The sequence below is a fragment of the Streptomyces sp. NPDC088810 genome, from assembly GCF_044750305.1.
In the GTDB taxonomy this organism is placed as follows: Bacteria; Actinomycetota; Actinomycetes; order Streptomycetales; family Streptomycetaceae; genus Streptomyces.
In genome coordinates this window covers 742578-857920 of record NZ_JBIVJQ010000002.1, presented here as the reverse complement: position 1 = coordinate 857920, position 115343 = coordinate 742578, and the positions used below count along the sequence as shown (strand labels likewise).

Here is a 115343-nt window from a genome sequence, read left to right as displayed (position 1 = left end):
ACCCCTCGCCGACGGCACTGGCCGGCATCCACGCCTTCGGCGGCACGGACTTCGACCTCGAAGGCGCCCTGAAGTCCCTCGTGCGGGCGGCGACCGTCCCGACACCGCAGGACCTGTCCCCGGCCGGCAAACCGGTGCTGTCGGCGGGCCAGCGCCCGTCCCTCGACAAGTACCTCGACCTGCACTACATGCCGTCCGTCTCCAACGCCTGGGGCGGTGCCGCCGAGACCCTGGAGATGTCCACCGCGGACTTCGCGATCTCCCAGCTCGCCCGAGCAGCAGGACAGAAGGACACGGCGGCCCGCTTCACCCGCCGCGCCCAGTGGTGGCAGAACAACTTCAACATCGCGGCCGCGCCGGACGGCGGCTACGTCGCCAACCGCAAGGCCGACGGCAGCTGGGTCACCGGCTTCACGCCGGACACCGGCAACGGGTTCGTCGAGGGATCGGCCGCCCAGTACACCTGGATGGTCCCGCACGACCCGGCGGGCCTCTTCGCCGCGCTGGGCGGCCGGGACAAGGCGCTCGCCCGGCTGGACGACTTCTTCCACGACGCCGACGGCGGCTGGGCCTTCACCGGCCACGGCGGCACCAAGTCCGAACTGGACAACGAGCCGTCGATCAACGTCCCCTACCTGTACGCCTACGCGGGCGCCCCCTACAAGACGCAGCAGACCGTCCGCGCGGCGATGCGGCAGCTGTGGTCCACCGAGCCCGGCGGCATCCCGGGCAACGACGACCTCGGCGCGATGTCCGCCTGGTACGTCTTCTCCGCCCTCGGCATGTACCCGCAGGTGCCGTCCCGCGCCGAACTGGTCCTCGCCTCGCCGCTGTTCGAGCGGATCGAGATCGACCGGCCGCACGGCGACGACATCTCGGTCCGGGCCGCCGGAGCGGCGGCCGACGCGCCGTACGTGCGCTCCCTGAAGGTGAACGGCCGCACCAGCGACCGCCCGTGGCTGCCCGCGTCCTTCGTACGGGACGGCGGCCGGCTCGACTACACCCTGTCCGCCACCCCGGACCGCGGCTGGGGCGCGGACAGCCCGCCGCCCTCCTTCCGGGAGGGCGAACAGCCGTACCAGATCGGTGTCGGGCCCACCACGGCCACCCTCGCCCCCGGTGACCGCACGACGATTGGCATCCGCGCGCTGTCGCTGACCGGCGGCAGCGGTCCCGAGGTGCACTTCCGGGTGCAGACCCCGGCCGGGGTGACGGCCGCGCCCGCCGAGGGCACGGTCACCGACGGCGCCCGGCAGATCACCCTCACCGCCGCCGAGGACGCCGAGCAGGGCTTCGCCGACGTCAAGGTCACGGTGACCTCGGGCGGTTCCTCGTACGAGCAGCCCGTGGCGCTCACCGTGGCCGCACCGGGCACCCTGCTCGCCGCCTACAACAACACCGGGGTCTCCGACGACGACGGCGAGCACGACGAGGCCGACTACGACGGCGGCGGCTGGAGCTACTCCCGGCAGGCGCTCGCGGCGGCCGGCCTCACCCCGGGCGAGCAGGCCACGGCCGACGGCCTCGCCTTCACCTGGCCCGGTTCGCCGGCCGGCCGTCCCGACAACGTCTCGGCGTCCGGCCAGACCATCCGACCGGGCGCCCCGGCGGGCGCGTTGTCCTTCGTCGGCAGCGCGGTCAACGGCAACCAGCAGGCCCGGGCGACCGTCACCTACACCGACGGCACCACCGACACCGTCGACCTGTCCTTCACCGACTGGACCGTGGGCGGCGGAGGCGGCACCGTCCAGTACGGCAACGAGGTCGTCGCCAAGACCGCGTACCGCAACGTCGCCGGCGCCGGCAAGGACCCGGTGGCGACGTACGTCTTCGCCACCAAGCCGTACCGGGCCCCGGCCGGCAAGCAGATCGAGAGCGTCACCCTCCCGCGCAACACGGACCTGCACGTCTTCACCCTCGCGACGGGCTGAGCCCGGACACGGAGCGGGGGCGGGCCCGCCTGGGTCCGCCCCCTTCCGGTTCCCCGGGTCAGGCCAGCAGTTCCACCTCCGCCAGGGTCGACTCCGCGTCCAGGACCAGGCGGTACCGCGGGTACGTGCCCGGTGCCGTGATGGTGAAGGCGCGGGTCTGGCGGTCCCACGTGAATGTTTGGCCGGAGCGGTGGTCCAGGGTGTGCCAGGTGGTGCCGTCGGTGGAGCCCTGGAGGGTCCACCCGGTCGGCGCCTTCGTGCGGTCCGCGCCCGAGGTCAGCGTGTACTGGACCGGCCGCACCGCGCCCTCGGCCGGCAGGTCCGCCGAACCGACCGTCGCGCTCGTCGCCGAGGTGTCGTCGAAGAGCGGACCGTCACCCTCCAGGACGTCCGCGCGGGGCGCCGGCACCTTGTCGTCCTCGGTGACGGAGACCGGGCCCGCGTCCTTGCCCGTGCCCCACGCCGACGGCTTCGGACCCATGAAGAAGTCCAGCACCCCGCCCTTGGCGAGTAGCGAGTGCGGAAGCGAGGTCGACTTCCAGGGACGGCCGTTGACCATGACACCCTGGACGTAGACGTTCTTCGCGCTGTTCCTCGGTGCCCGCACCACCAGGTCCCGGCCGTTCTCCAGGTGCACGGTGACCTGCTTGAACAGCGGGGAGCCGATGGAGTACTCGCCGCTGCCCATGACCAGCGGGTAGAAGCCGAGCGCGGAGAAGAGGTACCAGGCCGACTGCTCGCCGTTGTCCTCGTCGCCGTGGTAGCCCTGCCCGATCTCGCTGCCGGTGTAGAGCCGGGAGAGCGCCTCACGGACGTACGCCTGCGCCTTCCAGGGCTCGCCGGCCGCGTCGTACATGTAGATGACGTGATGCGCGACCTGGTTGGAGTGGCCGTACATGCCCATCCGGACGTCCCGCGCCTCGGTCATCTCGTGGATGACACCGCCGTAGGAGCCGACGTGGTCGGGGGAGGCCGTCTCCGGGGTGGCGAAGTACTCGTCGAGCTTGTCGGCGAGGCCCTGCCGGCCGCCGTACAGGTTGGCCAGGCCCCGGCTGTCCTGCGGGGCGGTGAAGGCGTAGCCCCAGCCGTTGGTCTCCGTGTAGTCGTAGCCCCACACGCGCGGGTCGTACTTCGCGGAGTCCACGCGCCAGTCGCCCTTGGCATCGCGGCCCTGGAAGAAGCCCGCCTTGGCGTCGAAGAGGTTCACATAGTCCCGGGCCCGGTTGAGGAAGTACTCCGACTCCTCCCGGTAGCGCTTCTCGCCGGTCTTCCTGTACAACGCCTCGCCCATCCTCGCGATGCCGTAGTCGTTGACGTAGCCCTCCATCGCCCACGAAAGGCCCTCGTGCGTGTCGGTCGAGGTGTAGCCGAGGAAGGGCGAGGTGGTCATGCCCTTGCGGCCCACGCCCGACATCGGCGGGACGACGGTCGCGTTCTTCACGGCCGCGTCGTACGCCGCCTTCGCGTCGAACTTCACGCCCTTGACGTAGGCGTCGGCGAACGCCACGTCCGAGGAGGTGCCGGTCATCAGGTCGGCGTAGCCGGGGGAGGACCAGCGCGAGGTCCAGCCGCCGTCCTTGTACTGCTGCACGAACCCGTCGACCATCTCGCCCGCCTGCGACGGCGTCAGGAACGAGTACGCCGGCCAGGTGGTCCGGTAGGTGTCCCAGAAGCCGTTGTTCACGTACACCCTGCCGTCGACGATCTTCGCGCCGGTGTGCGTCGGGGTGTCCGGACCCGGCATCGGGGAGAACGGCGAGGCGTACCGGTCCTTGCCGTCGACCTGCTCGAAGCCGGAGTTCGGGTACAGGTACAGCCGGTACAGACCGGAGTACAGCGTGGTCAGCTGGTCCGGGGTCGCCCCCTCCACCTCGACCTTGCCGAGCACCTTGTCCCAGGCCCGCTGGGCCCGCGCCTCGACCGCGTCGAAGGAGGTGCCGTCCGGGATCTCCCGGCGCAGGTTGTCCTTGGCCTGGTCGATGCCGATGAGCGAGGTCGCCAGGCGCAGCGTGACGGTCCGGTCGGCGCCCGCGTCGAACCGCAGGTACCCCTTCACCCCGCTCGACGCGCCCTCGGTGACCGGCTTGTCGAACTCGCCGTACAGGAACAGCCGGGTGGCACCCGTGGACAGGCCCGACTTCACGTCCGAGTAGCCGGTGACGATCCCGTGCTCCTTGTCGAGCGTGAGGCCGGCCTGCTCGGTGACGTTGTCGAACAGCACGTTCGCGTTGTCGCCGGGGTAGGTGAAACGGAGCACGGCCGCGTGGTCGGTCGGGGTCATCTCGGCCTGGAGACCGTTTTCGAACCGCACGCCGTAGTAGTACGGCCGCGCGGTCTCGTTCTCGTGCCGGAAGGGCAGCTCCCGCGTCTCACGGCCGGTGTCGGGGGTGCCGGACGCGGCCGACGGCATCAGCTGGAAGGTCTGCCGGTCGCCCATCCACGGGCTCGGCTCGTGGCTCGCGCTGAACGCCTGGATCGTCGGCAGGTTGTCGGCGTTGTTCGCACGTGCGTACTCGTACAGCCAGCTGAGCGAGGACGCGTTGGTCACCGGTGTCCAGAAGTTGAAGCCGTGCGGCAGGGCCGTCGCCGGGAAGTCGTTGCCCCGCGAGAAGCTGCCGCTGGAGTTGGTGCCCCGGGTGGTCAGCGCGTAGTCCGACAGATGCGCCTTGGGCTTCTCGGGCGCCACCGGCTTCAGGGTCACGTCGTCCAGCCAGCCGCGGAACTTCGCCGGTCCGTCGGGAGAGTCGTACGCCACCAGGATCCGGTCGACGGTCCTGCCGGCCGCCACCGAGCCGATCCGTGCGGCCACGTTGTTCCACTGGTTGACGTACAGGGCCTTCGACGCGCCCTGCCCGCGCGGGGAGAGCGGGAAGCCGTGCTGGTCCAGGGCGCCCAGGCCGCTGAGGTAGGTGCCGTCGGTGAAGGCCAGGTCGACGGAGACGTTCGTGGCGTCGTAGTCGCGGTCGCCGTCGGCCATCGACGGGAAGATGCGGTACGACAGCTGGGTGTCGCCGCCCACCTTCACGTTCACGTCGAAGACCTTGTTGTACGAGTAGGCCCGGCCGCCCGCCGTGTGCCGGCCGGCGTAGCGCAGGGCCCGCTTTCCGGTGAACCCGGCCCGCGCCTTGGCGGTCGGGGAGCCGCTCGGTCCCTTGTCGACCAGGGTCAGCATGTCCTGAGGCACCGGCCCGCCGCCGCCTCCGGTGGACAACTGGACATCGGCCAGCTGCAGGATGCCCGGGGCGCCGGCGTTCCTCGTCACCTCCAGCCGGAAGTACTGGTACTCCGCCGGTTCGGCGAGGTCGTACGACTTCGTCCGGAACCGCTCGGCGAAGGTCTCGCCCGAGCGGGTGTCGACCGTCTTCCAGTCCTTGCCGTCGGCCGAGCCCTCGAGGGTCCAGTCCGCGGGGTCACGCTCGGCGTAGTCGTTGGCCGAGGTGAGCGCGTACGTCGCTATCTTGATGGGCTTGTCCAGGTCGAACTCCACCCAGCCGGTGGGCTCGAAGGTCAGCCACTTGGTGCCGGGCTCGCCGTCGACGAGGTTCTCCTTGACCTCGCCGGCGCCGGTGTTCTCGGCGCTGGCCCGGACTTCGGTGACATGGTCGGTGACATTGCCCGGAATGCCGGTGCTGTAGCCGCCGTCGACGCCCGAGGCGCGCTTGCCGCCGCCCGGTCCGGTGTCGACGGTGTTCAGCCAGTCCGGCGCCGGATCGCCCGCCTCGAACGAGGATGCGAACTCCCGGTCGGCCGCTGAGGCCTTGGCGGGCAGGGCGACCGCGGCGCCCTGCGCGCCGACGGCCATGACAAAGACGGCCGTGAGGACGGCCGCCGGAGCCCATCTGTGCCGCGTTCTCCGCTGCATCTAAGGACTTCCCCTCCTGCGCCCCCCTTTGGACAACGTTGTCAGCTACGGGCGCAGGAACCAGTAGGTGGTCAAGTGGCCGGTGATGTCAAGGGTGTTGACTGTGGCATTCAGGGAGTTATGTCGCGACTTTTTCCGCGGGGCCCTCCGTCGGGGCGTCATATTTCCGCGAGGTCTCAACTCGGAAAAGACCCAACGCGAACCGTGCATTCGATCTTGCTCCGTCGGCGGGAAGTGGACTATACCTGTCGGCGTTTCCAGCACGACCCAGCACTACCCGACAGCGGTGCCGGGGAGGATCCGGTTCACCGCCTGAGTCCTGGAGAAGGCGAGGACTTGAGCATGGGATCCACTGCGCACCACGATGCCGAAGGTGTGGGCCGTCGTGATCTGATCAAGCGGTCCGCGGCGCTCGGCCTGGTCGCCGCCCCCGGAATGGGCCTGCTGTCCGCCTGCGCCAGCGGCGGAGGGGACGGCGACTCGGGGGAGGGCGGCACCAAGGGAAAGACGTCCAAGGACAACCCGTTCGGCGCCAAGAAGGGCAGCAAGCTCGACGTCGTCGTCTTCAAGGGCGGCTACGGCGACGATTACGCCAAGGCGTGGGAGGCCGACTTCGGCAAGAAGCTCGGCGTCACCTCCACCCACACCGGCACCCAGGAGATCACCGGCAAGCTCCAGCCGCGCTTCAACGCGGGCAACCCGCCGGACATCGTGGACGACTCCGGCGCCCAGAAGATCAACATCGATGTCCTCTACAAGAACGGGCAGCTGCTGGACCTCGCCGAGGTGCTGGACGCGCCCTCGGTGGACGACCCCGCCAAGAAGGTCCGCGACACCCTGATCCCCGGCACGCTCGACCCGGGCCTGCAGGAGGGCAAGATCGTCGCCCTGAACTACATCTACACGGTGTGGGGGCTGTGGTACTCCGGCAAGCTCTTCAAGGAGAAGGGCTGGGAGGAGCCCAAGACCTGGGCCGACTTCCTCGCCATCTGCAAGGACGCCAAGTCGCAGGGCATCGGCGGCCTCGCCCACCAGGGCAAGTACCCGTACTACATCAACGTCGCCATCATGGACCTGATCGCCAAGAAGGGCGGCCTGGACGCCATGAAGGCGATCGACAACCTCGACCCCAAGGCGTTCGTCGGCTCCGAGGCGGCCCAGGAGGCCATCGAGGCGATCTACGAGGTGGTCGAGAAGGGCTATCTGATGCCCGGTACGAACGGCCTGACCCACACCGAGTCGCAGACCCGCTGGAACCAGTACAAGGCCGTGTTCATCACCTCCGGCTCCTGGCTGGAGAACGAGCAGCTCAAGCAGACGCCGACCGACTTCGACATGAAGTTCCTGCCGATGCCGCTGCTGCCCGGCAGCAAGCTGCCCTTCGAGGCGATCCGGGCCGGCTCGGGCGAGCCCTTCGTCATCCCGGCGAAGGCGAAGAACCTGCCGGCGGCGAAGGAGTTCATGCGGCGCATGCTCTCCAAGGAGTGGTCGACGCTCTTCGCCAAGCAGGCCAACTCGCTGACGATCCTGAAGGACGGCGTCGATCCGAGCGTCCGGCTGCGGCCGGGTACGCAGTCCACGGTCGAGGCGTCCAAGGCGGCCGGTGACAACACCTTCCGTTACCTGTACACCGAGTGGTACGGCGAGATGGGGACCGCCATCGAGGCCGCGTCCAACGAGCTGATGTCCAAGCGCATTCAGCCGAAGGAGTGGCTGAAGAGGTGTCAGGCGGCGGTGGACAAGCAGGCCAAGGACCCCGCATCTAAGAAGAACCACCGGGATTAGCTTCGCAGGCCGCCGTAGGGGTGCGGGGCGGTTCCCCGCGCCCCTGCGGGGACGCTATACATACAGGGCAGGAAAAGGCCATGCGCAAAGGGCAGTACCGGTTCGTCGCGGGGTTTCTCCTCGTTCCCGTGGCGCTTTATGTGATCTTCGTGATCTGGCCGTACCTCCAGACGTTCGGCTATTCGCTGACCGACTGGAAGGGGCAGTCGCAGACCTTCCGCTTCGTTGGTCTGGACAATTACAGGAAGCTGTTCCAGGACGACGTCTTCCTGGAGGCCATCTGGCACAACATCCTCTTCCTGATCTTCATCCCGGTGATCACGATCCTGCTCGCCCTGTTCTTCGCCTTCATGCTGAACGCGGGCGGGCGCGGCCGGGCCGGCGGGGTGCAGGGAGTCGCCGGCGCGAAGTTCTACAAGATCCTCTACTTCTTCCCGCAGGTGCTGTCGCTGGCCATCCTCGCGGTGCTGTTCAACGCGGTGTACCGCAGCGACGGCGGCGGTCTGCTCAACGGCCTGCTGATCAAGCTCGGCCTGGTCGACGCCGACAACCCCGTGGAATGGCTCAACGAGCCGAACATGGTGCTGTGGGCGCTGCTGCTCGTCGTGGTGTGGCACGGCGTCGGCTTCTACCTGGTGCTGTTCTCGGCCGCCATGCAGTCCATCCCGCGCGACATCTACGAGGCCGCCCTGATCGACGGAGCGAGCCGCAACCAGTCCTTCTTCCGCATCACCCTGCCGCTGCTGTGGGACTCGGTGCAGACCGCCTGGGTCTACCTCGGCATCGTCGCCATGGACATGTTCGTACTGGTCTCCTCGATGACCCAGAACATGGGCGCGTACGGCGGCGGCCCCGACCACCACAGCGACGTGATGTCGACGGTGATGATGCGGAACTTCCTCTATTACGGCAAGAGCGGTTACGCCTGCGCCATGGGCGTGGTCATGCTGCTGCTCACGCTGGTCCTGTCCGTGGTCACGCTGCGCGCCACCCGCCGCGAGCGCATCGAGTTCTGAGCGGAGCGACGACGATGAGCGCACCCATCAAGGAGACCGCCCCCGCGCCGGACGGGCGGACGGTGGCCAAGATCCCCGTCCGGCCGGGCGACCGGCGCAGCGAGGGCGTGGTCCTGAACGTCTTCTCCCACGGCTTCCTCGCCCTGTGGGCCCTGCTGATCGTGCTGCCGCTGCTGTGGCTGGTGCTCAGCGCCTTCAAGACCGACGCCCAGATCGGCGGCTCGGCCCTCGGCTGGCCGGAGAACTGGACCGTCGACGTCTTCCGCCGTGCCTGGGACAAGGGCATCGGGGACTACTTTTTGAACACCGTGATCGTGCTGGTGTTCTCCGTGCCGCTGACCATGCTGTTCGGGTCGATGGCCGCATACGTGCTGGCCCGGTACCGGTTCCGGGGCAACCGGCTGCTGTACTACTTCTTCGTGGCCGGCGCGATGTTCCCGGTCTTCCTGGCCCTCGTCCCGCTGTTCTTCATGGTCAAGCGGCTGGACATGCTGAACACCTACCAGGGGCTGATCCTGGTCTACATCGCCTACTCGATGCCGTTCACGGTGTTCTTCATGCACGCCTTCTTCCGGACCCTGCCCACGGCGGTCTTCGAGGCGGCGATCCTGGACGGCGCCTCGCACACCCGTACCTTCTTCCAGGTGATGCTGCCGATGGCCAAGCCCGGACTGATCAGCGTCGGGATCTTCAACACTCTGGGGCAGTGGAACCAGTTCATCCTGCCCACGGTCCTCATGCAGCCGCAGAGCGGTGACGACCCCGAGCGGTACGTTCTCACCCAGGGTCTGATCCAGCTGCAACAGCAGCAGGGGTACGCCTCCGACCTGCCCGTTCTCTTCGCGGGTGTGACCATTGCCATGATCCCGATGCTGGTGGTCTACCTGTCCTTCCAGCGCCAGGTGCAGGCGGGTCTGACCTCGGCGACGCTGAAGTAGCCGGGCCGCGACCCATCGCGCGCACGCCGTCCCCGGCTTCGGGGGCGGCGTACTCGCGCGCGTACCGGGTACCCCGAAACAGTTCAACCTCTTGACGGAAGTCGCCCCGAACGGCTCAGCTTAGAGTTCACTAGTTGGACATACACGGGGCCTCACTGAAGCGGCCCCGCGCTCAGGAGGTCGTCGTGGAGACTCCAGGGTCGCAGTCGTCACTGCACCGGGCCAACCTGGAGCGGGTCGTCCGGGCCGTACGCCTGGCCGGGTCCCTCACGCAGGCGGAGATCGCGCGGACGACCGGGCTGTCCGCAGCGACCGTCTCCAACATCGTGCGGGAGCTGAAGGACGGCGGAACCGTCGAGGTCACGCCCACGTCGGCGGGCGGGCGGCGGGCCCGCAGCGTCAGCCTGAGCGGCGACGCCGGGATCGTGATCGGCGTCGACTTCGGGCACACCCATCTGCGCGTCGCGATCGGGAACCTCGCCCATCAGGTGCTGGCCGAGGAGGCCGAGCCGCTGGACGTCGACGCCTCCGCCGACCAGGGCTTCGACCGGGCCGAACAGCTGGTCAACCGGCTGATCGCGGCGACCGGCGTGGACCGGACCAAGGTGGCCGGCGTGGGGCTCGGCGTGCCGGGCCCGATCGACGTCGAGTCGGGCACGCTGGGATCCACCGCGATCCTGCCCGGCTGGGGCGGCACGAAGCCCGCCGAGGAGCTGCGCGAACGGCTCGGCGTGCCCGTGCACGTGGACAACGACGCCAACCTCGGCGCCCTGGGCGAGCTGGTCTGGGGCAGCGGCAAGGGAGTGCGGGACCTCGCGTACATCAAGGTGGCGAGCGGTGTCGGCGCCGGTCTGGTGATCGACGGGAAGATTTATCGCGGCCCGGGTGGCACAGCCGGAGAAATCGGACATATTACACTCGATGAGTCCGGCCCGGTCTGCCGCTGCGGGAACCGCGGCTGCCTGGAGACGTTCGCGGCGGCGCGCTATGTGCTCCCGCTGCTCCAGCCCAGCCACGGCACCGACCTGACCATGGAAGGCGTCGTACGGCTGGCCAGGGACGGGGATCCGGGCTGCCGTCGGGTGATCGCCGACGTCGGCCGCCACATCGGCAGTGGAGTCGCCAATCTCTGCAATCTGCTGAACCCGAGCCGGGTGGTCCTCGGCGGTGATCTCGCCGAGGCCGGTGAGCTGGTGCTCGGGCCGATCAGGGAGTCCGTCGGCCGCTACGCCATTCCCAGCGCGGCGCGCCAACTGTCCGTTCTCCCGGGGGCACTTGGGGGCCGCGCGGAGGTGCTCGGAGCGCTCGCCCTCGCCCTCAGCGAGATGGGCGATTCAACCCTTTTGGAGGGTGCACTCCCCGTGGCGGCCCCTGCCTTCACTTAGAGAACGGATGGCACCGTTGCCATCTCGTTAAGGATTTACTTCTTGACGTCGCACGTGTGGCCGAGTTGACTTCCAGCCACCTCGGCCGCAACGACGCGGCCTCGTCAGGGAGGTTTCTCAAGTGAACGCACGTATGCGTCGTGCCGCCGTTGCCGTTGCCGCCGGTGCGATGGCCGTCTCGCTGGCCGCCTGTGGCAGCGCCAAGGAGTCGAAGGGCAACGACGACTCTTCCTCCGCGTCGGCCAAGAAGGGCGACAACATCAAGGTCGGTCTGCTCCTGCCGGAGAACAAGACCGCCCGCTACGAGAAGTTCGACAAGCCGCTGATCGAGAAGAAGATCAAGGAGCTGACGAACGGCAAGGCGGAGGTCGAGTACAACAACGCCCGCCAGGACGCCAACCTGCAGGCCCAGCAGGTCGACACCATGATCACCAACAAGGTGGACGTCCTGATCGTGGACGCGGTGGACGCCAAGGCCATCCAGAACTCCGTCAAGAAGGCCGTGGACGCGGGCATCAAGGTCGTCGCGTACGACCGCCTCGCCGAGGGCCCGATCAGCGCCTACACCTCGTTCGACAACGAGCAGGTCGGCAAGACCCAGGGCGAGGCCCTGCTGAAGGCGCTGGGCGACAAGGCCAAGAAGTCCACCAAGATCGTCATGGTGAACGGCTCGGTGACCGACCCGAACGCCGCCCAGTTCAAGAAGGGCGCGCACTCCGTCCTCGACGGCAAGGTCACCGTCGCCAAGGAGTACGACACCAAGGAGTGGTCGCCGGACAACGCCAACTCCGAGATGGAGGCGGCGATCTCCGCGGTCGGCAAGAAGGACATCGCGGGTGTCTACTCCGCCAACGACGGCATGGCCGGCGGTATCATCACCGCCCTCAACGCCGCCGGCGTCAAGGTCCCGGTCACCGGCCAGGACGCCGAGCTGGCCGGTGTGCAGCGCATCGTCGCCGGTGAGCAGTACATGAGCGTGTACAAGCCGTACGCCCCGGAGGCCGAGGCCGCCGCCGAGATGGCCGTCGCGCTCGCCCAGGGCAAGTCGCTGGACTCCATCGCCAAGGACAAGGTCTCCAGCGGCTCCCAGCAGGACGTGCCCTCGGTCCTGGTCCCGGTCACCTCGCTGACCAAGGACAACATCAAGGACACCGTCGTCAAGGACGGCGTCTACACCGTCGCCGACATCTGCACCGGCAAGTACAAGGCCGCCTGCGACAAGCTCGGCCTCAAGTAAGCAGTCCGCAGTCCCCTCCGGGCCGTCGGCGTTCATCCCCTGAACGCCCGCGGCGGAGGTGACCGGCTGCCCCAGGCTCCTCCGGCGCCCCGGCGCATTCGACAGCCCCGCAAGCTCGGCCTCGGGGCGCCGGACGGAAACTCCCCCAAACTTCTGCACAACCTCCCGCCGGGTCAGGCGGCGAAGGAGATGGTTCACGTGTCCGCTACGCCCGTGCTGGCGTTGCGCGGGGTCTCCAAGCGGTTCGGTGCCGTTCAGGCGCTCACCGACGTAGAGCTTGAGGTCCACGCCGGTGAGGTGGTCGCCCTGGTCGGCGACAACGGTGCCGGAAAGTCCACGCTGGTCAAGACGATCGCCGGCGTTCACCCGATCGACGAGGGTGCCATCGAGTGGGATGGCAAGCCCGTGTCGATCAGCAAGCCGCACGACGCCCAGGCCCTGGGCATCGCGACGGTCTACCAGGACCTCGCGCTGTGCGACAACATCGACGTCGTCGGCAACCTGTTCCTCGGCCGTGAGCTGAGGAAGTGGGGCGTCCTCGACGAGGTCGAGATGGAGCGCCGCTCCCGCGAGCTGCTCACCACGCTGTCGATCCGCATCCCGAGCGTCCGGATCCCGATCGCCTCGCTCTCCGGCGGCCAGCGCCAGACCGTGGCCATCGCCCGCTCCATGCTCGGCGACCCCAAGCTGGTCATCCTGGACGAGCCGACCGCCGCCCTCGGCGTCGAGCAGACCGCTCAGGTCCTCGACCTCGTGGAGCGCCTGCGCGAGCGCGGCCACGCCGTCATCCTGATCAGCCACAACATGGCGGACGTGAAGGCGGTGGCCGACAAGGTCGCCGTCCTGCGCCTCGGCCGCAACAACGGCGTCTTCGAGGTCAAGACGACCTCGCAGGAGGAGATCATCTCCGCCATCACCGGCGCCACCGACAACGCCGTGACCCGCCGTGCGGCGCGCACGTCCGGGGAGGTTTCCAAGTGAGCATCGACAAGACCTCCGCGACCCCGCAGGACGAGCACGTCGTGGAGAACCCCGAGGCCGCGGCCGCCGCGGTCACCGCCGTCGACCCGCGCCTCCTCGTGCGCGAGCAGGGCCTGCTCGGGTACTGGAGCGAGTTCAAGCGCAAGATGAAGGCCGGCGAGCTGGGTTCCCTCCCGGTCGTGCTGGGCCTCGCGATCATCTGCATCATCTTCCAGGTGCTGAACTCCGAGTTCCTCTCGGCGCAGAACATCAGCAACATCACGGTCACGATGGTCGGCACGGGCATGATCTCCGTCGGCATCGTCTTCGTGCTGCTGCTCGGCGAGATCGACCTGTCGGTCGGCTCGGTCAGCGGCGCGGCCAGCGCCCTCGCCGCCGTCCTCACGGTCAACCAGGGCTGGCCCGAGTGGCTGGCCGTGCTCGTCGCCATCGCCGCCGGTGCCGCCATCGGCGCGCTGCACGGCTTCTTCTTCGCGGTGCTCGGCGCCCCCGCCTTCGCCGTCACGCTGGCCGGCCTGCTCTTCTGGCTCGGCTTCATGCTGAAGGTGCTGGGCGAGGACGGCACGATCAACCTCGACAGCGAAGGTCTGATCGGCCAGCTGACCACGTACACCTTCACCGACGTCGCCGCCGCCTACGGCCTGGCCGTCGTCGTGGTCGCACTGTTCTTCCTCAGCTCCTTCCTCGGCAACCGGCGCCGGGAGGCCGCGGGCGTCCCGTCCCGGCCGCTCGGCGACACCCTCCTGCGTACGGGCCTGCTGGCCGTCGTCTCCTTCGCCGCGGCCTACATGTACAACCAGTACAAGGGCCTGCCGCTGGCCACGGTGATCTTCCTGGCCTTCCTGGTCGCCACCGACTTCGTGCTGCGGCGCACCACCTACGGCCGCAAGGTCTTCGCGCTCGGCGGCAGCGTGGAGGCGTCCCGCCGTGCGGGTATCAGCGTCACCGCGGTGCGGATCTCCGTCTTCGCGATCTCCGGCGGTTTCGCGGCGATCGGCGGTCTCTTCCTGGCCTCGAAGATCGCCTCCGCCAACCAGAGCGCCGGCGCGGGCGACCTGCTCATGAATGCGATCGCCGCGGCCGTCATCGGTGGTACGTCGCTGTTCGGCGGCCGGGGCCGTACCTGGAACGCGCTGCTCGGTGTGCTGGTGATCGTTTCCATCCAGTACGGTCTCCAGCTGGAGTCCATCGCGGAGCCGGTGAAGTACATGATCACCGCCGCCGTGCTGCTGACCACCGTGGTGATCGACTCCATCACGCGCAAGACGCAGAAGACGGCGGGGCGCGCGTAACGCGGGTTCGCCGCCGGGGCGCGGGTGCGCTTGCGGGGACCGGTCCGTAGTGACTGGTCGCGCAGTTCCCCGCGCCCCTTCGGCGTGCTCGTCCCGCCCGGCACCGTCAAGGTGTCGGGCGCTGTCATGTGTTGTCAGGCCGGAACATTAGACTCGGGCGAGCCCGGCAACAGCTCGATCAGCTCTACTGCAAGGAGGCACGGGTGCCGCTGCTGACCCGCATCAGGGGACCGCGCGATCTGGACCGGCTCAGCCTGGAGGAGCTGGACCAGCTGGCGGAGGAGATCCGTACCTTCCTCGTCCAGGAGGTCTCCAAGACCGGCGGGCACCTGGGCCCCAACCTCGGTGTGGTGGAGCTGACCATCGCCCTGCACCGGGTCTTCGAGTCCCCGAAGGACAAGGTGCTGTGGGACACCGGCCACCAGTCCTACGTGCACAAGCTGCTCACCGGCCGGCAGGACTTCTCGCGGCTGAAGATGAAGGGCGGCCTGTCCGGCTACCCCTCGCAGGCCGAGTCCGAGCACGACGTCATCGAGAACAGCCACGCCTCGACCGTGCTCGGCTGGGCCGACGGCATCGCGAAGGCCAACCAGCTGCGCAAGCAGGACAGCCACGTGGTCGCGGTCATCGGTGACGGGGCGCTGACCGGCGGTATGGCCTGGGAGGCGCTGAACAACATCGCCGAGGCCAAGGACCGGCCGCTGGTCATCGTCGTCAACGACAACGAGCGCTCCTACGCGCCGACCATCGGCGGCCTCGCCAACCACCTGGCCACCCTGCGCACCACCGACGGCTACGAGCGCTTCCTCGCCCGGACCAAGGACATCCTCGACCGCACCCCGGTCGTCGGCAAGCCGCTGTACGAGACCCTGCACGGCGCCAAGAAGGGGCTGAAGGACTTCATCGCCCCGCAGGGCATGTTCGAGGACCTGGGCCTGAAGTACGTCGGCCCGATCGACGGCCACGACATCGAGGCGCTGGAGTCGGCGCTGGCCCGGGCCAAACGGTTCGGCGGACCGGTCATCGTGCACTGCCTGACCGAGAAGGGCCGCGGCTACCAGCCCGCCCTCCAGGACGAGGCCGACCGGTTCCACGCCGTCGGCAAGATCCACCCGGACACCGGGCTGCCGATCGCCTCCTCCGGCGCCGACTGGACCTCGGTCTTCGGCGAGGAGATGGTCCGGCTCGGCGAGGAGCGCGAGGACATCGTCGCCATCACCGCGGCCATGCTCCAGCCGGTCGGCCTGGACCGCTTCGCCAAGCGCTTCCCCGAACGGGTGTACGACGTCGGGATCGCCGAGCAGCACGGCGCCGTCTCCGCGGCCGGCCTCGCCTACGCCGGGCTGCACCCCGTCTTCGCCGTGTACGCCACGTTCCTGAACCGCGCCTTCGACCAGGTCCTCATGGACGTGGCCCTGCACCGGTGCGGGGTGACGTTCGTGCTGGACCGGGCCGGCGTCACCGGCACCGACGGTGCCTCGCACAACGGCATGTGGGACATGTCGATCCTCCAGGTGGTGCCGGGGCTGCGGCTCGCCGCGCCGCGCGACGCCGACCAGGTGCGGGCCCAGCTGCGCGAGGCCGTCGCCGTCGAGGACGCGCCGACCGTGGTGCGCTTCTCCAAGGGCGCCGTCGGCCCCGCCGTACCCGCCGTGGGCCGGGTCGGGGGCATGGACGTGCTCCGGGAGCCGGACACCGACCGGCCGGACGTGCTGCTGGTCTCCGTGGGCGCCCTCGCCCCGATGTGCCTGGAGATCGCCGAGCTGCTCGACCGGCAGGGCATCTCCACCACCGTGGTCGACCCGCGCTGGGTCAAGCCCGTGGACGAGGCCATGGCCCCGCTCGCCGAGCGGCACCGGGTCGTCGTCACCGTCGAGGACAACAGCCGCGTCGGCGGAGTCGGCTCCGCGATCGCCCAGGCCCTGCGGGACGCGGGCGCGGACGTGCCGCTGCGCGACTTCGGCATCCCGCCGCGCTTCCTCGACCACGCTTCCCGCGCCGAGGTGCTCGCCGAGATCGGGCTGACCGCGCCGGACATCGCCCGCCAGGTCACCGGGCTGGTCGCCAAGCTCGACGGCCGGTTCGGCGACACGGCCGGCGCGGTGGGCTCCGTGGAGTCCGCGCGCGACTAGAAAGTACCCCCCGGGCCGGTTCCGCCGCTTCTCCAGGTGGCGGAACCGGCCCGTTTGCGTGACGCTGCCTGTGCCGGGGAATACGCCCCCAACCCTCTCGATCATGTCGAGGACGACAAGCGTGGGAGGTAGGCACGTGAGCAACGCGCTGTTCCGGACGAAGAACGTCGAGCAGTCCATCCTGGACACAGAGGAACCCGAGCACTCGCTCAAGAAGTCGCTGACCGCCCTGGACCTGACCGTCTTCGGCGTCGGTGTCATCATCGGCACCGGCATCTTCGTGCTCACCGGCACGGCGGCCAAGAACACCGCCGGCCCGGCCGTCTCCCTGTCCTTCGTCGTGGCCGGTGTCGTGTGCGCGCTCGCCGCCCTCTGCTACGCCGAGTTCGCCTCCACGCTCCCGGTGGCGGGCTCCGCCTACACCTTCTCCTACGCCTCGCTCGGCGAACTCCCCGCCTGGATCATCGGCTGGGACCTGGTACTGGAACTGGCGCTCGGCACGGCGGTGGTCGCGGTCGGCTGGTCCGGCTACATCCACTCGCTGCTCGACAACGCGGGCTGGCAGATGCCGGAGGCGCTCTCCGGCCGGGACGGCGCCACCGGCTTCGGGTTCGACATCCTCGCCGCGGCCCTCGTCCTGGTGCTCACCGCCATCCTCGTCGTCGGCATGAAACTGTCCGCGCGGGTCACCTCCGTGGTCGTCGCGATCAAGGTGGCCGTGGTGCTGGTCGTGATCATCGCGGGTGCCTTCTTCATCCACGGCAGCAACTACGACCCGTTCATCCCGAAGGCGCGGTCCGCGGAGGCGGCCGGGAACCTCAAGGCGCCGCTGATCCAACTGATGTTCGGCTGGGCACCGTCCGACTTCGGCGTCATGGGCGTCTTCACCGCCGCGTCCGTGGTCTTCTTCGCCTTCATCGGCTTCGACGTCGTCGCCACCGCCGCCGAGGAGACCCGGCACCCGCAGCGTGACGTGCCGCGCGGCATCCTGGGCTCCCTGATCATCTGCACCGCCCTGTACGTCGCCGTGGCGATCGTCGTGACCGGCATGCAGAAGTACAGCGCGCTGTCCGTGAAGGCGCCGCTCGCCGACGCGTTCAAGACCACGGGCCATCCCTGGTTCGCGGGCCTGATCAGCTTCGGCGCCGCCGTCGGCCTGACCACGGTGTGCATGATCCTGCTGCTCGGCCAGTCCCGGGTCTTCTTCGCCATGAGCCGCGACGGGCTGCTGCCCCGCTTCTTCTCGCACACCCACCCGAAGTTCCGCACCCCGTACCGGTCGACCATCCTGCTCGGCGTCATCATCGCGATCGTCGCGGGGTTCACCAGCCTGAGCGAGCTCGCCGAGCTGGTGAACATCGGCACGCTCTTCGCCTTCGTGGTGGTGGCGATCAGCGTGATCATCCTGCGCCGGACCCGCCCGGACCTGCACCGCGCCTTCCGCACCCCGTGGGTTCCGGTCATTCCGGTCCTGTCCGTGTGCGCCTCGCTGTGGCTGATGCTCAACCTGCCCGCCGAAACCTGGCTCCGGTTCGCGATCTGGATGGTCATCGGCTTCGTCGTCTACTTCTTCTACGGCCGCCCGCACAGCCGCCTCGGCCGGCACCAGGAGACCACGGTCAGCGAGGTCATGCACCCGCCGGGCGGAACCGAGTAGCCCGGCAGACTCCCGCTCCTGCCCCGTATGTCCCGCTTCGGCCGGGACCGCGGGGCCGGATAGCGTGCGGACCATGCTCGCCGCCCCGCTCGCCCCCGCACGGCCCACGGTCACCCGGACGGCGTACTGGGCGCGGCTCCTGCCCCTCCTGGCGACCCTGGCCTGCGCCACCCGGGTGCCCTCCTTCGTCCGGCCGCTGTGGAACCCGGACGAGGGCTTCCTCGCCGTGCAGGCCCGGCTGCTGGCCGGGGGCGGACAGCTGTACGACACGGTCGTGGACCGCAAACCGCCGCTGCTGCCCTGGCTGTACCAGGCCGCGTTCGCGCTGTGCGGCTCCGGCTCGCTGACCCCGCTGCGGATCCTCGCCGTCCTCGTCCAGCTGCTCACCGCCGCCCTGCTGGCCTCCCTGGCCCGCCGCCGCTGGGGCGACCGCGCCGGCCGCACCGCCGGGGTGCTCTACCTGCTCGTCTCGGTGGGGCTCAACCCCGAGGACGCGCAGGCCGCCACCTTCGAGGTGTTCATGCTGCCCTGGACGGCCGCCGCCCTGTGGTGCGCCGACCGCGGGCGCTGGGGCGCGGCCGGGGCCGCCGTCGCCGCCGCGTTCCTGACCAAGCAGACCGGCGGCGCGGTCCTGCTGCCGGTGGCCTGGCTGCTGCACCGCCGGGGCGGGACCCGAGCGGGCCTGCCCCGGCTCGCGGCCGGATGCGCCGTACCCGTGCTCGGCGCGGCCCTGCTGACGGATCCGGCCGGCTTCCTGTTCTGGACGGTGACCGGGTCCGCCGCCTACGCCACCCTCACCGGCTCCGAACTCCACGTCCTGGCCCGCGCGCTGACCAACAGCGCGATCCTGGCGGCGGCCTCGGCGGGGCTGCTGCCCCCGGTCGTACGGGCCCTGCGCACCGCCCGCACCGGAGCGGCCGAACTGTGGCTGTGGCTGGCCTCCTCGGCCGTCGCGGTGGCCGTCGGCTGCCACTTCTTCGGCCACTACTACCTGCAACTCACCCCGCCGCTCGCCCTGCTGGCCACCGCCGCGCTGCACGTCCTGCCCCGGGAACGGCACCTGGCCGCCGTCCTCACCTCGGCCTGCGCCTGCGCCCTCTTCGTCGGCTGGGGCCTGCTCGCCCCGCGCCCCGAACTCGCGCACGCCGAACGGCTGGCGGCGGCCCTCGCACACCGCACGGCCCCCGCCGACCGGGTCCTCGTCTGGGGCATACACCCGGAGACGTACTGGCTGGCCGGCCGTACCCCCGCCACCCGCTACCTCACCGCGGGCCTGCTCACCAACTACAGCGGCGGCCGGGACGGCCCGCGGGTCGGCGAGGAGTACGCCGTCGCCGGTGCCTGGCCGGTCTTCCGGCGGGAGATGACCGCGCACGCCCCCGCCCTGGTCGTCGACGACTCCCGGGGCGAGCCCTACGCCCCCGACCGCCTGCCCACCCTGCGCCGCCTGCTGGCCGCGGACTACGCGGAGGTGGGCCGGGTCGACGGGGCGGTGTTGTACGCCCGGGTGCCGGCCGGGCAGCGGGCGCGGCTCAGCCCAGGATGGTACGCGGCCCCGGTTCCCGGTCGGCGGTGAGCATCGGGTGTTCCTCGATGCGGTCGTCCCTGCTGCCCTGCCTGCCTGCCTGCCGGCCGTGGAGGTGGGCCGGGTCGACGGGCGGTGTTGTACGCCCGGGTACCGGCCGGGCAGCGGGCGCGGCTCAGCCCAGGACGGTACGCGGCCCCGGCTCCCGGTCGGCGGTGAGCATCGGGTGTTCCACGATGGGGTCGTCCCTGCTGCCCTGTGCTGCCTGCCGGCCGTGGAGGTGGGCCGGGTCGACGGGGCGGTGTTGTACGCCCGGGTGCCGGCCGGGCAGCGGGCGCGGCTCAGCCCAGGACGGTACGCGGCCCCGCCACCTCGGCGCCCAGCTCCGTCACCCGGCGCCGCAACTCCCGGTCGGCGGTGACCACCAGGCGGGCCCGGCCGGCGCTCTCGGCGGTCAGCTCCACGATCCGGTCGTCCCCGCTGCCCGGCGCCGACTCCACCCGGACGCCGGGCACGGACGCCACCCCCCGGGCCGCGCCCTCGACCACGAGCACGATCTCCACGGGTCCCGCGTGCCCGGGCAGTCCCTCGCTCGCCAGACGGTCCCGCAGCCGCTCGGCCGCCCCCCTGCGGTCCCGCCACCAGCCGTCGGGCCGGGAACCGACGACGTTCGCGCCGTCCACGACGACGAGCAGCGGGGCGGCGGAGGCGGAGGAGTCCACGGGGTGGCGGGGATCGGTCATGCACCACAGGGTCCCACGGGCCCGCGCACGGGGGCCGGGCCCCGGGGCCGGTACCGAGCGGCTTAAAGTGAACCGGTGAACGGCGACTGGCTCCTGCGCGGCCGCGACGGCCGGCTCAGTGTCTACCAGCTGTCGGGCGACGCCGTCCTGTGCCGGGCGGAGCGCGGCCCGGGCGGCCCCTGGTCCGCCCCCCGCACGGTGGGCGGCGAGCAGCGACTGCATCCCGTCCTGGCCGTCGGCCAGGGCGCAGACAGCTATGCCCACCTGGTCTCCTGGCGGCCCACGGTCAAGGGCGAGTCCGGGCTGGTGCACTCCACGCACTTCCGCCCGCACCTGGCGGCCCTGGACTGGAACCCGGTCGGCCACCCCAACAAGAAGGGCGACCGGACCGGCACGCCCGCCGTCGCGGTGGACGCGCAGGGCCGCGCCCACCTCTTCGTCCGCAACAAGGGCGGCGGCGTGAGCATGCTCGCCCAGAAGGAGAAGGGCGGCTGGGACCCCTGGCGGGACCTCAAGGGCAAGGAGGTCCAGGAGGGTCTGGCGGCGGTGACGGGGGAGTCCGGCCGGGTCGAGCTGTACGCGGCCGTCCCGCAGGGCCTGCTGTACTGGCGTCAGGAGGAGCCGGGCGCCCAGCCGGTACTCCAGGAGGCCCTCCAGGCGCCGGTCCGCCCCGGCACGCTGCGCGCCCTGGCCACCTCCCCGGACAGTACGACCGTCTTCTACACCGACACCTCCGGCGACCTGTGTGCCTGGCGCCCGGGCGGCAAGCCGGTCACCCTGATGCCCGCCGCCGGTCCGGGCCCGGTGTCGGCGGTCCGCTGCGAGCTGGACGGCCATGACTGCACCCTGCTGGTCCAGCGTTCGGCGAGTCGCCGGGTCGCCTTCGCGGCGTACCCGACCGAACTGGAGTCCGCGGGCGCCTGGTGGACCGAGTCGGGCCCCGAACTGCCCTTGGACGCGCTGGTGTCCCTCACGAAGGACGCCGAGGGCCGCGTGGTGGCGGCAACGTTGTCCCCGTCGACCGGCCGCCTGCTGCTGACCCGGCGCAAGGACGAGCCGGGACTGGCACTGGAGGCGTGGCGGGAGGTCTGACACACGCGAGGGCCCCCGCCGCGGCGGGGGCCCTCCCTGGTGTCACCCGGTGTTACGCGGGAACGCTGGCCACGCCCGGCGCCAGGAACTTCTTGCCGTTCACGCGCTCCGACACGCCCTCACGGTCCAGGTACGGCGTGATGCCGCCCAGGTGGAAGGGCCAGCCGGCGCCCGTGATCAGGCACAGGTCGATGTCCTGGGCCTCGGCGACGACGCCCTCGTCGAGCATGAGCCCGATCTCCTGGGCGACGGCGTCGAGCACGCGGGCCCGCACCTGCTCCTCGGTCAGGACGACATCGCCCTGCTTGAGCAGCGCGGCGACCTCCGGGTCCAGCTCCGGCTTGCCGCTGTCGTAGACGTAGAAGCCGCGCTTGCCCGCCTCCACGACCGCCTTGAGGTTCGGGGAGACCGTGAAGCGGTCCGGGAACGCGCCGTGCAGCGTCTCGGAGACGTGCAGGCCGATCGCCGGGCCGACCAGCTCCAGCAGCACCAGCGGGGACATCGGCAGACCGAGCGGCTCGACGGCCTTCTCGGCGACCTCGACCGGGGTGCCCTCGTCGATGACGTTCTGGATCTCGCCCATGAAGCGGGTCAGGATGCGGTTCACGACGAACGCCGGGGCGTCCTTGACCAGTACCGCGGTCTTCTTCAGCTTCTTGGCGACGGCGAACGCGGTCGCCAGGGAGGCGTCGTCCGTCTTCTCGCCGCGGACGATCTCCAGCAGCGGCAGCACCGCGACCGGGTTGAAGAAGTGGAAGCCGACGACCCGCTCGGGGTGCTTCAGCTTCGACGCCATCTCGGAGACCGACAGCGAGGAGGTGTTGGTGGCGAGGATCGCGTGCGCCGGGGCGACCGCCTCGACCTCCGCGAACACCTGCTGCTTGACACCGATCTCCTCGAACACGGCCTCGATGATGAAGTCCGCGTCCGCGAAGCCCTCGGCCTTGTCCAGGACACCGGTGACCAGCGCCTTGAGGCGGTTGGCCTTGTCCTGGTTGATCCGGCCCTTGCCGAGCAGCTTGTCGATCTCGGCGTGGACGTAGCCCACACCCTTGTCGACGCGCTCCTGGTCGATGTCGGTCAGCACGACCGGCACCTCCAGGCGGCGCAGGAACAGCAGCGCGAGCTGGCTGGCCATCAGACCGGCGCCCACGACACCGACCTTGGTGACCGGGCGGGCCAGGTTCTTGTCCGGGGCGCCGGCGGGACGCTTGCCGCGCTTCTGCACCAGGTTGAACGCGTAGATGCCGGAGCGCAGTTCGCCGCCCATGATCAGGTCGGCGAGGGCCTGGTCCTCGGCGTCGAAGCCCTGCTGGAGGTCCTCGTTCTTGGCGGCGGCGATGATGTCCAGGGCGCGGTACGCGGCCGGAGCGGCCCCGTGCACCTTGCTGTCCGCGATGAAGCGGCCCTTGGCCACGGCCTGGTCCCAGGCCTCGCCGCGGTCGATCACCGGGCGCTCGACCTTGACGTCGCCCTTGAGCACCTGGGCGGTCCAGATCAGCGACTGCTCCAGGAAGTCGGCGCCCTCGAAGAGCGCGTCCGCGATCCCGAGGTCGAAGACCTGCTTGCCCTTGAGCTGCTTGTTCTGGTTCAGCGAGTTCTCGATGATGACCGAGACGGCCTTGTCGGCGCCGATCAGGTTCGGCAGCAGGGTGCAGCCGCCCCAGCCGGGGACCAGACCGAGGAAGACCTCGGGCAGCGAGAACGCCGGGATCGCCTTGGAGACGGTCCGGTAGGTGCAGTGCAGGCCGACCTCGACGCCGCCGCCCATCGCCGCGCCGTTGTAGTAGGCGAAGGTCGGGACGGCCAGCTTCGCCAGGCGCTTGAAGACCTCGTGGCCGCCCTTGCCGATGGCGAGCGCGTGCTCGTGCTCCTTCAGCAGCTCGACGCCCTTGAGGTCGGCGCCGACCGCGAAGATGAACGGCTTGCCGGTGATGCCGACACCGACGATCTCGCCGTCCGCGGCCTCCTTCTCGACCTGGTCGATGGCGGTGTTCAGGTTCGCCAGGGAGGCCGGTCCGAAGGTGGTCGGCTTGGTGTGGTCCAGGCCGTTGTCCAGCGTGATCAGCGCGAAGCGCCCGGCGCCGGCGGGGAGGTCGAAGTGGCGTACGTGCGCACTGGTGACGACCTCGTCGGGGAACAGCTCGGAGGCCTGCTTCAGAAGCTCGGCGGTGGTGCTCACTTGTCCCCCTCGAAGTGCGGGTTCTCCCAGATGACCGTCGCGCCCATGCCGAAGCCGACGCACATGGTGGTCAGGCCGTAGCGGACGTGCGGCTGTTCCTCGAACTGGCGGGCCAGCTGCGTCATCAGGCGGACGCCGGAGGAGGCCAGCGGGTGGCCGAAGGCGATGGCGCCGCCGTACTGGTTGACGCGCTCGTCGTCGTCGGCGATGCCGTAGTGGTCGAGGAAGGCCAGCACCTGCACGGCGAAGGCCTCGTTGATCTCGAACAGGCCGATGTCGGAGATGGACAGGCCCGCCTTGGCGAGCGCCTTCTCCGTGGCCGGGATCGGGCCGTAGCCCATGACCTCCGGCTCGACGCCCGCGAAGGCGTACGAGACCAGGCGCATCTTCACCGGCAGGTTGTGCTCGCGGGCGAAGTCCTCGGAGGCGATGATCGAGGCGGTCGCACCGTCGTTGAGGCCGGCGGCGTTGCCCGCGGTGACCCGGCCGTGCACGCGGAACGGCGTCTTCAGGCCGGCCAGGCTCTCCAGGGTCGTGCCCGGGCGCATCGGCTCGTCGGCGGTGACCAGGCCCCAGCCCGTCTCGCCGCCCTCGGGGTTGGTCCGGCGCACCGAGATCGGCACCAGGTCCTGCTGGATCTTGCCGTTGGCGTACGCCTTGGCGGCCTTCTCCTGCGAGCGCACGGCGTACTCGTCGGCGCGCAGCTTGGTGATCTGCGGGTAGCGGTCGTGCAGGTTCTCCGCGGTCATGCCCATGAACAGGGCCGACTCGTCCACCAGCTTCTCGGAGACGAACCGCGGGTTCGGGTCGACGCCCTCGCCCATCGGGTGGCGGCCCATGTGCTCGACACCGCCGGCGATGACGGCGTCGTAGGCACCGAAGGCGATCGAACCGGCGGTGGCGGTGACGGCGGTCAGGGCGCCGGCGCACATGCGGTCGATCGAGTAGCCCGGGACGGACTGCGGCAGGCCCGCGAGGATGCCGGCGGTGCGGCCGAGGGTCAGGCCCTGGTCACCGATCTGCGTGGTCGCGGCGATGGCGACCTCGTCGATCTTCTTCGGGTCCAGACCGGGGTTGCGGCGCAGCAGCTCCCGGATCGCCTTCACGACGAGGTCGTCGGCACGGGTCTCGTGGTAGATGCCCTTCGGGCCCGCCTTGCCGAACGGGGTGCGGACGCCGTCGACGAAGACGACGTCCCTGACGGTACGAGGCACGATGGCTCTCCTCCAGATGCGGGATGGCACTGCTGCGTTGCGCTGAGCGCGCGCTCAGCACCCATGCTACTTACGAGTAACGTGACTGCCCAGCCCTCTGGGCTGGAGCGGTGAACGTCACATCCGTATGCCCGGCCGTGGAGCGCCCCGGTGCTCACCGAGGCGGCGCTGTCGAGCCCCTCGGCGTCAGCAGCGGGGTAGGGACCGGGTGCGAACCCGGCCCATCCCCGGTGATCATGCCGAACAGCGTTCGTGCCACCTCCGCCCCGAACCCGTGCACATCGTGGCTCATCGCCGACAGCGTCGGATGCGTGAGCCGGCACAGCTGCGAGTCGTCCCAGGCCAGCAGCGACACGTCCTCCGGCACCCGCAGCCCCATCTCCGCCGCGACCGACAGCCCCGCCACCGCCATGATGTCGTTGTCGTACACGATCGCCGTCGGCCGGTCGGGCGGCGCAGCCATGAGCAGGGACCGCGTCGCCCGCGCCCCCGCGTCCCCGGAGAAGTCGGTCGCCACCTGCCACGCCCTGGTCAGCGCCAGCGCCCCCGCGGCCTCGTCGAACGCGGCGGTGCGGATCCCGGTGTGGCCGAGGGCCGCCGCCCCGCCGACCCGGGCGATCCGCCGGTGTCCGAGCGCGGCGAGATACCGCACCGCCTCGGTGACGGCCGTGGCGTCGTCCGTCCATACGGAGGCGAGACCGCCGGTCAGCGAGGGATGGCCGACGGCGACCACGGGCAGCCCGAGCCGCCGGGCGACCGGCACCCGGGGGTCGTCCGCGCGCAGGTCGACCAGGATCGAGCCGCCGATGTGCCGGCCCCGCCACCACGCGTCCAGCAGCCCGGCCTCCTCCTCGGGGCTGCGCACCAGCCGCAGCAGCAGCGAGCAGGAGTACTCGCTCAGCACGCTCTCCACGCCCGAGACGAACTCCATGTAGAACGGCTCCAGGCCCAGCATCCGGGCCGGCCGGCAGATCGCCAGCCCCACCACGTCCACCCGCGCCCCGGCCAGCGACCGCGCGGTGTGGCTCGGTGCCCAGCCCAGTTCCCGGGCGGCTGCGAAGATCCGGTCGCGGGTGGCCTCCGACAGCCCCGGCTTGTGGTTGAAGGCGAGGGACACGGCCCCCTTGGAGACTCCGGCGCGGGCGGCGACGTCCTTGATGGTGACGCGGGGAGTCGGAGTCGAAGGCATCAGACGGGCTCCATGCAGTACAGCGCGGCACGTGCGGCGGACGGGTCGGGAGTCTGCCAGCCGCGCACGCCGATCGTGACCCGTTCGCCGGGCAGCAGGGTGACCAGCCCCCGGTCGGCCCGCGCCCCCGGGTCCAGCCGGTCGGCCTGGAGCAACAGGTCCCGCACCAGCGTACGGGCCGTGACGGTCACCGCTCCGGGAGCCACCTCCACGTCGAACGCGGGCCGGGGGTACGGGATCTCCCGGTCCGGTGCCGGGAAGTACAGGGCCCTGAGCCCGCTCGCGTCGGCCACCAGGAACTCCTTGGGACCGTCGGGCCGCAGCTCGCGCGGTACGGCGATCTCGGCGACCGCGCGCGCCCCCGCCGCCAGTTCCACGCTCGCCCCGCCGAGCACCGAGCCGTCGACGGTCATCCGGCGCAGGGTCAGCGAGCCCGTCCACGCCTCGGCGGCCTGGTTGACGACCGCCAGCAACACGTCCGCGTCGCGCACGTGAAGCGTCAGCAGCCGGTCCGCGTACAGCCGTTTCAGCTCGTGGTAGAGCGGCTTCTCCCGGCCGTCGCCGTCGATCGCCGCCCACGAGGTCACCGGCCAGCAGTCGTTGAGCTGCCAGACGATCGTGCCCGCGCACACCGGCCAGTGCGCACGCCAGTGCTCGACCCCGGCGGCCACCGCACGCGCCTGGTTGACCTGGGTGAGGTAGTGCCAGCGGTCGAAGTCCCTTACCGGGGTGGGGAAATGCCGGGCGAGGCCGCGCTCCAGCTTGCCGTTGCCGTCGTCGGCCTTCTGGTGGTGCAGCATGCCGGGGGAGTCCGGCGCCGGGTCCTCCCCGGGCAGCGCGCGCCGCAGGGTGGCGTACGCGGGCGGCGCCTGCCAGCCGAACTCGGCCACGAAACGCGGCACGTCGTGCCGGTAGGCCGCGTAGTCCTCGCGGTTCCACACCTCCCACGAGTGGTGGGTGCCGTGCGCCGGGTCGTTGGGGTGGTGGTCCCAGGAACCGGACCACGGGCTGCCCGCCGTGTACGGCCGCGTGGGGTCCAGCTCGGCCACGACACGCGGCAGGAGGCCCAGGTAGTACCCCTCGCCCCAGGACGCCCCGGCCAGCCGCCGCTCCCAGTCCCAGTCCCTGAAGCCCCACAGGTTCTCGTTGTTGCCGTTCCACAGCACCAGCGAGGGGTGCGGCATCAGCCGTACGACGTTCTCCCGGGCCTCGGCCTCCACCTCGGCGCGCAGCGGCTGCTCCTCCGGGTAGGCCGCGCAGGCGAACGGGAAGTCCTGCCAGACCAGCAGGCCCAGCTCGTCGCAGGCGTCGTAGAAGTCCTCGCCCTCGTAGATCCCGCCGCCCCAGACGCGGACGAGGTCCACACCCGCCTCGGCGGCCTGGGTGAGCCGGCGCCGGTAGCGCTCGCGGGTGACGCGGGAGGGGAACACGTCGTCCGGGATCCAGTTGACGCCCCGCGCGAACAGCCGCTCACCGTTGACGACCAGGGTGAACCCGGTGCCGTGCGCGTCGGGCCGGCGGTCCAGCTCCACGGTCCGGAAGCCGATGCGGCGCCGCCACACGTCCAGCGGCGCGTCCTCGTGCAGCAGCGTCAACTCGACGTCGTACAGCGGTTGTTCGCCGTAGCCGCGCGGCCACCACAGCCGCGCGTCCGGCACCCGCAGCCGTACCGCCGCGCGGGAGCCCGTCAGGCCGGCCCGGACCACCCGGCCGCCCACCCGGGCCTCGACGGCGAGCCGGGCCTCCACCCGGGTCCGCTCCACCTCGACGTGCAGCTCCACGACGCCGTCGCCCCGGTCGACGGTGACGAGCGGGCGGACCCGGCTGATCCGGGCCGTGGACCAGTGCTCCAGCCGCACCGGCCGCCAGATACCGGCCGTCACCAGCGTGGGACCCCAGTCCCAGCCGAAGGAGCAGGCCATCTTGCGCAGGTACTGGTACGGCTCGGCGTAGGCGGCGGGCCGCTCGCCCAGCCGGTCCCGCACCGCCTCCGCCTCGGTGTAGGCGGAGGCGAACCGCACGGTCAGCGGGCCGTCCAGCCCGGTCACATGGAAGCGGTGGGAGCGGTGCATGTTCCGTACCCGGCCGAGCAGCCGGCCGCCGACGGTGACCTCGGCGGCGGTGTCGAGACCGTCGAAGACCAGGTCGGTCTGCTCGTGCCCGGAGCCGGTCCGCAGCCGGGTCCCGTACGTCCACGCCCGCCGCCCCACCCACGCCACCTCGTGCTCGTTCGCGCCGAGGAACGGGTCCGGGATCACCCCGGCCGCGAGCAGGTCGGTGTGCACGCACCCCGGCACCCGGGCCGGCAGATCCGCCCCCTCGTACCGCAGGGTCCAGCCGTCGGTGAGCGGTGTGGCCTCCAGCATGCGCACTCCCTAAACCGGTCAATGCCTGTCCTGGACGTGCTTTCCCCATCCTTGGCGGGATTGGGACTTTACCGGTTGAGAAAGCGCTGTCAGAGTGCCGAACCAGCCAACCCCGCACGTGCTCGTCCGTCACTTCGCGAACGGAGCTGATGCACATGAACCGCCGAACGACCCTCACCACGGCCCTCGGAGCCGCTGTCCTGCTGCTCGCGGGCTGCACCGGTACCGGGGGTTCCACCCGGGGCGCCGACGCCGAGGCGCCCACCGACCCGGCCCGGGTGAGCGGGACCATCACGGTCCTCACCCAGCGCACCGACCTCGTGCAGGACGGCACGATGGACCGGTACGCGGCCGCGTTCAACCGGACGTACCCGAAGGTGAAGGTGAAGTTCCAGGCCCTCGCCAACTACGAGTCCGAGGTCAAGATCCGGATGAACACCGAGAACTACGGTGACGTCCTGATGATCCCCGGCGTCTTCAAGAAGAGCGACTACCCGAGGTTCTTCGCCTCGCTCGGCACCCGGGCGGAGCGCGCGAAGAAGTACCGGTTCACCGACTTCACCGCCGTCGGCGGCAAGGTGTACGGCCAGAGCCCGATCGGCGTGACTCCCGGCTTCGTCTACAACAAGCGCGTCTGGAAGCAGGCCGGGATCACCCGGTGGCCCGCCACGCCCGCCGAGTTCCTCACCGCCCTGAAGGCGGTCAAGCAGAAGACCGGCGCCGTCCCCTACTACACCAACTTCGCCGCCGGCTGGCCGCTGACCTCCTGGACCTTCGTCAACGGTTCGGTGCACTGCGACACCGGGGCCACCACGAAGCTCGCCGAGGGCAACCCGTGGGCCGAGGGCGCCGATCTGCGCGTCGGTGACACCCTCCTGTACGACATCGTCCACCGGGGGCTGGCCGAGAAGGACCCGACCACCACCAACTGGGAAGCGTCCAAGGGACGGCTGGCGAAGGGCGAGATCGCCACCGAGTGGCTCGGCACCTGGGCGGTCATCCAGTTCCGGGACGCGGCGAAGAAGGCCGGCCAGAACCCCGACGACATCGGCTTCATGCCCTTCCCGGCCCAGGTGGGCGGCACGTTCTGCGCGGTGGTCGGCCCCGACTACAACCAGGCCGTCAACGTGCACTCCCCGCACAAGGACGCGGCCCGCGCCTGGATCGACTGGTTCACCGACAAGTCGGGCTACGACAAGGACAACCTGGCCATCTCCCCGCTCAGGGCCGCACCCCTGCCGAGCGTCCTCAAGCCGTACGAGGACGCGGGCGTGAAGCTGATCGAGCTGGACGACACGGCCGGCGCCGAGGTCAAGCAGATCGACTCCGAGTCCGAGGTCGGCATCAACGCCCCCGACTACCGCCAGAAGCTGGTCGACCTCGCGCGCGGCGCGCGCGGCGGCAGCCTCGACGGCTTCCTGGACGACCTCGGCGAGAAGTGGACCGGGACGGCGAAGAGGGTGGGGTCCTGATGCGGTGGCGCACCCTCACCCCCTGGCTGTTCCTGCTCGTCCCGCTCGCCCTCCTGATCACGTTCACCTACGCGCCGATCGTCAACATGGTCGCGTACAGCTTCACCGACTGGGACGGCGTCAGCCCCGAACTGCACTACACCGGCGCCCACAACTACACGGAGATCTTCACCCGGCGGGATCTCTTCGAGGTCTTCTTCGTCAGCGGCTACTACCTGGCCGCCTCCGCCCTGCAGATCGTCGCCGCGCTCTACTTCGCGACGGTCCTCAGCTTCAAGGTCCGCTTCCGGAACTTCTTCAAGGGCGTCCTGTTCTTCCCGTCCCTGATCAACGGCGTGGCGATCGGCTTCGTCTTCCTCTACTTCTTCCAGGACGGCGGCACCCTCGACACCGTGCTCGGCCTGTTCGGCGTGCACACCGACCACGCCTGGCTGGGCACCCCGTTCTCGGCGAACACCTCGCTGGCCGGCGTCTCGGTGTGGCGCTACCTGGGCCTGAACTTCGTCCTCTTCCTCGGCGCGATCCAGTCCATCCCCGGCGAGCTGTACGAGGCGGCCGAGCTGGACGGCGCCAATCGCTGGCAGCAGTTCCGCCACATCATCGCCCCCGGCATCAAACCGGTCGTCACCCTCACGGTCGTCCTCTCCGTCTCGGGCTCCCTGTCGGTCTTCGAGGTGCCGTACATCATGACCGGCGGCGCGACCGGCACCGAGACCTTCGTGACCCAGACGGTGAAGCTGGCCTTCCAGTACAACAAGACCGGCCTCGCCTCGGCGGCCGCCGTGGTCCTGCTGCTGATCGTCCTGGTGGTGACCTGGCTGCAGCGCCGGCTCGTCCCCGACGAGCGGGTGGACCTCGTATGACCCGCCGCACCGCCGCCCGCGTCCTGGTCTACACGAGCCTGGTCGCCGCCACGCTCGTGGTCCTGCTCCCGCTGGCCGTCGTCCTGCTCACCTCCCTGAAGTCCTCCCGGGAGATGACGGACGGCAGCGGAGCCCTCACCCCGCCCGACGACCTGCTGAACCTGCACAACTACGTGACCGCCTTCCAGGACGGCCGGATGCTCCGGGCCTTCGGCAACACCCTCTTCATCGTGGTGTTCGCCATCGGCGGCACGGTCCTGATCGGCTCGATGACGGCCTACGCCATCGACCGCTTCACCTTCCGCTTCAAGAAGCCGGTGGTGGCCCTGTTCCTGCTGGCCGCGCTGGTCCCCGGGGTGACCACCCAGGTGGCCACCTTCCAGATCGTGACGGGCTTCGGCCTCTTCGACACCCGCTGGGCGCCGATCGTGCTCTACATGGGCACGGACATCGTCTCGATCTACATCTTCCTGCAGTTCATCCGCTCGATCCCGGTCTCCCTGGACGAGGCGGCCCGGCTGGACGGCGCGAACGCGTTCACCGTCTACCGCCGGATCATCCTGCCGCTGCTGAAACCGGCGATCGCCACGGTGGTGATCGTGAAGGGGATCGCCGTCTACAACGACTTCTACATCCCCTTCCTCTACATGCCCTCCCAGGATCTTGGCGTGATCTCGACGTCCCTGTTCCGCTTCCGCGGCCCCTACGGCGCCCACTGGGAGATCATCTCGGCGGGCACGGTCCTGGTGATCCTGCCCACCCTGGTCGTCTTCCTCGCCCTCCAGCGGTTCGTCTACAACGGCTTCATGCGGGGAGCGACCAGGTGAGGCATGCTCCGCCGCGCCTAGGCGCCCTTCACCGCCAGCGCATCCACCAGCACCGGCGTGACCAGCTCCACCTGCCACGGCCGCGCGCCGTACCCCGCGAGCGCACGCTCCACGGACGCGGCGTCGACCACCTTCGGCGGCTCCCAGCAGATCCGCCGCACGGTGTCCGGGGAGATCACGTTCTCCTGGGGCATGTTCAGCCGCTCGGCGAGGGCGGACACCCCCGTCCGGGCGGCGGACAGCCGAGCCGCGGCGGCCGGATCCTTGTCGGTCCAGGCCCGGGGCGGCGGCGGACCGGTCACCGGCTGCCCGGGCTGCGGCAACGCGCTGTCGGGAAGGGCCTTGGCGCGGTCGACGGCGGCCTGCCACTGCTCCAGCTGCCGCCGCCCCATCCGGTGCCCGAAGCCGCCCAGCGCGGCGAGGGCGTGGACGGTGCCCGGCAGGGCCAGCGCCGCCTCCACGATGGCCGCGTCGCTCAGCACCTTCCCCGGCGACACGTCCCGGCGCTGTGCGATCCGGTCCCGCGTCTGCCACAGCTCGCGCACCACGGCGAGCTGCCGGCGCCGCCGCACCTTGTGCATGCCGGACGTGCGGCGCCACGGGTCCTTCCGGGGCTCGGCCGGCGGGGCGGACGCGATCGCGTCGAACTCCTGGAGCGCCCACTCCAGCTTGCCCTGCCGGTCCAGCTCCTTCTCCAGGGCGTCCCGCAGATCGACGAGCAGCTCGACGTCGAGCGCCGCGTACCGCAGCCAGGGCTCGGGCAGCGGCCGGGTCGACCAGTCGACGGCGGAGTGGCCCTTCTCCAGGACGAAGCCGAGGACACCCTCCACCATGGCGCCGAGGCCGACCCGGGGGAACCCGGCGAGCCGGCCGGCCAGCTCGGTGTCGAACAGGCGGCTCGGAACCATGCCTATCTCGCGCAGGCAGGGCAGGTCCTGGGTGGCCGCGTGCAGCACCCACTCGACGCCGGACAGGGCCTCGCCGAGTCCGGACAGGTCGGGGCAGGCGACCGGGTCGATCAGCGCGGTGCCGGCGCCCTCACGGCGCAGCTGCACCAGGTACGCGCGCTGGCCGTAGCGGTAGCCGGAGGCGCGCTCGGCGTCCACGGCGACCGGGCCGGAGCCGGCGGCGAAGGCGGCGATCACCTGCGCGAGGGCCGCCTCGTCGGCGATCACGGGCGGAATGCCCTCGCGCGGTTCGAGCAAAGGAGTCGGCGCCCCCGTCACAGAAGATCCGGCGTCGTCCGGAGGGGTGCCTCCGGTGGTGCGCAGGGAGCTGTCTGCTGCGGTGTCTTGGGCGTCGGTCACCTGTCAAGGGTATCCGTGTGTGGACGGCGCCCGTCGACGGAACGTTCCGTCGACGGGCGCGCCAGGGTCGTAAACCAGTCAGTCAGGGGCACGGTCCGGTTCACCGGAGTGAACGGCGGGTTCCGCCGAAGGGGGTAGCGGCTGGGCTCAGTGGATGATCCCCGTACGCAGGGCAACGGCCACCATGCCGGCCCGGTCGCCCGTGCCGAGCTTGCGGGCGATGCGGGCGAGGTGGCTCTTCACGGTGAGGGCGGACAGGCCCATGGACACGCCGATCGCCTTGTTCGACTGGCCCTCCGCGACCAGCCGCAGCACCTCGACCTCGCGTCCGGACAGCTCCCGGTAGCCGCCCGGGTGGCTCGGGGCACCCGGGGGGCGGCGGTGCATACGGGCGGCGGCGCCGAGGGGAGCGGCACCGGGTCGGGTGGGGAGCCCGATGTTGGTGCGGGTGCCGGTGACGACGTAGCCCTTGACGCCGCCGGCCAGCGCGTTGCGGACCGCGCCGATGTCGTCGGCGGCGGAGAGCGCGAGTCCGTTGGGCCAGCCCGCGGCGCGGGTCTCGGACAGCAGGGTGAGGCCGGAGCCGTCGGGGAGGTGGACGTCGGCGACACAGATGTCGCGCGGGTTGCCGATGCGGGGACGAGCCTCCGCGATGGACGAGGCCTCGATGACATCGCGCACCCCGAGCGCCCACAAGTGGCGGGTGACGGTGGAGCGGACGCGCGGGTCGGCCACGACCACCATGGCGGTCGGCTTGTTCGGGCGGTAGGCGACCAGGCTTGCGGGTTGCTCAAGGAGAACGGACACCAGGCCTCCTGGGTGGGGGACGGGGCCGGCTTGTGGGGATGAAGCCGGGACGAACCGTGCTTTCAAGGTCACAGTCGTCTTCGGCAGCAAACTCGTCCGCCTTTAGAGAATGATCACGATCTAGTGAGTAACAATCTGTGCAATTCGGACACGCGATCGATCATCCGAAGATCGAGTCGGTTCGAGCGGGTGCGATTCGAGTGCGGAAAGTGGCCGTATCGACAAAGAGATGGTCAATCGGGCGTTTCGCAGCGACCGCTCATTGGGACTGCGGACCCCGGCGCTGCGGCAGGCTCACCACCGACGCGTCCCCCGGCCCGGCCGGCGGCAGCCCCGCGACCTGCGCCAGCAGGTCGCACCACGCGGCCAGGTGCGCGGCGGTGTCCGGCACCCCGCCCAGACCCTCGCGGGGCGTCCAGGAGGCCCGGATCTCGATCTGCGAGGCGGCCGGCCGCTCGGCGAGACCGCCGAAGTAGTGCGAGCCGGCGCGCGTGATCGTGCCGCTCGGCTCGCCGTAGCCCAGCCCGCGCGCCGTCAGCGCCCCGGTCAGCCACGACCAGCACACCTCGGGCAGCAGCGGATCCGCCGCCATCTCCGGCTCCAGCTCCGCCCGCACCAGCGTCACCAGCCGGAACGTGCCCCGCCATGCCTCGTGCCCGGCCGGGTCGTGCAGCAGCACCAGCCGCCCGTCGGCCAGTTCCTGGTCGCCGTCGACCACCACCGCCTCCAGCGCGTACGCGTACGGCGCGAGCCGCTGCGGGGCGGGCGTCGGCTCCACCTCGACCTGGGGCCGCAGCCGGCTGCCGCGCAGGGCCTCCACCGCGCTGCGGAAAGCCGGCGGACCCGGGACACCGGAGTGCCCGTCCGCCTCCTCGGTGTCCTTCACTTCGCCCGCTCCATCAGCGCTGTCCGACCTTCGTCCGTGAGCCGCAGCCATGCGGGGAAGAGTAAGGGGAAGCGAGGCGTCGTGCAGGGCAAGACACCCCTATGACATGGGGGCCATGGGCGCCACGGGGGGCCGCGGGCCGCGCTGCGCCGCCGCGGGCGGTGGCACCGCCGGGGCGTCGAGCGCCGATCCGGCGGCATGCGAAACTTGCCTCGTGACCGCCAATGACACCCCGCAGCCGACAGCGACGTACGACAGCGCCTTCCTCAGGGCGTGCAGGCGCGAGCCCGTGCCGCACACCCCCGTGTGGTTCATGCGCCAGGCCGGCCGCTCCCTGCCCGAGTACCGCAAGGTGCGCGAGGGCGTCCCGATGCTCGAGTCCTGCATGCGGCCCGAGCTGGTCACCGAGATCACCCTGCAGCCGGTGCGCCGGCACGACGTGGACGCGGCGATCTTCTTCAGCGACATCGTCGTCCCGCTGAAGGCCATCGGCCTCGACCTCGACATCAAGCCCGGCGTCGGCCCGGTCGTCGAGCAGCCGATCCGCACCCGCGCCGACCTGGCCCGGCTGCGCGACCTCACCCCCGAGGACGTCCCCTACGTCACCGAGGCCATCGGCCTGCTCACCCGCGAACTGGGTGCCACCCCGCTCATCGGATTCGCCGGCGCGCCTTTCACCCTCGCGAGTTACCTGGTCGAGGGCGGTCCCTCGCGCACGTACGAGAACGCCAAGGCGATGATGTACGGCGACCCCGAGCTGTGGGCCGACCTGCTGGACCGGCTCGCCACCATCACGGCCGCCTTCCTGAAGGTCCAGATCGAGGCCGGCGCGAGCGCCGTTCAGCTCTTCGACTCCTGGGCCGGCGCACTGGCCCCCGCCGACTACCGGGCGTCGGTCATGCCGGCCTCCGCGAAGGTCTTCGACGCCGTCGCCGGGTACGGCGTCCCGCGCATCCACTTCGGCGTCGGCACCGGCGAGCTGCTGAAGCTCATGGGCGAGGCCGGCGCGGACGTCGTCGGTGTCGACTGGCGCGTCCCCCTGGACGAGGCCGCCCGCCGCGTCGGTCCCGGCAAGGCGCTCCAGGGCAACCTGGACCCGACCGTCCTGTTCACCGACAAGGACACCGTCGCCGCCAAGGCCCGCGAGGTGCTCGACGCCGCCGCCGGCCTGGAGGGCCACGTCTTCAACCTCGGCCACGGCGTCATGCCGAACACCGACCCGGACGCGCTGACCCGGCTCGTGGAGTACGTCCACACCGCCACCGCGCGCTGAGCCACCGGCCGGCTCACCAGGAGTAGTGGGGCCGCGCGCGCCTGCCGAACAGCAGGCCGGGCGGCTCCGGCGGGGGAGGCGTGCCGGGCTTGAGCGGCCAGGCGAGCAGCATGCCCGCCACGAAGCCGACCACGTGCGCCGCGTACGCCACCGTGCCGGCGCCGGACACCCCGTGCCCGGACGAGTACACCGCCTGGAGCCCGAACCAGAAGCCCAGCACCAGCCAGGCGGGCAGCCGCAGCGGCAGGAAGACCAGGAACGGCACCAGCACCCACACCCTGGCCTTCGGGTACAGCACCAGATAGGCGCCGAGGACGCCGGCGATCGCGCCGGACGCGCCGATCAGGGGGTCGGAGGACGAGGCGTTGAGCAGCGCGAAGCCGTAGCCGGCCGCGTAGCCGCAGACGACGTAGAAGAGGAAGTAGCGGATGTGACCCATCCGGTCCTCGACGTTGTTGCCGAAGATCAGCAGGAAGAGCATGTTGCCCAGCAGGTGCAGCCAGCCGCCGTGCAGGAACATCGCCGTGAACACCGACAGCGCCGGGGACTTGTCGTAGGCGGGCGGTGCCACGACACAGCCCGGGCCGTGCGGGCCCACGCCGACGTCCCCGGTGGGGACGAGCCGGGGCATCTGATGGTGGATCAGCTCCCGGGGGACCGCCGCGTAGTGGTCCATGAAGGCCTGCACGTCGCACAGTTGGGCCAGCCTGCCCCCGCCGGCCACGGCACCGGCCGTGCCGGGCATGGTGAGGAAGACCAGCACGTTGGCGGCGATCAAGGCGTACGTCACCCAGGGGGTGCGGCGCACCGGGTTCACGTCATGAACGGGGATGACCACACAGGAGTAGTGCCCGCGATCGGGCCCGCGAATCGGTGAACGCGGCCGGGCGGGCGTGCGTATCTGTCCTCAACCGACGTGAGGATCAGGCGATGACGAACGCTCCGCAGGTTTCGGCGATGCACGCTCTGCCCGACGGCGAGGCCGAGCTGTCTCTGGTGGTACGGCTTCCCTGGGAGGACGTGGCGCGGCTCGGCCAGGAGGCCGGGCGGCTCGCTTCGCAGATGAAGCGGCCGGTGACGCTGGACGAGGCGGTGAGTTACCGGCTGCGGTCCGCCCGGCCGTCCGCTTCCCACGCGAAGCCCTCCGGTGAGCAGCCGGCCGCCGTCTCCTCCGGGGTGACGTCGCTGCCGCGGATCAGCGGGACCGCCTAGGCGGCCCGTACCTTCGCCGCCGCCTTTCTCGCCGCCACCAGTACCGGGTCCCACACCGGTGAGAACGGCGGGGCGTAGCCCAGGTCCAGGGCCGTCATCTGCTCCACCGTCATCTGGGCGGTGAGCGCGACCGCCGCGATGTCGACCCGCTTCGCCGCGCCCTCCCTGCCGACGATCTGCACGCCCAGCAGCCGGCCGGTGCGGGACTCGGCGAGCATCTTGACCGTCATGGGGGCGGCACCGGGGTAGTAGCCGGCCCGGCTGGTCGACTCGATCGTGACCGCCTCGAAGCGCAGGCCGACCCGGCGGGCGTCCTTCTCGCGCAGGCCGGTGCGGGCGATCTCCAGGTCGCAGACCTTGCTGACCGCGGTGCCCACGACACCGGGGAAGGTGGCGTAGCCGCCGCCGGCGTTGGTGCCGATGACCTGGCCGTGCTTGTTGGCGTGGGTGCCGAGCGGGACGTACTGCTCCTGTCCGGAGACCAGGTCGAGCACCTCCACGCAGTCGCCGCCCGCCCAGATGTTCTCGTGCCCGCGCACCCGCATCGCCAGGTCGGTGAGCAGGCCGCCGTGGGTGCCGAGCGGCAGCCCGGCCGCCCGGGCCAGGGCGGTCTCCGGGCGGACGCCGATGCCCAGGATCACCACGTCCGCCGGGTACTCGGCGTCCTCGGTGGCCACCGCGCGGACCCGGCCGTCCTCACCGGTGAGGACCTTGGTGACCTCGGCGTCGTTCACCATGGTGATGCCGAGGCCCTCCATGGCCCGGTGCACCATCCGGCCCATGTCCGGATCGAGCGTCGACATGGGCTCCCGGCCGCGGTTGACGACCGTCACCGCGAAGCCCCGGTTGATCAGCGCCTCGGCCATCTCCACGCCGATGTAGCCCGCCCCCACGACCACCGCCCTGCGGCCGCGCGTGCCGGCCAGCGTGTCCAGCAGGGCCTGGCCGTCGTCGAGGGTCTGCACGCCGTGCACGCCGGGGGCGTCCGCGCCGGGCAGGTCCGGGCGGACCGGGCGGGCGCCGGTGGCGATGACGAGCTTGTCGTACGGCGTCCAGGACTCGGCGCCGGAATCGACGTCACGCGCGCGTACCCGCTGCCCCGCCACGTCGATCTCCGTGACCTCGGTGCGCAGCCGCAGATCGATCCCGCGCGCGCGGTGCTCCCCGGGTGTCCGGGCGATCAGCCGGTCCCGTTCGGGGACCTCGCCGCCCACCCAGTACGGGATGCCGCACGCCGAGAAGGAGGTGAAGTGGCCGCGCTCGAAGGCCACGATCTCCAGCTCCTCGGGGCCCTTGAGCCGCCGTGCCTGCGACGCCGCGGACATGCCCGCGGCGTCGCCGCCGATCACGACCAGCCGTTCCCTGCCGTCCCGCCCCTCGCTCATGCTCATGGGAACACGCTACGGGGCGCGGGGATTTCAGTCCCGCCCGGCCTCCTCGGCGGCATCCGGCGCCGGGCGCGCCGACGGCAGCGGGCCGAGCGCGCTCATCGCGGTCACGGGCTCCGCGCGGCGCGGCAGCCGGGGCCGTACGACCCGCAGCCACAGCAGCGCCAGGAGCACGGCGAGGGCCGCGAACGGCAGGGCGGCACCGAGCGCGAGGGCGATCCAGCGCAGCATGCCGACGAACACGTGCCAGCCGCCCGCCAGCGCGTCCGTGAAGCCCGGCGTGTCGTCACCGGACGCCTGCTTCACCGGGGTCCGCGACAGCGACAGGGTGACGGTGGCCAGGCTGGTGCGGTCCTTCAGGGAGGCCTGCCGGGCCAGCAGCGCCTCCAGGTCGGCCTGACGGCTGCTCAGCTCGCCCTCCAGCGCGACGACGTCGCTCAGCTTGGTCGCCTTGTCCATCAGCGCACGGATCCGGCCCACGCTGGCCCGCTGCGACTTGATCCGGCTGTCCACGTCCACGACCTGGTCGCTGACGTCGACCGCCTTGGCCGTGCGGCCGACCAGCCGGCCCGTGCCCTGCAAACCGGTGAGGACCTCGTCGTACCGCTCGGTGGGCACGCGCAACACCACCCGGGTGTGCTCGTGGCCGCCGGCGTCCCGGCTCGTCGTCTCGTCGCCGACGAAGCCGCCGGCCTCCTCGGCGGTCGTGCGGGCGGCCGCCAGGGCCTTGGGCACGTCCTCGACCTCCAGCGTGAGGGACGCGGTGCGGATGATCGAGCCCGGGGCCGGCACGGGCGTCGCGTGCGGGGTCTTCCCGCTCCCGCGGTCCGTCGTGCCGCCGGGGGCGCCGGCCTGCTCGGCCCTGCTGCCGGAGGCGGCCTTCGCGGAGCCGCCGCTCGCGTCGTCCGCGCCGCTGCACCCGGCGAGCGCGAGGGAGGCGGCGAGCAGGACCCCGGCCAGGGTCCGAAGGCGAGGTGCGGTGTGTGGTGTGCGCATGGGCGGTACCCCCCGAGGGCTGCGGTCTGTGACGGTCCTTCGACGGCGGGGCGGTCGGGAACGTTTGACGGCGCCGGTTCCGATGCGGTCACGGTCCGGACTCGTACCGGACACCGGGCCCGGCGGCGGTGTCGGTGGGGTCTGAGAGAGTGGGGGACATGAGCACAACGGGCAGGGGCTTGGGGCACGTCGTCGTGATCGGGGCCGGCATCGCCGGGCTGGCCGCCGCGCACCGGCTGCTGGGGCGCGGCGCGCGCGTGACCGTGCTGGAGGCCGGCGACCGGGTCGGCGGCAAGCTGCTGCCCGGCGAGATCGCCGGCGTGCGGGTCGACCTGGGTGCCGAGTCCATGCTCGCCCGCCGCCCGGAAGCGGTGACGCTCGCGCGCGAGGCGGGACTGGGCGAGGCGCTCCAGCCGCCGGCCACCGCGACCGCCTCGATCTGGACCCGGGGCGCCCTGCGGCCCATGCCCAAGGGCCATGTGATGGGCGTGCCCGGCACCGCCGCCGCGCTCTGCGGCGTCCTCTCCGACGAGGGCCTGGCCCGCATCGAGCGCGACGCCGACCTGCCCCGCACCGAGATCGGCGACGACGTGGCCGTGGGTGAGTACGTGGCGGCCCGGCTCGGCCGCGAGGTCGTCGACCGGCTGGTGGAACCCCTGCTCGGCGGGGTGTACGCGGGCGACGCCTACCGCATCTCGATGCGCTCGGCCGTCCCGCAGCTCTTCCAGGCCGCACGGGCCCACGCCTCCCTCACCGAGGGCGTCCGGGAGATCCAGGCCAAGGCCGCCGCGCAGCAGCAGACCGGGCCGGTCTTCATGGGCATCGCCGGCGGCATCGGCCGGCTGCCGCTCGCGGTCGCCGCGTCCGTGCGCGCGCGGGGCGGCGAGATCCTGACCGGGACACCCGCGCGGGAACTGCGCCGGGAGGCGGCCGGCGGCTGGCGGATCACCGCCGGGGAGCGCGTGCTGCACGCCGACGCCGTGATCGTCGCCGTACCCGCCCCGGCCGCCGCCGCGCTGCTGCGCGCCGAGTCCCCGGGGGCCGCGGCCGAACTGGCCGCCGTCGAGTACGCCTCGATGGCCCTGGTCACCCTCGCCTACCGGCGCACCGGACTGAGCCTGCCCGAGGGCAGCGGCTTCCTCGTGCCACCCGTCGACGGCCGCACCATCAAGGCCTCCACCTTCGCCTCCCACAAGTGGGCCTGGATCGCCGAGCAGAACCCGGACGTGGTGGTGCTGCGCACCTCCGTGGGCCGCCACGGCGAGACCGAGGTGCTCGGCCGGGACGACGCCGACCTGGTGGAGATCTCCCGGCACGAACTGCGGGAGGCCACCGGCCTGGACGCCGTACCGCTGGAGACCCGGGTCACCCGCTGGACCGACGGCCTGCCCCAGTACCCCGTCGGGCACCACGCGCGCGTGGCCCGCATCCGGGAGCAGGTCGCGGGGCTCCCGGGCCTCGCGGTGTGCGGCGCGCAGTACGACGGCGTCGGCATCCCCGCGTGCATCGCGAGCGCCCACGCCGCGGTGGACCAGCTGGCCGGCGATCCGGCCGGAGTGGCGGAGCTGACGGCCAACCCGGTGCAGAGCCTGCACGGCGGAGCGGGAGAATAGGGACCATGAGTGACGACGCCCCCACCACCGAGTCCGGCAGGATCCCGAACAAGGGCAAGCTGGCCAAGGACCTCAACGAGGTCATCCGCTACACCCTCTGGTCGGTCTTCAAGCTGAAGGACGTGCTGCCGGAGGACCGCGCGGGATACGCCGACGAGGTCCAGGAGCTGTTCGACCAGCTCGCCGCGAAGGACGTGACGGTCCGCGGCACCTACGACGTCTCCGGCCTGCGCGCCGACGCCGACCTGATGATCTGGTGGCACGCCGAGACCAGCGACCAGCTCCAGGAGGCGTACAACCTCTTCCGCCGCACGAAGCTCGGCCGCGCGCTGGAGCCGGTCTGGTCGAACATGGCGCTGCACCGCCCGGCGGAGTTCAACCGCTCGCACATCCCGGCGTTCCTCGCCGACGAGACGCCCCGGAACTACGTGAGCGTCTACCCGTTCGTCCGCTCCTACGACTGGTACCTGCTGCCCGACGAGGACCGCCGCCGCATGCTCGCCGACCACGGCAAGATGGCCCGCGGCTACCCCGACGTGCGCGCCAACACGGTCGCCTCGTTCTCCCTCGGCGACTACGAGTGGCTCCTGGCCTTCGAGGCCGACGAGCTGTACCGCATCGTCGACCTCATGCGCCACCTGCGCGCCTCCGAGGCCCGGATGCACGTCCGCGAGGAGGTCCCGTTCTTCACGGGCCGCCGCAAGGACATCGGCGAACTGGTAGCGGGCCTGGCGTGAGCGCCCGGCGGCCTAACGCCGGCGGGCCTTGCCCCTGAGGCTGTCCCGCTGAGCCTCTTTGCCGGCCGAACCGCCGGAGGCGACCGGCTCGGGGCGCGGCGCGCACGACGCGTGCCGCGCCGGCACGCGGCCCTCCAGCAGGTACGCCTCCAGGTGCCCGTTGACGCACTTGTTGGGCCCGCCCCCGACGCCGTGCGTGCCCGCGTCCCGCTCGGTCACCAGCGCCGAGCCGGCCAGCCGCCGGCTCATCTCCAGGGCCCCCGGGTACGGCGCGGCGGCGTCCCGCTCGGCCGCAAGGATCAGCACCGGCGGCAGCTCACCGGGCCCGGTCCGCACGTCCAGCGGCTGCTGCCGGGGCACCGGCCAGTAGGCGCACGGCAGGTTCATCCACGCGTTGTCCCAGGTCTCGAAGGGCGCCACCCGGGCGAGCCGGGTGTTGTCGCGGTCCCACACCGCGAAGTCCGTCGGCCAGGGCGCGTCGTTGCACTCCACGGCCGTGTACACCGCGCTGCCGTTCTCCGCCACCGCGGCCGTCTCCGGGCTCGGCGCGGCCAGCCGGACCAGCGGGCCCGGGTCGCCGTGCAGATACGCCGACAGGGCCTCGGCCCGGCTCGGCCAGAAGTCGTCGTAGTACCCGGCCGTCAGGAACACGTTCTGCAACTGGCCGGGGCCGACCTTCCCGCCCGCCGCCTTCCCGGCCAGCCGCTCGCGCGCCGTGTCGTAGCTGCGCTGCACCGCCGCGGACGTGGCGCCGAGCCCGTACACGTCGTGGTGCCGGGCGATCCAGTCCCGGAAGTCCGCCCAGCGCTCCTCGAACGCCGCCGACTGGTCCAGGTTGCTGCGGTACCAGATCCTCTCCGGGTCCGGGTTCACCGCCGAGTCCAGCACCATGCGCCGCACGTGCGAGGGGAACATCGCCGCGTACAGCGCGCCGAAGTAGGTGCCGTACGACGCCCCCATGAAGGTCAGCCGGTCCTCGCCCAGCGCGGCCCGCAGCACGTCCAGGTCCCGGGCGTTGTTGAGCGAGTTGTAGAACCGGATCGCGCTCCCGGACCGCTGGACGCAGCCGCGCGCGTACGCCTTCGCCTGGGCGACCCGCTGCCGCTTGTAGGCCTCCGACGGATGCGCCGGGGACGCGGTGGGCGCCTTGAAGAAGCGCTCGGGGTCCTCGCAGGACAGCGGTGCCGAACGGCCCACTCCGCGCGGGGCGTAGCCGATCAGGTCGTAGGCGGCGGCGATCCGCTTCCATGCCGGGACCGCGCCGATCAGCGGGAAGTACATGCCGGAGGCGCCGGGGCCGCCCGGGTTGTAGACCAGGGCGCCCTGCCGGGGGACCTTCCGCTTGCTGTTGCGCGGGTCCTTCTGGGTGGCCGGGGCCCGGCTGACGGTCAGCCGGATCTGCCGGCCGTCCGGATGGGCGTAGTCCAGCGGGACCGTCACCGTTGCGCACCGCACACCGGCCGGCGGATCCGGCAGGTCGGCGGCGGCGCACGGACCGAAGTCGACACCGTCCGCCCGGGCGCGGGCCACGGCCACCGCGGTGCCGCGCAGCTCGGCCGTGCCGGGGGCAGCCGGCCTGCCGGGGGTGCCGGGCGCGCCGCCCGCCGGGGCCGCGGCCAGGGTGGTCAGGAGCAGGGAACCGGCGGCCGAGTACAGGGCGGCAGCTTTCATCGCGTATCCCTTCGGTGCGGCGGCGATGGCACGGCTGCCACGGCCCGGCGACAACACAAGGGATGTTTCGTCCGGCTGCGGGGGAAGGCAAGCACCACCCGGCCGGTGTCGGCGCCAATGCCCCCTGTGCGCCCCCCGAAGCCGCCCTCACTCCCGCCAGGGCTGGTCGCGGTGGGTGAAGGCCGCGCGCAGCTCCGGCTCACCGATCGCGCGGATGCCGCGTACGGCGACGGAGGTGAGGAACGACCGCTCGTCACCGGCCGGCCTGCCGGCCAGCGCGCCCAGCAGCCGCTGCCCGGCCGGGGAGGCCCAGCGCGAGTACGGGTGCACCTCGAACCGGGCGATGGCCAGGCAGCTCAGCGTCAGCGTGAGGGGCAGGGCGAACCACGCGCCCACCAGCGGGCGCGGTGTGCCGGTCTCGATGGGCAGCAGCAGCGCGGTCACGCCCAGGACGGTCACGGCCAGTGCGGCGGCCCGCACCCGGCGGACGGCGGCCCCCACGGTCGTGCCCGCGCCCTCGGGCACCGCGAGACCGGCGCGCACCAGCCCGTCCGCCAGCCGCCGTACGGCCTCCGCGCCGGCCGCCCGCGCCCGTACCGGCGCGATCCGCGACTGTCCCCCGGGCCCTATGGCCCCTATGACGGACTGCTCCATCTCGTCGCGGCCGCGCGGGTCCACGACCGTGGCCCAGCCGGTGTGCGCGAGCAGCAGCCGGCGCTGGCGGGCCATGGAGACCAGGGTCACGTCGGCGACCCGGGCGGGGCCGCCGGAGAGGAAGGCCGCCTCGTACAGCGTGAGATCACGCTCCGCGTCCGCCGACGCGTCACGCGCGTCCACGGCTGCCGCGCGGACGGCGGTCAGGCACAGCCGGGTGCAGGCGGACCCGGCGAAAGCCCAGGCCAGGAGCAGGAGTAGGACCCAGAACATGACGTGTTTGTATGCCAGGGGACTGGGCGGACGCCATGCCCTTTCACCATCCGGACGGACTGTTGTGGGTATGTGACGTTCCGTTTCCCGGGCTGGTCAGTGGCCACCCGGGGCGGTCAGGGGCTGCTCGTCGCGGGCGGCGAGCTCGCGGCGGCGGGCGGCAGGGCGTACGTCTCGCCCGGCGACGGCGTGACCGGTACGGCGGCACCGGGGTCGACCTCCGGCGGGGTCGGCACCGGGGTCGCGGGGGCCGCCAGGTCCTCGGCCAGCACCGAGAAGTCGACGTACCCCGTCGCCTCCAGGACCTTGATGTGGTCCAGGACCGTCGCGTTGGCGTCGTCGGCGAGATCGCGGACCAGGGAGTTCTGGGTGCCGGCGCGGACCTGCGCGACCAGGGAGAACACCCGGCCGTGCGCGAGCCGGAGCAGGCCCGCGAACCGGCGGTCGAAGTCCTGGCCCTCGGCCGCGTCCAGGGTGGCGAGCCACTGTTTCTGCTGCGTGTTCGGCTCGTTGGGCAGGGCCAGGCCGAGCTGGGTGGCGACCGTGCGGACGTGCGCGTCCAGGGAGGTGTGGCCGTCGACGAGGTGCTGTCCGGCCGTGCGGACGGCGGGTGTCGTCCCCTTGCGCTGTGCCAGCTCCCCGGCGGGCAGCTCCCACAGCCCGGCCAGCCGGACCTTGGTGACGAAGTCCCGGTCCTGCGCCGACAGCGGGCCGTACGGCGTCGTCACCGTCTGTGCGCTCAGTAGGCTCGCGCTCGCCGGGTCCTGCCGGTCGGCGTACGACCAGAGCGGGACCAGCAGCGCGACGGCCGTGGCGGCCAGGGCGGTGATGACGAGACCGGTGCCGCTGAATATGCCTCGGCCGGTGATCGGGGGACGCGGTCGCATGGTGCCTCCTGCACCGCACGCCGGGGATGTGCCTGGGGGACGGGTGCGGGGTTGGCATATTACTGGGGAGCGGGCGCCGGCTTCCGGGTGTGGGCGGGTGGCGGCCGTTCGCGGTGCGTGGGAGCGGCTGCGGTCGCGTCGTCGCCCACCGGTGCGTCGCGGCCGGTCGCGCGGTTCCCCGCGCCCCCCGGGGAACCGAAGTGCCGTCGGCCGTGACCGTGCCCGCGCAAGTCCGCGGTCAGGCGTGCCGCCGGCCCGGCACGGGCGCTGGCTTCCGGGTGCGGGCGGGTGGCGGCCGTTCGCGTGCGTGGGAGCGGCTGCGGTCGCGTCGTCGCCCACCGGTGCGTCGCGGCCGGTCGCGCGGTTCCCCGCGCCCCCGGGGAACCGAAGTGCCGTCGGCCGTGACCGTACCCGCGCAAGTCCGCGGTCAGGCGTGCCGCCGGCGCGGCACGGGCGGCGCAGGCGCCCCCCGGCGCGAGCCGGGAGCGGGCGCCGGCTTCCGGGTGTGGGCGGGTGGCGGCCGTTCGCGTGCGTGGGAGCGGCTGCGCTCCCGTCGACGCCCACCGGTGCGTCGCGGCGGGTCGCGCGGTTCCCCGCGCCCCCCGGGGAACCGAAGTGCCGTCGGCCGTGACCGTACCCGCGCAAGTCCGCGGTCAGGCGTGCCGCCGGCGCGGCACGGGCGGCGCAGGCGCTCCCCGGCGCGAGCCGCCGGACCCATGCCCCCGGACGGCTCCGGCCACGCCGCCCCTTCACCTCAGGCGCCGCAGCACCCGGTCGGCAAACCCCCGCTTCCGGGGAGCCGGGCCCGATCGGTCCAGCCACCACTCCCGCAACTCCCGGAGGGTGCCCGCGTCCCCCGGCCGCCCCAGCTTCAGCAGATGCCCGGCGAAGTCCAGCGCGTCCTGCCGGTACCCCCCGCGCATCGGCCGCTGCCGCGCGTACTCCAGGAACGCCTCCCGGTACCCGGCCCCCAGAATCACCGGCAGCTCGGGCGCCACCTTCGCCACCACCCCAGCCCGCTTGGCGGCGAGCGCCCGCGCCTGCACCCCCATCCGCACCCGGTCGAACCCCTCCGGCACCGGCGTCCCCGCCACCAGGGCGGACAGGACGGCGGTCTCGGCCACCGCGACCCGCTCGCGCGCCCCGGCCACCGGCGGCGCCAGCACCCCGACACCCCCGGCCCCGGCAGCCGCGGCCCCCTTCACCGCCGTACCCCCCACCGCGCTCTCCGCCGCGCGCCCGACCGTCACGGCCTCCCGGATCGAGTCCAGCTCCCGCTCCAGCTCGCCCGGTCCGGGGAAGTTCTCGTCCCGCTCCAGGAGCACGCCCGGCGGCGCGACCCGGGCGGCGAGACCGGTCAGGATGTCGAGCACCGGGCGCGGCACGGGGTGGGCGTGGCTGTCGTGCCAGACGCCGTCGCGCTCGAAGCCGCCCGCGACGTGGACGTAGGCGATCGCCTCCAGGGGCAGCGCGGCCAGCGCCTCGGCCGGGTCCTCGCCCCGGTTGACGTGGTTGGTGTGCAGGTTGGCCACGTCGATCAGCAGCCGTACGCCGGTCCGCTCGACCAGCTCGGACAGGAACTGCCCCTCGGTCAGCTCCTCGTCCGGCCAGGAGAACAGCGCGGCGATGTTCTCCAGGGCCAGCGGCACCGGCAGCGCGTCCTGGGCGATACGGACGTTCTCGCACAGCACGTCCAGGGCGTCCCGGGTGCGCGGCACGGGCAGCAGATGGCCGGCCTCCAGACGCGGGGAGGCGGTGAGCGCCCCGCCCGCCCGGACGAAGGCGATGTGCTCGGTCACCAGCGGCGAGCCGAGGGCCTCCGCCCGCTCGGCGAGCGCCGTCAGCCGCCCCTCGTCGGGGCGGTCGGCACCGCCGAGGCCGAGGGAGACACCGTGCGGGACCACCGTCACCCCGCGCTCGCGCAGCCGCCGCAGCGACTCGGGGAGGTGACCGGGGCAGACGTTCTCCGCCACGACCTCCACCCAGTCGATGCCCGGCATCCCCTCCACGGCGTCCGCGATCTCCGGCCGCCATCCGATCCCGGTCCCCAGTCGCCGCATGCCGTTCCCCCTCCTCGCCCCGCGCTCCTGCGCCGAGTGACGGAGGTATGGCCCCGTCGGCCGCCCCCGAACCCCCTCCCTGACGCGTTCAGAGCAACATTTGAGGTTCCGGGAGACCGCCTAGCGCAGCGCGGGGTGATCGGCGACGACCGTGCAGGACCCCGGGGCGATCTCCGTGAAGCCGGCGTCCCGTACCACCGGCAGGCCGCTGGTGGTGAGCCGGGGCCAGTCCGCCGGGGAGGCCGTGCGGACGGTGAGGGGGTAGCCCGTGTCGCGCCACGCGGTGCGCGCCGTGGGGGACAGGCCCCACCAGGCCAGTTGGGCGCCGTGGCCGGCCTGGGCCATCGCCTTGCCGGCCGACATCTCCAGGTCCGGGTTGAGCCAGAGCACCGGCCCGGCGGCCGGGTCGGCGGGAAGGGGCGGCTCGGGGTCGTCCAGTTCGGTGCCCGACACCTGGAGCTTGGCCAGGTCCTTGGGCCAGCCGTCCAGGGGGACCGGCGGGAAGACGCGGACCTCCGCGGACGTGCCGGTCACCGTGATCCCGGGCAGTGCCCCGGCGCGCCGCCACTCGGCGCCGCGGGCCCGCCGGACCACCTTGCGGATGCGGGCGTCCTCCCAGCCGCGTACCGCCTCGGCCCACTCGCCGTCGCCGTGCGCCCGCTCGTCGCCGAGCAGGGTCAGGACGGCCCGGGCGGCCGTCTCCAGGGCGTCGGTGCGGGCCGGCGGGGTGCTCCGCTCGATGCGTACGACGAGTGGCAGCACGAACTGGGGTGCCTCGTCGCGGGGACCGGCTGCGGACCGGAAGGGGCTGTCGGCGGTGGGGGCTGGAACGTGGCTCACGGGAGCCCAGCCTACGAAGCCGCGAGCGGACCGATCAACGCGCGGGTCGCGCCCGGCAGAATTCCGGCGACGCCGGTGAACCGCTGGCCACGCTCACCCCTCTTGATCGACCGAGGGGACCGGAAGGGGGGAGTGCCGAATGGCCTCCATGCACCATGACCTGTGCCTGACCGCCGTGGGCCGCCGCTACGGCATCCGCGGCCCCTGGGTGCTGCGAGGCGTCGACCTCGTCCTCGCCCCCGGCACCCTCACCCGGATCGAAGGGGCGAACGGCACCGGGAAGTCCACCCTGCTGCGGCTGCTCGCCGGGCTCGACGCGCCCAGCGAGGGCCGGATCACCGGCCGGCCGCGCACGGCCTACGTGCCGGAGCGGTTCCCGTCCGCCCTGCCCTTCACGGCCGCCGGCTACCTGACCCACCTCGGTACCGTCCACGGCCTCGACCGGAAGACCGCCGCACGCGCCGCGGACACCTGGCTGGAGCGGTTCGGGGCGGGCGCCTGCGCCGGTACGCCGATGGCGCGGCTGTCCAAGGGCAGCAGCCAGAAGGTCGCCGTCGCCCAGGCCCTGCTCGGCGACCCGGAGCTGCTGGTGCTGGACGAGGCCTGGACCGGCCTCGACGCGGCGGCGCGGGCCGAGCTGGAGCGGGCGGTGACCGAGCGGACGGCCGCCGGGGGCGCCGTGGTGTTCGTGGACCACGACCCGCGCCGGCTCGCCGGGGCGCCGGACGCGGTCCACGCGGTGATCGACGGGCGTCTGGAACGCCGTACCGACGAGCGGACGTCGCCGGCCGGGCCGGTCACGGTCGTCACCGTGCAGGGGGCGCCGGGCGGGAACCTCCCGCCGGACGCGGTGCGGGTCGCCGTCTCCGCCGAGCAGACCGCCCCCGGCAGCCACCGGCTCGCCGTCCCCGCCTCCCACTCGGACATCCTGCTGCGCGCCCTGCTCACGGCCCGCCCGCCCTGGCACGTGGTGCGCGTCGAACCGCCCGCCGGTGCACCGTCCCCCGACCCCGGAAGCCGCCCATGACCGCGCTCCTGCGCTACCACGCCGACCTGCTGCTGCGCTCCCAGCGCTGGCTGCCCCCGGTGATCCTGTACGTGGCGTTCCTCGGCATCGGCGTGCAGAGCGGCCAGCCCGTGCTGGACTCGCTCGGCTACACGGCCGCCGGTCTGCTGCCGGTGGCCGCCTGGCTGGTACGGATCTGTGTCACCGGCGAGCCGCCGGCGGCCCGGGCCTGCGTCGCCGCTGCCCGCGGCCCCGTCCGGGCGCACCTCGCCTGCCTGCTCACCGCGCTGCTCGTGGCCGTGCTGCTCGGGGTGGCGGCCACCGTGGTGGTGACGCTGGTCAGCGACCCGGCGAGCAACGGCCACCGGGTGCACATACCCCGGCTCCGGGCCGCCGCCGCGGGACTGCCGGCCGCCCTCGCCTGCGCCCTGCTCGGTGCGGCCGTCGGCGCGCTCACCAACCGGCCGGTGCTGCGCTCCACCGGCCGCGCGGTGCCGGCGATGCTGCTGGGCGCGCTGCTGGCGGTGGTGCTGGCCGGTTCCCCGGCGCAGGCGGCGGTCAGCGGCCTGGTCACCGGCTCGCAGACCGGCCGGGCACCGGTGCCGCTGCTGCCGCTGGCGGGCGCGGCCCTGCTCACGGCAGCCGTTTTCGCCGCGACCGCCCGGCTCGCCTGGCGCCGCTCACCCTGAGCAGGCGGTGCGCTGGGCCTCCTGCCACTCGCAGACCGGGCACAGCGTGATGCCCTTGTACGACTCCGGGTACTCCGTCGGCTCCCGGCACAGCACGCACTCCGCGAACGGCGGACCATCGGCCTTCGCCGGCTTCACCGTCTCGACGATCGTGCAGTAGTCCTCGTCGCTCATACCTTCAGCGTAGGACGTCAGCTGCCCTTGCCCGCCTGGCCGATCAGCTCGGAGACCTTCACGAACCGGTAGCCGCGCCTGCGCAGTTCCGGTACGACCGTGCGCACGACCCGCTCGGTGGTCGGGGCGGCGCTGCGGGTGCAGTGCATGACGACCACCGACCCGGGTTTCACCCCGTCGAGCACCTGCGCGACCACCGCGTCGGCGTCCGTCGCGAACGCGTCCCCGCTGACCACGTCCCACTGCACCGCGGTCACCCCGAGCCCGCTCAGCGCGCGCAGCGCCCGCTGGTCGTAACAGCCGCCCGGGAAGCGGAAGTACGGCATCGCCTTCGGCACGCCCGCCGTGCGCAGGGAGGTGTACGCCCGCTGGACGTCGGCCCGCATCCCGTCGGCGCCGACGGTCGGCAGGCCGTAGCAGTCGGCCGTGAAGGCGTAGTGGCTCCAGGAGTGGTTGGCCACCTCGAACTGCGGGTCGTGGCCCAGGTCGCGGGCCTCGGCCGGGTACTGGTCGGCCCACCGGCCGGTCATGAACACGGTCGCCGGCACCTTCAGCGTGCGCAGGGCGCCGATCAGACCGGGGTTGTCGAAGTGCTCGCCGGAGGCCGCGCGCGGGCCCTGGTCGGCGGTCATGTCGGCGTCGAAGGTGAGCGCGACCGTCTTGCCCCGGGTGCGCGGACCGTGCTCGAAGACCGGGGTCAGCCCGCCGGGACCCGGCGCCAGCACGGGCGGACCGGCGGGGGACGGGGAGGCGGCCGGGGCCGGGCGGCCGGCGCCCGCGGTACCGCAGGCGGTGAGCGCCGCGCCCAGGACGCAGACGGTGATGCAGCGTACTCGTGGGATCACGGGACGAACATAAAGCGGATTGTCTGTTTATGTGATTATTTCGACCCGCGACACGGCGGTACGGTCACCCGCGCGGCGGCGCTGCGGGGTTCCGTCACTCAAGGTCGCGCCGCTCCAGCGGTTTGACGGCCGGCCCCTGGAGCACCGAGCCGTCGACGGCGAAGCGCGAGCCGTGGCAGGGGCACTCCCAGGCGCGTTCGGCACGGTTGAAGGCGACCAGGCAGCCGAGGTGGGTGCAGCGGGCCGACACGGCGTGCAGGGCCCCCTCCTCGTCGCGGTGGACCGCGAGCCGTGCGGCGCCGGAGCGGACCACCGCGCCGTCGCCCGGGGCCAGGTCGTCCACCGAGGCAGGCGGCTTCAGCCGGTCGCCGACGAAGTGCCGGGCCACCTCGGCCTGCGTCTTCAGCAGCGACGGCGCCTCGCGCACCACCGACTTCAGCCGGCGGGGGTCGTACAGCTCCCGCCACGCGCAGTCCCGGCCGGTGATCAGCGAGGTCAGCAGCAGCCCGCCCATGATCCCGCCGCTCAGGCCCCAGCCGCCGAAGCCGGTGACGACATAGGTGTGCCGGGCGCCCGGGTGCAGGGGGCCGACCAGCGGGACGGTGTCGGTGGACTCGTTGTCCTGGGTGGCCCAGGCGTGGTCCAGGGTCACCCCGGGGAAGTGCACCTCCGCCCAGCCGGCGAGCCGGTCGAAGCCGGCCTGCGGATCGCCGGTGCCGGGTGTGAAGTGCTCCCCGGTGACCACGAGCAGCCGCTGCCCGTCCGGGCCGTAGGGGGCCGTACGCACCGAGCGGGTGTTCTCGTCCGGCGTGATGTACATGCCGTGGGGGTCCGGGCCGTCGCCCAGCGGCCCGGCGACCACCAGTTCCCGGCGCGGGGAGAGCCGGGTGAACAGCAGGGCCCGGTCGAACACCGGATAGTGCGTGGCGACCACGACGTCCCGGGCGGTCACCGTGGCGCCCGACTCGGTCGCGAGCCGGCACGGCTCGCCCTCCGTCAGGCCGGTGACCCGCGTGTGCTCGAACACCTGGCCGCCGTGCGCGAGCAGGTCGGCGGTGAGCGCCCGCAGGTACTTGACCGGGTGGAACTGCGCCTGTCCGGTCACCCGCACCGCGCCCGCCACCGGGAACGGCAGCCCGGTCTCCGTGGTGAAGGAGGCCGGCAGCCCCGCCTCCCGGGCGGCGTCCGCCTCCGCGCGCACCTCGGCCACCCGCGACCGGTCCCGGACGTAGGTGTAGGCGTCCCTGGTCTCCCACTCGCAGTCGACGCCCAGCTCGGCCACCAGCGCCGCCGCGTGCTCGATCGCCTCGGTCTGCGAACGGGCGTACAGCCGCGCCCCCTCGGATCCCCGGGTGCGCCGGAGCCGGTCGTAGACCAGGGTGTGCTGGGCGGTCAGCTTGGCGGTGGTGTAGCCGGTGACGCCGGCCGCGGCCCGCCCGGCCTCCAGCACCGCCACCCGCCGCCCGGCCCGGGCCAGTTCATGGGCGGTGCTCAGTCCCGCGATGCCCGCGCCGACGACGGCCACGTCCACGGCGAGATCCCCGTCCAGGGCGGGGTGGGACGGTCCGGGGGCGGTCTGCAGCCAGTACGAATCGGTGACCTTCCGCTGTTCGCGCATGCCCGCCGGGTACCCCGGCCGGCCCGGCCCACGTCTGCCCCGGGTCACGTCTGCCGCAGCAGCCGCTCCCGGCACTCCGCCACGTCGAAGTCCGCCTCCGGATACCGCGGGTCCAGCTCCCCCAGCTGCTCCAGCAGCAGCCGGCTGACCGCCCAGTTGCGGTACCACTTGCGGTCCGCCGGGATCAGGTACCAGGGCGCGTACGGGGCCGCGCAGCGCTTCATAGCCAGCTCGTACGCCTCCTGGTAGGCGGGCCACAGGGCGCGTTCGCCGATGTCACCCGGGTCGAACTTCCAGTGCTTGTCGGGGCGGTCCAGGCGGCGCAGCAGACGGCGGCGCTGCTCGTCGTAGGAGAGGTGCAGGAAGCACTTGACGAGGGTGACGCCGTCCTCGGCGAGGGTGCGTTCGAAGTCGTTGATCAGGCCGTAGCGGCTGCCGATCTCGGCGGGCCGGGCCAGGTGCCGGACGCGGGCGACGAGTACGTCCTCGTAGTGCGAGCGGTCGAAGATGCCGATCTCGCCGGGCTCGGGCAGCGCCTGCCGCACCCGCCACAGGAAGTCGTGCCGCCGCTCCTCCTCGGTGGGCGCCTTGAACGCCCTGATCCGGCAGCCGGACGGATTGAGCTGGCCGATCACATGCTTGACCGTGCCGCCCTTGCCGCTGGTGTCCATGCCCTGCAGCACCAGCAGCACCCGGCGGCGGTCACCCGCCGTGCCCGCCGCCCAGAGCCGCTCCTGGAGGCCGGCCAGGTGCTTGCCCATGCGTGCGCTGTCCGCCAGCGCGGCCTGCTTGCCGTCCGGGGCGCCGGGGGTGGCCCGGGCGTCGTACCCGGTCAGCTCGATCCGCTCGCCCGGCGGGAGGCGCAGCAGGTCCCGGAGAGTCTCCTCGCGCTTCCTGGCCGGCTTCTTCGGCACCGGCGCTCCTTCCGTCCGGGTCGGGGTGGCTCGGGTGCCCGTCAGCCGGGGTGCGGTCCGCCGTCGGTGTGTGCGGCGGGCTCCCGGTCCTTCTCCGGCAGCGAGGGCTGGGCGCCCCGCTCCAGGAAGTGCAGCAACTCCACCGGAATGGGCAGCACCAGTGTGGAGTTCTTCTCGGCCGACACCGCCATCACCGTCTGCAGCAGCCGCAGTTGGAGCGCGGCCGGTGTGTCGGCCATCTGCTGGGCGGCCTCGGCGAGCTTCTTGGAGGCCTGGAACTCGGCGTCCGCGTTGATGATCCTGGCCCGGCGCTCGCGGTCCGCCTCGGCCTGGCGGGCCATCGACCGCTTCATCGTGTCCGGCAGGGACACGTCCTTGATCTCGACCCGGTCGACCTGGACGCCCCAGCCCACCGCCGGGCTGTCGATCATCAGCTCCAGGCCCTGGTTGAGCTTCTCGCGGTTGGACAGCAGATCGTCCAGGTCGCTCTTGCCGATGATGGACCGCAGCGAGGTCTGCGCCATCTGCGAGACCGCGAACTTGTAGTCCTCGACCTTCACCAGGGCGCTCGTGGCGTCGACCACCCGGAAGTAGACCACCGCGTCCACCCGGACGGTGACGTTGTCGCGGGTGATGCCCTCCTGGGCCGGGATCGGCAGGGTCACGATCTGCATGTTGACCTTCTGCAGCCGGTCCACGAAGGGGATGATCAGGTTCAGGCCCGGCGGCCGTACGTCCCCGGCGACCCGGCCGAGCCGGAACAGCACACCGCGTTCGTACTGCTTGACCACGCGGGCCGCCGACGCCAGGTACACAAGACCGGCGGAGCCCGCCGCCGCAACGGCCACCACAAGGTCCTCGACCATGGTGACCTCCTCACCCAGAGGCCGTTTGTCTGCTGTTGCCACGATAGGCCCGTGGGGCCGGGATGCCGAGAGCTCTCGGCATCCCGGCCCCACGGGCGGGCACTCAGGCCGCGGTGACCAGCTTCACCGGCTCCGTGCCGACCGCGCTGTGCCGTTCGGCCCAGTTGTCCAGGGCGGTGCGGCAGGCGTGGTCCAGGTGGTGCAGCCCGGACAGGTCGAGCCGGACCGGGCGGTCCTGGGGCAGCGACTCCAGGCTGTCCAGGATCTTCGGCAGCCGCAGGAAGGTGGCGTTCCCGGACAGGTGCGCCTCCACCGGGCCGATGCCCTTGTCCACGACCTCCAGCCTGATGTGCGAGGCCTCCCAGGCGGTCTTGATCACCGCCAGCGCGAGACCGATGAGCACGCCCTCGAACATGCTGACCGCCACGATGGAGACGGCCGTGGCGGCGAGCACCAGCGCCTCCCCGCGGTGCTCGCGCCAGAGTCCGGTGAGCGACCGGACCGGGATCAGTTTGGCGCCGGCGTGGATCAGGATGCCCGCGAGGGCCGGGATCGGGATGTACGCGAGCACGTCGGGCAGCAGCGCCGCGAACAGCAGCAGCCAGACCCCGTGCAGCACCCGGGAGGCCTTCGTCCGGGCGCCGGCGTGGACGTTGGTCGCGCTGCGCACGATCACCGCGGTCATCGGCAGCGCGCCGAGCACCCCGCACACCATGTTGCCGGTGCCCTGGGCGACGAGTTCTTTGTTGTACTGCGTGCGCGGCCCCGAGTGCAGCCGGTCGACGGCCGCCGCGCTGAACAGCGACTCGGCGGAGGCGATCAGGGTGAAGGCGACGACCGTGCCCAGCAGGCCGACGCCGGCCAGCTCGCCGAACGCGCTCAGCGGCGGCGGCTGGATCGAGCCGAGCAGGCCCTTCACCTCGACCGTGGCCACGGGCAGGTCCAGCCCGAACGTGGCCAGCGTGGCGAGCCCGACCGCGGCGAGCGGGCCGGGCAGAGCACGGACCTTCGCCGGGGTGTACTTCCACAGCAGCAGCACCGCGATCGTGCCCGCGGCCACGGCGAGCGAGGCCAGGGCGTCGGTGTCCCCGAAAGCGTCCCAGAGCGCGCCGGGCACCCCGAAGATCTTGTCCAGGCCGGAGTCGGGCGCCTTCGTCGCCAGTGCCGGATACAGCTGCCCGGCGATGATCACCAGACCGATCCCGGCCAGCATGCCCTCGACGACGGAGACGGAGATGGCGCGGAAGTAACGGCCCAGCCGCAGCAGGCCCATGGCGACCTGGATGACACCGGCGGCGAGCACGATCACGCCGAGCACCGGCAGCCCGAACTCCTTGATCGCCTCGTAGACGAGCACGGTCATGCCGGCCGCCGGACCAGAGACCTGCAGGCTGCTGCCGCGCATGAACCCGGTGACGAGGCCACCCACGATGCCGGTGACCAGACCGAGTTCGGCCGGCGCCCCGGAGGCGACGGACACGCCCACACACAGCGGCAGCGCGACCAGGAAGACCACCAGGGAGGCGGCGAAGTCCTCCTTGAGGTGGGGGAAACGGGATATGAGAGTGCGGTTGTCGGTCATCGGCGCGCTCACAGGGACTCGAAGGTGTCGGTCTGCGGGCGGTGCGTCCGTACGGCTCCGGTGTGCACCTCGTAGTACCAGGCGTGCAGGTCCAGTTGACCCTCCGCCAGCTTCCGCTCCACGCACGGGTACGAGCGCAGCCGCAGCAGCTGGGTCAGGACGTGGGACTGCACGCCCTCGGCGACCTCCGGGTCCTCGGCCGCGCCGGCCGGGCGCGGGGTGGCGGAGGCCAGCCAGTCGCGCACGGCCGGTACGGCGGTCAGGTCGTCCCCGCGCACCAGTGCGCCGACGGCGCCGCAGTGCGAGTGGCCGCAGACCACGATGTCGCGGACGCCGAGCACCTCCACGGCGTACTCGATGGTGGCCGCCTCGCTGGTGGGGTGCTCGGAGACGTAGGGCGGGACGATGTTGCCCGCGGTGCGCAGCTCGAACAGCTCGCCGGGGCGGGCGCCCGTGATCAGGGCCGGGACGACCCGGGAATCGGAGCAGGTGATGAACAGCACCTGCGGGGACTGGCCTTCGGCGAGCTTGGCGAACTCCTCAGGGCGCTGTCCGAAGGTACGGGCGTTGTCGATGAGGGGCTGCATATATGAGTTCCTCCTGGCGCGCCTGCCTGGCGCGTCGGACTTGAACAACGGTTGTGGGGGCGAAGAGAGCAGCCGGCTCTCAGCAGCGGAAGACCTGGAGCGCTGCCGGGGTGTGGGATCTGGAGGCTCTCGGAGCGGGGCGGTGCGGGGCCTCGGAGAGTGCCGACGGGCCCGCACCGGCCGTCCGGCCGGATATGAGGTCGCGTTCTGAGCAGCAGCAGGACGCGGGGCAGCGCTGCCGGTCGCGGACGTGCGGGGTCCCCAGGGGATCGCCCGGGCAGCCGGGGGCGCGGACCTTGTCCGCGCCCTCGCGCACGGGGTATGCGGACGTGGTGATTCCGGTCTCGGTCTTGGTCAATGCCTGACCGAACGTGTGCGCGGGTGCGAAGGTTCCCGTGGGAGTGAAGAGCTGGAATGCCAGCAGTGCGGCGCCGAGGAGGGTGAGCAGGCTCCGGACGGTCGTACCTCGGAACATGAGCACCCCCTCCGCCGCGTTCACGTTTCTTGTCCAGACCAAGGGTTGGTCAATGGATGGTCAAGAAGCACGTTAACCCGGCAAAGGCCTTTGCAGTGTTAACTGAACGTTACGCGCCCAAGGAAGCGTGAAAAATGCGGGTGGCGTGGCGTGAACCAGCCCTTGACCCGCGGAGTTTGACCGACTATTGGATGCCCGGTGGCGGCTACGCGCCGAGCAGGCCCTTCCCGTCCCGGGCCAGCGCGGTGAGCCGGGATATCGCGCGGAAGTACTTCTTGCGGTAGCCGCCGTTCAGCATCTCCTCGCTGAACAGCTTGTCGAACGGCAGGCCCGAGGCCAGCACCGGGACCTCGCGGTCGTAGAGCCGGTCGGCGAGGACCACCAGCCGCAGTGCCGTCGACTGGTCCGGCACCGGCTGGACGCCGGTCAGGCACACCGCCCGGATCCCGTCGGTCAGCGCGCCGTACCGGCTCGGGTGCACCTTCGCCAGGTGCTCCAGAAGGTGCGGGAAGTCGTCCAGGGAGGCGCCCTCGGTGGCGAAGGCGGTCTTCATGACCTCCTCGTCGGAGAAGGGCGCCGGGGCCTCGGGCAGGCCGCGGTGGCGGTAGTCCTCGCCGTCGATGCGCAGCGGGCGGAAGTGGGCCGACAGGCCCTGGATCTCGCGCAGGAAGTCGGCCGCGGCGAAGCGGCCCTCGCCCAGCTTGCCGGGCAGCGTGTTGGAGGTGGCGGCGAGCGCCACGCCCGCCTCGACCAGCTTGCCGAGCAGCGTCGACACGAGGACCGTGTCGCCGGGGTCGTCCAGCTCGAACTCGTCGATGCACAGCAGGCTGTGCCCGGACAGGGTCTGCACCGTCTGCTGGAAACCGAGCGCGCCGACCAGGTTGGTCAGCTCCACGAAGGTGCCGAACGCCTTGCGGGACGGCTCGGCCGGGGCGGCGTGCCACAGGGAGGCGAGCAGATGGGTCTTGCCGACGCCGTAGCCGCCGTCCAGGTACACGCCGCGCGGGCCCGCCGGTGCCTTGGGCGCCTTGGCCCGGCCGAAACCGAAGAGGCCGCGTTTGCCGTTGCCGGCGGCCTGCGCCCCGCCGAGCCCGGCCGCGAAGCCCTCCAGCACCCGGACGGCCTCGGTCTGGCTGGGCTGGTTCGGGTCCGGGATGTACGTGGCGAAGCGGACCGAGTCGAAACGCGGAGGCGGCACCATCTCGGCGACCAGCCGGTCCGCGGGGACGTGCGGCTCACGGGCGCACAGGGACAGGGGGCCGGCTTCCGGCAGCGGACTGGAACCGGGGGCGGTGGTGGAGGACGACACAGTTATCCATGCTAAGCGCCGTGTCACACTGCACGGCATGCGACGCCTGTTCCCTGTGACCGAAGAGACAGCAGCCCGGGCCTCGGCCGGGGGCCCGGAAGCGGAGGGGGCCGGCGGGGCCGCCGCCGCCCAGGCCGCTCACGCCCGCGAGGAGAACCGGGAGTGGAGCCTCGCCGAGCTGGCCGCCGCCTACGCCTACCCGGAGCCCGCGCAGGGCGCCCCGCGGCCGTGGCTGCGGGCCAACATGGTCTCCTCCCTCGACGGCGCCGCCCAGCACGAGGGCCGCTCCCAGCCCATCTCCAGCGCCACCGACATGCGGATCTTCGGCACCCTGCGGGCGCTCGCGGACGTCGTGGTGGTGGGCGCGGAAACGGTACGGCAGGAGGGGTACCGCCCCGCCCGCGTGCGGACCGAGTTCGCGGGGGCCCGCGAGGCCGCCGGACAGGGCCCGGTCCCGGCGATCGCGATCGTCACCGCGAGCCTGGAGCTGGACTTCACGCTGCCGCTGTTCACCTCGCCCCTGGTGCCCACGCTGCTCCTGACCGGGGCCGCGGCCGCCCCCGACCGGATCGCCGCCGCCGAGCGGGCCGGTGCGCAGGTGCTGATCGCCGGCGAGGGCATGGGCGTGGAGCCGGCCCGCGCGATCCAGGCCCTGGCCGGGCTCGGGCACACCCGGCTGCTCACCGAGGGCGGCCCCCGGCTGCTCGGCCAGCTGATCGCCGCGGAGGTGCTGGACGAGCTGTGCCTGACCCTGTCGCCGACGCTCACCGCGGGCAGCGCCCAGCGCATCGCCGGGGGGCCGTCGGTCGCCGTGCCGCACCGGTTCGCCCTCGCGTCCCTGCTGGAGGAGGACGGATTCCTGTTCGCTCGTTACCGTCGGCCCTGAAATCAGCGGAATCTACCGTTCCGGTTACTTTCCGGCGGGCAGACTTAGTCCGGCAGTACCCGTGCGATCACGGGGAAGGATGGTTTCCGCAGGGGCCCTGCCGGGCCCTCTAAGGAGAAGAGGCGCCTGGTGTTCACAAGCGTTCTGATGATCGAGAAGGCCCTGACGTCCGCCGACGTCGAGTTCGTCACCACCTTGCACGGAGACGAGCCCGTCGCCTTCCACGTGCTGCTCCAGCCGCGCGGCGAGCAGGCGGACCGGCTGCTGCGGGCCATCGACGACATCGCGCTCGGCGAACTCGACGAGGCGGTGCGCGAGCGGGAGACGCCGGAGGGGCAGGAGGCGCGCAGCGTGGGACAGCAGGCCCTGGACGTGTCCCTCCAGGCGTTGCGCTCCGCGGGGAGCGCGGCGGAGGGGCGGCTGGTCGAGGATCATCCGCTGGACGCGCTGAAGTCGCTGGTCGCGGAGGTGGCGGCGGACGAGGTGATCGTGCTCACCGATCCGCACTATGTGGAGGAGTTCTTCCATCGGGACTGGGCCTCGCGGGCGCGGCACCGGGTGGGGGTGCCGGTGTTGAAGTTGTTCTCGCACAGCAAGGTCTAGACGCTCCGCCGGGTCGGCCGGTGAGCGCCGTTCGGGGTGCCGGTGTGATGGCGCGTGCGAGTACGTTGTGGCTGGTCGCGCCCGCGCGGCGCAGCCCCCTATCGATACAGCCCTGCGCCCCTGGGCCGGCCGGCCCACGCCCCTCGCAGGCTGACAGGCTGCTTGAGCGCATAGGCTAGGGCCGCTCTACTACGTACCGTCTCTGGGGAGAAACGCATGGCACCCGGCCTTCCTACCGCCATGGACCGACCGCACTTCATCGGCATCGGCGGCGCCGGGATGTCGGGTATCGCCAAGATTCTCGCGCAGCGCGGGGCGAAGGTGGCCGGCAGCGACGCCAGGGAGTCGGCGACCGCCGAGGCGCTGCGGGCGCTGGGCGCGACCGTGCACATCGGGCACGCCGCCGAGCACCTCGCCGACGACGCGAGCTGTGTCGTCGTGTCGTCGGCGATCCGCAAGGACAACCCCGAGCTGGCCCGCGCCGCCGAGCTGGGCATCCCGGTCGTGCACCGCTCCGACGCGCTGGCCGCGCTGATGGAGGGGCTGCGGCCGATCGCCGTGGCCGGGACGCACGGCAAGACCACGACCACCTCCATGCTGGCCGTCTCGCTGACCGAGCTGGGGCTGGAGCCGTCGTACGCCATCGGCGGCGACCTGGACGCGCCCGGCTCCAACGCGCTGCACGGCGAGGGCGACATCTTCGTCGCCGAGGCGGACGAGTCGGACCGCAGCTTCCACAAGTACGCGCCCGAGGTCGCCATCGTCCTCAACGTCGAGCTGGACCACCACGCCAACTACGCCTCCATGGACGAGATCTACGAGTCCTTCGAGACGTTCGTGGACCGGATCACCGAGGGCGGCACCCTGGTCGTGTCGGCGGACCACGAGGGCGCCCGGGAGCTGGCCCGGCGCGTCACGGCGTGCGATGTGCGGGTGGTGACCTACGGCGAGGCCGCCGACGCGGACGTACGCGTGCTGTCGATCGTCCCGCAGGGGCTGAAGAGCCAGGTCACCGCCGTGCTCGACGGGCAGGAGCTGACCTTCACCGTCTCCGTGCCCGGCCGGCACTACGCCCTCAACGCCGTCGCCGCGCTCGCCGCCGGTGCCGCCCTCGGCGTCCCGGCCGCGCAGCTGGCGCCCGCGCTCGCCGCCTACACCGGCGTCAAGCGGCGCCTGCAGCTCAAGGGCGAGGCGGCCGGCGTCCAGGTCATCGACTCCTACGCCCACCACCCCACCGAGATGACGGCCGACCTGGAGGCCATGCGCGCCGCCGCCGGTGACGCCCGTATCCTCGTCGTCTTCCAGCCGCACCTGTTCTCCCGCACCCAGGAGCTGGGCAAGGAGATGGGGCAGGCGCTGGTCCTCGCCGACGCCTCGGTGGTGCTCGACATCTACCCGGCCCGCGAGGACCCGATCCCCGGCGTGACCAGCGAGCTGATCATCGAGGCCGCGCGTGCGGCCGGCGCCGGCGTCACCGCCGTGCACGACAAGGCGGAGATCCCCGCGGTGATCGCGGGAATGGCGGAGCCCGGTGATCTCGTTCTCACCATGGGCGCGGGCGATGTGACCGACCTGGGCCCGCTGATCCTGGACCGCCTGTCGCAGTAAAGGGGCTGAGAGCTGATGTCGTACGACGTCGAGAAGCCGGACGAGCAGTGGCGCGCGGAGCTGACCCCGGCCGAGTACGCCGTGCTGCGCCAGGCCGCCACCGAGCCGGCCTTCACCGGTGAGTACACGGACACCAGGACCAAGGGTGTGTACTCCTGCCGGGCCTGCGGCGCCGACCTGTTCACCTCCGACACCAAATTCGAGTCGCACTGCGGCTGGCCGTCCTTCTACGACCCGAAGGACACCGACGCCGTGGAGCTGATCGAGGACCGTTCCCACGGCATGGTCCGCACCGAGGTGCGGTGCGCCCGCTGCGGCTCCCACCTCGGGCACGTCTTCGCCGGCGAGGGCTACCCGACCCCCACCGACCAGCGGTACTGCATCAACTCGATCTCCCTGCGGCTGGTCCCCGAGGAGAGCTGAGCCACACCCGTGGGACTGCCGGGGCGGCCGGGGCTGATGCCGTAGGGCCGGCCGGGGGAGCCGTCGGCGTGCCGCACCGCACCGGGGACTCCGTCACCGGGTACGAGGCGACCACCGGGGACGCCGCGCTGCCGCCCGGCGTCCGGTGGGCCACCGCGGCGGCCCGGGAGACGGCCCGCCCGCACACGCGGCCCAGGGCCGCGGCGACCGACTGAAGCGGCCCGGCGCGTCAGGCGCCGGCGTGGACCAGCGCGGCCCAGGTCCACGGGCGGTCCGGGTCGGCCGAGCGCAGTGCCCGCACCGTGTCGTGCAGGGCGAGCGCCGCGGGCAGCGGGGCGGGGTCCGGCAGGGCCGGGGCCAGCCTGTGGTGGAAGGCGGCGGCGGCCTCGGCGGCGAAGGCGTCCCCGACCTCCCAGAGCGTGGCCACCGACTGCGTGTAGCCCGCCACCTGGAAGACGGAGGCCAGGTGGATGACCTCGTCCACGAAGGCGGGCGAGGCACTCCCGCGGGCCGTCCCGCACGCCGACAGGTACGCCAGCTCCGCCGACTCCAGATGCAACTCCGCGATCTCGCCGACACAGAGGTCGCCGTCGGCGAGCAGCAGCCGGCCCGCCGCGGCGTCCTCGGGGTCGCTGTCGGCATGGCAGGCGAAGTGCACCACCGCCGCGCCCGGCAGCGCGCCGCACACCGCCGCCCGGGTGGCGTCCGGCCCGACCAGCCGGTCGCCGCCGCTCGCGGCGACCGCCACCCCGGCCTCGGCCACCGTCCGGGCCAGCGGCGCCTGCCCCGGCGTCTGAGGCATGGCCACCGCCAGCACGCCCCGCCGGCCCGGTGCCGCACGCCGGCGGGCCCGGCTGTACAGCAGGGCGCGCAGCGTCGGCGTGTAGGAGGAGGCCACCCGGTCCAGGACGGCCGCCCCCGCGGGCGCGCCCGGACCGTGGTGCCCGGCGGCGTGCAGCGGGAAGGAGTTGAGCACTCCGGACGGCGACCACCACAGTCGGGGCCAGGGCGCCCCCGGGGCGGGCGGGCCGGTGAACCCCAGGGCGTCCAGGACCGGTTCGGCCAGGACGTCCCACAGCCAGGCCAGCGTGCCGGTGAAGATCTCCCGCGCCGTCTCGAACAGCGGATCGCGCGGGCCGGCCGTGAGCGCGCCGACGGCCAGCCGGAAGGACTCGGCCTGCGCGGCGAGACCGGCCGCGTCCAGTCCGGGCAGCGGCACCGGGAGCACCCCGTCGGGCCGCAGCACCAGCGCGTCGCAGCGGCGCGGATGGACGTTGACGCTCACCACCGGGCCCTCGGCGGCGGCCGGCCGCAGATCGTCCAGACCGAGCGGCAGCGGGGTCAGGAACCGCTGGAAGTCCGGGCGCTGCTGGAGCTCCGTGATGAGCCGGGCCGCGTGCTCGGTGGCGGCGCGCTGCTCGGCGACCTGTTCCGGGCCGGGCCAGCGGCCGGGCTCCGCGCTCCGGCGCAGCGCGCGCAGCCGGTCCAGGGCGGACCGCAACCGGGCGTGCAGGCCGGCGTCGGCGCCCTGCAGGACGGACAGTTCACGGCGGGCGTTGAGCGCGGTGGACAGCAGATGCGCCCGGCCGTCCTCCAGCGTCTCCAGGGCCTCCACCGGGTCGTGCCGGTCCAAGGCCTGGGCGGCGCCGTCGCAGGCGAGCCGGATGATCAGGCTGGGCGAGCGTCCCTCGCCGGCCGGTCGGGCCTCCAGCAGCCGCCCGCGCTGCACGCGGTGCTGCGCGGCGGAGGCCCACTGCTGCACCAGCAGGGCGGTGCGCAGGTCCGGTGCGCCGGTCGCGGTCAGCTCCCGGGCCAGCGTCTCGGCCTCCGTGTAGTCGGTCTCCTCCGACCACAGCCCGTGCCGGGTGAACAGGTGCATGGCCAGCGTGGTGCGGGTGTCGTCGTACTCCCGGGTGCCCGGCGTCAGACGGGCCAGCCTGCGGCGGGCGCCGCGGACCCCGTCCTCCAGGGCCTGGACGTGGTCGAACGGCGAGTCGTGCGCGAACGCCAGCGCCGCGTGACCGGCGAAGAGTTCCGGGCTGAGGCCCATGTCCGCCATCATGAGCGGCAGTTCCTCGTACAGCTCGCGCAGCAGCGGCAGCGTCCCGCGCATCCGCTCCAGCCGGGCCGCGGCGTCCCCCTCGGCGTGCATGGCCGCCCCCACGAGCAGGGTCGAGCGGCCGGTGCGCAGCAGGCGGTGTTCGCGGGAGTCCGGGGCTGCCGCGGCGAGCAGCCGGTCGTAGACGCCGAGGATCTCGTCGAGGGCACCGGTGTCGACCGGTTCCCGCGGCCCCGGCTCGGCTGTGGTGCCCCGCAGGAGGTCGGTGACGGCCTGCGCGCGTTCCGCCTCGGGCATCCTGGCGAGGCGCTGGAGCTCCATTTCCAGGGCCTGGCCGAAGATGTCGCCCAGGGAGCTCTGCCCGGGGTGGCCGAGGATCAGCTTGCCGAAGTCCATCACTTCCTGGCCGCGCCCGCTGCCGCCGCCCTGCGGGCCCATGCCGAGCAGGCTCAGCACGGCGGCGATGGGGTGGCTGTCGTCCTCCCCGGACAACGCCGCGTGCACGATGGCGTCGATGGCGTCCGCGTCGGCCTGCAACTCGGGGCTGAGGCCGGTCCGGGTGAGCGGTTCGTCCGGACCGAGGGACTGCGCGCGCAGCCGCGCCGCGGTCTCACCGATGAGCCGGGAGTCCCCGGTGAACACCGGGTCGGCCGCGGCGACCAGCCCGAACCCCTCCTCGGGCCGCCCGGCGGCCATCAGGTTGGCCGCCAGCCGCAGCCGTACGTCCTCCCGCTCGGGGTGGTCCGCGGGGGTGAGGTCGAGCAGCCGGCGCAACGCCTCGGCGGCGTCCGCGGCGAGTTCGGCCGCGCGGTCCCGGTCGGCCCGGCGCAGGCCGATCAGCGCGGCCTGCGCCAGCCGGTCCAGATGGGAGCGGACCGCCGCCTCGTCCTCGGCCGGGGTGAGGTCGAGGGCGCGGTGCAGCGCGGTGACGGCCTCCGCCCGGACCTCGGGTGACATGTCCTCGTCCCGCTCGGCGTCCGCCGCGTGCAGGGTGAGGACGTAGCCGAGGTCCGAGTGCACCTGTGCCGCGTTGCCGTCTGCCGGGCCGGCGCCGCGGGTCGCCGTCCGCAGCAGCTCGATCACCTCGGGCAGCCGGGTACGGTCCTGGGTCCTGGCCGCGGTGGCCAGCAGCGCGAGGGCGAGGCCGTTGGCGCAGCGGGCGTGGCTGTCGTGGTCCGGGGCAGTGGCCGCCAGCGCCGTACGGAACACGCGGACCGCCTCGTCGAGACGGTCGGGGGCGGGGTCACCCGGCGTGTCCCGGCCGGGGGCGTCGCTGAGGACCAGCAGGGCGTAGCCGAGGTTGCAGCCGGCCACGGCCCGGTCGGGTCCCCCGGCCGCCAGGTGCGGCAGGGCGCCGCGGGTCAGCACCGCGCACGCCTCCAGCGCCTCCGGCCAGGTGAGGGCGAGGCCCAGCTCCAGCAGCAGATAGCCGACGTTGACCAGGGACGCGGCGTGCTCCCGCACGACGGCCTCGGGGTCCTCGGGCCGGCCGGTGCCGAGCAGCGCGTCGAGCCCGGCGCGCAGCGGCGGCGGCAGCGGGTCCGGGGTGCCCGGCAGATGGCAGTGGAACGGGGCGAGCAGCAGCAGGCCCATCCGGGTGTCCGCCTCGCCGCCGCGGACCATCAGGGTGACGCCGAGCGCGTACGCCACCTCCGGGTCCACGCCGGGGCCGCCGTCCGCCTCGGCGAGCACCAGATGCCGTAACAGCGCGTCGGCCTCGGCGCGCGCCTCCTCCGTCCGCAGCACGGCGGTACCGTCCGGGCCCCCGAGCCGGTCGAGCCGCTCCCGGACCGCCCGCAGCAGCCGGTCGCGGGCGGCGGCGCGGTCCTTGCCGGGCGGGGGGTACTCGTGGGGCTGTTGGTCGTGGTCGGCCGGTTGACCGTCGCCGGTCCGCCGCTCGCGGTAGGCCCGCGGGTCCTCACTCACGAACCGCTCTTCACCGGCCGGCTCGCGCCCCGCCCGCAGCAGCCGGTCGCGGGCGGCGGCGCGGTCCTTGCCGGGCGGGGGGTACTCGTGGGGCTGTTGGTCGTGGTCGGCCGGTTGACCGTCGCCGGTCCGCCGCTCGCCGGAGCCCCAGCGGTCCTCCCTCACGAAACGCTCTTCGCCCCCGAACCGCTCCTCACCCCCGCGCCGTTCCTCCCCGTCCGGCTCCCGCCCCGCCCCCGTCGTCATGGTCCGCACTCCTGTCCTCGAAGCGGTGCCCCGTGTGTTCGGGCTGTGTCATCGGCGTCGGGCGCCCGCTCCCTTGCGGAAACGTTCGGTGATCGTGCGGCCGAGGCTGGCCCGGACCGGGTGGGTCTCGTCGTCGAAGCGCTCGAACAGCTCCGGCAGGTGGACGTCCACGGCGGACTCCACCAACTCGGCGTACTCCTCGGCGCGTTCCCGGCCGCGCCGCCAGGCGACCAGGCCCGCGCCCGCCCCCGCCACGGCGGCCGGCCACCACACCGCGCCCAGCAGCACGTACAGCACCGCCCAGCCGCCGAGCCGCATCGCCTCGTCCAGCCGTTGCCGGGACTCCGCCAGCGGGAGCCGGGTGGTGTCCGGCAGGAGCAGCCACAACCTCGGCCAGGCGTCGGCGAGTTCGATGCGATAGTGCAGCCGGATCCGGGTCGCGGGGGCGCGCAGCCGGTCCCCGGTCCAGGTCGGGCACTCCGGCCGGACCAGCGCCACCGCGTTCCGCTCGGCCTCCAGCTCGGCCAGCGCGGCGGTGGGCAGGGCCGCCCCGCAGGCCTCGTTCCGGTCGGCCCAGGCGCGCTGCCGGCGCTCGGTGAGCCGACGGGCCAGCGGGTGCAGCGGGCGCGGCCAACTGCCCTGGAGGGCACGCTCGTACGGCCCGGCCAGCGCGTCGGCGAGCAGCGCGGCGGCGAAGGACGCGGCCAGCACCCCGAGCAGCAGCACCGCCGTCCGGGTGGAGCCCGAGCCGGATCCGCCGGCGGTCAGCTCGCGCAGCCGGTGCCGCAGCAGCTCCAGGTCCGCCCAGTGCCGCTGGCCCAGGGTCAGGCCGGTGGCCGCGAGCGCGGTGAACACCAGTCCCGGCAGCACCAGCGCCGCCGCCCAGCGCTCGGCCAGTTTCCGGCCGACGTCGGTGACGAGCCCCGTGAGCACCGGCAGCCCCGCTCAGCTCTCGGCGTCGAAACGCAGCGCCACGTCGAACACCTCGCACACCGGCAGCTCCTGGTCCGGCCGCCGCCGTTCGCGCCGGGCGCAGACCCCGCGCGGGCAGACGTGCACCCCGGTCACGGTGTGCGGACCGGCGTCGGCGACGGCGGGCGGCAGGGACGAGCGGATGTCCGTCCCGTCGGTGTCCGCCTCGCCGTCCTCGGCCAGCAGGCCGAGCCGGACCAGGTGTTCCGCGACCGGCTCGCCGGCCCGGGCGGCCCGGACAGCCTGTTCGACGATCCGTCCGCGCGCCGCGCCGACCGGGCCCTGGTGCAGCCGACGCAGTAGCGGCAACTGGCGGCACAACAGAGCCAGTTGCTCGTCATGATCCTCAAGTGACGACACGTCACCCATGGTAGTCGCCCGCCCCCGCAGGTGATCCCGGGCTCTCCCGCCAAAGTGCTGAAACAGTCGCCGTCTAGACTCTCCCCGCACCAGCCCAGGTTCGGTCGCCCGAAGGGTACGCGGCGTTTTGATACGGATAGATGCAGTCACGAAGCGGTATCCCGACGGCACGGTCGCGGTCGACCGGCTGTCGCTGGAGATACCGGACCGCGCGATCACCGTCCTCGTCGGGCCCTCCGGCTGCGGCAAGACGACGACCCTGCGGATGATCAACCGGATGGTGGAGCCCACCGAGGGCAGCATCCTCCTCGACGGCCGGGACATCCGGCAGCAGCCGGTCAACACCCTGCGCCGGTCCATGGGGTACGTCATCCAGAACGCCGGTCTCTTCCAGCACCGCACCATCCTCGACAACATCGCCACCGTGCCCCGCCTGCTCGGCTGGACCAAGCAGAAGGCCCGGGCCCGGGCCGCCGAGCTGATGGAACGGGTCGGGCTCGACACCGCGCTGGCCAAGCGGTACCCGTACCAGCTCTCCGGCGGCCAGCAGCAGCGCGTCGGCGTGGCCCGCGCCCTCGCCGCCGACCCGCCGGTGCTGCTGATGGACGAGCCGTTCTCCGCCGTCGACCCCGTCGTCCGCAAGGGACTCCAGGACGAACTCCTGCGCATCCAGGACGAGCTGGGCAAGACCATCGTCTTCGTCACCCACGACATCGACGAGGCGATCAAACTGGGCACCAAGGTCGCCGTGCTGCGCACCGGCGGCCGGCTCGCCCAGTTCGCCCCGCCCGCCGAACTGCTGAGCGCGCCCGCCGACTCCTTCGTGGAGGACTTCCTCGGCGCCGACCGCGGTATCCGCCGGCTCTCCTTCTTCCCCTCCGCGGGACTGGAGCTGCAGACCGCGCCCATCGTCGCGATCGACGCCGGCGCCGACCAGCTCGCCTCCCGGGCCACCGCCCCCTACGTCCTCGTCACCGACCTGGACGGCAGGCCGCTCGGCTGGAGCGAGCCGGACCGGCTCGCCGCCGGCGCCGTCGACCGGGACCGGCTGCTGGACTTCGGGCGGCCGTTCGTGCCCGGCACCGACTCGCTGCGCACCGCGCTCGACGGTGCCGTGCTCTCCCCGACCGGCTGGGCGGTCGCGGTGGACGGCGAGGGACGCGCCGTCGGCGTCGTATCCCAGCAGGTCATCGGCGAGGCCATCCGCGCCGCCCACAGCCGGGTGGCCGAGCAGGCCGACGTGAAGGCCGGGCGATGAGCGGCTTCTTCGACCTTCCGAGCGACCTCCAGCACAGCTACCTCGGCCTCGTCGGGCTGCACCTGCGCGAGGCCCTGCTGCCGGTGCTGGCCGGACTGCTCGTCTCGCTGCCCATCGCCCAGCTGTGCGTGCGGTTCCGCTGGATCTACCCGCCCGTCCTCGGCATCACCACCGTGCTCTACGCCATCCCCTCGCTCGCCTTCTTCGTCGTCCTCATCGACTACTTCGGGCAGAGCGAGACCACGGTGATGATCCCGCTCGCCCTCTACAGCCTGGTGGTGCTGGTCCCGGCGATCGTGGACGGCGTCCGCTCGGTGCCGCCGGAGACCCTGGCCGCCGCCCAGGCCATGGGTCTCGGGCCCGTACGCCGGTACTTCCAGGTCCAGTTGCCCATCGCCGTACCCGCCATCATCGCCGGCCTCAGGGTGGCGGCAGTGTCCAGCATCTCCCTGGTCAGTGTCGGCATGCTCATCGGCAACCAGGGCGCCCTCGGCAACATGCTCTGGAACGCCCAGACCTACCACCGGCCCGCCCTGGCCGTGAACTCGGTGCTGACCATCGGGGTGCTGGGCGTCCTCGTCGACGCCGCGCTGGTCGTCGTACGCCTCCTGCTCACCCCCTGGATGCCGCGCAAGGGGGCCACCCGGTGAACGTCCTGAACTTCGCGCAGGCCTTCTTCAGCGACAGTGCCCACTGGCACGGCTACGACGGCATCCCCACCCGGTTCGCCGAGCACATCCAGTACTCGCTGGAAGCCCTGCTGTTCGCCGCCGCGATCGGGCTGCCCGTCGGCCTGCTCACCGGCCACTACGGCCGCGGCGGCAACGCCCTCGCGCTCGTCGCCACCGCCGGCCGGGCGCTGCCCAGCTTCGGCCTGCTGGTGCTGATGTTCATCTGGCTCGGCCTCGGCATGCTGCCGGTGATGATCCCGCTGGTCGTGCTCGCCGTACCGCCGATCCTGGTCACCACCTACGAGGCGATCCGCTCCGTCGACCCCTCCCCGGTGGACGCGGCCCGGGGAATGGGCATGCCCGAGATGCGCGTGCTGCTCCAGGTGGAGGTGCCGGTCGCGCTCCCGCTGATCCTGAGCGGCCTGCGCACCGCGGCCATCCAGATCGTCTCCACCGCCACCATCGCCGCCTACGTCAGCTTCGGCGGCCTCGGCCGGTACATCATCGACGGTCTCTACCAGAGGGACTACGAGAAGGTCATCGGCGGCGCCACCCTCGTCGCCGGTCTCGCCCTCGCGACCCTCGCCGTGTTCTGGGCGGCCGCCCGGCTCACCGTGTCGCCGGGGGTACGCCGCAGCGGCTGACGGTCACCGCTCGGTGCGGGCCAGCGCGAGTTCGAGTACGACGAGCAGCGCGTCCCGCACCGAGCCCCGCTCCCGGGCGTCGAACACCACCACCGGCACCGCGTCGGAGACGTCCAGCGCCCAGCGGACCTCCTCCAGGGAGTGCTCCACCCGCCCGTCGAAGGCGTTCACGGCGACGGCGAACGGGATGCCCTTGTGCTCGAAGTAGTCGACGGCCGCGTAGCAGTCGTCCAGCCGGCGGGTGTCGACGATGACCAGCCCGCCGACCGCGCCCTCCACGATGTCGTCCCACATGAACCCGAACCGCTCCTGCCCGGGCGTGCCGAACAGGTACAGCTTCAGCGTCGGGTCGATGGTGAGGCAGCCGAAGTCCATCGCCACGGTCGTCGTGGTCTTGCGCGGGGTGTGCGTGAGGTCGTCCACACCGGCCGCGACCTCGGTGATCGACGCCTCCGTGGTCAGCGGCTCGATCTCCGAGATCGCGCCGACGGCCGTGGTCTTTCCCACGCCGAAACCGCCCGCGATCACCATCTTGACCGGCAGCGGCGGCCGTACGGCCCCCGGCGCGGCCGGGCCCCGGGCCAGGAGCGGTTCAGTCGGTGTCACTCGGTACCCCTCGGGAGTCGGGGACGGCCCGCAGACCGTCGATAACCCTGCGCAGGACGGACGCGTCGCGGGTGGCCTCGGCGTCCGGTACGTACACCGCCAGCCGGCCCTCCTCGCGCAGGTCCTCGGCCAGGACGCGGACCACGTTCAGATGCAGCCGCAGCCGGGCCGCGAGTTCCGCGATCGACTGCGGCAGCCGGCAGGCGGCCACGATGTCGTGCTGCTCGAAGGCGAGCCGGCCGAGCGCGTCGAGACCGTCGGCGGTGGCGACCACCTGGGTCTCCACGGGCAGTGCCCGGCCGGAGACGGCGTCCGCCACCCGGCCGGCGGTGACCAGGTACGGCCGTACGGCGGGGGCGGGGCCGACCGGGTCCGGGCCCGGCGGCGCGATGCCGTCCGCCATGGGAAGGTTCTCCTTCTCAGCGGGCCGAGGCCGCACCGACGCTGTTCTTCAGCTCCAGCACGAGCTGCGGGCTGAGCGCGGCACCGGCGCGGTTGGCGAACAGCGTCATCTCGTAGGCGATGTTGCCGAGTTTCGCCTCCTTGTCGGTCACGACGCCGAGCACGGCGCCGCTGCCGATCGCGGAGACGATGACGTGGCCGCCCTCCAGATCGATGATGACCTTGTTCAGGCCGCCCAGCCCGTAGTTGCCGGAGGCGCCCGCGGCCAGGCTGGTGATGCCGGACACGATGGCCGCGAGCCGCTCGGAGTCGGCGTGCTCACGCAGCTGCGACACCGCGATCAGCAGACCGTCGGAGGACACGGCGATCGCGTCGACGACGCCGGCGGTCTCGGTCGCGAAGCGGTTCAGCAGCCAGGTGAAGTCGGCCGCGGCGGCCCGCAGATCGGCCGGCGCGCTGCCGCCCGTCGGGCTGTCACCTGTCGACGTGCTCACTGCTCGGCTCCTTCCGGAAGGTGATTCGAGTGGTGGTGCGGGTGCGGGTGCGGGTGCGTGGTGCCGGCGGTGCCGTCCGGGCGGGGGGAGCCGCCCGTGCCGGCGTCCCGTCGGGCGCGTTCCACCGCCTGCTCGAACTCCTCCAGCTCACTGCGGACGGCCTCCGCGTCCAGCGGCGGCACCGTCTTCGGCACGGCCGGCGCGGCACCGGCGGTGTCCCGCAACGTGGCCCCGCGCACCCGGCGGCGCAGGGGGCGGCCGGCGGTGGTGGAGGGCAGTGCGGCCGGCTGGGCCTCGCCCGGAGTCGAGGGGGACCCAGGGGCGTCCGGGGTGGGGCGGGGGGGCCGGCGGGGGAGTGGGCCGCCGTGTTCCGCGCGGGCGGGCTGGCTGCGGGCGGTGCCGCCGGCCGGCGCCTTCTCGTGGGCGGTGTCCGGGGCCGGTGCGAGGGCGGTGCTCGTGGCCGGCTGGTGGGCGGTGCCCCGTGCCGGATCGTGGGCCGTGCCGCGTGCCGACGCGGGGGCCGGCGCCACGGTGACCGGGGTCCCCGCTCTCGCTCCCGCGCTCGGCCGCAGCAGCGAGGCCGGCAGTGTCACCTCCGCCGTCACACCGCCGCCCGGCGTCCGGGTCAGCTCGACCCCGATCTCCCGGCGGCGCGCCAGCGCGCCCACCACGAACAGGCCCAGCACCTTCGTCGGCACCAGGTCGAGGCGTTCGCGGCGGATCAGCCGGGCGTTCTCCTCGGCGAGCCGCTCGGCGCTCATGCCGAGGCCGTGGTCGGTGATCACCACGTGCGTGCCCTCGGCGCCGGTGCGGACGGTGACCTCGACGGGACTGCCCTCGGGCGAGAACGACACCGCGTTCTCCAGGAGTTCGGCCAGCATCAGCGTGAGGTCGCCGATGACGTCCGGCTCGACCAGGGCGTCCGACGCGGCGTACAGCCGTACCCGCTGATAGCCCTCGATCTGCCCGAGCGCGGCCCGGACCACGGTGGACAGCGCGGTCGGCCCCGCGTCCAGCACGGTCTCGCGGATACCGGCCAGCAGCATCAGGCTGTCGGCGTTGCGGCGCAGTCGTACGGCGATGTGGTCGATGGAGTACAGCCGCTCCAGCAGCGCCGGGTCGGTCTCCCCGCGCTCCACCGCGTCGATCAGCGCGAGTTGGCGGGTGGTCAGGTTGCTGACCCGGCGTCCGACGTTGCCGAACATCTCGGCGGTGTTGCGGCGGCTGAGCACCTGGCGTTCCAGCAGCGCGGCGGCGGTGGTCTGCACCCCGTTGAAGGCCGCCGCCAGGTCTCCGATCTCGTCGCGGGCCGTGACCGGCATGTCCCGCAGCCGGGGCGGACGGTCGTCCTCGGCGTCGTCGTCGGCCACCCGGGCCAGTTCGCGCCCCGCCACCTCGGCGACCTCCCGTGCCGCGCCGGTGAGCGCCTGCACGGGCCGGATCACCGAGCGGCGCACCAGGACCGCGAAGGCGAGCCACAGCGCGAACGCGATCAGCGCGCCGCCCAGCAGCAGGCCGGCCCGCCACCGGGCGGAGCCGGCGGCCGCGTCGGCCCGGTCGGCGATCTGGCCGGTCAGCGCGGTGGTGATCTTCAGCCGGGCGGCGGCCTGTCGGGGGTAGGCGGGGTAGTCGGCCAGCGCGTCCTGCACCGCCCGCCGCAGCACCACCTGGTCGTCGGTCTGCAACCGGCCGGTCCCGACCTGCAGTTCGGCGTACGCCTCGGCGATCTCCCGCTGGGCCGGGGTGTGTTCGATGCCGGAGAGCCGCTCGGCCTGTGCCTCGGTGGCGAACCGGCCGAAGCGGTCGGCCTGGTGGGTGTAGAGGTCGTAGGCGCCGACCGCGTTGGTGAACTCGATCAGCGCGTTGGTGTCGCCCGTGGTGGCGGCGAACACGTTGGTCTCGAAGGCGCCGTGGGCGGCGTCCGCGCGCAGCAGGGAGTCCAGCAGGCTGCCGGTGAAGGTCTCGGCGAGATCGGCGTTGCGGTCGAGTCCGAGGCCGTCGATCAGGCTCTGGGCGGCGCCCGCGTAGGCCGGGTCGATGTTGTCGGCGGGCAGGTACGACTGCTCCACCGAGGTGCGCAGGCTGCTCAGGCCCTCGACGCCGCGCAGGGCCTGCGCCTCGCTCCGCGGCAGCCGGTCGCCGAAGACTTCGCGCACAGCGGTCACCTGGGAGTCGACCGCGTGCCGGGCCGCGCGGTAGCCGGCCGTCGACGGGTGCGCGTCCCCGGACTCGTAGCGCGTCGAGAGCAGGATGGCCTGCTGGTGCTCGGCTTCCACCCGGTCCACCAGCCGTGCCACCTGCGCGCTGTCCCGCACCAGCTGGGCCGCGGCGGCCGCGCTGGACGACTGCTGCACCAGGTCGGTGATGAGGTAGGCGAGCAGGCCGGCGATGACCGCGAGGGGGACGCCGACGAGCAGGTTGAGCTTGCGCCGGAAGGGCCAGCGGTCGGCGAATGCCCGTGCTCCGCCCCGTACGGGGGCGTGCCGGGCGGGCGCGTCCACCTCGTTCGTGGACACCGGGCCTCCTTCGTGGGTGTCTCGTCCGGGAGGGACATCGCTCCCGGATCTCCCGGACGTGGAGGGCCTCGTCGCCCTCGGAACGCCTGTGTTCACGACACCGAAGCGGGCCCCGCGCACCGCTGTGGTCGATACCAACTGGGCTGAGACTACAGCCCTCTTGAGGGAGCGATCAGCTCACCTTTCATCAAGAATCCGTTACGAAGAGGCCGCTCTGCGTGCACAAGCGGTCGCGGATCGAGGCCAATCGGTGATCTGTGGGCCTTGACTGACCGAGAACCGGCTGGATTGGATCGACGGGTGACTTACACGACCCACATCAGCAGGCCCATCCGGAGGAACCGAGGCGCGGCGGCGGTCGCCCTCGCGGCGGCGACGGCTCTGCTGGCGGGCTGTTCCTCCCAGAACGACAACGACGACAACCCCCTCACGGAGAACAAGGCGAGCGGCGACAGCGTCGTCGTCGGATCCAACAACTTTCCCGAGAGCACCCTGCTCGCCGACATCTACGGCGAGGCCCTCAAGGCCAAGGGGATCAAGGTCACGTACAAGCCGAACATCGGCAGCCGCGAGACCACCTACGGACTGATCAAGAACGGTTCCATCTCGGTCCTGCCCGAGTACAACGGCGCACTGCTGGCCTACCTCGACCCGAAGGCCGCCCCGAAGACCCTCGGTCAGACCACGGACGCCATCAACGCCAAGCTGGACTCCAAGCTCACGCTGCTGAACCCGGCGGCGGCGGAGAACAAGGACTCGGTCACGGTCAACGCGGCCACCGCGAAGAAGTACCACCTCACCGAGAACTCCACCATCGCCGACCTGAAGGACATCGCCAAGGACCTGGTCATCGGCGCCTCGCCGGAGTTCCAGACCCGGCAGCAGGGCCTGGTGGGCCTGAAGTCCGTCTACGGCCTGGAGTTCAAGTCCTTCAAGGCGCTGGACGCGGGCGGCCCGCTCACACTGGCGGCGCTGAAGAAGGACGCCGTGCAGGCCGCGGACCTCTTCACCACCGACCCGAACATCCCCAAGGAGAAGTTCGTCGTCCTGCAGGACCCGAAGAACCTCTTCGGGTTCGAGAACGTCCAGCCGCTCGCCTACAAGAGCGCGCTGCCCCAGAAGGGCGTCGACGCGCTCAACGCGGTCTCCGCCAAGCTCGACACCGAGACCCTGCTGAAGCTGGACATCCAGGTGCAGGTGGAGAACAAGGACCCGCTGGACGTCGCCAAGGCCTGGCTCAAGACCGCCGGTCTCGCCTGACACCGACCGCCCGGACCACCCGCTGGAACGACCGGACCGACCGTGGACACGCAGACGCGGGTGCCCCCGAACCCCGGGGACACCCGCGTCCTGCTCGACGGCCGCGGCCTCACCCTGCCCGCCCAGGTCCGGCTCGCCGACGCCACGGCCGTGCCCGCCCTCGACCCCGGCGCCCTGGGCCGGGTCCGCCGCGCCCGGGAGACGGCCGACCGCCTCGCCGCGACGGGCCGCTGGTACCGCCGCGGCACCGGCGTCGGCGCGCACCACTGCGTCGCCGCCGACCCGGCCCACGGATCGCCACGGCGACGGAACTGCTGCCGCACACGGCCGAGTTGTGAGTGGCACTCCGCCTCACCGTGTCGGTTTTCCGCATGTACGGCACCGACGGTGGAGGAAATCCGCGCACGCGCCGCTCCTGGTGGAGTCCACCTGCCTCGCGCTCCCACGCTGACCGGTGACCGGGCCCGGCCCCGGTCCCGTAGCGTGAGAGGAAACCCCATGACCCTGGACCGCACCGAGGTCGTCACCCCGTACCGGCACCGCTGGCCCGCCCTGGTCGCCCTGCTGCTGGGCGAGGCGATGAACCTCCTGGACGCCACCGTCGTCCAGGTGGCCGCGCCCGCCATCCACGCCGATCTCGGCGGACCCGTCTCGCAGGTGCAGTGGTTCGGCACCGCCTACACCCTGCCGTTCGCCGTCCTGCTGGTCACCGGTGGCCGGCTCGGCGACATCGCGGGCCGGCGCCGGATGTTCGTCCTCGGGGTCACGGTGTTCACGGTCGCGTCCGTGGCGTGCGCCCTGGCACCCTCGGCGGGCCTGCTGATCGGCTTCCGCGCGGTGCAGGGCGCGGCGGCGGCGCTGATCGTTCCGCAGACCATCGGACTCATCAAGGCGATGTTCGCGGGGGACGAGACGGCGAAGGCACTGGGCAGCATCGGCCCGGTGATGGGACTCGCCGCCGTCTGCGGGCCCGTCGTCGGCGGTGTGCTCACCCACGCCGACCTGTTCGGATCCTCCTGGCGGGCCGCGTTCCTGGTGAACGTGCCGGTGGCCGCCGTGGTGCTGGCGCTCGCCCCGATGCTGCGGGAGAACCGCGCCCCGCACCGGCCCGCGCTGGACTGGCCGGGCACCGTCCTGGCCGCGCTCGGCACCGGGCTCGTCGTCTACCCGCTGATCGGCGCGGACCTCGGGCACCTTCCGCCCCGGGACCGGGCGTTGCCGCCGGCGGGACTGCTCGTGCTCGCCTGCTTCGCCGTCCAGCAGCGGCGCTCGGCCCGCCCGCTGCTGGAACCCAGCCTGTTCGCGCGGCGCGGCTTCCCGGCCGCCCTCGTCGTCTCCACGGCCTTCTTCGCGGTGACCAATGGGCTGTCGATGGTCGTCGTCCTCCAGTTGCAACTCGGCGCCCGCACCGGTGTGCTGGCGGCCGGCCTGAGCCTGCTGCCCTGGTCCGCCGGGCTCGCCGCCGCCTCCTGGCTGGCGGGATCCCGGCTGGTACGACGGTACGGGCGCCGTGTGATGCCGTACGGGCTCGCCGTGCTGCTGGCCGGCCTGCTCGCCGCCGTCGGCGCCTACGCGGCGGCCGCTCCGGGCCACTACCCGACGGCACTGCTGCCCGCCCTCGCCCTCATCGGAGTGGGCGCCGGGCTGTTCACGCCCGCCTTCTTCACCCTCGCCCTGCGGCCGCTGCGCCCGCACGAGATCGGCTCGGCGGCCGGCCTGCTCAACGCGGTCCAGCAACTCGGGGCCACGCTCGGCGTCGCCCTGCTCGGCAGCGTCTACCTCACCGGCACGGACCTCGACGCGGCACGGGCCGCCTGCTGGACGGCGACGGCCCTGGTGGGCGTGGCCTGGACGGCGAGCACGCGGGTGGGGACGACCGCGGCTGCTTAGCCGGGGCCGTGGACGGGGCAGGGGCGCCCGGGCAGGCCTGTGGGTGGCCGGGACCGCGGGGGCGTACGACCTGCCGGGTGCCTGGCGGCGTCTCCGTCGGGGGCTGTGACCTGCCGGGTGTCCGCGGCGATTTTCCGTCGGAGAGCGGTCACGGCACCACGGGCGGCGGTGCTCAGGGGGCCGCGCCCGCCACGGGGGCGAGGGGACTCCGAGTGGGCGGACTCGGCGCGGTGGGCGGTGCGGCTCGGGCGGACCCCGCCGCGAGGCGGCCGGCAACTCCCGGGAGCGGACGCCACCCAGGGCCTTTCGTTCGGATCAGGCCGGACCAGGGAGCGGGGTCTGCTGCCGTGCATCGCAAGACGGATCGAGTTCGGTCGGCGTTGACAACGTTGGTGATCGCCTACACCCAGGCCCACGGCCCCCCTGGGGGAGGCGCCGCTCCCTGCCGCCGTACCCGTGCCAGAGGGGTCAGGGCCGGGCTCGCCGCCTTCAGGGTGCGCAGGACCGGGCTGGTCTCCAGGGTGTCGATCTCCCGGAGCGCACCGAGCCGTCTGGTGAGATAGCGGTGCAGGTCGGCCGGGTCGCGGCAGAGCGCCTGGGCGACCAGGTTGGTGGGGCCGGTGGTCGCCGCCACGAAGGCCAGCTCGTCGTGGGCGGCCAGGGCGAGCGCCACCCGCTCCAGGTCCGCCGGCCGTACCGACAGCCACAGCAGGGCCCGCGTGCGCACCCCGAAGAGCGCGGCGTCCACCTCGACGTCGAAGAACAGCGCCCCCGACGCGCGCAGTTCGGCCAGCCGGCGGGCCACGGTGCTGGGCGACCAGCCGGTGGCCCGGGCCAGCTCGCCCTGCCCCGCCCGGCCGTCCCGCTCCAGCTCGGTCAGCAACGGCGCGTCCTCCGGCCCCGGCCGCCGTACGTCCTCCCGTGTCTCCCGGAACTCCAGGGCGGCCCGCTGCCGTGCGTCCAGGGCCTGGGCGCTGCGCCGCCAGTTGGCGGAGCCGCCCAGGTACGTGTGGAGCAGGCAGTGCGCGGAGACCGCGGTGACGCCGCCGGTGCGCGGGATGTCGTGCAGCAGGAGGGAACCGGGGGAGGCCTCCTCGGCCGGGGCGTGGATCACCGCCGTGATCTCGGTGCCGCCGGAGGTGAGCTTCACCCAGGAGGTGTCCGGCCGCCGTACCAGCGCCCCGGCGATGTCCTGCGCCGACCGGGCCGTCGCCGTCAGCCGGACCAGCCACTGGGCCCGGCCCGCCCGGTGCGGGTCGGGCAGGCCCACCACCCGCAGGCCGGCCCGTGTGCGCAGCCGGCGGTAGCGGCGGGCCACGGTCTGCGCCGAGACGCCGAGGACGTCGGCGATCCTGCTGAACGGTGCCCGGCCGTCCAGGTGCAGGGCGTGGATGAGGGCGCGGTCGAGGTCGTCGAGCATGCCCTCATCCTCGCGCTCTTCCGCATGATCAGAGGTCGAACTCGTGCGGCGGCAGGTCCAGCGTGTAGCACGCCTCGCGCACCACGGCCCGCTCGTCCTTGTCGAAGTCGCCGTCCGCGCCGCCGATGACGATGCCGATCTGGATGACGGCCCGCGCCTCGGCGGGCTTCTTCTTCGCCTTCGCGATCTCCTGCAGCACGCTCACCTTGCCGAAGGCGAAGTCCGTCGTCAGCTTGTCCTGGTTCTCCTCGAAGCGGCGGCGCAGGTCGTCCGCCGGGAAGTTCTGCAACACCTCGTTGGTGGAGATGAGCTGGGCCACCCGCTGCCGCTCCGACGGATCCACCGTCCCGTCGGCGGCGGCCACGAGCGCGCACATCGCCATGCTCGCATCGCGGAACGCGCCGCTCTTCAGGTCGTTCCTCTTCGCCACCAGCTGGGTCTGCATCTGTGACGCCGACTCCTTGAAGCGGTCCCACAGGGCCATGTGTGCTCCTCGTATCGGCCGCCTGATGCTCCGACAGCACTCCGGCGCCAACTGCTACAGCGACGTAGAACATTTGCTTCTACAACGACGTAGAAACGAACGGCAGGGCGGGGAAGTTCCCGAGATCTAGACTGGGTCCCCGAACACGGCGGACACAGCCGGACCACAGCGACGACGCGGCGGGAGGAAGGCGACAGTGGCGACAGCGCCCGGCACCGGCTACCAGGACCCCTCAGCCGACGTGCTCGCCGAGGCGGCCGCCGCCTTCGGACTGCTCGCCGCGCCCGCCCGGCTGCACATCGTGTGGGCGCTGGCCCAGGGCGAGAGCGATGTGACCGGACTCGCCGAGCGGGTCGGCGGTGCCCTGCCCGCCGTCAGCCAGCACCTGACCAAGCTCAAACTCGCCGGACTCGTCCGCTCCCGCCGCGAGGGCCGCCGCCAGGTGTACTTCGTCGACACCGCCGAACAGGCCGCCGTGGTCGAAGTCGTACGCCTCCTCGTCGGCCGGCTCGCCGAGCGGGAGACGCCGGCCGCCGTCCCGGTCCGCCGGCTCCGTGGCCTCTGAGCCCCTGACCGGCACCGTGCCCCAGGAACTGGGGCGCCTGTAGACCGGCCCCCGCGGACTCACCGGCGCCGAGGCCACCGCACGGCTCGCCGCCGTCGCCATCGGGCACCACGAGCGGCTTGGCCCCTGCCGGCCGGCGTCACCGGCGGCGTCGCACCCCACCCGGCACGACGGGCGGACGCAGCGCTCCTCCGGCACCCCAGATGTGCGCAACACCCCACCCGGCACCACGCGCCGCCGGAACACCCACCGGCACCACGCGCGGGCGCGGCGCCCACCGGCACCCCAGGCAACACCGCACCCCGCCCGGCCGTACCCAGGCGACGCCCGTCAGACCGCCCCCTCCGCCCCTTCAGCAGTCAGGGAGCGAGTCGAGGTACCTGCCTGCTTGCGGCGTTTGCGGCGGCTGATGCGTGGTGCCTGGTCGGGGAGCCAGCCGAAGGTGAGGCAGCTGCCGGTGGCGCCGAGGAGGAGGCCGATGAAGAAGCCGCCCAGGTTGGAGGTGAGCCAGGTGCCCAGGGAGAGCAGGATGCCGGTGATGGAGTAGAAGAGCCGCTGGGAGGGGTTGAAGAGGATCAGCAGGCCCAGCAGCACCATGAGGGCCGGCAGCAGATAACCGGCCAGGCCCTGCATGCCGATGTGCAGCACGACCTTCAGCGAGGCCTTCTCGGTGAGCAGGATCTCGCCGCCGCCGAGGGCGAGCAGCAGCCCGCCCCAGAACGGCCGGCGGGCCCGCCATCCGCGGAAGGCGAGCCTCGGTCCCCGATGCGGACGGTCCGGCACGGTGATCAGCAACCCGAGTCGCTGAAGCGGAGCTTGAGCCCCGGCAGCTTGAACACGCCAGCCGTGGTCGCGTAGTTGGTCTGCCGCAGGTTGGCGATCCGTACGGTGTCGGCCTGCTGGCTGAAGACGCCGATCGGACCCTTCACGCCCGCCTTGGTCAGCGTGCTGGCGTCGTTGCCGATCTCGATGTTGTTGAACGCCGCGTCACCCGACAGCTCCGTGGAGTCGGTGGTCAGGTCGGTCGCGCTGACCTTCTCCGACCCGCTGCCCGCGGTGATCAGCAGGTTGGTGCCGCCGAGGTCGACGCTCTGGCACAGCTTGGTGAGCGTGGCGTGCTTGATCGCGGAGGTGACGATGAGCACCTGGCCGCCGGAGTCCCCGGCGTTCGGGCTGCCCTCCGCCATGTTGTCGAGTCCGCCGAACTGCTCGAACCCGGTGCCGTTCAGCTCGGTCGCGGTGACCGTGAACGGCATTCCGGAGATGGCGAACTGCACGCCGAGCGCGCCCTGCGCGGTGAGGACCGCGAGGCCCGCGGCGACCAGGGTGGCGGGTACCGCCATCACCGCGGCCCGACGGGCCCGGACGCGTCCCCGTCTCTCGCCGCCGGCGCTGGTGCCGGCGGTGTTCGGGGTGTCGGAAAGGGTGTCGCTCCCCGGGGTGTCGGGGGTGTTGCCGGCGGACGGGAGGTCCGGGGACGAGGCCATGTCTGCTCCCATGGGCATGAATCAATGCGGGTTGGGCTTCAGTGGCGCGGTGTCCTGGCGCGGACAGCGGATGCCGCGTACGCCTCCTCGCAACTCCCGGCGAGTGCAAGGGCTTTCTCGTTACGCGGCAGTAGCCTTCGAGGAAGTTACCGCCGGTTACACCAAGGGGTCAAGGGAGTTGTGAAAAAAGAGTGTCGGATGTGCGCGAGCCCGTAATGGCCTGCCACAACTCCCTTTCAACGCCTTGACTCTGACGGTCGATCAGGTCTACAACTTCCCCTGTTTCCACGGATCCGTGGCGCCGGATCCAGCAAGCGGCATCCGTCGCGTCCGCGGCGTGGCACCGGCCGCGCCCCGCGGCACCGGCCGCGTTCCCGGCCCTGTCACGGCAACCGCTCCACCTCGCACAGCGGCACCGGCACGGTCGTACTCCTTTCCCCCCGTGCCCGGCCGCCCCCTTGTCCGGCCCGGCCGGAGGTCTTTCCCCCGAGGCCTTCGGCCGGTGCCCGGCGTGCCGCCGGCGCGGGACCGCCGCGTACGGAGAAGGCGCTACGGCCCTGCGCCGGCGGCATCGCCCGTACCGCCCGCCACCCCCCACCTCACCTCATCTGAACCCCCACATCGGAAGAGAGGCACCCGCATGCGCACGCGCTCCCTCCTCGCCCTCGCCGGCACCGCCACGGCGCTCGCCCTCACCTGGGCCACCCCGGCCTCCGCGGCCGACGCGGTCCTGACCACCGGCAGCGCCGGCGGCACCGCGGCCGCCGTCGGCGACACCCTGACCGCACCCCTGGCCTCCGGCACCACCGCCACCTTCTACTCCAGCGCGACCGGCACCAGTGGCGTGAAGTGCACGGGCTCCCAGTTCACGGCCAAGGTCACCGGCAACCCGGCCGCGCCCGGTACGGCCACCGAGTCCGTCACCGCGCACACCTTCGACAGCAGCACCTGCTCCAGCAACGTCGCCGGTGTCCTCGGTGTCAACGGCATCACCATCAACAACCTGCCGTACTCGGCGACGATCACCTCGGCCGGCACCCTCACCGTCTCGCCCGCGAGCGGCTCCGTCATCCAGGCCACGGTGCAGCTGCGCACCCTGCTGGGCACCGTCACCTGCGTCTACCAGGCGCCCAGCCTGACCGGCAAGGCCGACAACGCCGACAGCAGCATCACCTTCACCAACCAGCAGTTCACCAAGAGCTCCGGCTCGTCGCTGTGCTTCGCCAACGGCTACTTCACGGCCAAGTACGCGCCCGTCACCGACGCCGGCGCCCGGGTCTACGTCAACTGACCGACCGGACCGTCCGGTTCAGCGGCGTCGCGGACGCCGTAGCCGGAGAACGAGGGCGGCGCCCCCGGTGAGCAGCAACACCGCGGTGGCGCCGCCCGCCAGCAGCGGCGCCGAGGGCCCCGACCCGCCGTGCGTGGCCTCCGCAACAGGAGTCCCGTCGGCGGTGGTGCTCTCGGCTCGCCCATCGCTCCTGCCTGCGCCGGGAGTTGCACTCCCCGCCGGGGGGCGCTGTGCCGACGAGGCGTGTGCGGCCGGTGAAGCCGGTACGGGGGTCGAAGCCTGTGCGGGCGCCGAAGCCGCCGGCTCCGTGGACCGCTTCGCCCCGGCGGCTTTCCAGCGCTCCGGGAACACCACGTCGGAACACGAGTAGTACGTGTCCGGCGTGCTGCTGTTCTGCCAGATCGTGTACAGCACCTGACGTCCCGTCCGGTCGGCCGGCAGCGTGGCGCTCATCCGGTACGCCCCGTCGCGCAGCGGCGGGTCCTTGACCTCGGCGAAGGGCCGCTCCGGCAGGTCCGACCAGGTCAGCGGCCTCGACGGATCGTAACCCGGCTTGGTCAGGTACAGCCGGAACGTGCCCGTGTGCGCGATCGTCGACGCATAGGTCAGCGTCAGCCGCCCGCCCGGACTCAGCCGCGTCGCCGGCCAGTCCCGCCGGGCCAGGTCCAGGCCGCGGTACGCCGGCAGGTTCCCGCTGCACAGTCTGCCGTCCGGGATCACCTTTCGGTCGCGGCCGCCCACCCCCGCCACCCGCAGGTTGTCCCAGGCGGTGAACGGAGCGCCGTTCGCCGCGATCGCGGCCCGGCAGGCCGCCGTCCGCGCGGCGCCGCCCTCGGGCGAGCAGGCGTAGACCCGGCTGACCGGGTCCGTCGGGGCTCCGTGCGCCTGGGCAGACCCCGCCGCCCACGGCAGCAGCAGCAACGGTGCGGCGGCAGCGGCCACCCTGACGCTCAGGCGGGCGGTCATCCGACTCATCCGGGACGTCTCCTCGGCGGGCGCGGGAACAGGGTATGCGGTGACCAGTACGACGCCGGCGCCCCCGGCGTTCAGCCCGATCGGCACGCCCGTGCGCGGGGGGCGTGAAAGCACCGACCGGTTCGGCTGTTTTGCGCCTGCTTCCACGTCCCGTTGAGGAGCCGGCCGTCCGCCTCGTATCGTGGCGATCATGGGGGCGGCGGTCGTCGTCCCCAGGCTGCCGGGCGCCCGCCCGCGACGAAGGGGGAATCCGATGTGGGCTCGCCCGTTGCGCCGGGCACCGAGCGTGCGGCGGGGGCGGAACGGGCCGGTGACACGTGTCGTAGCGCGTGCGCGGTACGCCGGACTCCCGTTGCCCTCAGGTGAGTTATCGTATCCAAGGGGTTAAAAACAAACCGCATGTCCTGTTCGTTAGCAGTGCGAGGAAAGGTCCCAGGATGGCGAGGCAGTTACGCGCTGAACAGACCCGGGCAACGATCATCACGGCCGCCGCCGATCTGTTCGACCGGCACGGGTACGAATCCACCAGCCTGAGCGACATCGTCGCACACGCGAAGGTCACCAAGGGTGCCCTGTACTTCCACTTCGCCGCCAAGGAGGATCTGGCCCACGCCATCCTGGAGCTCCAGGCCAAGGCCGCGCAACAGCTCGTCGCCGACGTCGAGGGTCGCGGCTGCTCCTCGCTTGAGGCCCTGATGCGCACCACGTTCGGGATCGCCCGGCTCGCCGTGGAGGACCCCGTGCCGCGCGCCGGACTGCGCCTCGCCACCGCGGACATCGCCGTACGACCGCCGCTGCGGCATCCGTTCACCGAGTGGCTGGAGTTCGCCACCCGGAAGTTCACCGGGGCCGTCAGGGAGGCCGACGTGCACGGCGATCTCGACGTCGGCGCCGTCGCCCACTCCCTCGTCTGCTTCTTCATCGGCACCCGCGTCGCCGGCCGTTCGCTGGAGCCGACCGGACGGCTGCCGCGCAGAGTCGCCGAGATGTGGCATCTGATGGTCCGCGGACTCGTCCCGGTGCACCGCCGCCCCCGCTATGTCACCCTCGCCACGCAGCTGGAGCGGGAGATCCGCACCGCCTGACCTCCGCGATACCGTGACGGACATGCCCGACACCCCCTTCGCACCCGTGATCCTCGGCAACGAACCCGGCTCCTTCCCGCACAGCGTGCTGGCCGAGCGGCACCCGGCGATCATCCGGCAGGTACGGGAGGCCTTCCCCTACGGCCCCGGGCAGCACACGGCCCTGGACGAGCTGCTGAAGAGCTGCACCCAGGGCACGGTCGAACCGCTCCCCGCCGACGCACCGGACCGGGACCGGTGGCACGGCTGGGGCCTCGCCGAGTACGCCGGCCGGTCCTGGTACGACGTGCCGTGGCTGTGGTCCGAGAGCTACTTCTACCGCCGGCTGCTGGACGCCGTCGGCTGGTTCGGCCCGGGCGCCTGGCAGGGCATCGACCCCTTCCGCCCCTTCAAACGCGCCGAACTCGACGCCCCCGAGACCGACGAGGAACTCGCCGCCCTGGACGGCCTGCGCGACCTGCCGGAGGAGGAGCGGGCCCGGGCGCTGCTGCACGGCTCGCTGTGGGGCAACCGCGCCGACCTCGGCTTCCGGCTCTCCGCCGCGGGCGCCGAGCACCGGGACCCGGCCCCCGCGCTGGTCGCCGACGACAGCGAGACCCTCTGGTCGCTGCTGCCGCCCGGCGGGACGGGCACGCTCGTGCTCGTCGCGGACAACGCGGGCCGCGAACTCGTCCCCGACCTCCTGCTGATCGCCCACCTCCTCACCGAAGGCCGGGCCGCACGGGCCGTCCTGCACGTCAAGCCGTACCCGTACTACGTCTCCGACGCCACCACCGCCGACGTGGTCGACGCCCTGCACCGGCTGTGCGCGGCCTCCGGCGCGGCCGCCGAGTACGGGCGGATGCTCTGGTCGGCCATGGCCGACGGACGGCTCACCGTCCGTGCCCATCCCTTCTCCTGCGCCCCGCTGCCCTACGCCGCGATGCCCGACGACCTGCGCGCCGAGTTCGCGGCGGCCACCCTGACCGTCGTCAAGGGCGACCTCAACTACCGCCGCCTGGTGGGCGACCGGCTCTGGCCGCCCACCACGCCCTTCCGGGAGACGACCGCCTACTTCCCAGGCCCGGTCGCCGCGCTGCGCACCCTCAAGTCCGATGTGATCACCGGGCTCACGACCGCGACCGAGGCCGCACTGGTGACGGCGGAAGGACAGAGCTGGCGGACGGGCGGCACACACGCGCTCATCCAGGTCGATCCGTCAGGCGAGGTGCAGGTGCAGCGGCAGTGACTTGATGCCGTTGATGAAGTTCGACACCAGTCGCCGGGGCGGTCCCGCGAGCCGCGGCGGCCGTGGCAGGACGCGCAGCACTTCCTCGTGCAGCAGCCGCAGTTGCAACCGCGCGAAGTGGGCGCCGAGGCACACGTGCGGGCCGTCGCCGAAGGAGACGTGCGGATTGGGGGAGCGGGCCAGGTCGAGCCGGTCCGGAGCGGTGAAGACCCGCTCGTCCCGGTTGGCCGAGGCGTGGAACACGACGACCTTGTCGCCGGCCCGGATCTCGCGGCCCGCCAGCTCGGTGTCCCGTACGGCCGTGCGGCGGAAGGTGAGTACGGGCGGATGCCAGCGCAGCAGCTCGTCGACGGCAGACGGTATACCGACGACTCCGGCGCGCAGCAGCTCGTACGCCTCCGGGTGCTCGGCCAGGGCCAGCAGGCCGCCCGGGGCCGCGCTGCGGACGGTGTCGTTGCCCGCCACGGTGAGCAGGAAGAAGAACATCTCCAGTTCACCGTCGACGAGTTCGGTGTCGTGGGCGAGTGTCGTCAGGATGTCGTCGACGGGATACCGTCTTTTGTATACGGCCAACTGCCGAACGTATGCGAACATGTCGCGCAACATCGCCGGCGACCGCGGATTCACCGGCCTCCCCGCCCCGTCCAGCACCGGCGGACCGGCCTCGTCCGGATCCTGGTAGCCGATGACCCGCTGCGTCCAGTGCAGCAGCAGCAGCCGGTCGCTCTCCGGGACGCCCAGCAGATCCGCCAGGTTCAGCAGGGCGTACTCGTCGGTGACGGCGGCCACCAGGTCCACCGTGCCGTCCCCCTCCCGCGCGGCCTCCAGGGCGCCTGCGAGCAGTGTGCGCGCCCGCTCCCGGGCGACCGCCGCGAACCGGTCGACGCGCCCCGGCGTGAAGGCACGGCTCACCAGCCGGCGCAGCCGCCCGTGCGCGGGCGGATCCTGGTTGAGCATCATCCGCCGGATGAACGGCAGATCCTCCGGGTCGGGGTCCCGGATCTGGGTCGCGCCGGCGTACGAGGAGTACGTCCCCGCGTCCTTCAGCACGCGTACGACGTCCGCGTGCCGGGTCACCGCCCGGAAGCCGGGCCCGGCCGGCCAGCCCAGCACCTCCGGTTCCTCCTGCCAGGCCACCGGATGGTGGTCGCGCAGCACGCGGTAGTCGTCGTACGGGATACCGGTGGCGTACCGGCGGGGGTCGAAGACGTCCGGGACCGGCGGCGCCGCGCGCACGCTCACGCCGGCTCGCCCGCGTGCGCCCCGGCCGCCCGGTCCGGCTCTTCCGCCCCCTCCGCCGCGTCCTCCCGCAGGAAGTCCTCGACGGTACGGATCAGCTCCAGCGGGGTCTCGTCCATGGCGTAGTGGCCGGCGCCGGACAGCACGGCGAGCCGCGCGCGGGGGTACCAGGTCATCCAGGTCTGCCGCATGACCTCCGGCGACAGCGCCGGATCGAGCGCGCCGGCCACGGCGAGCGCCGGCACCTCGCTGCCCACGACGTCGGCGGTGAAGTCCTCGCCCGCCCACGAGTCCAGCCAGGCCCGGAACGCCTTGGGGTCGCTGCGCTCCAGCGAGCGGCCGACCATCCGGTCCAGCCAGGCGGCGGGCCGCCGGCCACCGGTGGTGACGTCGATGATCGCGCGCCGGTTCTCCGTCCGGTGCGCCGCGTCCGCGAACAGCGCCGCCTGCTCACCGGCCAGCGGCATGCCCGAGGCGGGCACCGGCGAGACACCGGCGATCCGGCGCACCCGGTGCGGGGCCACGGCGAGCAGCCGCTGCGCCACCGCGCCGCCCATGGAGTGCCCGATCACCGAGAACCGCTCCCAGCCGAGCCGGTCCGCCAGCTCCACCAGGTCCACGGCCGCCTCGGCCGTCGTGTACGCGCCCGTGGCGTCCCGGGCCTCGCCGTACCCGCGCAGATCGACCAGCGCGTAACTGAAGGACGTGCGGTCGAGGTCCGGCAGGACGGCCGCGTAGGCGGACCGGTCGGCGAACCAGCCGTGCACGGCGAACACCTTGTGGGCGCCGTCGCCGTGCACCTCATGGGGCAGAGGGAAGGAGGTCATGCGCCTACCGTGGCCCCCGCGCGCGGGCACGGCAAGGGAGCCAACGCCACAACCCCCCACCGGAGTTCCAGGTTTCGCGGGCGGTTCACGCGATGGTGTGATCATGTGCTCCCGGGCGGATGGGGGTCGGGGACCCCGGGTAGTGCCCGGCCATGACGCAGCCGTTCGAACTCCCGCACTTCTACATGCCGTACCCCGCGCGGCTCAACCCGCACCTGGAGGAGGCCCGGGCCCACTCGACCGCGTGGGCCCGGGAGATGGGCATGCTGGAGGGCTCCGGAATCTGGGAACAGGCCGACCTGGAGGCGCACGACTACGGCCTCCTGTGCGCCTACACCCACCCCGACTGCGACGGACCCGCTCTCTCGCTGATCACCGACTGGTACGTGTGGGTGTTCTTCTTCGACGACCACTTCCTCGACATGTACAAGCGCACCCAGGACCGCGCCGCCGGAAAGGCGCACCTGGACCGCCTGCCGCTGTTCATGCCGCTCGACCTCGCCACCCCCGTGCCGGAACCGGAGAATCCGGTGGAGGCCGGGCTGAAGGACCTGTGGGCGCGGACGGTGCCGTCGATGTCCGTGGACTGGCGCCGCCGCTTCTCCGTCGCCACCGAGCACCTGCTCAACGAGTCGATGTGGGAGCTGTCCAACATCAACGAGGGGCGGATCGCCAATCCGGTGGAGTACATCGAGATGCGCCGCAAGGTCGGCGGCGCCCCCTGGTCGGCCGGGCTCGTGGAGTACGCGACCGCCGAGGTACCCGCCGCGGTCGCCGGCACCCGGCCGCTGCGCGTCCTCATGGAGACGTTCTCCGACGCCGTCCACCTGCGCAACGACCTGTTCTCCTACCAGCGCGAGGTCGAGGACGAGGGCGAGAACAGCAACGGCGTGCTCGTCCTGGAGAAGTTCTTCGGCTGCACCACACAGGAGGCCGCCGACACCGTCAACGACGTCCTCACCTCCCGGCTGCACCAGTTCGAGCACACCGCGCTGACCGAAGTCCCGGCCGTCGCCCTGGAGAAGGGACTGACGCCCGGTGAGGCCGCCGCGATCGCCGCCTACACCAAGGGACTCCAGGACTGGCAGTCCGGCGGCCACGAATGGCACCTGCGCTCCAGCCGCTACATGAACAAGGGCGCGCGGTCCGGCTCGCCCTGGCAGCTGAGGAGCGGCCCCGGCACCTCCGCCGCCGACATCGGTGCGCTCCTCGCCTCGGCCGCCCAGGATCGCCTGCGCGCCTACTCGCACGTGCCGTACCAGAAGGTCGGCCCGTCCCGCATCCCCGACCTGTACATGCCCTACCGGCTCCGGCTCAGCCCCCACCTCGACCGGGCCCGCGGCCGCCTCGTCGACTGGTGCCACCACATGGGCATCCTCCAGGAGGGCGTCTGGGACGAGGACAAGCTCGCCGCGTACGACCTCGCGCTGTGCTCCGCCGGCCTGGACCCGGACGCCACACCGGAGGCCCTCGACCTCAGCGCGCAGTGGCTCGCCTGGGGAACCTACGGCGACGACTACTACCCGCTCGTGTACGGCCACCGCAGGGACCTGGCCGCCGCCCGGCTGACCACGGCCCGGCTGTCGCAGTGCATGCCGGTCGAGGGCGAGCCGGCCGTCGTCCCCGGCAACGCCATGGAACGCGGGCTGATCGACCTCTGGACGCGCACCACGGCCGCGATGACCGCCGACCAGCGGCGCACCCTCAAGGCGTCCGTGGACGTGATGACCGAGAGCTGGGTGTGGGAGCTGTCCAACCAGCTTCAGAACCGCATCCCCGACCCGGTCGACTACCTGGAGATGCGCCGCGCCACCTTCGGCTCCGACCTCACCCTGAGCATGTGCCGCATGGGCCACGGACCGGCGGTCCCGCCGGAGGTGTACCGCAGTGGTCCGGTGCGCTCGCTGGAGAACTCCGCCATCGACTACGCGTGCCTGCTCAACGACATCTTCTCGTACCAGAAGGAGATCGAGTACGAGGGCGAGATCCACAACGCCGTCCTGGTCGTGCAGAACTTCTTCGGCGTGGACTATGCGGCCGCGCTCGCCGTCGTCCACGACCTGACGACCCAGCGCATGCAGCAGTTCGAGCACGTGATCGCACACGAACTGCCGGTCCTCTACGACGACTTCCGGCTCTCGGAGGAGGCACGGGCCGCCATGGACGGTTATGTGCTCGACCTGCAGAACTGGCTGGCCGGCATCCTGCACTGGCACCGGAACGTCGACCGCTACAAGGCCGAGTGGCTCGGCCGCCGCGCCCACGGCTTCCTGCCCGACCGGGCACCCGCCGTGCCCGCCCTGGCGCTCGGCTGACGGTCGCCGAATCTTCTCGTCCGGAATCGGGCATTCAGGGAACTTCGGTGAGTCCTCGGGAGTCTTGTGGAGTAAGGGGAACAACGGACCACGAACACACGGGGGTGTTCGGCCTTGACCGAGACCATCGAGAGGCTCACCGGAGAGACCACGGGGGCCGGCGCAGGGGAGCGGGAGAGGACGCCCGAGACGGCGCCCGGGACCTACGGACTGACGCCGTACATCGCGCCGTTGACCGTGCCACCGGTCCTGCGGCCCGCCGCCGGCGACGTCCTGCGCGAGACCGAGGTCGCCCTGCGCCCGGCCTGGGTGCGCCTGCACCCGCAGTTGCCGCCGACCCTGATGTGGGGCTACGACGGACACGTCCCGGGCCCGACCATCGAGGTGCGGCGCGGCCGGCGGGTCCGCATCGCCTGGACCAACCGCATCCCCAAGGACAGCGAGTACCCGGTCACCTCCGTGGAGGTGCCGCTGCGCACCGACGGCCGCCCGCAGGCCACCACCGAGCCCGGCCGCGAGGGCGTCGAGCCGAACAAGGACGTCGCCGCCCTGCCCGCCTGGTCGGTGACCCACCTGCACGGCGCGCAGACCGGCGGCGGCAACGACGGCTGGGCGGACAACGCCGTGGGCTCCGGCGACGCCCAGCTGTCGGAGTACCCGAACGACCACCAGGCGGCCCAGTGGTGGTACCACGACCACGCGATGAACATCACCCGGTGGAACGTGATGTCGGGCCTGTACGGCACCTACCTGGTGAGGGACGACGAGGAGGACGCCCTCCACCTGCCCTCCGGCGAGCGGGAGATCCCGCTCCTCATCGCCGACCGCAACCTCGACACCGACGAGGACGGCCGCCTCAACGGCCGGCTGCTGCACAAGACGGTGGTCGTCCAGCAGCGCAACCCGGAGACGGGCAAGCCGGTCTCCGCCCCGTTCACCGGCCCGTACACCACGGTCAACGGCCGTATCTGGCCGTACGCCGACGTGGACCCGGCCTGGTACCGGTTCCGGCTGGTCAACGCCTCCAACGCGCGCATCTTCGAGCTCGTCCTGATCGACGAGGACGGCGAGCCGGTGCCGGGGACCGTCCACCAGATCGGCAGCGACGGCGGCCTGCTGCCGCGCCCGGTGCCGGTCGACTTCGACGCGGAGCTGCCCGCCCTGACCGCCGCGCCGGCCGAGCGCTTCGACCTGCTGGTGGACTTTCGCGGGCTGGCCGGACGGACGCTCCGCCTGGTCAACAAGGGCCCGAACCAGCCGGCGGGCGTGCCCGACCCGGCCGGAGACGTGCCCTGCCCGCCTGTGCTGGAGTTCCGGGTCGGCGAGAGCTGTGAGGAGGACACCTTCGAACTGCCCGAGGTGCTCTCCGGCTCCTTCCGCCGCCTCACCCACGACATCCCGCACGGCCACCGCCTGATCCTGCTCACCCCGCCCCCCGCCAAGGGCGCCGGCGGGCACCCGGAGATATGGGAGATGACCGAGGTCCAGGACACCGCCGGTCTCCAGCTCCCGGCCGACGGCATCGTCCAGATCACCGGACCCGACGGCACCACGAAGACGTACCGGCGCACCGCGCGGACGTTCAACGACGGGCTCGGCTTCACGATCGGCGAGGGCAGCCACGAGCAGTGGAGCTTCCTCAACCTGGGGCCCGTCGTCCACCCCATGCACATCCACCTGGCCGACTTCCAGCTGCTGGGCCGGGACGCCTACGACGTCTCCGGCTTCGACCCGGCGGCAGGCGGCACCCGCACCCCGATCCGCTACGACGCGGCGACGACGATCCCGCTCGCGCCCAACGAGCGCGGCCACAAGGACGTCTTCCGGGTCCCGGGCAGCCAGATGCTGCGGGTCATGGGCCGCTTCGACGGCGCGTACGGCCGGTTCATGTACCACTGCCACCTGCTGGAGCACGAGGACATGGGCATGATGCGGCCCTTCGTCGTCATGCCGCCCGAGGCCCTGAGGTTCGACCACGGCGGGGCGCACGGCGGCCACGGCGAGGGCCACACGGGCTGAGGCCGGGCGAGGGTCACACCGGCAGGGCGGCCCGGGCCGCCGCGTGCTCGACCGCGGCTCGCGCCAGTGCCCGGATCATCGGGTGCGGGTGGGAGCCGTCGCCGGCCAGCTCGGGCTGGAACAGCGAGGCCAGGAAGAACGGATGGCCGGGCAGCTCGGCCATCCGGACATGACCGTCCTCGTCGTGGCCGGAGAACCGCAGCCCGTGGGCGCGGAGCGTGTCGAGGTGGCGGGAGGGGCCGTAGGCGCAGAAGTACCGCTCCACCGTGCGCGCCGAGCCGATCACCGACGCGGCCAGCGAGCCGGGCTCGATCGTCACCGCGGCCTCGTGGCCCACCAGCGAGCAGGCCAGCGGCTCGATGAGCGGATCCGCGGCGGCCGGGTCGTTCTCGGCGTGCGCGACACCGGTCAGCCCGCACACGTTCCGGGCGTACTCCAGCAGCGCGTGCTGGAAGCCGCCGCACGTGCCCAGGAAGGGGATGCCCTCCTCGCGTGCGGTGCGCACCGCCGCGAGGACACCCGCCTCGCCGCGGTACGGGCTGCCCGGCAGCACCCACACGGCGTCGAACCCGCGCACCGCGCCCTCGTCCTCGGCGTCCTGCGAGGGGATCCAGTACGCGTCCAGGACCAGCCGGTCGCGGGCGGCCAGGGCGTCCAGCAGGAGCGGGACGCGGGTGTGCGAGACGACGTGCGGGGAGCGGTCCCCGACGAGGGCGAGGGTGGCTGTGTTCGTCATGGCCACCATCCTCGGTATGCCGGGCCGTTCACGTCCAACGATGGTTTGTGCACGGTCGATAAGCATCCCTGATGCAGTGGGATGCTGGGCGGCATGGACCCGCATCTGCTGCACACGTACGTCACCGTGGCGCGTCTCGCCTCCTTCTCGGAGGCCGCGCGCGAGCTGGGCTACACCCAGTCCGCGGTCTCCCAGCACATCGCCGCCCTCGAACAGGACCTGGGCACGCCCCTGCTGACCCGCCGGCCGGTAGCGCCCACCGCCGCGGGCGAGCGGCTGCTCGAGCACGCGGGTCCGCTGCTGCTGCGGCTCGACGCGGCCCGCGCCGACGTCGTCCGCATGGCCGCCGCGCCCCAGCACGGCCTGACCCTCGTCACCACCGCGACCGCGCTCGGCCCCGCCGTCCTCGGCGCGCTCCCGCCGGCCGGCGTCACCCTGCGCGTCCTCACCCGCGCGGAGATCCCCGCCGCCGTCGCCACCGGCACCGCCGACCTGGGCCTCGTCGACGGGCTGGCCGCGCCGAGCGATCCGCTGCGGCTGCCCGACGTGGCACCGCTGACCACGTACGGCGTCGCCGAGGAGCCCGTCAGTGTCCTGCTGCCAGCCGGACACCCCCTCGCCGCCCGCCCCGGCCTGCGCCTCGGCGACCTCCGCGACGCCCGCTGGCTCGACGCGCCCGACGCGGCCCTCCCGCTCGCCCACCTGCGCACCGCGACCGCCGGCGGCGCCTTCCGGGCCGCCCTGCGCTACGAGGGCACCGACGTCCGCACCCTCACCGCCCTCACGGCCGCCGGACACGGCCTCACCCTGCTGCCCCGCTCGGCAGCCACGGCCCACCCCGGCACGACCGCCGTCCCCCTCACCGCCCCCCGCCTCGTCCACCGCACCGAACTCCTCCACAGCGGCAGCCCCGGTGGCGCGGCGGCGGAGGTGATGCGGCGGCTGGTGGACGGAGGGTGACGGCGGTGCGGGTCACGCCCACGGCCATGACTACCCTCGGCCACCCTTCGGCCATTCTCACTCGTTCGTGTCTCGTCGCGGACCGTCGCCCCGGGTAGAGCACCAGCCGGAGGCGAGCGAACCATGGAACAGACTGCGTTGCGGCCCAAGCCGATGCCAGGTCAGGACCGGCGGGAGGACGGGACCCCGGGCCCCGCCCGCCGGCCGCATGCCGCGCCCCGGCGCGGACGGCGGTTGCGGACCCTGCTGTTCGGCCTGTGCGCCGGCATGGTGCTAATGCTCTCCGGCGTCGGCATCGGCACGGTCGGGGCCACGGTGATCGGCATGAGCAGACTCGCCGAGCTGCAGCGCAAGGCCCCGCCCGCCCCCTCGGCCGACGCCGCCCCCGCGGCCACCTCCGCCCCCGCCCCGGCCGAGCCCGGCGCGACACTGGGCGTGGAGGCCGTCGACGCGGAGAAGGCGGGCGCACTGGTGGTGGGCGTGCACGTGCCCGGCCCCGGCTACGCGGCCGGCCTGGTCCGCGGGGACGTCGTGCTGCAACTCGGCGCGGCCCGCGTCGACACCGCCGCCGACCTCGCCCGCGCCGTCACCCGGGCCCGGCCCGGAAAGGCGCTGCTCCTCACCGTGCGCCACAGCAGCGGCGGCTACCAGCAGTTGACGGTGACCCCCGCGGTGGTGATCTGACCGAGCCGCGCCCCGCCCGGGGCCGGACCGCCTCCGGAGGACCGGGTGCCGAGGCAGGAGCGACACCGGGAAGCCGGCCGCGGGCCCATGGCACCGGCGCCTGCCGTCTCGTACACACCGGGAAACCCGCTGGTCACCGTCCGTCCCGCGCGTCATCATGGGCCCATGCCGAGCCGCTTCCCCCCGGACCGCGGGACACCGGACCGCGGGACCGGCTCGCGTCGCCCCGCCCGGGCGGGCAGGATGCTGCCCGAGACGCCGTCGCCCCGTTTCCTCACCCGTGCCCGGAGGCCCGGATGACCGGTACCACGCCCGCGCCCTTCACCGCCGCCGACTACAGCGCCCGCATGGAGCGCGCCGCGCGCGCCGCCGCCGACGCCGGCCTCGCCGGGCTCCTCGTGGCCCCGGGGCCGGACATGGTGTGGCTCACCGGCTACACGCCCACCGCGGTCACGGAACGGCTCACCGTGCTGGTCCTCGCCCCCGGCCGGGACCCCGTGCTCGTCGTGCCCACCCTGGAGGCCCCGGACGCCGGGCAGGCGGCCGGTGCCACCGCGCTGACCCTGCGCGACTGGACCGACGGCAAGGACCCCTACGCCGTCACCGCCGGCCTCCTCGCCGACCGCGGCCGGTTCGGTATCAGCGACAACACCTGGGCGATGCACCTGCTGGGCCTCCAGCGGGCCCTGCCCGACACCTCCTACGCCTCCCTCACCGACGCCCTGCCCATGCTCCGCGCGGTGAAGGACGCGGCCGAGCTGGAACTCCTGGCAGCCGCGGGAGCGGCTGCCGACGCAACGTTCGAGGCGATCCGGAAGGTTCCCTTCGCCGGCCGCCGCGAGTCCGACGTCGGCCACGACCTCGCCGGCCTGCTGCGCCGCTTCGGCCACTCCCAGGTCGACTTCACGATCGTCGGCTCCGGCCCGAACGGTGCCAACCCGCACCACGAGGTCGGGGACCGCGTCATCCGGCCCGGCGACATGGTCGTCCTCGACTTCGGCGGCCTGAAGGACGGCTACGGCTCCGACACCACCCGCACGGTCCACGTCGGCGAGCCGACCGAGGAGGAGCGCCGGGTCCACGACGTCGTGCGCGCCGCCCAGGAGGCCGGCTTCCAGGCCGTACGCCCGGGCGCGGCCTGCCAGGAGGTCGACCGCGCCGCCCGCGCGGTGATCGCGGACGCCGGGTACGGCGAGTACTTCATCCACCGCACCGGGCACGGCATCGGCGTCACCACGCACGAACCGCCGTACATGATCGAGGGCGAGGAGCAGCCGCTGGTGCCCGGCATGTGCTTCTCCGTGGAGCCCGGCGTCTACCTGCCCGGCCGCTTCGGGGTGCGCATCGAGGACATCGTCACGGTGACCGAGGACGGTGGCCGCCGCCTCAACAACACCAGCCGTGAGATGGTCATAGTGGACTGAGAGGACCGAGGAGACCCACTCACGACGACACCCGGAACGGCGACGTGCGACCCATGACCCAGGCACCGACACCCACCGCGGGAACCGTCCGCAGACTGGTCCGTTCGCTGCTCGAGGAGGGCGGCGGCGACGGCACCGGGGGACCCGATGTGCGGCCCGTGACCGAGGAGCGCGAGCACACCTGGTGGATCGGCAGCCGCCATGTGCTGCGCCTCGCGCCCGACCGCGAGGCCTCCGTCCGCCGCCGCCGGGAACTGCGCCTGCGCGACCTGGTCCGCCCGCATGTGCCCGTCGCCGTTCCGACCAGCGTCGCGCACGGCGACTGGGCGCCCGGCCTCGCCTACACGCTCGACACCCGGGTGCCCGGCGGCACGGCCGACGAGTACGACGTCTCCGCCGTCGGCGAGGCCGATCTGGCAGGCCTGCTGAGCGGGCTGCGCGCGGTCCCCGCACGCCAGGCGGAGGCGCTCGGCGTGCCGCGCACGGCGCCGCGCTCCCTGGAGGCGCTGCGCCGGATGGCCGTGCACGCGGCCGAACGGCTCGCCGCCGCCGACGAGTTCGAGGCCGCCCGGCTGCAGCAGCTGACCCCGCCCGGCGCGGCCCAGCTCGCCGCGCAGCCCGGTACCGCCGTCCTGACCCACCACGGGCTGACCGGCGCGCACGTGGTGGTCAGCGCCGACGGCCGGGTGCGCGGCATCCTGGACTGGACCGCTGCGGCCCTCGGCGACCCCGCCGAGGACATCGCCGGACTCGCCGTCGCGGTCGGCTCCCCGGCTGCCGTCCGGGCCGCCACCCTCGCCGGCTACGGCGCCCGCCCCTGCCTGCGCGGCCTGTGGCTGGCCCGCTGCGACACCGTCATCCGCCTCACCGACCACCTGGAGGGCCGCACCGGCGGCTCCCTGTCCCTGCTGCGCACCCAGCTGCGGCGCGCCTGGGAGCCGATCCTGCTGGAGCGGGTGACGGACTTCCAGGAGGACGAGCCGGAGCCCTGACACGGCCCCAGAGCCCCGCAGGGCCCTGTCCCGGACCGCGGGCAGACCGCAAGGTCCTGCGCGGGCCACAGGGCGCCTCAGGGCTGTGTCAGCACCACGCACGACTCCCCGGGCACCTGGAGCAGCCCGTCCTGGCCCGGTGCCCCTACCGGGTCCCAGGCCGCGAGGACCTCCACCCGGCCGGTGCCCAGCGGGATCGCCGCCTCCTGCCGGCCCAGGTTCACCGCCACCCGTACGTCCCCGCGCCGGAAGGCCAGCCAGCGGGCGTCCGCGTCGTACGCCACCTTCGTGTCGGCGAGGTCCGGGTCGGTGAGGTCGGGCTGTTCCCGGCGCAGCGCGATGAGCCGGCGGTACCAGGCCAGCACGCGCGCGTGGGGCTCGCGTTGCGGCTCCGACCAGTCCAGGCAGGACCGTTCCCGGGTCGCCGGGTCCTGCGGATCGGGTACGTCCTCCTCGGCCCAGCCGTGCGAGGCGAACTCCCGCCGCCTGCCTCGCCGTACCGCCTCGGCCAGCTCGGCGTCGGTGTGGTCGGTGAAGAACTGCCAGGGCGTGCTCGCCGCCCACTCCTCGCCCATGAACAGCATCGGCGTGAACGGCGCGGTCAGCGTCAGCGTGGCCGCGCAGGCCAGCAGGCCGGGGGAGAGGCGGGCGGAGAGCCGGTCGCCCTGGGCGCGGTTGCCGACCTGGTCGTGGGTCTGGCTGTAGCCCAGCAGCCGGTGCCCGGCCACCCGCGCGCGGTCCAGCGGCCGGCCGTGACCACGGCCCCGGAAGCTGGAGTAGGTGCCGTCGTGGAAGTAGCCGCCGGTGAGCGTCTTGGTGAGCGCGCCGAAGGGGTCCCGCGCGAAGTCGGCGTAGTAGCCCTGCGACTCACCGGTCAGCGCGGTGTGCAGGGCGTGGTGGAAGTCGTCGTTCCACTGCGCGTGCAGGCCGAGGCCGTTCTCCGCGCGCGGGGTGATGAACCGCGGGTTGTTCAGGTCCGACTCGGCGATCAGGAACAGCGGCCTGCCCACCTCGTCGGCCAGGCCGTCCACGGCCGCCGACAGCTCCTCGAGGAAGTGGCACGCGCGCGTGTCGTACAGACTGTGCACCGCGTCCAGCCGCAGCCCGTCGATCCGGTAGTCCCGCAGCCACGCCAGCGCACTGCCCACGAGGAACGCGCGCACCTCGTCCGAGCCGGGCGCGTCCAGGTTCACCGCCGAGCCCCACGGGGTGGTGTGCGTGTCCGTGAAGTACGGCCCGAACCGCGGCAGATAGTTGCCCGACGGGCCCAAGTGGTTGTGCACGACGTCCAGGACGACGCCCAGCCCGAGCTCGTGCGCCCGGTCGACGAAGCGTTTCAGTGCCTCGGGACCGCCGTAGGGCTCGTGCACCGCCCACAGCGACACGCCCTCGTACCCCCAGCCGTGCCGCCCCGGGAAGGGACACAGCGGCATCAACTCCACATGTGTCAAGCCCAGTTCCACCAGGTGCTCCAGCCGGGCCGCGGCGGCGTCCAGGGTGCCCTCGCGGGTGTACGTGCCCACGTGCAGCTCGTACAGCACCGCGCCCGGCAGCCCGCGCCCCGGCCACTGCGCGCGCCACGCGTGGCGCCCGTGGTCCACGACCGCGCTCAGCCCGTCCGGGCCGTCCGGCTGGCGGCGCGAGCGCGGGTCGGGCAGTACGGGCCCGTCGTCCAGCGCGAACCCGTACCGCGCGCCGTCCTGCGCCTCCGCCTCGCCCGTCCACCACCCCTCGCGCGCGGGATCACGCGCCAACGCGCGCGTGGTGCCCTCGCAATGAAGCGTCACTCGGTCTGCCTGCGGTGCCCACACCTCGAACTGCACGGACGGTTCCCCTTCGTCTGCTCACCGTGATGTCCCGCGTGTCCATCGTGCCGTTCCGGACGATCAATGCGCTTTCGAATTCGCCCTTTGGCGGCAGGTGTCGCGGAAGTACCCCCACACCGGCACCGATTCCGTGATTTCTGGACACCCGGGGTTCACTGCCCGACAATCACCAGCGTGACGTCGTCCTTCGAGTTCTCCACCTACCCCGCGCGCCTGTCCGACGCGGAGCGGGACAAGGCGCTGCAGGTGCTGCGCGACGGCGTCGCCCTGGGCCGGCTCTCGCACGACACGTTCGTGCGCCGCATGGAGCTGGCGCTCGCCGCGCGCCGCTCCGACGAACTCGCCGCCCTCGTCGCCGACCTGCCCCGGGAGAACCGGTTCTCCCGCGCGGTCCTCGGCACCGTGGAGGCCGTCTCCGGGTTCACCGTGCGGCTGCGCCGCGCCTGGCAGGCCGAGCGGCTGCCCAAGCTGCTGCTGCCGCACCCGTCGCACACCCACCCGCTGCGCATCGGCCGCGACCCCGCGAACGGGCTGCGCCTGAACCACGAGACCGTCTCCCGCGTGCACGCCGAACTCCGCCGTCAGGGCGGCCTGTGGATCCTCAGGGACCTCGGCTCCACCAACGGCACCACCGTCAACGGCCGCCGCGTGATCGGGGCGGTCGTCGTCCGCGAGGGCGACCAGGTGGCCTTCGGCCGGGCGGCGTTCCGGCTCGCGACCGGCTGACCCCGCCCGATCCCGTTCGAACTGGATCCCGATCGCGCGCGCGTCCCCTCCCGATCGGGTGAGCCCCACTGCGGAAGCCGGGCCGCCGTGCCGATGGAACGGGTATGACGTACCTCACCAGAGCGGCAGCGGCGGCAGGCGCCCTGCTGGCCGCCGCCGGCCTTCTCACCGCGGGCCCGGCCCGGGCCGCCTCCCGTGACATGCTCCCGGGCACCTGGCTCTACCTGGCGGTCACCAAGGGCGATGCCCGGTCCTCCGACACCCGCGGCACGCTGCTGCTGTGCGACCCGCCCCTGGGGCACGCGCACGCGACCGAGGCGTGCGCCGACCTGTCCGCCGCCGGCGGAGACATCAGCCGCATCCCGGCCGCGGACGTTTTCTGCCCGATGATCTTCGCGCCGGTGACCGTCCACGCGCGCGGGCGCTGGAACGGCCGGTCGGTCGACTTCCGGGAGACGTACACCAGCATGTGCGTCATGAGGGCGCGCACGGGGTCGGTCTTCACGCTGGACGACTGACCGGCGCTCCACGGCCGGGCGGTGCGGGCCGGCTCACCACGCCTGCTCGCGTGCCTGCTGCGCCGCCACCAGCACCGTCCGGGACTGATGCTCCACCTGGTGCTCCAACGGCACCCAGCGGGCCCTGAAGCGCTCCGCGAAGGCGTCGCACCAGGTCGCCACGAGCTGCTCCAGGCGGGGTGCCGCCCGGTCGTCCGTCTCCCGCAGCACCCGCAGCAGCATCGCCGCCGCCCGCAGCGGCAGCCGCCGCCCGAAGGCGTCCACGCTGCCGACGTAGGCCATCGTCGTGCCCGCCGGGGAGGTGTGGGTCCAGTCCTCGGCCAGGCCCGGGATCAGCTCCAGTGCCCACCGCGCGGCCCGCAGCAGCGGCCCGTCCACGCCCTCCAGCCGGGGCAGCGCCTCGGCGAGGATCCGCTCCACCTCCCGCGCGTCCCGCAGCAGCCGCGCGGCCAGCCGCCGCATGGCCGCCGCCGGTGCCGGGTGCGGCGCCGGGTCGTCCACCAGGTCGCTGGCCCACATCGGCACCTCCACCACGGCCGTCAGACCGCCGTACCGGTGGGCGTGGTACCAGGTGCTGTGCCGGGCGTCGTCCGGCATGCTCGGATACGCCACGCCGGACTCGGGACCGGGCATCACGTGCACCCCGGGGCCGGAGGCCGGCCAGCCCGCCGCGTCCGAGGCCCCCGTCTCCACCGGGATGTGCAGTTCCGCCGCGGACTTGGCGAACGGCTCGGCGAGACCCGGCACGTCCTTGGTCAACTGCACCCAGCTGCCGCCCAGGTCGGTGCCGTGCAACGTCACCTGGAGATACGGGCGCAGCTCGTCGATCACCCCGGTCAGTGCCCGCGTCTCGGGCGGCAGCCGGTCCGGCGGCAGCACCGAGGGCGACCACTCCGGCTGCTCCGCGCCCGTCGGCCGGTAGAAGCCGAGGTGGTAGTCGAGCAGACTGCGCGGGGCCGGGGTGACGTGCAGACTCGCGCCGTCCGGGTCCGCGCACAGCAGGAAGTGCCAGGAGGTGCCCGTCCGCAACTCGCGCTCCGCCAGCACTCTTTCGGCAAGCACCCGCAGGGTGGAGCCGCCCGTCGGCTCGTTGGCGTGCGCGCCCGCCACCACGAGCACCGCACGGCGGGCGTGCCCCACCGACAGCAGGTGCAAGGGTCTTCCCGCGCGCGAGACGCCCACCTGACGCAGCGCGCACAACCCGGGTTCCTGCGCCGCCAACCCCTGAGCGGAGGCGACCAGTTCGGGAACGCTGGGATAGCGCAGCTCCGGCAGTGGACTCACCCCCGACTTGTCCGCCCGGCTTCGCCCTCCCAGTCCCGCACGCGACGGGGCAACTGTCAAGCATGCGGCGGCGGAGGCTCCCGGGGGCGCCCGGACGCAGGGGCCCGCCCCCGTACGGGCCACTGCGTTCCGTGGGTTCACTGCTGGTGCAGAGCGCGTCCCGCGAGTGTCAGGAACACCTCGCCCACCGCCTCCGACAGCGTGGGGTGCGGGTGCACATGCCGGGCGACGTCCGCGGGCTCGGCGTCCCAGCCGACGATCAGCTGGCTCTCGGCGATCATCTCCGACACGTGGGGGCCGACCAGGTGCACGCCGAGCACCTGCCCGCCGCCGGCCTCCGCCACGACCTTCACCAGGCCGCCCTGCCCGTGCACCATGCCCTTGGCGACGGCGGTCAGCGGCATCGTGCTGACGTCGACCTCGTGCCCGCGCGCGCGTGCCCCGGCCTCGGTCAGTCCCACCGAGGCGGTCTGCGGCGCGGAGTACGTCACCCGGGGCACGGCCGCGTAGTCCACCGGCGCCGACGGCAGCCCGGCCAGCGTCTCGGCCACCAGCAGGCCCTCCGCGAAGGAGGCGTGGGCGAGGCCGAGCGAGGGCGCCGGCAGCAGGTCGCCGACCACGTGCACGCCCGGCACGGCCGTCTCCAGCCGGTTCCAGTCCGCCGGTACGACGAACCCCCGCTCGTCCGTCGTCAGCCCGGCCGCGGCCAGGCCCAGCCCCTCGGTGACCGGCGCCCGGCCGACGGCCACCAGCAGCCGGTCCGCCGCCACCGTCCGGGTCTCGCCCCGCGCGGTGCGCACGCGCGCGCGTACGCCGTGCTCCAGCAGCTCCGCGTCCAGCAGCCGGGCGCCCGCCTGCACGTCGATCCCGCGCTTCTTCAGACCGCGTGTCAGGTGCCGGCTCACATCGGCGTCCTCCAGCGGCACGATCCGGTCGGCGGCCTCCACCAGGGTGACCTCCGCGCCCATGGACCGGTGGAAGGAGGCGTACTCCACGCCGATCGCGCCGCCGCCCAGGACCAGGACGGACGCCGGGAGCCCCGGCGCGAACAGGGCGTCGTCACTGGTCACCACGCGCCGCCCGTCCGGTGCGAGCCCCGGGAGCGTGCGCGGCCGTGAACCGGTCGCGAGAACGATCCCACGGCGCGCGGTGAGATCCTGCACGCCCGGTGTGAGAGCACCACCCGCGCCCGGCGCGTCGTCCGCGCGCACCCCCTCCACATGGACCGTGCGCGTTCCCGTCAGCCGCGCGCTGCCCCGCACCACCCGCACGCCCGCGTGCGCGAGATGCGCCTCCACGCCCTTGTGGTTGCGCGCCACGATGTCGTCCCGCGTGGCGACCAGCGCCCCCCAGTCGACGGAGTCCACGGACGCCTTCACGCCCCAGCGTTCGCGGGCCTCGGCGATCCCGTCGACCAGCTCGGCGGCGTGCAGCATCGCCTTGCTCGGGATGCAGCCCCGGTGCAGACACGTCCCGCCGACCTTGTCACGCTCGACCAGGACGACGTCCAGCCCGAGTGCGGCGGCGCGCAGGGCGGTGCTGTAGCCGCCGGTGCCGCCGCCGATGACGATCACGTCGAATGTATGGATGCCCGTATCGATGGTCATGGCATCCACCTTCCGTCCACCCCTTGTCATGAGTCCAAGGCAATGTTGTTGTGGAATCCATGCAGGGTCTTCATGGGTGGACCATGCGGACGGAGAGGGGACGGGGAGTTGAGCCTGCGCCAGATGGAGTACTTCGTGACGGTCGTCCAGGAGGCGTCGTTCACGCGCGCGGCGGACGCCCTGCACGTCACCCAGCCCGCCCTCTCGCACCAGATCAAGGCGCTGGAGAAGTCGGTCGGCGGCGCCCTGCTGGAGCGGCTGCCCCGGGGCGTGCGCCTCACCCCCATGGGCCGCGCCTTCCTGCCGCACGCCGAACTCGCCGTCCGCAGCGCCGCGCAGGCCCGCCGCGCGGCCCGCGCCACCGTCGGCGCCGAGGGCGGCGAGCTGCATGTCGCGGCCCTGCACTCCATCGCGGTCGGCGCCCTGCCCGACGTCTTCGCCCGCTGGCGCACGGCCCACCCGAGGGTCCTGCTGCGCCTGCACGAGTTCGCCACCGCCGAGGCCCTGGAGGAGGCCGTGCAGCGCGGCACCGCCGACCTCGCCGTCGGCCCCGAGCCCGCCGGCCGGTCCGGCACCGTCGTGCCCGTCGGTGAGGAGGACGTCGTCCTCGTCGTGCCCTTCGACGACCGCCTCGCGGGCCGCACGACGGTCACGCTCCCGGAGCTCGCCGACCACCCGTGGATCCGCTGCGCCATGGAACCCGTCGTGCACGGCGAGCGCTTCCTCGACTGGGCCTGCGCGAAGGCCGGGTTCCGGCCCCGGACCGCCGTATGGACCGAGCACACCTCCACGGCCGTACGGATGGCCGCCGCCGGCGTCGGGGTGTGCGCCGCGCCCGCCCACATCGTGCGCGGCGCCGTCGGCGAGGACTGCGTGGTCCTCACCCCCGACCCGCCCTGGAAGCGCACCCTGGCCGTCTACGCGCGCGTGCCGCCCACCGGGGCCGCCGCGGCCTTCGTGGACCTCCTGTGCGCCGCCTGGCCGGCTCTGCGGGCCCCTGGGCCGTACGACGACTGCGAGCTGCCCGCCGTACCGGCCACCTGACCCGCGGCCCCTCAGTCCTCCGCGACCCGCTCCAGCAGCGCCACCGGGAGCCGGTCCAGAAGGTCCGCCACGCGCGCGTGGCCGGTGAACTCCCGTCCCGGAGTGAGCACGTCCGCCCAGCGGCCGGGCGGCAGCGGCAGCCGCGTCTCCCGCCAGCCGCCCGCCTCCGCGAGCCGCAGCGACAGCCGGGTCACCGCCGTGACCACCTCACCGGAGCGCGCGAACGCCAGGCAGTGCTCGGCCGCCGGGCCCTCGGCGGCCAGCGGGTCGTAGGACGCCTCCGCGCCGAACGCGTCCGGCCGCCGGGCGCGCAGCCGCAGCGCCGCCGCCGTCAGCGCGTCCTTCTCGCCGGGCACCTCCGGCGGGTACGCCGCCGGCCGCCGGTTGTCCGGGTCCACCAGCGCCCGGTACTCGCCCTCCGAGCCCTGGTACACGTCCGGTACCCCCGGCATCGTCAGATGGACCAGCGCGGTGCCGAGGACGTTGGCCCGGACCTGCGGCTCCAGCGCCTTGCGGAACGCGGCCACGCGCTCGCCGGACGGCCCGCACGGCCCGGCCGCGACGAACGCCGCCACCGCCTCCTCGTACGGCGGCTCCTGCTCCGTCCAGCTGGTGTACATGCCCGCCTCGCGCACGTGCTTCAGCAGCGCCTGCTGAACCCGTTCCTCCTCGGCCGGGCCCAGCCCGAACACCGTCTGCCAGGCCGCCCAGGCCAGCTGCCCGTCCGGCGCGCCCTCCTCGGCCAGGCTCACCTCGGCGAGCAACGCCGACCAGCGGTCCGGGCACTCGGTGAGGACCGCCAGCGCGGCGCGCACGTCCGCGCTGCGCTTGGTGTCGTGCGTGGAGACGACCGTACCGGTGAGCGGCCAGTCGCGCTGCACGCGCGCGCAGTACGCGTGGAACTCCTCCGGCGTCACGCCCGGACTGCCCGGATCGCCGCCCACCTCGGCCGTCGACAGCAACGGCACATAGCGGTAGAACGCCGTGTCCTCCACCGACTTGGCCCGCAGCGCCGACGCGGTCTGCGCGAACCGGGTGCGGAACTCCACCCGGTCGGCGTGGTCCCGCGCCGACGGGTCGCCGGGCGGCTCGACCAGCAGCCGGCGCACGATGCCGACGGCCTCGGCCTCCTCCGGCACCACGAACGCCAGCCGGGCCTCCTCGGCGGCCTCCTCGGTGATCACGGCGGCGGCGTCACCGGAGGCGTACGGCCGGTAGACCCGCATCCGCACCAGCAGCTCCTCCACGGCCGTGCGCAGCGCCCAGGGCGCGCGGTCGCGCAGCGACAGGTCGGGCGAGGCGGCGCACAGCCGGGCGGCCACGCGGGTGAGCCGGTCCGTCTCGGTGGCCAGTTCGTGGGTGAGCACCTTGTACGCGGCGCGCCGGACCGTGGCCTCCCAGTTGCCGCCCCGGTCCGTCTGCGGCGCCGCGAACGCCCGGTATCGGCCCAGCAGTTCGTACGCCCCGGTGCGGTCCGTGAACAGGCCGTCGACGTGCCGCAGGGCGTCGTAGCCCGTGGTGCCCGCGACGGGCCAGGAGGCCGGCAGGTGCTCGCCGTCGGCCAGGATCTTCTCCACGACCGTCCAGCGCCCGCCGGTCGCCTGGTGCAGCCGCGCCAGGTAGCCGTCGGGGTCGGCGAGTCCGTCGGGGTGGTCGATCCGCAGCCCGTCGACCACGCCCTCCGCCAGCAGCCGCAGGATCGTGCCGTGGGTGGCTTCGAACACCTCCGGGTCCTCCACCCGCAGCCCGATCAGCTCCGAGATGCTGAAGAACCGCCGGTAGTTCAGCTCGGTACGGGCCAGCCGCCACCACACCGGGCGGTACCACTGGGCGTCCAGCAGCTCGGGCAGCGGCAGGTGCTCGGTGCCGGGGCGGAGCGGGAAGACGTGGTCGTGGTAGCGCAGCACGTCGCCGTCGACCACCAGGTGCGCCAGCTGCGAGCCGATCGGGCCGCCGAGCACCGGCAGCAGCACCCGGCCGCCCTGCGCCTCCCAGTCGATGTCGAACCAGCGTGCGTACGGCGATCCGGGCCCCTCGCGCAGCACCTCCCACAGGACGCGGTTGTGCCGGGGCGACACCGCCATGTGGTTGGGGACGATGTCCACCACCAGGCCGAGGCCGTGCTCCCGCGCGGTGCGCGCCAGCGCGCGCAGCCCCTCCTCGCCGCCCAGCTCCTCGCGCACGCGCGCGTGGTCCACGACGTCGTAGCCGTGCGCGGAGCCCGGGACGGCCTCCAGGACCGGGGACAGATGCAGGTGCGAGACGCCGAGCGACGCCAGGTACGGTACGGCCGCTTCGGCGGCGGCGAACGGGAACGCGGGCTGGAGCTGCAGCCGGTAGGTGGCCGTGGGCACCGCCGGTCCGGGTCGCGCAGAAGTCATGGGAACCTACGTACCCCGCTCGCCGTCTTTTGTGTCATCGCTCCCCGTACGGACCCACACGCGTGCCCGCGGCGAGCGCCGGGGGCCCGGGACCGGAACCGGGTCAGGAGGTCGGGATCGGGTTCGAACCGGGCCAGGAGGTCGGGATCGGGTTCGCGGCGCGTCACCCGTCCGGTGGTCGTAAGGCGCGTGCGGGCCACGTGGCCCGCACGTCCTGCACGCGCGCGTGCGGGACGCCGCAGCCCCGTCAGGGCGGCTGCGCCGTCCCGCTGCGCACTCCGCTACGCCGGCCGTTGCAGCACCGTGAGGCTGCGGTCCGGCAGGGTGATGCGGTCCCCGGCCGCGACCTTCTCGCCCGTACCCGGCGGCACCCCCTCCGGCCGGGCCGTGTCGACCACCACCTGCCACTGCCGGCCGTGGTCGACCGGCACCAGGAAGTCCAGCGGCTCGGCAGAGGCGTTGAACATCAGCAGGAAGGAGTCGTCGGTGATGCGCTCCCCGCGCGGGCCGGGCTCGGAGATGGCGTTGCCGTTCAGGAACACCGTCAGCGCGGACGCCTGCGCCGAGTTCCAGTCCCGCTGCGTCATCTCACCGCCCTCCGGGGTGAACCAGGCGATGTCGGACAGCTCGTCGTGGGTGCCTTCCACCGGACGGCCGTGGAAAAAGCGGCGCCGGCGCAGGACGGGGTGGTCGCGGCGCAGCCACACCATCGCGCGCGTGAACTCCAGCAGGTCGCTCTCCAGCGACTCCGGCCAGTGCAGCCACGACAGCTCGTTGTCCTGGCAGTAGGCGTTGTTGTTGCCGCGCTGGGTGCGGGCGAACTCGTCGCCGTGGCTGATCATCGGCACCCCCTGCGACAGCATCAGCGTGGCGATGAAGTTCCGCATCTGCCGGGCGCGCAGCCGCAGCACCTCCTCGTCGTCGGTGTCGCCCTCCGCCCCGCAGTTCCAGGACCGGTTGTGGCTCTCGCCGTCCCGGTTGTCCTCGCCGTTGGCGCTGTTGTGCTTCTCGTTGTACGAGACGAGGTCGTGCAACGTAAAGCCGTCGTGGCAGGTGACGAAGTTGATGGAGGCGAGCGGCCGGCGGCCGTCGTCCTGGTAGAGGTCGGAGGAGCCGGTCAGCCGGGAGGCGAACTCCGCGAGCGTGCGCGGCTCGCCCCGCCACAGGTCCCGTACGGTGTCGCGGTACTTGCCGTTCCACTCGGTCCACAGAGGCGGGAAGTTGCCCACCTGGTAGCCGCCCTCGCCCACGTCCCACGGCTCGGCGATCAGCTTCACCTGGGAGACCACCGGGTCCTGCTGCACCAGGTCGAAGAACGACGACAGCCGGTCCACCTCGTGGAACTGCCGGGCCAGCGTGGCCGCGAGGTCGAAGCGGAAGCCGTCGACGTGCATGTCGGTGACCCAGTACCGCAGCGAGTCCATGATCAGCTGGAGCACGTGCGGGGACCGCATCAGCAGCGAGTTCCCGGTGCCCGTGGTGTCCATGTAGTAGCGGGGATCGTCCGCGAGCCGATAGTACGACGGGTTGTCGAGGCCCTTGAAGGACAGCGTGGGGCCCAGGTGGTTGCCCTCGGCGGTGTGGTTGTAGACCACGTCCAGGATGACCTCGATCCCGGCCTCGTGCAGCGCCCGGACCGCCGACTTGAACTCCAGCACCTGCTGGCCGCGGTCGCCCCAGGAGGCGTACGCGTTGTGCGGGGCGAAGAACCCGATGGTGTTGTAGCCCCAGTAGTTGTTCAGGCCCATGTCGACCAGCCGGTGGTCGTTGACGAACTGGTGAACGGGCATCAGTTCGAGCGCCGTCACCCCGAGCTTGACCAGGTGTTCGATGATCGCCGGATGGGCGAGGGCCGCGTAGGTGCCGCGCAGCTCCTCGGGCAGCCCCGGGTGACGCATGGTCAGGCCCTTGACGTGGGCCTCGTAGATCACGGTGTGGTGGTACTCGGTGCGCGGCGGGCGGTCGTCGCCCCAGTCGAAGTACGGGTTGATCACCACGGAGGTCATGGTGTGCGGCGCCGAGTCCAGGTCGTTGCGCCGGTCCGGCGCGCCGAAGTGGTAGCCGTACACCTCCTCGCCCCACCGGACCGAGCCGCTGACCGCCTTCGCGTACGGGTCGAGCAGCAGTTTCGCCGAGTTGCAGCGCAGCCCGCGCCCGGGGTCGTACGGGCCGTGCACCCGGAACCCGTACCGTTGCCCCGGCATCACGCCCGGCACGTACGCGTGCCGCACGAACGCGTCGCTCTCGCGCAGTTCCACCGCCGTCTCCGAGCCGTCGTCGTGCAGCAGACACAGCTCTACTCGGTCCGCGGCCTCCGTGAAGACCGCGAAGTTGGTTCCGGCGCCGTCATAGGTGGCGCCGAGCGGATACGCCTCTCCAGGCCAGACCTGCATGGATACGACTCTCCCAGGTGTGCCGTCCGGGTGGGGCCGCGTTGGCCCCGCGTCTCGTCCGAAAGTGAGGCAACCTCCCGTGGCTCACCCGCCCTCTTATCCGGTGACCAGTGCGCACGGCGGTTCTGGTACCCGCCGTACGCCGAACCAGCGGGGCAGACACGCAATCCCGGGGACCAAGGGGAGCAGGGGGAAGATGTGCGCGAGAAAGTCCACCGTCATCTGGGCAAAGTACTGACCGGCGCGGCCCTGGCGGCGGCGGGGACCGCCGCCATGGTCGCGGTCACCCTGCCGGGCACGGCGGGCGCGGACGACTCCGGCGGGGCCGGCGGCGGTACGCGGGCCGCGCGGCAGTCCGGGCAGGGCCAGGACGCCGCACCGCCCGGCGTCGTCGAGCAGGCACCCGCCGAGGCGAAGCGGGGCACCGGACGGGATCCGCTCACCGACGACGAGATCCGGCGGGTCGAGAAGATCGCCGAGGCCGGACGGCTTTCGGCCACGGGCCGGGACGTCGCCGGAGACCGCGGACCGCAGCGGCTGAGCACCGACCTCGCCGAGCCCGAGGCGGCCGAGGCCGACGACCCGGACGCGCCGCGGCGGGCCGACGTGACCTTCTACGACTACAGGCACGACACACTCGTCACCAAGACCGTCAACCTGAGTACCGGCAAGGTCGAGCACACCGGCACCCGGCGCGGTGTCCAGCCGCCGCCGACCCGCGCGGAGAGCGCCGAGGCGGCCCGGATCCTGATCGCCGGCCCGCTGGGCGCCGGCCTCAAGGCGGACTACAAGGACGCCACCGGCAAGGAACTCACCTCACCGGACCAACTGGAGCTGAGCGGCGGGATCTACGAGGCCTCGCGGGGCGCCCAGCCCGCCGTGCTCGACCGGTGCGGCGAGCACCGGTGCGTGCGCCTGTTCACCAAGGTCCGCAACGGGCCCTGGATCGACACCAGGGACCTGGTGATCGACCTGAGCACCCGCAAGGCCGCCGCCCTCGACCGCGGCTGACCGGCCGCCGCCCGCCTTTCCCACCGAACCTCCGGCAAGGGAGTCACCTCTTCATGCCCGAAAAGCACCTGACCGGCGGCGCGCGGGGCCTCGGCCGTGCCGCCCGCAAGAGCGCGGCCGTCGCCCTGTCCCTCGCGGCGCTGGCCGCCGGCGCCACGACGGTCGCCGGCCCGGCCGCGGCCCGGCCGCGGACCGCGCCCGCGGCGGCCCCCGGCTGCAGCGCCGCCCACACCATCGAGCAGAAACTCACCACCGGCACGACCTGGCGGATGTGCTGGGGCTACGACAGCAAGGCCGGGCTCGTCCTGCAGAACGTCTCCTACCAGCCCAAGGGCGAGAACAAGCCGATCAAGGTCCTCAACAGCGCGAGACTCGGCCAGATCCACGTCCCGTACGACGACGGGAAGCACGAGTACTACGACCTGACGGGCCAGACCTTCGCCCAGGACCTGATGGACCTGTCGCCCGGCGAGTGCCCCGGCGGCACCATCAAGACCGTCAAGGTCCCCGACGGCGACCCGCGCCACCCGAACGTCAAGGGGCTGTGCACCACCACCCGTTCGCGTGGTCACGCCTACCGGATGCACGACCTCTTCCAGTCGGGCAGGACCTACCAGCAGCAGGGCAAGGACCTGCTGGTCTACACCGTCAACCAGGTCGGCTGGTACGAGTACATCAGCGAGTGGCGCTTCCAGGACGACGGCACGATCACCATGAACGTCGGTGCGACCGGCAGCCTGTCCTGGGAGGACTACAACGCCCAGGACGGCCGCGGCTGGCCGATCGGCAAGGGCGCCCGGGACTACTCCACCAGCCACAGCCACAACGTCTTCTGGCGGCTGGACTTCGGCCTGGACGGCTCGTCCGGCACGAAGGTCGAGCAGTACGACTCGACCGTCAGCGCCCCCTCCGGCACGCAGGAGGGCCCGACCGCCAAGACCGCCCGCACGAAGGTCACCAAGGAACTCGCCGGTGACTACAAGGCCTACCGCTGGTGGCGGGTGGTCAGCGCGACCGGCAAGAACAAGGACGGGCACGCCCGTTCGTACGAGCTGGTTCCGGGGCCCACCACCAAGTACCCGGGGCGCGACTTCACCAAGCACGACATGTACGTGACCGAGTACGACAAGTGCGAACTGTTCGCCAGCAAGAACCTCGCCTGCGCCACCGGTCACCCGAAGTCCGTCGACCAGTGGGTCAACGGCCAGAGCCTCACTCACCCGGTGGTCTGGATGAACGTCGGCTTCCACCACATCGCCCGGGACGAGGACCAGCAGCCCATGCCCGTGCACTGGCAGGGCTTCTCCATCGCCCCACGGGACGTCACGGCTATGAATCCGCTCACTCCGAAGGAACTGGCATGGCAGAACGGGCACTGGGAACAGCTTAGTTGAGCTGAGCAGTCGGGAAACCGACCTGCCCATCCGGCTGCACCGCCGACCGCTTGCGGAGTACCCTTCCTTGATCGTTGAGACGGGAAAGGCCCGGGGGAGCGGAAGGCGGTGCACGGGTGGGCTCGGGAGGGCTGGAGCTGCCTCCTGGTGACGAGGGTCACGAGGGGAACTCCGCAGACGTCCCGCCCGGCGCGGTGTCCCTGGCCCGGCCGATGGACGCGGGATCCATCGGGCCGGAGCTGGACTGGGACGCCGACGCCTGGCGCGAGGTGCGCACCCGCGCCCAGCGGGCGGGCCGGGCCTACATCTGGCTGAACCTCGTCGAACAGCGGCTGCGCGCCGTCGTGGCGGCCGTACTGCGGCCCATCTACGAGCCCGTCCACGGCGACGAGTGGGTGGTGGCCGCGGCCGGTCCGGCCGGGCAGGAGTGGGTGCAGCGCGCGGTCGCCGTCCGCGAGGTCAGCCGCCGCAAGGGCTACCTGCTCGACCCGGCCGACGACAACGTGCTCAGCTTCCTCACCCTGCCGCAGCTGCGCGAGCTCGTGGTGCAGCACTGGCCGTGCTTCGAGCCGTACTTCGACGAGCGCCGGGACCTGGAACTCGCCCTGGACGAACTGGAGGTGACGCGCAACGTCGTCTCCCGCAACCGGGCCCTGTCCGAGGCGGTCCTCGGCCAGGCCGAGCGGGCCTCCGCCCGGCTGCTGGAGATGCTCGGCGCGGGCGGGGACGTCCCCTCGGCGCGCCGGCTGCCCGTCGACGCGGTCGAGGACCTGGTCGGCGACCGGTACGCCGACGTCGTCGCGGTGCACGCCGACCGGGTGCGGCTGCTGCGCCAGTTCCCGGCCGAGGACATCTTCGGCGGCGCCCGCCGGCTCGACGCCATCGGCATCGGCCTCAACCTGCTGGTGCAGAACTTCTCCGGGCGGCGCCTGGTCCGGCTCGCCGAGTCCGGCTGCCGGGTGCGGCTGCTCTTCCTCAACCCGGCCTCCAGCTCGGTCAAGCGCCGCGAACGGGAACTCGGGATGAAGCGGGGCGAACTGAGCCGCTCGGTCGAGATGAACATCCTGCACATGCGCCGGGTGCGGTCCCGGCTGCGCGACCCGGGCGCGTTCGAGATCCAGGTGTACGACGAGACGCCCCGCTTCACCGCGTACCTGGTGGACGGCGACGGCGCCGACGGGATCGGCGTGGTGCAGTCCTATCTGCGCGGGGCGCGGGGGATGGAGTCGCCGGTGCTGGTGCTCCGCAACGGCAGCAAGCTGGTCAAGTCGGACGACGTGGGTGAAGCCGGACTCTTCCCGACGTACCGCGAGGAATTCGAGCTGGCGTGGGCGGATTCGCGCCCGGTGTCCTGAACTGTCCGTGCCGGCAAGCGGAACGCAGTCCTCGGATTGTCAGTGCCGCGTGCGATGGTGGAAGCCACTGGGGGAAAGCACCACCAAGAAGGGGGGCCGCCCATGGGCTGGCACCGGGAGCTGCTGATCGGCTTCGACCTGGAGACGACCGGGACCGATCCGCATGCGGCGCGGATCGTCACGGCTGCCGTGATCGAGGTCAGGGCCGGCGAGCCCATGGGGCGCCGGGAATGGCTGGCCGATCCGGGCGTGGAGATCCCGGCCGACGCGGTCGCCGTCCACGGCATCAGCAACGAACGCGCGGCGGCCGAGGGCCGTCCGGCCGACCAGGTGGCCGACGCCCTCGCGGACGTCCTGGTCGCCCACTGGAAGACCGGTGTCCCGGTGGTCGCCTACAACGCGGCCTTCGACCTCACCCTGCTCTCGGCCGAACTGCGGCGGTACGAGCTGCCGTCGCTGACCGACCGGCTCGGCGGTGCCCGCCCCGCCCCGGTCATCGACCCGTACACCATCGACCGCTGGGTCGACCGCTACCGCCGCGGCAAACGCAACCTGGAGGCGGTCTGCGCCGAGTACGGCATAGTCCTCGGCGCGGCCCACAACGCCACCGCCGACGCCCTCGCCGCGGCGCGGCTCGCCTCCGCGATAGCCGAGCGCCACCCGAAGATCGCGTCCCTGGGCCCGGCCGAGCTGCACCAGCGGCAGATCGAGTGGTACGCGGACTGGGCGGCCGACTTCCAGGCGTTCCTGCGCCGCAAGGGGGAGGCGGACGCGGTGGTCGACGGCACATGGCCGCTGCGGGAGCTGACCGAGGGCCAGCCCGCATAACCGCTTGCCGGCCGCGGACGTGCCGTGGCCCTCAGAAGGGATACCACCGCACCGTCGCGTCCCCGTCCCGCAGCGACGCCACCCGGCGCTCGAACTCGGCCAGCGCCTTCGGGTTGCTCGGGGCGTGCTGGGCCACCCACGCGCAGCTCGCCGTCTCCCGGGCGCCCCGCAGCACGGCACAGCCCTCCCACTCGCGCACGTCCCAGCCGTACGCCTCGGTGAAGGAGTCGTAGGCCTGGGCGGGCAGCCCGTAGCGGTCGCGGGAGAGGGCCATGACCACCAGGTCGTGCTCGCGCAGATCGGCGGAGAACGTCTCCAGGTCGACCAGGACCGGCCCGTCCGGCGCCACGTGCACATTGCGGGGCAGCGCGTCGCCGTGGATCGGACCCGGCGTCAGACGCGGCGTCAGCGCCGCCGCCTGGGCCGCGAAGCCGTCGCGGCGCGCCCGCAGGTAGGCCGCGTCCTCCGGGTCGATCGCGTCGCCCGCGAGCCGCAGCCAGCGTTCCACACCGCCCAGCAGGTCGCGGGGCGGCAAGCCGAAGGGAGGAGAGGGGAGTGCGTGCACCCTGCGCAGCAGTCCGGCCAGGTCCCGCGGCTCGGCGGGCCGTACGGGGTCCGGCAGCCGGTGCCACACGGTCACCGGACGGCCGTCCACCAGCAGCGGCTTCGGCTCGGCGGCCCGGACCGCCGGGACGCCGGCCTCGGCCAGCCAGCCGGCGACGGCCAGCTCGCGCTCGGCCCGCGCCAGCAGTTCGGCGTCCCGGCCCACCTTCACCACCACATCGCCGGCCGCGAACACCGCGTTCTCGCCGAGGGCCAGGAGCCGCGCGTCCCGGGCCGGGCCCGGCAGCACTCCCGCCGCGGCCAGTACGTCCCGTGCGGATGCCTCGTCCATCCTCGTGCCTCCGTGCCGTCTTCCCGTGCCGTGCCTGTCCGGTCTCCGGTCCTCGTCCTCGGCCAGTCTCGCATTCGCACAGGTCGGCCGCCGTGCGCGGGCCCTTGACGAGGTACCGGGCCTTCACGACCATGAACACGCCAACCGGCGCAGGCAAAGGGGCTGATTCCGTGACATCAGTGGCCGAAGCGCGGACATCACCGGCGGCAGCACGCGGGCCGACCGGCCGCCGGGTCGCCGGCCACGGCTCCTGGTTCCTGGTCCTGCCCGCCCTCATCCCGATCCTCCTGCTGAGCGTCGGCCCGCTGCTCTACGGCATCCTGCTGGCCTTCACCGACGCCCAGTCCGGCCGGACGGCCGTCACCCGGTGGATCGGCGTCCTCAACTTCCGGGACCTGCTGCACGACACCCTCTTCTGGGAGTCGTTCCGCATCGGACTGGTCTGGGCGGCCGGCGTGACCGTGCCGCAGTTCCTGCTGGCGCTCGGCCTGGCCCTGCTGCTGAACCAGGACTTACGCCTGCGCGGCCTGGCCCGCGCCCTCGCGATCGTGCCCTGGGCGATGCCCGAGGTCGTCGTCGGCATCATGTGGCGGCTGGTCTACAACCCGGACGCCGGTGTCCTCAACGAGACCCTGCGCGACCTCGGCCTCGGCGCGGGCCGGGACTGGCTGAGCGGCCTGGCCACCGCGCTGCCCGCGGTGATCGTCGTCGGCGTCTGGGCGGGCCTGCCGCAGACCACGGTCGCGCTGCTCGCCGGACTGCAGAACGTCCCGCGCGAACTCCACGAGGCGGCGGCCGTCGACGGCGCGGGCGCCTGGCGCCGCTTCCGTGCCGTCACCTGGCCCGCGCTGCGGCCGGTGGCCCTCGCCATCACCGCGCTCAACCTCATCTGGAACCTCAACTCCTTCGCCCTGGTCTACGTGCTCACGGGCGGCGGACCCGGCGGCAGGACCCGGCTGCCGATGCTCTTCGCCTACGAAGAGGCCTTCCGCTACGGCCAGTTCGGCTACGCGGCGGCGATGGGCTGCGTGCTCGTCGCGGTGGTCTCGGTCCTGCTCGCGGTGTTCCTGGCCGGCCGGCTGCGAGGCGGTGACACCGCATGAGGACCCCGCAGACCCCCCGCACGCCGCGGACCTCGCGGACCCGCCGCGCCGCCCGCGCCGGACAG

The 115343-nt window shown here is 72.7% G+C and carries 97 protein-coding genes (2 of these 97 cut by a window edge); 50 read left to right on the top strand and 47 right to left on the bottom strand.

From position 1 onward, the window contains the following. On the top strand, nt 1–1931 hold the 3' portion of the coding sequence (locus ACIP4Y_RS10355; RefSeq protein ID WP_401390386.1) for a GH92 family glycosyl hydrolase. Its footprint begins 1339 nt before the window's first position; 1931 of the gene's 3270 nt are visible here — the last part of the coding sequence; its start codon lies beyond the left edge, outside the window; the stop codon is at nt 1929–1931. Nucleotides 1932–1989: 58 nt separating this feature from the next. Here ACIP4Y_RS10355 and ACIP4Y_RS10350 read toward each other — a convergent pair whose 3' ends face one another. Next, entirely contained in the window at nt 1990–5793 is a 3804-nt protein-coding gene (locus ACIP4Y_RS10350; protein WP_401390383.1) for a GH92 family glycosyl hydrolase, read from the bottom strand. Between the two features lie 342 nt (nt 5794–6135). Here ACIP4Y_RS10350 and ngcE point away from each other — a divergent pair, with 342 nt between their 5' ends. The 10 genes from ngcE to ACIP4Y_RS10300 all read left to right on the top strand — a co-directional run bounded on the left by ngcE (nt 6136) and on the right by ACIP4Y_RS10300 (nt 19792). Next, nucleotides 6136–7578, top strand: coding sequence for an N-acetylglucosamine/diacetylchitobiose ABC transporter substrate-binding protein (gene ngcE, locus ACIP4Y_RS10345; protein WP_401390380.1), 1443 nt, complete (start codon nt 6136–6138; stop codon nt 7576–7578). A gap of 80 nt (nt 7579–7658) precedes the next feature. Then, nucleotides 7659–8594 (top strand): sugar ABC transporter permease, encoded by a 936-nt coding sequence (locus ACIP4Y_RS10340; RefSeq protein ID WP_358641592.1) that lies wholly within the window; start codon nt 7659–7661, stop codon nt 8592–8594. Between the two features lie 14 nt (nt 8595–8608). Next, on the top strand, nt 8609–9532 hold the full coding sequence (locus tag ACIP4Y_RS10335; RefSeq protein WP_401390376.1) for a carbohydrate ABC transporter permease: 924 nt from the start codon (nt 8609–8611) through the stop codon (nt 9530–9532). Nucleotides 9533–9717: 185 nt separating this feature from the next. Further along, the gene (locus ACIP4Y_RS10330) at nt 9718–10917 is read left to right on the top strand and encodes an ROK family transcriptional regulator (RefSeq protein ID WP_401390373.1); all 1200 of its coding nucleotides are present in this window, start codon (nt 9718–9720) and stop codon (nt 10915–10917) included. A gap of 133 nt (nt 10918–11050) precedes the next feature. Next, on the top strand, nt 11051–12154 hold the full coding sequence (locus ACIP4Y_RS10325; protein ID WP_358641628.1) for a substrate-binding domain-containing protein: 1104 nt from the start codon (nt 11051–11053) through the stop codon (nt 12152–12154). Between the two features lie 189 nt (nt 12155–12343). Beyond that, entirely contained in the window at nt 12344–13135 is a 792-nt protein-coding gene (locus ACIP4Y_RS10320) for an ATP-binding cassette domain-containing protein (protein ID WP_208035036.1), read from the top strand. Further along, the gene (locus tag ACIP4Y_RS10315; protein WP_401390370.1) at nt 13132–14427 is read left to right on the top strand and encodes a sugar ABC transporter permease; all 1296 of its coding nucleotides are present in this window, start codon (nt 13132–13134) and stop codon (nt 14425–14427) included. Before ACIP4Y_RS10320 ends, ACIP4Y_RS10315 begins: the two co-directional genes overlap by 4 nt. A 203-nt stretch (nt 14428–14630) precedes the next feature. After that, nucleotides 14631–16559, top strand: a complete 1929-nt coding sequence (dxs, locus tag ACIP4Y_RS10310; protein WP_401390367.1) for a 1-deoxy-D-xylulose-5-phosphate synthase — start codon at nt 14631–14633, stop codon at nt 16557–16559. 136 nt (nt 16560–16695) lie between these two features. After that, on the top strand, nt 16696–18216 hold the full coding sequence (locus ACIP4Y_RS10305) for an amino acid permease (protein ID WP_401390364.1): 1521 nt from the start codon (nt 16696–16698) through the stop codon (nt 18214–18216). Nucleotides 18217–18289: 73 nt separating this feature from the next. Beyond that, nucleotides 18290–19792: a glycosyltransferase family 39 protein gene (locus ACIP4Y_RS10300; protein WP_401390361.1), complete on the top strand. Its 1503-nt coding sequence runs from the start codon at nt 18290–18292 to the stop codon at nt 19790–19792. Between the two features lie 290 nt (nt 19793–20082). Here the strand turns inward: ACIP4Y_RS10300 and ACIP4Y_RS10295 are convergent, their stop codons facing one another. Beyond that, nucleotides 20083–20484, bottom strand: coding sequence for an NTP pyrophosphohydrolase (locus tag ACIP4Y_RS10295; RefSeq protein ID WP_358641608.1), 402 nt, complete (start codon nt 20482–20484; stop codon nt 20083–20085). Between the two features lie 75 nt (nt 20485–20559). Here ACIP4Y_RS10295 and ACIP4Y_RS10290 point away from each other — a divergent pair, with 75 nt between their 5' ends. After that, nucleotides 20560–21576, top strand: a complete 1017-nt coding sequence (locus tag ACIP4Y_RS10290; protein ID WP_358641610.1) for a hypothetical protein — start codon at nt 20560–20562, stop codon at nt 21574–21576. A gap of 52 nt (nt 21577–21628) precedes the next feature. Here the strand turns inward: ACIP4Y_RS10290 and ACIP4Y_RS10285 are convergent, their stop codons facing one another. The 4 genes from ACIP4Y_RS10285 to ACIP4Y_RS10270 all read right to left on the bottom strand — a co-directional run bounded on the left by ACIP4Y_RS10285 (nt 21629) and on the right by ACIP4Y_RS10270 (nt 28527). Then, entirely contained in the window at nt 21629–23758 is a 2130-nt protein-coding gene (locus tag ACIP4Y_RS10285) for a 3-hydroxyacyl-CoA dehydrogenase NAD-binding domain-containing protein (protein ID WP_358641612.1), read from the bottom strand. Beyond that, nucleotides 23755–24972, bottom strand: coding sequence for an acetyl-CoA C-acyltransferase (locus ACIP4Y_RS10280; RefSeq protein ID WP_358641614.1), 1218 nt, complete (start codon nt 24970–24972; stop codon nt 23755–23757). Before ACIP4Y_RS10280 ends, ACIP4Y_RS10285 begins: the two co-directional genes overlap by 4 nt. 154 nt (nt 24973–25126) lie before the next feature. Further along, entirely contained in the window at nt 25127–26161 is a 1035-nt protein-coding gene (locus tag ACIP4Y_RS10275; protein WP_401390355.1) for a LacI family DNA-binding transcriptional regulator, read from the bottom strand. Further along, nucleotides 26161–28527 (bottom strand): glycoside hydrolase family 2 protein, encoded by a 2367-nt coding sequence (locus tag ACIP4Y_RS10270; RefSeq protein ID WP_401390352.1) that lies wholly within the window; start codon nt 28525–28527, stop codon nt 26161–26163. The genes ACIP4Y_RS10275 and ACIP4Y_RS10270 overlap by 1 nt, the downstream gene beginning before the upstream one ends. Before the next feature lie 155 nt (nt 28528–28682). On the opposite strand from ACIP4Y_RS10270, the gene ACIP4Y_RS10265 reads away from it, so the two are divergent. From ACIP4Y_RS10265 to ACIP4Y_RS10255, 3 genes are read left to right on the top strand one after another with little or no spacing between them, the layout of a single operon-like run. Next, nucleotides 28683–29999 (top strand): ABC transporter substrate-binding protein, encoded by a 1317-nt coding sequence (locus tag ACIP4Y_RS10265; protein ID WP_401390349.1) that lies wholly within the window; start codon nt 28683–28685, stop codon nt 29997–29999. Further along, the gene (locus ACIP4Y_RS10260; protein ID WP_401390346.1) at nt 29999–30862 is read left to right on the top strand and encodes a carbohydrate ABC transporter permease; all 864 of its coding nucleotides are present in this window, start codon (nt 29999–30001) and stop codon (nt 30860–30862) included. Before ACIP4Y_RS10265 ends, ACIP4Y_RS10260 begins: the two co-directional genes overlap by 1 nt. Beyond that, nucleotides 30859–31689 (top strand): carbohydrate ABC transporter permease, encoded by an 831-nt coding sequence (locus ACIP4Y_RS10255; RefSeq protein WP_401390343.1) that lies wholly within the window; start codon nt 30859–30861, stop codon nt 31687–31689. The genes ACIP4Y_RS10260 and ACIP4Y_RS10255 overlap by 4 nt, the downstream gene beginning before the upstream one ends. Nucleotides 31690–31706: 17 nt before the next feature. Here ACIP4Y_RS10255 and ACIP4Y_RS10250 read toward each other — a convergent pair whose 3' ends face one another. From ACIP4Y_RS10250 to ACIP4Y_RS10240, 3 genes are all read right to left on the bottom strand, one after another. Then, a complete protein-coding gene (locus ACIP4Y_RS10250) occupies nt 31707–32996 on the bottom strand; it encodes a ribonuclease D (protein WP_401390340.1) in 1290 nt (429 codons plus the stop codon). Between the two features lie 147 nt (nt 32997–33143). Then, nucleotides 33144–33803 (bottom strand): response regulator transcription factor, encoded by a 660-nt coding sequence (locus ACIP4Y_RS10245; RefSeq protein ID WP_030777669.1) that lies wholly within the window; start codon nt 33801–33803, stop codon nt 33144–33146. 259 nt (nt 33804–34062) lie between these two features. After that, the gene (locus ACIP4Y_RS10240) at nt 34063–34740 is read right to left on the bottom strand and encodes a DUF3000 domain-containing protein (RefSeq protein WP_401390337.1); all 678 of its coding nucleotides are present in this window, start codon (nt 34738–34740) and stop codon (nt 34063–34065) included. A gap of 163 nt (nt 34741–34903) precedes the next feature. On the opposite strand from ACIP4Y_RS10240, the gene hemE reads away from it, so the two are divergent. After that, on the top strand, nt 34904–35962 hold the full coding sequence (hemE, locus tag ACIP4Y_RS10235; RefSeq protein WP_358647704.1) for a uroporphyrinogen decarboxylase: 1059 nt from the start codon (nt 34904–34906) through the stop codon (nt 35960–35962). 13 nt (nt 35963–35975) lie between these two features. Here hemE and ACIP4Y_RS10230 read toward each other — a convergent pair whose 3' ends face one another. Next, nucleotides 35976–36800, bottom strand: coding sequence for a rhomboid family intramembrane serine protease (locus ACIP4Y_RS10230; protein WP_401390334.1), 825 nt, complete (start codon nt 36798–36800; stop codon nt 35976–35978). 92 nt (nt 36801–36892) lie between these two features. On the opposite strand from ACIP4Y_RS10230, the gene ACIP4Y_RS10225 reads away from it, so the two are divergent. Then, nucleotides 36893–37174: a hypothetical protein gene (locus ACIP4Y_RS10225; protein WP_401390332.1), complete on the top strand. Its 282-nt coding sequence runs from the start codon at nt 36893–36895 to the stop codon at nt 37172–37174. Here the strand turns inward: ACIP4Y_RS10225 and ACIP4Y_RS10220 are convergent. After that, on the bottom strand, nt 37171–38565 hold the full coding sequence (locus ACIP4Y_RS10220) for an FAD-dependent oxidoreductase (protein ID WP_401390329.1): 1395 nt from the start codon (nt 38563–38565) through the stop codon (nt 37171–37173). The two genes, ACIP4Y_RS10225 and ACIP4Y_RS10220, sit on opposite strands and share 4 nt — an antisense overlap. 27 nt (nt 38566–38592) lie before the next feature. After that, nucleotides 38593–39558: a DUF4349 domain-containing protein gene (locus ACIP4Y_RS10215; protein ID WP_401390326.1), complete on the bottom strand. Its 966-nt coding sequence runs from the start codon at nt 39556–39558 to the stop codon at nt 38593–38595. A gap of 158 nt (nt 39559–39716) precedes the next feature. Here ACIP4Y_RS10215 and hemG point away from each other — a divergent pair, with 158 nt between their 5' ends. Both hemG and hemQ read left to right on the top strand, forming a co-directional pair. Beyond that, nucleotides 39717–41171 carry a protoporphyrinogen oxidase gene (gene hemG, locus ACIP4Y_RS10210; RefSeq protein ID WP_401390323.1) on the top strand — a complete coding sequence of 485 codons (1455 nt, stop codon included), beginning with the start codon at nt 39717–39719 and terminating at the stop codon, nt 41169–41171. 5 nt (nt 41172–41176) lie between these two features. Further along, complete coding sequence (gene hemQ / locus ACIP4Y_RS10205; RefSeq protein WP_358647716.1) at nt 41177–41908, top strand: hydrogen peroxide-dependent heme synthase; 732 nt, start codon at nt 41177–41179, stop codon at nt 41906–41908. A gap of 12 nt (nt 41909–41920) precedes the next feature. On the opposite strand, the gene ACIP4Y_RS10200 is transcribed toward hemQ, so the two are convergent. The 5 genes from ACIP4Y_RS10200 to ACIP4Y_RS10180 form a co-directional block, all read right to left on the bottom strand. Then, nucleotides 41921–43579, bottom strand: coding sequence for an alpha/beta hydrolase (locus tag ACIP4Y_RS10200; protein WP_401390319.1), 1659 nt, complete (start codon nt 43577–43579; stop codon nt 41921–41923). Between the two features lie 147 nt (nt 43580–43726). Further along, a complete protein-coding gene (locus ACIP4Y_RS10195) occupies nt 43727–44506 on the bottom strand; it encodes a TIGR04222 domain-containing membrane protein (RefSeq protein ID WP_401390316.1) in 780 nt (259 codons plus the stop codon). A 116-nt stretch (nt 44507–44622) separates the two neighbouring features. Then, nucleotides 44623–45393 carry a DUF4142 domain-containing protein gene (locus ACIP4Y_RS10190; RefSeq protein ID WP_401390313.1) on the bottom strand — a complete coding sequence of 257 codons (771 nt, stop codon included), beginning with the start codon at nt 45391–45393 and terminating at the stop codon, nt 44623–44625. 749 nt (nt 45394–46142) lie between these two features. Next, nucleotides 46143–47453: a DUF692 domain-containing protein gene (locus ACIP4Y_RS10185; protein WP_401390311.1), complete on the bottom strand. Its 1311-nt coding sequence runs from the start codon at nt 47451–47453 to the stop codon at nt 46143–46145. Nucleotides 47454–47573: 120 nt separating this feature from the next. After that, nucleotides 47574–48293, bottom strand: coding sequence for an aminoacyl-tRNA hydrolase (locus ACIP4Y_RS10180; protein WP_401390308.1), 720 nt, complete (start codon nt 48291–48293; stop codon nt 47574–47576). Nucleotides 48294–48441: 148 nt separating this feature from the next. On the opposite strand from ACIP4Y_RS10180, the gene ACIP4Y_RS10175 reads away from it, so the two are divergent. Together ACIP4Y_RS10175 and ACIP4Y_RS10170 are read left to right on the top strand one after the other, a co-directional pair. Further along, a complete protein-coding gene (locus ACIP4Y_RS10175) occupies nt 48442–49320 on the top strand; it encodes an ATP-binding cassette domain-containing protein (RefSeq protein ID WP_401390681.1) in 879 nt (292 codons plus the stop codon). Beyond that, nucleotides 49317–49988: an ABC transporter gene (locus ACIP4Y_RS10170; RefSeq protein ID WP_401390305.1), complete on the top strand. Its 672-nt coding sequence runs from the start codon at nt 49317–49319 to the stop codon at nt 49986–49988. The genes ACIP4Y_RS10175 and ACIP4Y_RS10170 overlap by 4 nt, the downstream gene beginning before the upstream one ends. Here the strand turns inward: ACIP4Y_RS10170 and ACIP4Y_RS10165 are convergent. The 9 genes from ACIP4Y_RS10165 to zapE form a co-directional block, all read right to left on the bottom strand. Next, entirely contained in the window at nt 49980–50162 is a 183-nt protein-coding gene (locus ACIP4Y_RS10165) for a hypothetical protein (protein ID WP_358647729.1), read from the bottom strand. The two genes, ACIP4Y_RS10170 and ACIP4Y_RS10165, sit on opposite strands and share 9 nt — an antisense overlap. A gap of 17 nt (nt 50163–50179) precedes the next feature. Beyond that, nucleotides 50180–51007 (bottom strand): polysaccharide deacetylase family protein, encoded by an 828-nt coding sequence (locus ACIP4Y_RS10160; protein WP_401390301.1) that lies wholly within the window; start codon nt 51005–51007, stop codon nt 50180–50182. A gap of 94 nt (nt 51008–51101) precedes the next feature. Further along, a complete protein-coding gene (locus ACIP4Y_RS10155) occupies nt 51102–52625 on the bottom strand; it encodes an FAD-dependent oxidoreductase (RefSeq protein ID WP_401390298.1) in 1524 nt (507 codons plus the stop codon). Between the two features lie 44 nt (nt 52626–52669). Further along, nucleotides 52670–53539, bottom strand: coding sequence for a PPK2 family polyphosphate kinase (locus ACIP4Y_RS10150; RefSeq protein ID WP_358647735.1), 870 nt, complete (start codon nt 53537–53539; stop codon nt 52670–52672). Nucleotides 53540–53580: 41 nt separating this feature from the next. Beyond that, a complete protein-coding gene (locus ACIP4Y_RS10145; protein WP_401390294.1) occupies nt 53581–54405 on the bottom strand; it encodes a slipin family protein in 825 nt (274 codons plus the stop codon). 103 nt (nt 54406–54508) lie between these two features. Next, entirely contained in the window at nt 54509–55987 is a 1479-nt protein-coding gene (locus ACIP4Y_RS10140) for a SulP family inorganic anion transporter (RefSeq protein ID WP_401390291.1), read from the bottom strand. A gap of 8 nt (nt 55988–55995) precedes the next feature. Continuing rightward, a complete protein-coding gene (locus ACIP4Y_RS10135) occupies nt 55996–56574 on the bottom strand; it encodes a carbonic anhydrase (RefSeq protein WP_208035067.1) in 579 nt (192 codons plus the stop codon). A gap of 79 nt (nt 56575–56653) precedes the next feature. Beyond that, complete coding sequence (locus ACIP4Y_RS10130) at nt 56654–57049, bottom strand: hypothetical protein (protein ID WP_401390287.1); 396 nt, start codon at nt 57047–57049, stop codon at nt 56654–56656. 205 nt (nt 57050–57254) lie between these two features. Next, nucleotides 57255–58358 carry a cell division protein ZapE gene (gene zapE / locus ACIP4Y_RS10125; RefSeq protein ID WP_401390284.1) on the bottom strand — a complete coding sequence of 368 codons (1104 nt, stop codon included), beginning with the start codon at nt 58356–58358 and terminating at the stop codon, nt 57255–57257. A gap of 37 nt (nt 58359–58395) precedes the next feature. Between zapE and ACIP4Y_RS10120 the strand changes: the two genes are divergently transcribed. From ACIP4Y_RS10120 to ACIP4Y_RS10100, 5 genes are all read left to right on the top strand, one after another. Next, the gene (locus ACIP4Y_RS10120) at nt 58396–59244 is read left to right on the top strand and encodes a pyrimidine reductase family protein (RefSeq protein WP_401390281.1); all 849 of its coding nucleotides are present in this window, start codon (nt 58396–58398) and stop codon (nt 59242–59244) included. A gap of 129 nt (nt 59245–59373) precedes the next feature. Continuing rightward, on the top strand, nt 59374–59847 hold the full coding sequence (locus ACIP4Y_RS10115) for an indole-3-glycerol phosphate synthase (RefSeq protein WP_358644815.1): 474 nt from the start codon (nt 59374–59376) through the stop codon (nt 59845–59847). A 216-nt stretch (nt 59848–60063) separates the two neighbouring features. Further along, entirely contained in the window at nt 60064–61455 is a 1392-nt protein-coding gene (gene murC / locus ACIP4Y_RS10110; RefSeq protein ID WP_401390278.1) for a UDP-N-acetylmuramate--L-alanine ligase, read from the top strand. Nucleotides 61456–61470: 15 nt separating this feature from the next. Further along, entirely contained in the window at nt 61471–61878 is a 408-nt protein-coding gene (msrB, locus tag ACIP4Y_RS10105; protein ID WP_358644811.1) for a peptide-methionine (R)-S-oxide reductase MsrB, read from the top strand. A gap of 68 nt (nt 61879–61946) precedes the next feature. Next, on the top strand, nt 61947–62093 hold the full coding sequence (locus ACIP4Y_RS10100; RefSeq protein WP_401390275.1) for a hypothetical protein: 147 nt from the start codon (nt 61947–61949) through the stop codon (nt 62091–62093). Between the two features lie 14 nt (nt 62094–62107). On the opposite strand, the gene ACIP4Y_RS10095 is transcribed toward ACIP4Y_RS10100, so the two are convergent. Genes ACIP4Y_RS10095 through ACIP4Y_RS10085 form a run of 3 tightly spaced genes read right to left on the bottom strand, consistent with a single transcriptional unit; the run spans nt 62108 to nt 67441 of the window. Next, a complete protein-coding gene (locus tag ACIP4Y_RS10095; RefSeq protein WP_401390272.1) occupies nt 62108–66109 on the bottom strand; it encodes a CHAT domain-containing protein in 4002 nt (1333 codons plus the stop codon). Nucleotides 66110–66157: 48 nt separating this feature from the next. Further along, entirely contained in the window at nt 66158–67042 is an 885-nt protein-coding gene (locus ACIP4Y_RS10090; protein WP_401390270.1) for a hypothetical protein, read from the bottom strand. Between the two features lie 12 nt (nt 67043–67054). Continuing rightward, a complete protein-coding gene (locus tag ACIP4Y_RS10085) occupies nt 67055–67441 on the bottom strand; it encodes a hypothetical protein (protein WP_401390267.1) in 387 nt (128 codons plus the stop codon). 127 nt (nt 67442–67568) lie between these two features. On the opposite strand from ACIP4Y_RS10085, the gene ACIP4Y_RS10080 reads away from it, so the two are divergent. From ACIP4Y_RS10080 to ACIP4Y_RS10070, 3 genes are read left to right on the top strand one after another with little or no spacing between them, the layout of a single operon-like run. Beyond that, complete coding sequence (locus ACIP4Y_RS10080) at nt 67569–68699, top strand: ABC transporter ATP-binding protein (protein WP_401390264.1); 1131 nt, start codon at nt 67569–67571, stop codon at nt 68697–68699. Then, nucleotides 68696–69349 carry an ABC transporter permease gene (locus ACIP4Y_RS10075; RefSeq protein WP_401390261.1) on the top strand — a complete coding sequence of 218 codons (654 nt, stop codon included), beginning with the start codon at nt 68696–68698 and terminating at the stop codon, nt 69347–69349. The genes ACIP4Y_RS10080 and ACIP4Y_RS10075 overlap by 4 nt, the downstream gene beginning before the upstream one ends. Then, a complete protein-coding gene (locus ACIP4Y_RS10070) occupies nt 69346–70014 on the top strand; it encodes an ABC transporter permease (RefSeq protein ID WP_358644801.1) in 669 nt (222 codons plus the stop codon). The genes ACIP4Y_RS10075 and ACIP4Y_RS10070 overlap by 4 nt, the downstream gene beginning before the upstream one ends. A 3-nt stretch (nt 70015–70017) precedes the next feature. Here the strand turns inward: ACIP4Y_RS10070 and ACIP4Y_RS10065 are convergent, their stop codons facing one another. From ACIP4Y_RS10065 to ACIP4Y_RS10050, 4 genes are read right to left on the bottom strand one after another with little or no spacing between them, the layout of a single operon-like run. Next, the gene (locus ACIP4Y_RS10065) at nt 70018–70620 is read right to left on the bottom strand and encodes a GTP-binding protein (protein ID WP_401390257.1); all 603 of its coding nucleotides are present in this window, start codon (nt 70618–70620) and stop codon (nt 70018–70020) included. Then, nucleotides 70607–71023 (bottom strand): DUF742 domain-containing protein, encoded by a 417-nt coding sequence (locus tag ACIP4Y_RS10060; RefSeq protein ID WP_401390254.1) that lies wholly within the window; start codon nt 71021–71023, stop codon nt 70607–70609. The genes ACIP4Y_RS10065 and ACIP4Y_RS10060 overlap by 14 nt, the downstream gene beginning before the upstream one ends. Nucleotides 71024–71039: 16 nt before the next feature. Beyond that, nucleotides 71040–71516 carry a roadblock/LC7 domain-containing protein gene (locus tag ACIP4Y_RS10055; RefSeq protein ID WP_358644796.1) on the bottom strand — a complete coding sequence of 159 codons (477 nt, stop codon included), beginning with the start codon at nt 71514–71516 and terminating at the stop codon, nt 71040–71042. Further along, on the bottom strand, nt 71513–74032 hold the full coding sequence (locus ACIP4Y_RS10050; protein WP_401390250.1) for an ATP-binding protein: 2520 nt from the start codon (nt 74030–74032) through the stop codon (nt 71513–71515). Before ACIP4Y_RS10050 ends, ACIP4Y_RS10055 begins: the two co-directional genes overlap by 4 nt. A 300-nt stretch (nt 74033–74332) precedes the next feature. On the opposite strand from ACIP4Y_RS10050, the gene ACIP4Y_RS10045 reads away from it, so the two are divergent. After that, nucleotides 74333–75292, top strand: coding sequence for an ABC transporter substrate-binding protein (locus ACIP4Y_RS10045; protein ID WP_401390247.1), 960 nt, complete (start codon nt 74333–74335; stop codon nt 75290–75292). Nucleotides 75293–75790: 498 nt separating this feature from the next. Then, entirely contained in the window at nt 75791–77182 is a 1392-nt protein-coding gene (locus ACIP4Y_RS10040) for an MFS transporter (RefSeq protein ID WP_401390244.1), read from the top strand. A 400-nt stretch (nt 77183–77582) separates the two neighbouring features. Here the strand turns inward: ACIP4Y_RS10040 and ACIP4Y_RS10035 are convergent, their stop codons facing one another. Further along, entirely contained in the window at nt 77583–78602 is a 1020-nt protein-coding gene (locus ACIP4Y_RS10035) for an Lrp/AsnC family transcriptional regulator (protein WP_401390241.1), read from the bottom strand. A 28-nt stretch (nt 78603–78630) separates the two neighbouring features. Next, complete coding sequence (locus tag ACIP4Y_RS10030; RefSeq protein WP_401390238.1) at nt 78631–79086, bottom strand: tellurite resistance TerB family protein; 456 nt, start codon at nt 79084–79086, stop codon at nt 78631–78633. Nucleotides 79087–79282: 196 nt separating this feature from the next. Here ACIP4Y_RS10030 and ACIP4Y_RS10025 point away from each other — a divergent pair, with 196 nt between their 5' ends. After that, complete coding sequence (locus ACIP4Y_RS10025; RefSeq protein WP_401390235.1) at nt 79283–79651, top strand: ArsR/SmtB family transcription factor; 369 nt, start codon at nt 79283–79285, stop codon at nt 79649–79651. Nucleotides 79652–79981: 330 nt separating this feature from the next. On the opposite strand, the gene ACIP4Y_RS10020 is transcribed toward ACIP4Y_RS10025, so the two are convergent. Together ACIP4Y_RS10020 and ACIP4Y_RS10015 are read right to left on the bottom strand one after the other, a co-directional pair. Beyond that, the gene (locus ACIP4Y_RS10020) at nt 79982–80434 is read right to left on the bottom strand and encodes a DUF6114 domain-containing protein (RefSeq protein ID WP_358644786.1); all 453 of its coding nucleotides are present in this window, start codon (nt 80432–80434) and stop codon (nt 79982–79984) included. A 5-nt stretch (nt 80435–80439) separates the two neighbouring features. After that, entirely contained in the window at nt 80440–81138 is a 699-nt protein-coding gene (locus tag ACIP4Y_RS10015) for a DUF6230 family protein (protein ID WP_401390231.1), read from the bottom strand. A gap of 640 nt (nt 81139–81778) precedes the next feature. Between ACIP4Y_RS10015 and ACIP4Y_RS10010 the strand changes: the two genes are divergently transcribed. After that, on the top strand, nt 81779–82429 hold the full coding sequence (locus ACIP4Y_RS10010; RefSeq protein WP_401390228.1) for a Tat pathway signal sequence domain protein: 651 nt from the start codon (nt 81779–81781) through the stop codon (nt 82427–82429). 18 nt (nt 82430–82447) lie between these two features. On the opposite strand, the gene ACIP4Y_RS10005 is transcribed toward ACIP4Y_RS10010, so the two are convergent. Further along, a complete protein-coding gene (locus tag ACIP4Y_RS10005; RefSeq protein WP_401390225.1) occupies nt 82448–83404 on the bottom strand; it encodes a lytic polysaccharide monooxygenase in 957 nt (318 codons plus the stop codon). 437 nt (nt 83405–83841) lie between these two features. Between ACIP4Y_RS10005 and ACIP4Y_RS10000 the strand changes: the two genes are divergently transcribed. Then, nucleotides 83842–84489, top strand: a complete 648-nt coding sequence (locus ACIP4Y_RS10000; protein ID WP_401390222.1) for a ScbR family autoregulator-binding transcription factor — start codon at nt 83842–83844, stop codon at nt 84487–84489. Nucleotides 84490–84511: 22 nt separating this feature from the next. After that, nucleotides 84512–85717 carry a damage-control phosphatase ARMT1 family protein gene (locus ACIP4Y_RS09995; protein WP_401390219.1) on the top strand — a complete coding sequence of 402 codons (1206 nt, stop codon included), beginning with the start codon at nt 84512–84514 and terminating at the stop codon, nt 85715–85717. On the opposite strand, the gene ACIP4Y_RS09990 is transcribed toward ACIP4Y_RS09995, so the two are convergent. Continuing rightward, nucleotides 85688–86959 carry a cytochrome P450 gene (locus ACIP4Y_RS09990; protein ID WP_401390216.1) on the bottom strand — a complete coding sequence of 424 codons (1272 nt, stop codon included), beginning with the start codon at nt 86957–86959 and terminating at the stop codon, nt 85688–85690. The genes ACIP4Y_RS09995 and ACIP4Y_RS09990 overlap by 30 nt on opposite strands. Beyond that, the gene (locus tag ACIP4Y_RS09985) at nt 86956–87783 is read right to left on the bottom strand and encodes an alpha/beta fold hydrolase (protein ID WP_401390213.1); all 828 of its coding nucleotides are present in this window, start codon (nt 87781–87783) and stop codon (nt 86956–86958) included. The genes ACIP4Y_RS09990 and ACIP4Y_RS09985 overlap by 4 nt, the downstream gene beginning before the upstream one ends. Nucleotides 87784–87935: 152 nt before the next feature. Between ACIP4Y_RS09985 and cyc2 the strand changes: the two genes are divergently transcribed. Both cyc2 and phsA read left to right on the top strand, forming a co-directional pair. Beyond that, nucleotides 87936–90098, top strand: a complete 2163-nt coding sequence (gene cyc2 / locus ACIP4Y_RS09980) for a germacradienol/geosmin synthase Cyc2 (protein ID WP_401390210.1) — start codon at nt 87936–87938, stop codon at nt 90096–90098. A 114-nt stretch (nt 90099–90212) separates the two neighbouring features. Further along, entirely contained in the window at nt 90213–92117 is a 1905-nt protein-coding gene (gene phsA / locus ACIP4Y_RS09975) for an O-aminophenol oxidase PhsA (RefSeq protein ID WP_401390207.1), read from the top strand. A gap of 13 nt (nt 92118–92130) precedes the next feature. On the opposite strand, the gene ACIP4Y_RS09970 is transcribed toward phsA, so the two are convergent. Next, on the bottom strand, nt 92131–92853 hold the full coding sequence (locus ACIP4Y_RS09970; protein ID WP_401390204.1) for a hypothetical protein: 723 nt from the start codon (nt 92851–92853) through the stop codon (nt 92131–92133). A 93-nt stretch (nt 92854–92946) separates the two neighbouring features. On the opposite strand from ACIP4Y_RS09970, the gene ACIP4Y_RS09965 reads away from it, so the two are divergent. From ACIP4Y_RS09965 to ACIP4Y_RS09950, 4 genes are all read left to right on the top strand, one after another. Then, the gene (locus ACIP4Y_RS09965) at nt 92947–93813 is read left to right on the top strand and encodes a LysR family transcriptional regulator (protein WP_401390201.1); all 867 of its coding nucleotides are present in this window, start codon (nt 92947–92949) and stop codon (nt 93811–93813) included. A 123-nt stretch (nt 93814–93936) separates the two neighbouring features. Beyond that, nucleotides 93937–94497 carry a PDZ domain-containing protein gene (locus ACIP4Y_RS09960; RefSeq protein WP_401390198.1) on the top strand — a complete coding sequence of 187 codons (561 nt, stop codon included), beginning with the start codon at nt 93937–93939 and terminating at the stop codon, nt 94495–94497. A gap of 296 nt (nt 94498–94793) precedes the next feature. Continuing rightward, nucleotides 94794–95921 carry an aminopeptidase P family protein gene (locus tag ACIP4Y_RS09955; protein WP_401390196.1) on the top strand — a complete coding sequence of 376 codons (1128 nt, stop codon included), beginning with the start codon at nt 94794–94796 and terminating at the stop codon, nt 95919–95921. A gap of 53 nt (nt 95922–95974) precedes the next feature. Then, nucleotides 95975–96913, top strand: a complete 939-nt coding sequence (locus tag ACIP4Y_RS09950) for a phosphotransferase family protein (RefSeq protein ID WP_401390194.1) — start codon at nt 95975–95977, stop codon at nt 96911–96913. 77 nt (nt 96914–96990) lie between these two features. Here the strand turns inward: ACIP4Y_RS09950 and treZ are convergent, their stop codons facing one another. After that, nucleotides 96991–98736 carry a malto-oligosyltrehalose trehalohydrolase gene (gene treZ / locus ACIP4Y_RS09945; protein WP_401390191.1) on the bottom strand — a complete coding sequence of 582 codons (1746 nt, stop codon included), beginning with the start codon at nt 98734–98736 and terminating at the stop codon, nt 96991–96993. A 177-nt stretch (nt 98737–98913) separates the two neighbouring features. Between treZ and ACIP4Y_RS09940 the strand changes: the two genes are divergently transcribed. Together ACIP4Y_RS09940 and ACIP4Y_RS09935 are read left to right on the top strand one after the other, a co-directional pair. Next, entirely contained in the window at nt 98914–99465 is a 552-nt protein-coding gene (locus ACIP4Y_RS09940) for a DUF1707 and FHA domain-containing protein (protein WP_358644755.1), read from the top strand. A gap of 104 nt (nt 99466–99569) precedes the next feature. Next, nucleotides 99570–99983, top strand: a complete 414-nt coding sequence (locus ACIP4Y_RS09935) for an SSI family serine proteinase inhibitor (RefSeq protein ID WP_401390186.1) — start codon at nt 99570–99572, stop codon at nt 99981–99983. 33 nt (nt 99984–100016) lie between these two features. Here the strand turns inward: ACIP4Y_RS09935 and ACIP4Y_RS09930 are convergent, their stop codons facing one another. Both ACIP4Y_RS09930 and lpdA read right to left on the bottom strand, forming a co-directional pair. Beyond that, nucleotides 100017–101267, bottom strand: coding sequence for a M14 family zinc carboxypeptidase (locus ACIP4Y_RS09930; RefSeq protein WP_401390183.1), 1251 nt, complete (start codon nt 101265–101267; stop codon nt 100017–100019). A 137-nt stretch (nt 101268–101404) separates the two neighbouring features. After that, complete coding sequence (lpdA, locus tag ACIP4Y_RS09925; RefSeq protein ID WP_401390180.1) at nt 101405–102874, bottom strand: dihydrolipoyl dehydrogenase; 1470 nt, start codon at nt 102872–102874, stop codon at nt 101405–101407. 108 nt (nt 102875–102982) lie between these two features. On the opposite strand from lpdA, the gene ACIP4Y_RS09920 reads away from it, so the two are divergent. Then, entirely contained in the window at nt 102983–103918 is a 936-nt protein-coding gene (locus ACIP4Y_RS09920) for a LysR substrate-binding domain-containing protein (RefSeq protein ID WP_401390177.1), read from the top strand. 11 nt (nt 103919–103929) lie between these two features. On the opposite strand, the gene treY is transcribed toward ACIP4Y_RS09920, so the two are convergent. Together treY and glgX are read right to left on the bottom strand one after the other, a co-directional pair. Beyond that, nucleotides 103930–106299 (bottom strand): malto-oligosyltrehalose synthase, encoded by a 2370-nt coding sequence (gene treY / locus ACIP4Y_RS09915; RefSeq protein WP_401390174.1) that lies wholly within the window; start codon nt 106297–106299, stop codon nt 103930–103932. A gap of 281 nt (nt 106300–106580) precedes the next feature. Then, complete coding sequence (gene glgX, locus ACIP4Y_RS09910; protein ID WP_401390171.1) at nt 106581–108692, bottom strand: glycogen debranching protein GlgX; 2112 nt, start codon at nt 108690–108692, stop codon at nt 106581–106583. A 198-nt stretch (nt 108693–108890) separates the two neighbouring features. Between glgX and ACIP4Y_RS09905 the strand changes: the two genes are divergently transcribed. From ACIP4Y_RS09905 to ACIP4Y_RS09890, 4 genes are all read left to right on the top strand, one after another. Then, the gene (locus ACIP4Y_RS09905) at nt 108891–109703 is read left to right on the top strand and encodes a Tat pathway signal sequence domain protein (protein ID WP_401390168.1); all 813 of its coding nucleotides are present in this window, start codon (nt 108891–108893) and stop codon (nt 109701–109703) included. A gap of 53 nt (nt 109704–109756) precedes the next feature. Next, entirely contained in the window at nt 109757–111097 is a 1341-nt protein-coding gene (locus ACIP4Y_RS09900) for a copper amine oxidase (RefSeq protein ID WP_401390165.1), read from the top strand. A 116-nt stretch (nt 111098–111213) separates the two neighbouring features. Beyond that, nucleotides 111214–112452: an SAV2148 family HEPN domain-containing protein gene (locus ACIP4Y_RS09895; protein ID WP_401390163.1), complete on the top strand. Its 1239-nt coding sequence runs from the start codon at nt 111214–111216 to the stop codon at nt 112450–112452. A gap of 102 nt (nt 112453–112554) precedes the next feature. After that, on the top strand, nt 112555–113280 hold the full coding sequence (locus ACIP4Y_RS09890; RefSeq protein WP_401390161.1) for a 3'-5' exonuclease: 726 nt from the start codon (nt 112555–112557) through the stop codon (nt 113278–113280). Nucleotides 113281–113311: 31 nt separating this feature from the next. Here the strand turns inward: ACIP4Y_RS09890 and ACIP4Y_RS09885 are convergent, their stop codons facing one another. Further along, nucleotides 113312–114175 (bottom strand): phosphotransferase enzyme family protein, encoded by an 864-nt coding sequence (locus tag ACIP4Y_RS09885; RefSeq protein ID WP_401390158.1) that lies wholly within the window; start codon nt 114173–114175, stop codon nt 113312–113314. 170 nt (nt 114176–114345) lie between these two features. Between ACIP4Y_RS09885 and ACIP4Y_RS09880 the strand changes: the two genes are divergently transcribed. Both ACIP4Y_RS09880 and ACIP4Y_RS09875 read left to right on the top strand, forming a co-directional pair. Next, entirely contained in the window at nt 114346–115278 is a 933-nt protein-coding gene (locus ACIP4Y_RS09880) for a carbohydrate ABC transporter permease (RefSeq protein ID WP_401390155.1), read from the top strand. Then, nucleotides 115275–115343 carry the 5' end (the start) of a carbohydrate ABC transporter permease gene (locus ACIP4Y_RS09875; protein WP_401390152.1) on the top strand. The gene runs 801 nt beyond the window's last position, so the window shows 69 of its 870 coding nt (coding positions 1–69); the start codon lies at nt 115275–115277; the stop codon falls past the right edge of the window. The genes ACIP4Y_RS09880 and ACIP4Y_RS09875 overlap by 4 nt, the downstream gene beginning before the upstream one ends.

What these genes read in the sequence shown, in the direction of transcription:
- hemQ (WP_358647716.1), top strand. Translation starts at nt 41,177, where the DNA reads ATGAGTGACGACGCCCCCACCACCGAGTCCGGCAGGATCCCGAACAAG.
- ACIP4Y_RS09890 (WP_401390161.1), top strand. Translation starts at nt 112,555, where the DNA reads ATGGGCTGGCACCGGGAGCTGCTGATCGGCTTCGACCTGGAGACGACC.
- ACIP4Y_RS10260 (WP_401390346.1), top strand. Translation starts at nt 29,999, where the DNA reads ATGCGGTGGCGCACCCTCACCCCCTGGCTGTTCCTGCTCGTCCCGCTC.
- ACIP4Y_RS10035 (WP_401390241.1), bottom strand. Translation starts at nt 78,602, where the DNA reads ATGCTCGACGACCTCGACCGCGCCCTCATCCACGCCCTGCACCTGGAC.
- ACIP4Y_RS09970 (WP_401390204.1), bottom strand. Translation starts at nt 92,853, where the DNA reads ATGACGAACACAGCCACCCTCGCCCTCGTCGGGGACCGCTCCCCGCAC.
- ACIP4Y_RS10320 (WP_208035036.1), top strand. Translation starts at nt 12,344, where the DNA reads ATGGTTCACGTGTCCGCTACGCCCGTGCTGGCGTTGCGCGGGGTCTCC.
- hemG (WP_401390323.1), top strand. Translation starts at nt 39,717, where the DNA reads ATGAGCACAACGGGCAGGGGCTTGGGGCACGTCGTCGTGATCGGGGCC.
- ACIP4Y_RS10195 (WP_401390316.1), bottom strand. Translation starts at nt 44,506, where the DNA reads ATGTTCTGGGTCCTACTCCTGCTCCTGGCCTGGGCTTTCGCCGGGTCC.
- cyc2 (WP_401390210.1), top strand. Translation starts at nt 87,936, where the DNA reads ATGACGCAGCCGTTCGAACTCCCGCACTTCTACATGCCGTACCCCGCG.
- ACIP4Y_RS10175 (WP_401390681.1), top strand. Translation starts at nt 48,442, where the DNA reads ATGCACCATGACCTGTGCCTGACCGCCGTGGGCCGCCGCTACGGCATC.
- ACIP4Y_RS10350 (WP_401390383.1), bottom strand. Translation starts at nt 5,793, where the DNA reads ATGCAGCGGAGAACGCGGCACAGATGGGCTCCGGCGGCCGTCCTCACG.
- ACIP4Y_RS09960 (WP_401390198.1), top strand. Translation starts at nt 93,937, where the DNA reads ATGGAACAGACTGCGTTGCGGCCCAAGCCGATGCCAGGTCAGGACCGG.
- ACIP4Y_RS10165 (WP_358647729.1), bottom strand. Translation starts at nt 50,162, where the DNA reads ATGAGCGACGAGGACTACTGCACGATCGTCGAGACGGTGAAGCCGGCG.
- ACIP4Y_RS10265 (WP_401390349.1), top strand. Translation starts at nt 28,683, where the DNA reads ATGAACCGCCGAACGACCCTCACCACGGCCCTCGGAGCCGCTGTCCTG.
- ACIP4Y_RS09900 (WP_401390165.1), top strand. Translation starts at nt 109,757, where the DNA reads ATGCCCGAAAAGCACCTGACCGGCGGCGCGCGGGGCCTCGGCCGTGCC.
- ACIP4Y_RS10215 (WP_401390326.1), bottom strand. Translation starts at nt 39,558, where the DNA reads ATGCGCACACCACACACCGCACCTCGCCTTCGGACCCTGGCCGGGGTC.
- ACIP4Y_RS10060 (WP_401390254.1), bottom strand. Translation starts at nt 71,023, where the DNA reads ATGGCGGACGGCATCGCGCCGCCGGGCCCGGACCCGGTCGGCCCCGCC.
- ACIP4Y_RS09985 (WP_401390213.1), bottom strand. Translation starts at nt 87,783, where the DNA reads ATGACCTCCTTCCCTCTGCCCCATGAGGTGCACGGCGACGGCGCCCAC.
- ACIP4Y_RS10200 (WP_401390319.1), bottom strand. Translation starts at nt 43,579, where the DNA reads ATGAAAGCTGCCGCCCTGTACTCGGCCGCCGGTTCCCTGCTCCTGACC.
- ACIP4Y_RS10095 (WP_401390272.1), bottom strand. Translation starts at nt 66,109, where the DNA reads ATGACGACGGGGGCGGGGCGGGAGCCGGACGGGGAGGAACGGCGCGGG.
- ACIP4Y_RS10145 (WP_401390294.1), bottom strand. Translation starts at nt 54,405, where the DNA reads ATGGTCGAGGACCTTGTGGTGGCCGTTGCGGCGGCGGGCTCCGCCGGT.
- ACIP4Y_RS10000 (WP_401390222.1), top strand. Translation starts at nt 83,842, where the DNA reads ATGGCGAGGCAGTTACGCGCTGAACAGACCCGGGCAACGATCATCACG.
- msrB (WP_358644811.1), top strand. Translation starts at nt 61,471, where the DNA reads ATGTCGTACGACGTCGAGAAGCCGGACGAGCAGTGGCGCGCGGAGCTG.
- ACIP4Y_RS10220 (WP_401390329.1), bottom strand. Translation starts at nt 38,565, where the DNA reads ATGAGCATGAGCGAGGGGCGGGACGGCAGGGAACGGCTGGTCGTGATC.
- ACIP4Y_RS10270 (WP_401390352.1), bottom strand. Translation starts at nt 28,527, where the DNA reads ATGCTGGAGGCCACACCGCTCACCGACGGCTGGACCCTGCGGTACGAG.
- ACIP4Y_RS09885 (WP_401390158.1), bottom strand. Translation starts at nt 114,175, where the DNA reads ATGGACGAGGCATCCGCACGGGACGTACTGGCCGCGGCGGGAGTGCTG.
- treY (WP_401390174.1), bottom strand. Translation starts at nt 106,299, where the DNA reads ATGACTTCTGCGCGACCCGGACCGGCGGTGCCCACGGCCACCTACCGG.
- ACIP4Y_RS10155 (WP_401390298.1), bottom strand. Translation starts at nt 52,625, where the DNA reads ATGCGCGAACAGCGGAAGGTCACCGATTCGTACTGGCTGCAGACCGCC.
- ACIP4Y_RS10185 (WP_401390311.1), bottom strand. Translation starts at nt 47,453, where the DNA reads ATGCGGCGACTGGGGACCGGGATCGGATGGCGGCCGGAGATCGCGGAC.
- ACIP4Y_RS10040 (WP_401390244.1), top strand. Translation starts at nt 75,791, where the DNA reads ATGACCCTGGACCGCACCGAGGTCGTCACCCCGTACCGGCACCGCTGG.
- ACIP4Y_RS10300 (WP_401390361.1), top strand. Translation starts at nt 18,290, where the DNA reads ATGCTCGCCGCCCCGCTCGCCCCCGCACGGCCCACGGTCACCCGGACG.
- ACIP4Y_RS10295 (WP_358641608.1), bottom strand. Translation starts at nt 20,484, where the DNA reads ATGACCGATCCCCGCCACCCCGTGGACTCCTCCGCCTCCGCCGCCCCG.
- ACIP4Y_RS10255 (WP_401390343.1), top strand. Translation starts at nt 30,859, where the DNA reads ATGACCCGCCGCACCGCCGCCCGCGTCCTGGTCTACACGAGCCTGGTC.
- ACIP4Y_RS10120 (WP_401390281.1), top strand. Translation starts at nt 58,396, where the DNA reads ATGCGACGCCTGTTCCCTGTGACCGAAGAGACAGCAGCCCGGGCCTCG.
- murC (WP_401390278.1), top strand. Translation starts at nt 60,064, where the DNA reads ATGGCACCCGGCCTTCCTACCGCCATGGACCGACCGCACTTCATCGGC.
- ACIP4Y_RS10335 (WP_401390376.1), top strand. Translation starts at nt 8,609, where the DNA reads ATGAGCGCACCCATCAAGGAGACCGCCCCCGCGCCGGACGGGCGGACG.
- ACIP4Y_RS10275 (WP_401390355.1), bottom strand. Translation starts at nt 26,161, where the DNA reads ATGCCTTCGACTCCGACTCCCCGCGTCACCATCAAGGACGTCGCCGCC.
- glgX (WP_401390171.1), bottom strand. Translation starts at nt 108,692, where the DNA reads ATGCAGGTCTGGCCTGGAGAGGCGTATCCGCTCGGCGCCACCTATGAC.
- ACIP4Y_RS10340 (WP_358641592.1), top strand. Translation starts at nt 7,659, where the DNA reads ATGCGCAAAGGGCAGTACCGGTTCGTCGCGGGGTTTCTCCTCGTTCCC.
- ACIP4Y_RS10135 (WP_208035067.1), bottom strand. Translation starts at nt 56,574, where the DNA reads ATGCAGCCCCTCATCGACAACGCCCGTACCTTCGGACAGCGCCCTGAG.
- ACIP4Y_RS10170 (WP_401390305.1), top strand. Translation starts at nt 49,317, where the DNA reads ATGACCGCGCTCCTGCGCTACCACGCCGACCTGCTGCTGCGCTCCCAG.
- ACIP4Y_RS10075 (WP_401390261.1), top strand. Translation starts at nt 68,696, where the DNA reads ATGAGCGGCTTCTTCGACCTTCCGAGCGACCTCCAGCACAGCTACCTC.
- ACIP4Y_RS09955 (WP_401390196.1), top strand. Translation starts at nt 94,794, where the DNA reads ATGACCGGTACCACGCCCGCGCCCTTCACCGCCGCCGACTACAGCGCC.
- ACIP4Y_RS10190 (WP_401390313.1), bottom strand. Translation starts at nt 45,393, where the DNA reads ATGCGACCGCGTCCCCCGATCACCGGCCGAGGCATATTCAGCGGCACC.
- ACIP4Y_RS09995 (WP_401390219.1), top strand. Translation starts at nt 84,512, where the DNA reads ATGCCCGACACCCCCTTCGCACCCGTGATCCTCGGCAACGAACCCGGC.
- ACIP4Y_RS09935 (WP_401390186.1), top strand. Translation starts at nt 99,570, where the DNA reads ATGACGTACCTCACCAGAGCGGCAGCGGCGGCAGGCGCCCTGCTGGCC.
- ACIP4Y_RS10240 (WP_401390337.1), bottom strand. Translation starts at nt 34,740, where the DNA reads ATGGCTGCGGCTCACGGACGAAGGTCGGACAGCGCTGATGGAGCGGGC.
- ngcE (WP_401390380.1), top strand. Translation starts at nt 6,136, where the DNA reads ATGGGATCCACTGCGCACCACGATGCCGAAGGTGTGGGCCGTCGTGAT.
- ACIP4Y_RS10325 (WP_358641628.1), top strand. Translation starts at nt 11,051, where the DNA reads ATGCGTCGTGCCGCCGTTGCCGTTGCCGCCGGTGCGATGGCCGTCTCG.
- ACIP4Y_RS09950 (WP_401390194.1), top strand. Translation starts at nt 95,975, where the DNA reads ATGACCCAGGCACCGACACCCACCGCGGGAACCGTCCGCAGACTGGTC.
- ACIP4Y_RS10015 (WP_401390231.1), bottom strand. Translation starts at nt 81,138, where the DNA reads ATGGCCTCGTCCCCGGACCTCCCGTCCGCCGGCAACACCCCCGACACC.
- ACIP4Y_RS10225 (WP_401390332.1), top strand. Translation starts at nt 36,893, where the DNA reads ATGACGAACGCTCCGCAGGTTTCGGCGATGCACGCTCTGCCCGACGGC.
- ACIP4Y_RS10005 (WP_401390225.1), bottom strand. Translation starts at nt 83,404, where the DNA reads ATGAGTCGGATGACCGCCCGCCTGAGCGTCAGGGTGGCCGCTGCCGCC.
- ACIP4Y_RS10010 (WP_401390228.1), top strand. Translation starts at nt 81,779, where the DNA reads ATGCGCACGCGCTCCCTCCTCGCCCTCGCCGGCACCGCCACGGCGCTC.
- ACIP4Y_RS10140 (WP_401390291.1), bottom strand. Translation starts at nt 55,987, where the DNA reads ATGACCGACAACCGCACTCTCATATCCCGTTTCCCCCACCTCAAGGAG.
- ACIP4Y_RS10030 (WP_401390238.1), bottom strand. Translation starts at nt 79,086, where the DNA reads ATGGCCCTGTGGGACCGCTTCAAGGAGTCGGCGTCACAGATGCAGACC.
- ACIP4Y_RS09965 (WP_401390201.1), top strand. Translation starts at nt 92,947, where the DNA reads ATGGACCCGCATCTGCTGCACACGTACGTCACCGTGGCGCGTCTCGCC.
- ACIP4Y_RS10130 (WP_401390287.1), bottom strand. Translation starts at nt 57,049, where the DNA reads ATGTTCCGAGGTACGACCGTCCGGAGCCTGCTCACCCTCCTCGGCGCC.
- lpdA (WP_401390180.1), bottom strand. Translation starts at nt 102,874, where the DNA reads ATGACCATCGATACGGGCATCCATACATTCGACGTGATCGTCATCGGC.